The organism is Aeromicrobium sp. P2_G6, from assembly GCF_056403535.1.
This window is the reverse complement of the sequence record NZ_JBFUFH010000007.1, coordinates 114,136-228,393: the sequence shown is the minus strand read 5'-3', so window position 1 is coordinate 228,393 and position 114,258 is coordinate 114,136. Positions and strand designations below refer to the sequence as shown.

Below are 114,258 nucleotides of genomic sequence, written 5' to 3'. Positions count from 1 at the left end.
CCAAGGGCGGCGCGATCTCGACGATCGTCCCGATGGTGAGCCACGTCGACCACACCGAGCACGATGTGCACGTCGTGGTGACTGAGCATGGTCTCGCCGACCTGCGCGGCAAGTCGCCCCGGGAGCGTGCGAAGCACGTCATTGCCAATTGCGCACACCCGCTGTTCAGGGACGCCCTCTCGAGCTACACCGAACGGGCCTGGCAGGCGCACCCCACAGGACGCCACACTCCGCACCTGCTCGGCGAGGCGCTGAGCTGGCACGAGAGATATCTGGAGACCGGCCACATGTGACGCCCGAGCGCACAAGGATCCGGCGCCGACTCATGAGAGTCGGCGCCGGACTGGTGGCCACGGTGCGCGGGTTCAGCGGAGAGCGGCGTACTTGCGTACGATCGGCAGCTTCTCCCAGATGGCTCCGAGGCCGAATGTCCGACCCGCGCTCATGAGCGCCACGATGGCGAGCAGGAGAGCGTAGATCAGGTGGTCGTCGAGGAAGAGGTTGTTCTCCGGGGGAAGGACCGCCGTCCACATGAGGACGAGCAGCAGCCCACCGGCTGCGGCAGCGGCGCGAATCGCGACTCCGGCGATCAGGGCGACACCGATGCCGAGCAGGCCGAGCATGAACATCCAGTCGGCCCAGGCCTGTCCCGCCATCCCCTGGTAGAAGTCCGAGAACGGTCCCTTGGTGGCGTGCCCGAGGAATCCACTCGTCGGGCTGCCGCCGTTGATCCAGGCATCAGCCGACGCCGTCTCGTGCCCGAGTCCGAAGGTCTTGTCGAGGAACGGCCACAAGAAGGTCCATCCCATGGCCAGGCGGGTGACGCCGAGCACGTACGACAGCAGGCTGGTCCGTTCGGCCGAGACAGTTGCGGAAGCTGTGTTGCGGGCTCCCAGGATGGCGGTCATCGTGACTCCTTCAAGGTTGTTGTTCGTTGCCCTCAGCCTCGCCGTGGCGCCCGCCGCAGGTCAGAGCACTCGGTCCGGACTCGATGGGCCCTTGGTCCGTACGGTCCCCCGCTCGGGGACCAAGGTCCCGGTCGTCGATGCCCCCGGCCCGTGGCGCGTCAGCCGCGACCGCGGGAGACTCGGAGGACGAGACAAGGATGGGAAGTCCCATGACGACACCGGATGACCGCACGCAGGGTTCCATCGTCGAGCTGCCTGAGAAGGAGTGCCTCGCACTCCTGGAGACCACGACCGTGGGCCGCATCGCGTTCGTCGACAACGATGGCCAGCAGCTCGTCCCGGTCAACTTCGCGCTGATCGACGGGGCGATCTACTTCAGGACGCTGCCAGACGGGTTCTTGTCGAGCCTCGCGAGGGGCCACGATGACGTGGCGTTCGGCGTCGATCATCAGGACGTCTTCCGCGACGGCTGGAACGTCACGGTTCGTGGAGCCGCACGTGGAGTCGAGGATCGGGCCACCATCAACATGGTGCTGTCCCATCATCGGCTCAAGCCGTGGGCCGGCGGCGTACGCCCGCTGGTCATCAAGATCACTCCGAGCTCGATCGACGGGCGGCGCGTCTCCGGGAAGTGAGCTAGTACTGGACTCCCTCGAACGACTGCGAGACCTTGGTTCCCGCTCGTCCGGCCAGCATCAGGTCGATCTCCTCGAGCGACCCGATGACGGCCGTTCCCGAGGTCTCCTTGGCGAACTGCACAGCGGCCTGAACCTTCGGGCGCATCGATCCCGGAGGAAACCCGTCGGGATCCAGTGCATCGGGATGCGCTTGTACGATCTGCTGCTCGTCAGGTCCGCGCCAGTCGACGAACACGCCGTGGACGTCGGTCGCGATGATCAACAGGTCGGCGCTGAGATCGCGGGCCAGGACCGCACTGGCGAGATCCTTGTCGACGACAGCCTCGATCCCCGCCAGGACGTCGCCCGTGCCGTCCTCGCTGTCACGATCACGTCGCACCGTTGGTACACCGCCCCCGCCGGCGCAGATGACGACCGCGCCCTTCTCCAGCAGCCATTGAATGGGTCGCAGCTCGAGTATCTGGAGCGGCTGCGGCGACGCGACGACCCTGCGCATGCGCGTGCCGTCACGCTTCATGACCCAGCCGTGCTGCTCGGTGGCGATCGCCGCAGCCGACTCGGAATAGCCGGGCCCGACGAACTTCGTCGGATCCGCGAACGCCGGATCCGACGGGTCAACCTCAGTGCGCGTCACCAAGGTCGTGACGACCCGTGCGTTGGCCAGCCGGTTCCCCAGCTCTTGTTCGACGAGATAGCCGATCATTCCCTCGGTCGACGCCCCGAGGACGTCGAACGGATACTCGCTGACCTGGTCGTAGGCGGCGGCCTGCAGGGCCAGCAGGCCGATCTGAGGGCCGTTGCCGTGCGAGACCACGAGCTCGTGTTCTGCCGCGATGCGTGCGAGCGGTTCACATGCCGCGGCGATCGACGCTCGCTGGTTGTCGATGGTCATCTGCTGGTCGCGGCGCAAGATGGCGTTCCCGCCCAGTGCGACGACGACACGCATCAGCTTTCCGACGGCACGACGGAAAGCTGCTGGGCGATGTGGTGAGCCCAGTCGTCGACCTGGTCCCAGTCGCGGTGGTCGCCGGGGATGGCGTGGACGGCTTTGACAGCGGTGCGTTCCAGCCAGGAGAGCCGGGAGGTGTCGAGACGGCCTCCGAAGACCTTGTGCTCGATGGCTTGTCCAGTCGCGACCATCGCATCGGCCGAGATGACCTGTGCGTTCTCGCTCTCGACATCAGAGATGGGGCCGGTGCTGAACAGCCACAAGTCGAACAGTGGCGCGTCCTTGAGATAGGCCAGGGCGTGGGCCGCCGCGCGCATCCAGTGGCTGTAGTAGATCGCGCTGCCCAGGACGACGGCGTCGGCGCCGTCGAGCGCGCGCAGGTCGGAGAGGTCAGGACGGATGACCGTCCAGCCGAGCGGAAGGTCAGCTTGCAACGTCGTCGCGAGTCGGTCGGCGATCTCGCAGGTCCCACCGTGCCGGCTGGACGCAGCGACGACGAGCGTGCGCCCGGTGGCGACGGCGCTCATGTCAGACTCCCCGATATTCCGCTGGGACGACTGCCACCGGGCAGTGCGCGTACCTGACGACCTCGGCCGCCAGTGGTCGCGCCAGCGCGAAGGGCAAGCCGCGCCGGCGTGGGCGCCCGACCACGACAAGCTGCGAGCGTTCGGTCGCTCGGAGGCAGGCGTCGTCGGCCTCGTCGATCGGGAAGCTCAACAGCACGCGGACGTCGGGATATCGGTCCGACCAGCCCGCGAGCACCTCACCGATGTTCGCGCGAATCGCCTCGGAGTCCTGAACGGCCGTGCCAGGCGGGATGGCGTGCAACACGTGGAGCAGATCGCCCCGTGCGTCCGCCTGCTCGAACGCGAACTGAAGCGGTCCCCGCGCGGGCGTGTCGCCGTCGAGCGCAATCACCACGCCACCGTCCAGCGTCATGGGGTACGAGCGTTCCGGGACCACGACGACCGGGCACACCGCGTGAAGCGCGATGTGCGACGCAATGGCGCCGCCGAGGAGCCGGTCGGGCCACGAGATGTTGTCAGCGCCGATCACGACGACGCTCGCCGCCTGCGCCGCGCCCTCCAGCGCCCCGATCGGGGCATCGGACGTGAGGTCGTACGTCACCGGAACCGGTGTGACTTCCTGATCGATGAAGTGCCGCGCGTCGTCGAGCACCTTCTGCCCGGCATCCAGCAGTGCCGCGACGATCTCCGGGCCAGCCTGAGCGACAACGCTCTGGGCCGGGAGGCCGGCCGAGTGAACGACCCGCAGACCCGTGCCCTCCCGGTGTGCCTCGCGGAGGGCGAAACGGAGGGCGGTCGGTTGCTTGTCGCCGATGCCGACGACGACGGGCTGGCCGGTGAATTCCATGCTTCCTCCTGGACTGTTCTCTGCTTCCCAGCATTCGCCGCGGACGCTCGAGAGGACACGGGCTGCCGTCCTGATCCCGGGGGACCTAGGTCCTGCTGGGGCCGATCGGCACTCCCGGACCGCCCAGCGGCGTAGCCTGAGCCGGGACGACCATCCGAGGGAGCCGCACGACGATGGAAGAATCCGAATCTGCAGGACCCAAGCTCGAGTTCGAGTCCGCACTGACGCACTTCGTCGAGCGCGCGCAAGAGATGATGACGTCCCAGGCCCGGATGCGTGACCTGATTCGCATCAACAACGAGCTGACGAGCAATCTGGACCTCCCCAACGTGCTGCGTCGGATCGTCGAGATCGGCAAGGAGCTGCTCAACGCCCGATACGCGGCGATGGGGGTCATCGGTGACGAGCGCCGCCTCGAGCAGTTCATCCACGTCGGTATGGACCCGGAGGTGTACGAGCAGATCGACCACCTGCCAGAAGGCAAGGGACTGCTCGGGGCACTGATCGACGATCCTCGGCCCGTCCGTCTGGAGACCATCGCATCGGACGCCAGGTCAAGCGGTTTCCCCTCGAATCACCCGCCCATGCGGAGCTTCCTCGGCGTCCCCATCCGGGTCCGGGACGAGGTCTACGGCAATCTCTACCTGACCGACAGCCTCAACGGCGCATTCTCGCCCGATGACGAGGAGCTCGCGGAGGCACTCGCGGCGACTGCGGGCATCGCCATCGAGAACGCCCGACTCTTCGACGACTCGGCCTATCGTGCCCGCTGGTCCTCGGCCTTGGCGGAGACTGCTCGCCGACTCATGCAGGACGACGAGGACAACCAGCTCGGGAGCATCGTGAAGGAGGTGCATGACCTGGCGGGCGCCGACCTGGTCAGCATCGGGCTGATCTCCGACTCCGGCGATGAAATCGTCGTCGAGCGAGCATCGGGTCTGGGAGGGGAAGAGCTGACATCGCGCTCGTTCCCACTCGCCAACACCTTCGCCGGCAGGGTGATTGCCCAGGGCGACCCGGTTCTCGTCCACGAGCACGAGGGGCTCGAGCCGGACGGTCTCGGATACCCCGCCCTGCTCGGCCCGTCGATGGTGATCCCCTTCGGGCATGCCGACCGGCCGGCGGGTGTCCTGATCGTCAGCCGCACCAAGGAGCGGCTGCCCTTCAGCCAGAAAGACCTCGACCTGGGCGTTTCGTTCGCGAGCCACATCGGAGTCGCGGTCGACCGGGCGGAGTCGCAACGCGCGCGGCGACGGGTTGCCCTGCTCGAGGACCGCAGCCGAATCGCGCGAGACCTTCACGATCACGTGATCCAGCGGCTGTTCGCGACCGGTCTGAGCCTGCAAGGGACCGCGGCGGTGCTGGAAGGCGAGGCAGCCGAGCGGATCACCGCTCAGGTCCAGGAGATCGACGGCGCCATCGCGCAGATCAGGCAGAGCATCTTCGCGATGCGGCGAGATCCCGAGTCGACGACCGTGAGCGTACGTGCCCGCATCCTCGAGATCGTCGACCGGGTCAGCGACCAGATGGAGAGCAAGCCCCGCGTGGTGTTCTCCGGTCCGGTCGACCTGATGGCGTCAGGCAGCATGACGGACGACGTTGCCGCGGTGGTCACGGAGGCGCTCGCCAACGCCGTACGTCACGCTCACGCCACGAAGGTGGAGATCAGCGTGACCGCGGCATCGGGCGAGGTCAGCATCGAGGTCACGGACAACGGTGTGGGTCCTGGCGACTCCCCCAAGCTGAGCGGCCTCGACAATCTCCGCCACCGGGCGGAGTCGCAAGGCGGCACGTTCGCGATCCATCAGGCGCCGGGCGGCGGGACCCGCCTGGCTTGGTCGGTGCCGACCTGAGTCGGCACATGTTCAGTGGTCGAGCAGTCGGGTGGCGAACACGGCTGCCTGCGTCCGGCTCTCGAGGCCGAGCTTGGACAGCACGTTCGACATGTAGTTCTTGATGGTCTTCTCCGCGAGGAAGAGCCGCTCGCCGATCTGCCGGTTGGTCAGTCCCTCGGCCACGAGCTCGAGGATGCGTCGCTCCTGCGGGGTGAGGCTCTTGAGCTCGTCGGGCTCGTTCGGGGCACCCTCGCGCAACCGTTCCATGACCTTCGCGGTGACACTCGGGTCGAGCAGCGACCCTCCGCCGGCGACGTGTCGCACCGCGTTCACCAGGTCCTGCCCGTTGACCTGCTTGAGCACATAACCGGCCGCCCCCGCCATGATCGCGGAGAAGAGCGCTTCGTCGTCGTCGTACGACGTCAGGATGATGGCCTTCGTCTCCGGCCGGCTTGACCGCACCTGACGGCATACGTCGATCCCGCTGCCGTCCGGAAGTCGCGCGTCGAGCACCGCGACATCCGGCATCAGCGCGGGGATGCGGGAGATGGCCGCAGCCGCAGTGCCTGCCTCGCCCACGACCTCGATGTCGCCGCCGCTCTCGAGCAGGTGCTTGAGCCCCGCACGTACGACTTCGTGGTCGTCGAGCAGGAAGACGCGAATGGTCATGGAGCTCCTTCGGAGGATGGGCGCAGTGTCAGTATCAAGCGCGGCGCGAGAGGTGTCGAGGACCGAAGGTCCCGGGTCGTGCGGCAACTGGCGGGCCCAACGTCCCGCTGGCAAGGGAAGCTCGACCCTCGTCCGGCCGCGGCTCCAGACGGGACGCTGGAGGCTCAACGACGTACCCACCAGGAGAGAACCATGCTTGCATTGCCGATCGTTGTCGGGATCGACGGCGGACCCGCCTCCACGGCGGCGCTCCAGGTCGCCATGAGGGAAGCCGAGCTCCGCCAGACCGAGGTCCTCGCGATCATCTGTTGGCCTGCTGATGGGCGACGTGACGACTCCGGCCCGTTGCCGTGTGACAGCCATGAGCGCGCAACAGAGATCCTGGAGCACGTCGTCGCAGAAGCAACTCGCCGGGACCCGCACCATCCACCCATCGTTCGCGAGGTCAGCCAGAGCTTCGCCGGGCCCACGCTCGTCGCTGCCGCCCGGAACGCAGAGGTCCTGGTACTCGGATCGACCGATCGGGGCCCGGGCACGCGCCACAGCACGCATCACACGGTGGAACATTGCCTGCGCTATTCGGCTGCTCCGGTGCTGGTCGTGCCGTGGACGCTGGCGGCGCTTGACGAGCGCGACATCGAGATGGATCTGCGGCAGGCGTCGGCTGCCCGATGACCGTGGTGCACGACAGGAGGTCAGAACGCCAGGAAGCCCTCCTGACGAGGACGTGGCTGCTTGCCGGCGTGGCGTCGGTGCTCGCCCTGGTCGGCAACGTCATCGCCCTGGCCGACTGGCGCGCGATCTACGGAGACGAGACGACTGTGATGGTCGATTCCGCGCTCGCGCAGGATCTCGTGACAGCTGCCGTCGTCGTGCCATTCGTCGCGGGGACTGCGCTACTGGTGCTGCGGGGCAGCGTCCGCGCTCACCTCGTCGGTTTGGGTGCGCTGGCGTTCCTGGCCTACAACTACGCGATCTACTGCTTCTCGATCACCTTCGGACCGCTGTTCCTCGTGTGGACCACCGTGCTCGGCCTCAGCATCTACGCCTTGGTGACCGGTGTGCGGGCGGCGGGACACGTCGACCTCTCAGTGGTGCGGCCATCGAGACTGGCCGTGGTGGTGCTGGCCGGCGTGGCCGTGCTGTTTGCGCTCCTGTGGCTCAGTGAGATCATTCCTGACCTGATGAACGGCCGTGAATCCACGAGCGCCTCAGACTGGAACGTGCCGACCAACCCGGTCCACGTCCTCGACCTCGGTCTGTTCCTGCCCGCAGCCTTCATGGTCGGAGTCCGGCTGAGCAAGAACGCGCGCGATGCATTGATCCTCGCGCCCGGCATGTTGGTCTGGTTCGTGCTGACCGGCTTGCCGATCCTGCTCACCCCGGTTGTCGCGTCCGTACGGTTGACAGAGGCCGCGTGGGGCGCGGTGGGGCCGGTTGCCGGGATCAGCGTCGCCGCACTCGTGGCACTTCGTCATCTGATCACTCCCGACTCAGCGGCCTGAGCGCTCCCATCCGCGGCGCGTGGAGTGTGAGCCCAGCTCCTGGTCGTCCCTGCTGCGATAGACGATGTAGGGCCGGGTGAGGTAGCCCAGGGGTGCGCTGAACACGTGCACCAACCGGGTGAACGGCCACAGCGCGAACAGGGCCATGGCGATCAGGCCGTGCAGCTGGAAGCCCAACGGCGCCTCGCTCATCAGGTCGGGGTGCACCTGGAACCGGAAGATGCCGCGGAACCAGACCGAGACTCCTTCGCGGTAGTTGTAGTCGCCGGCGACGTTCATGACGGTGTTGAGCAGGCCGAGCACGATGACGCTGGCCAGGAAGACGTACATGACTTTGTCCATGCGGGTCGTGGCCGAGAACACCGGCCCTGTCGTGCGGCGACGGTAGATCAGGATCACCATGCCGATGACGGTGGCCGCTCCCGCGAGGGCGCCGACTGACAACGCCATGAAGTGGTACATCCCCTCGGAGATCCCGACGGCGTCCGTCCAGCTCTCCGGGATGCCCAGACCGATGACATGACCGAAGAAGACGCCGATGATCCCGAAGTGGAACAGCGGGCTGCCCAGGCGCAGAAGCCGGTTCTCGTAGAGCTGCGACGAGCGCGTGGTCCAACCGAACTTGTCGTAGCGATAACGCCAGGCGTGGCCGACGACGAAGATCGTCAGGCAGATGTAGGGAAAGATGACCCACAGGAATTGGTCCATCAGCGGGCTCCTGGGAATGTCGGCATGGGCAACAGCGTGCGGTCGGGTTCTGGCGCAGCGCCGGGGCTGAACTCCGGTGTGGCAAACGGGGCAAGCCCGACCTCTTCCTCGGGCGGACCTTCGGCGGCGAGGCGGCGAACAGCATCGCGTTCCTCACCGCGCAACGGCGGAAGGGTCGCACACACCGCATCGATGACCGCGAACCACGGCGATGCCATGTCGCGCAACGAAAGCCGCAGCAGCTCGAGCCCGGCGCGGTGGTCGAGCATGAGCCCCCGGCCCAGGAGCTGGTCGATCGTGGCGGCGTACTCCAGGACGACGCAGAGATGGTCCGGGAGCTCGGCGTCATCCAGGATGAACCCCGACGCCAGGTACGTCTGCTTGAAGCGCAGCAGCGCCATGCCGCGCTTGCGCGTGTCACCGTGCGCGAAGTAGGTCAGGAACAGGTTGCAGCGTCGCCGGGTGTCGAACGTCTCGACGTAGTCCTGCTGCAGCTGCGTCAGTGGCGTTCGCTCGAGCTCGGTGATCATCTTCCCGAGGGAGGCCGCAATGGCGGTGGGCAGCTCCTGCGCCGCTTCACGCAGCAACGGGATCCTGCCGAGCAAGGCCTCGTCGGGGTAGTCGAGCAGCAAGGCGGCCGACTGCCAGGTCAGGGTGAGCTCGCGTGACGAGAGGGTCGGCGCGGGATACGTGCGGCTCATGCGTCGGCCCCGCCTTCGGTGTCACGAGGCGGGAACAGCCCGCCGGGGTCGCCACGACCGTCCCAGTTGAGCAGGTTGACCCGGGACGACTTGCCTTCGGGCGAGGCAACACTGTCGGATGTCTGCCGGCTCTGCAGCATCTGGAAGTTCTCCACGGCGATCGGTGTCGGGGCGCCCGAGCCCTCGCCGAACGGACCCGAACCGCCCATTCCCGGTCCGCCGTCGTAGTCGAGCGAGCACTCGGTGGCGAGCTCCTCCAACGAGTGGGCCTGCTCGGCGTGTGCCGGCGGGATGACGTAGCGCTCGTCGTACTTGGCGATGGCGAGGAGCCGGTACATGTCGTACATCTCCTCCTCCGTCATCCCGACGGCGGCAGGAATCGACGGGTCGGGCTCGCGGCCCATGTTGATGTCCCGCATGTACGACCGCATCGCTGCGAGCTTCTTGAGCACGCCGTCGACCGGCACCGGGTCACCGGCGGTGAACATCTCGGCGAGGTACTCGATGGGGATGCGCAACGCATCGATCGCGGCGAACAGGTTGCCCTTGTCCTCGGCGTCCTCCCCCGTCTCCTTGACAACGTCGATGACCGGCGACAGCGGTGGGATGTACCAGACCATCGGCATCGTCCGGTATTCCGGATGCAGCGGCAACGCGACCTTGAACCGGCTGATCAGGGCCCAGATGGGTGACCGCTGTGCGGCGTCGACCCAGTCGTGGGGAATGCCGGCCTTCTCCGCCTCGCGGATCACCTCGGGGTCGAACGGGTCGAGGAAGACCGAGCGCTGCGCCTCATAGAGGTCCGCATCGTCCTCGACGGACGCGGCCTCGAGGACCTTGTCGGCGTCGTAGAGCACCAGTCCGATGTAACGCAGCCGGCCGACGCACGTCTCCGAGCACACCGTCGGCAGGCCGACCTCGATGCGCGGGAAGCAGAACGTGCACTTCTCGGCCTTGCCGGTCTTGTGGTTGAAGTAGATCTTCTTGTACGGGCAGCCGGACACGCACATCCGCCAGCCACGGCACTTGTCCTGGTCGACCAGGACGATCCCGTCCTCCTCGCGCTTGTAGATCGCACCGCTGGGGCAGGAGGCCGCACAGGAAGGGTTGAGGCAGTGCTCACAGATCCGCGGCAGGTAGAACATGAAGGTCTGCTCGAACTCGAACTTGACCTTGTCGCCGACCTTCTTCAGGATCGGGTCTTCATGCGCGGTGGCCGTGGAGCCGCCGAGATCGTCATCCCAGTTGGCCGACCACTCGATCTTCATGTCCTTGCCGGAGATCAGCGACTTGGGACGTGCGACAGGCGTGTGCTCCTGCGCAGGGGCATCGGTCAGCGTCGCGTAGTCGTATGTCCACGGCTCGTAGTACTCGTTGATCGAGGGCAGCTTCGGGTTGGAGAAGATGTTGAGCAGGCGCTTGAAGCGACTGCCGCTCTTGAGGGTCAGTCGGCCGCGCTTGTTGAGCTCCCAGCCGCCCTTCCACTTCTCCTGGTCCTCGTACGTTCGTGGGTAGCCGAGTCCCGGCTTGGTCTCGACGTTGTTGAACCAGATGTATTCGGTCCCCGAACGGTTGGTCCACGCCTGCTTGCACGTCACCGAGCAGGTGTGGCAGCCGATGCACTTGTCGAGGTTCATGACCATCGACATCTGCGCCATCACACGCATGTCAATGCCTTCCGGTTGTCGAGTGGCGCGAGCGACGAAGGAGCGAGCGTGTATCGAGACACATCAGTACGTCACGTCCTGGCTTCGTTTGCGGATCACGGTGACCTCGTCGCGTTGATTGCCCGTCGGGCCGAGGTAGTTGAAGGCGAAGGCGAGCTGCGCGTAGCCGCCGATCAGGTGGCTCGGCTTGACCAGGATGCGGGTCAACGAGTTGTGGATGCCGCCACGCTTGCCGGAGGTCTCGGCGATCGGCACGTCGATCAGCCGGTCCTGCGCGTGGTACATGTACACCGTCCCCTCCGGCATCCGGTGCGTCACGATGGCCCGGGCGACCACGACGCCGTTGCGGTTGACCGCCTCGATCCAGTCGTTGTCCTTGATCCCGACCTTGTCGGCGTCGAGGTTGCTCATCCAGATCGTCTGGCCTCCGCGCGACAGCGAGAGCATGAACAGGTTGTCCTGGTACTCCGAGTGGATCGACCACTTGTTGTGTGGCGTCAGGTAGCGGACCGTGAGACCTGCGACGGCACCGGAAGAGCCATCGGACAGGTCGCCCAGCTCAGGCTCGGCGAACAGCGACGCCATGTTGAGCGGTGGCCGATAGACCGGGAGCCCCTCGCCCAGCTCCGTCATCCAGTCGTGGTCGAGATAGAAGTGCATCCGGCCGGTCAGGGTGTGCCACGGCTTGAGTCGCTCGACGTTGATCGTGAACGGTGAGTAGCGGCGCCCGCCGGTCTCGGAGCCGGACCACTCCGGCGACGTGATGACCGGGACGGGTGGTCCCTGCGTGTCCGCAAAGGTGATCTGCTTGCCCTCGTGCTCCTCGGCCAGGTCCGACATGTGCGTACCTGTGCGCTTCTCGAGCGTCTTGAACCCCTGGACGGCGAGGTGGCCGTTGGTGGTCCCGGACATCGCCAGAATCGCCTCGCACATGTCGATGTCGCGCTTCAGCGACGGACGGCCGTCGGCTGGTCCGCCGCGTACCGCCCCGTTCTTGCGGCGCAGGTACTCGACCTGGGCGCCCAGCTCGAACGTCACGCCCTTCGTCGTGGCGCCGAGCGTGTCGACCAGCGGGCCCAGCGCGTTCATCCTCGCCGCCACTGCGCCGTAGTCGCGCTCGACCTCGACCAGCTTGGGCATCGTGACACCAGGGATCGGGTCGCACTCCCCCGCCTTCCAGTCACGGACAACTCCGTGCGGATTGGCCATGGCGTCGGGGGTGTCGTGCGTCAGGGGGACCGCCACGACGTCCTTGCGGACCCCGAGGTGCACGGCGGCCAGCTCGCTGAACTTCTCGGCGATCGTCTGCCAGGCCACCCAGTCGGTGCGGGTCTGCCACGGCGGCGCGATTGCGGGGTTGAACGAGTGCACGAACGGATGCATGTCCGTCGTGTTGAGGTCGTGCTTCTCGTACCAGGTGGCAGCCGGCAGCACGACGTCGGAGAACAGCGTCGTGCTGGTCTGCCGAAAGTCCAGGGTCAGCAGCAGGTCGAGCTTGCCCTCGGGCGCCTCTTCATGCCATTTCACGTCCTTGGGGCGGCTGCCCTCCGGCGCCTCGGTCGCCCGTAGAGACGAGTCGGCACCGAGCAGGTGCTTGAGGAAGTACTCGTTGCCTTTGCCGGATGACCCCAGCAGGTTCGCCCGCCAGATCGACAGGATGCGCGGGGAGTTCTCCGGGGCGTCGGGGTCAGCACCGGCGAAGTCGAGGTCGCCACTCTTCAGCTGCTCGACGATGTGTTCGGCCACCGGCTTGCCCTCTGCTGCGGCCTCGTCGCTGAGATCCAACGGATTGCGGTTGAACGTCGGGTAGGACGGCATCCAGCCCATCCGTGCGCTCTGCGCGATGACGTCCGCGGTGGACTTTCCAGCCAGCTGTCCCTTCCCGGTCTTGGCGGAGAGCGTGTCGGCACCGAAGTGGTCGTAACGGAACTGGTCGGTGTGGAGATACCAGTACGCGGTCTGGATCATGTTGCGCGGCGGGCGCACCCAGTCGAGCGCGTTCGCGACCTGCGTGTAGCCGGTGATCGGTCGGACCTTCTCCTGCCCGACGTAGTGCGCCCAGCCGCCGCCGTTGACGCCCTGGCATCCGGTCAGGTTCGTCAGAGTCAGGAAGGCGCGGTAGATCGTGTCGGAGTGGAACCAGTGGTTGGTCCCGGCGCCCATGACGATCATCGAGCGTCCCTTGGACTCCTCGGCGTTCTGGGCGAACTCCCGGCCGATCCTGGCCGCGGCAGATGCGGGTACGCCGGTGATCTTCTCCTGCCAAGCGGGCGTGTAGGGAGCGGTCTCGTCGTCGTACGAGCTTGGCCACTCCCCTGGCAGGCCGTCGCGCCCGACGCCGTACTGCGCCAGCAGGAGGTCGAACACCGTGGTCACGACCCGGTCGCCGACACGTCGTACGGGAACGCCTCGCGGCAACGAGTCGGCTGCTCCGTCCATTGTGTCGAACCGGGGCAGCTCGACGAGCGCAGTCTCGCCGCCGGCCTCCAGCAGCGACAACCGCGGATCGACGTCGTGCAGGTCGAGGTTCCAGTGGCCCACGCCGGCCTCGCCGTAGCGATGCCCGAGAGTCCCGTCGGGGATCACCGGCTCATCGGTCACGCTGTCGACCAGCACGGTCTTGAACTCGGCGTTCTCCTCCTCGGCGTGGTCCGCCAGGTCGGCCGCGGTCAGGAACTTGCCCGGCCGCAGCGCGCCGCCATCGCCCGGATCGTCGAGGGTCACGAGGTGCGGGAGGTCGGTGTACTTCTTGACGTACTCGGTGAAGTACGGCGTCTGCTTGTCGACGAAGAACTCCTTGAGCACGACGTGCCCCATCGACATCGCCAGGGCCCCGTCGGTCCCGGGGCGGGCGGCGAGCCACTCGTCGGCGAACTTCACGTTGTCGGCGTAGTCGGGCGCCACGCCGATGACCTTCTGCCCGCGATAGCGCGCCTCGGTCATCCAGTGGGCGTCGGGCGTACGCGTGACGGGGAGGTTGGAGCCCCACATGATGAGGTAGCCGGCATTCCACCAGTCACCCGACTCGGGGACGTCGGTCTGGTCGCCGAAAACCTGCGGCGAGGCAACGGGCAGATCGGCGTACCAGTCATAGAAGCTCAGCATCGAGCCGCCGATCAGGTTGACGAACCGCGCACCCGAGGCGTGGGAGACCATCGACATCGCCGGGATCGGCGAGAACCCGGCCACCCGGTCAGGACCCCACTTCTTGATCGTGTGGACGTGCGCAGCCGCGACCATCTCGGTGGCCTCGTCCCACGTCGCCCGCACGAGGCCGCCCTTGCCACGCGCCGACTTGTACGCCTTGGCGCGCTGCGGGTTGTCGACGATGTGTGCCCACGCTCGCACCGGATCGCCGTCGTGCTGCTTCTTGGCCTCGCGATACATCTGCAGCAGGACGCCACGGATGTACGGGTAGCGGATCCGGGTCGGCGAGTACGTGTACCAGGAGAACGCCGCACCGCGGGGACAGCCGCGGGGCTCGTACTCCGGGCTGTCTGGTCCCACCGACGGGTAGTCGGTCTGCTGGGTCTCCCACGTGATGATGCCGTCCTTGACGTACACCTTCCACGAGCACGATCCGGTGCAGTTGACGCCGTGCGTCGAACGTACGACCTTGTCGTGGCTCCACCGGTCGCGATAGAAGTCGTCCGACTCTCGACCGCCGGTGGCGTGAAGGCTGCGCAGGTCCTCCGAGACGGCAGCGCGAGTGAAGAACTTGCGAGTGCCGACGAGCGCCTCGCTCAGCGCTCCATCCAGTCCAGGGTGCTGCGGCTTGTCCGGCGTCGTCGTCACGCGGTCTCCCTCATGTGTGGTGTGGATTGAGCGGTGTCGAGGACCGAGCGGTCGACCTGACGATCGTCAGCGTCAGCACCAGCGCGCACGCGGCGGTGATCGACAGCAGGACAAGCCCGATGGCGTACGAATCGGTGCGACCGTAGATGTAGCCCATGATCAGCGGCGGCACGAAGCCACCGAGACCGCCGGCGGCACCGACAAGACCCGTGACCCCACCGACTCGGGAGGGATCGGTGACGCTCGCGACCAGCGCGAAGGTCGCGCCGCTGCCCGACCCGAGGGCGGCGGCCATGGCGAGGAACGCGACGGTGCCGACATGCTCGAGCAGTGGGGTCCCGGCTGCCACGGCCGCGCCGACGACCACGACTCCGTATCCGCTGGCCAGCACCGGGACAGCGCCGAAGCGGTCCGAGAGCCACCCGCCCACCGGTCGCATGATGACCGCGACCACGACGAACCCCGCCATCCGGTTGGCGGCGTCGCCAGCTTCGAGGTCGTACGCGGTCTTGAGGTAGGACGGCAGGTAGACGGAGAAGGCGACGTATCCGCCGAAGGCCACCGCGTACAGAGCGCAGGCCTGCCAGGCGATCGGCAGCCTGGCGTTGGCCACCAGCCGTCCGACGAACGATCCGCCGGCAGGTTGCCGCCCGGGTGCATCGCGCAGGAGCACCCACGCGACGACGGCATAGACCGCGAGCGCGACGGCCGTGATGGCGAACGGGGCGCGGTTGCCGACGTTGTTGAACAGCTTGACGGTGGTCAGTGCGCTGATCGCGGTTCCGCCCATGCCGGCTCCGAAGATGCCGATCGCCAGACCTCGACGTTCCGGCGGGAACCAGGCGTTCACGAACGGGACGCCCACGGCGAAGGTCGTACCGCCCAGGCCGAGGAAGAACCCGCCCACCAGCAGGGCCGCGTAGGAGTCCAGGGCGAAGAAGCCGATGAAGAGCACCGGGACGATCGTGGCCGCCGAGACCAGCGGGAACATGACCCGTCCGCCGAACCGATCCGTCAGGGCCCCGACCGGGATCCGGCCCAGCGATCCGACGATGACCGGCACCGCGACCAGCAGCGCGACGTCCGACTCGGAGATCGTGCCCAGAGTTCCGTTCGTGCGGAACAGCGGCCCCAACGGACTGAGCAGCGCCCAGGCCCAGAAGTTGACCGCGAACCCTGCGGTCGCGAGCGCGAGCATCAGGACCGGAGACGGTTGGCGCGCGCCTGCCACCGGCGGTGCTGCGTGTCGATCCGTCACGTCACCCGTGTCTGGTCGTGCGCGGATCCTGCTTCGACTCGAAGTCTTGGGCATCTACTCGTCACCTTCGCATGGTTGTGTGACTGCGGCTAGACGTCAGCGCGCACCCGTTGTCTGGTTGGTGGTGCTCCGCCTCAGAACTCGAAGACGAGGCGTGCGGCGATGCTGCCGGACAGGAGCTCGGCGATCGACTCGTTGACCTGCTCGAGCTTGCGCCCCTCGGCGATGACCCGCGTACGGCCCATGGCGTGGAGCTCGAAGACCTCGGCAAGGTCCTGCCGGGTGCCCACGATCGAGCCGATGATCTCGATGCCCTTCAACACGGTGTCGAAGATCGGGATGCTCATCGTGCCCTCGGCGGGCAGAGCCACGCATACGAGACGTCCTCCCCTGCTGAGGGAGGCGAAGGCCTGCTCGAACGCCTTGGGTGAGACGGCATACGCCAGCGCGACGTCCGCGCCGCCCAGAGCCTGGATGGCCGCAGCCGGGTCGACCGTCGACGCGTTGACCACGTGATCGGCGCCGAGCGACGTGGCCAGCTCGAGCTTCTCCTCGTCGATGTCGACGGCGATCACGGTCGCGCCGACGAGGCGGGCGTACTGGACGGCCAGGTGGCCCAGGCCGCCGATGCCGAAGACCGCGACGGTCTCACCGGGCTGCACGTTCGCGACCGTGACCGACTTGTACGACGTCAGACCGGCACAGCTCAACGGGGCCGCGTCGAACGGCTGAACACCGTCCGGCACTGCGACGGCGTAGCGGGCATCGACGACGGCGTACTCGGCGAAGGCGCCATCGATCGAGTAGCCACTGTTCTGCTGGCTCTCGCAGAGCGTCTCGCGACCGTCGACGCAGTACCGGCAATGCCCGCAGGCGTGTCCGAGCCACGGGATGGCTACCCGGTCGCCAACCTGGTGCGCGCTGACCCGCGTGCCGATCTTCTCGACGATGCCGACTCCTTCATGCCCAGGCACAAACGGCGGCATCGGCTTGACCGGCCAGTCGCCGTGCGCGGCGTGGATGTCCGTGTGGCACAGACCGGATGCCTCGAGACGCACCAGCACCTGGTCCACCGACGGTTCCGGAATGGGGAGCTCGTGGATCTCGAGCGGCTGACCGAACGTGGTGACAACAGCGGCTTTCATGACAACTCCTGTGTGGGCGACGGATGACTTCCACCGTGTCGCGTCCCATCACCGGAGGGCAGGGTCAATTCGCCCGGCGCGGCGGGACCAACGTCCCGCTATACGCGGGAGTGGGCCAGCGCGCCGGCATGCCTGGCCGCCATCGCCAGTCGCGCGGCCGCGTCGAGCTCGGTGCTGATCCGCAGTGCAACCTCACCGTGATCCGTGTGGCGTTCGATCCTGAACCCGGCGTCGGCGAACACCTCGAGCATCGGGTGGTTGATCGCCAGGACGTCGGCGACGAGCCAGGCGACCCCACAGTCCCGGGCGTCCTCGGCGGCCCGTTCGAGCAGGAGCGTCGCGATGCCGAGCCCGTGCGAGTCGTCCGCCACCAGGAAGGCAATCTCGCTGGTCGAGTCGTCGCAGGGCTCCACGTCGGCGATGCCGATCACGCGGCCGGCCCTGAGCACGATGTACGTCCGGGCGTCCGTCTCACTGTCGAAGATGTGATTCAGGTGGCGCACCACGGCGCCGTGCCCGGCCGTGAAGAACCGTGTGTAGAGGTTGCCATCACTGCAGGAGTCGAACAGTGCGGTCACTGCTGCTCGGTCAGCCGGCCGAAGGAGCCTGATCTCAGCCGTACTGCCGTCAGCGAGAATCACGCCGTCGGTTGGCCCCGCTGGTGGTGCGCTCATGCAGTCAGTCGACCATCAACGCCGCCGAGGCATCACCGCCCAAGGTCTGCGGCAACGGGGACCTTCGTCCACCCTCAGTCGAGCTTGAGCTCGCTGGCCAGCGCGTCATCCATCTGCTGGTCGGTGGAAGGTTCACTGTCGTGATGCGACGGCTTGTCGACGAGTACCGGGCACTTCGCGTGGCGTACGACTTGTTCACTGACGGATCCCAGGAGAAGCCCGACGAACCCGCCGTGGCCCCGGCTGCCGACGACGATCAGGTCGGCATGCGCTGACGCCTCGATGAGCTTCTCCGCCGGACTCCTATGGACGACGGCTGCTGCGATCGTCACGTCGGGGTGCTCGGCACGGATCGGCGCGAGGTCTGCCTCCAGCACCTCCAGCGTGGCGGCTTCGAAGTCCTCGAACGGTGGCATGTAGCCGGGCGCTGCACTACTGGGGGTCGAGGCGCGGTGCTGATGTTCCAGGCGCGCACCGCCGTCACGGAATGACCGAGCGCTCCGGCGTACCGCACTGCCGTTCGTGCGGCCGTCTCGGACTGGGACGACCCGTCATGCGCAACCAGGACCCCGCCGTCCACCTCGATCGATGCCGCCACGCTCATGTCATTGACGATAGGCCTCTCGGGGGGCGCCAGCAGGTGAACCAGTCAAGGGATCAGCTGACCCAGAAGCCTCGTCCGCCGCCGAACATGTCGCCGTACGTGCCTCCGAACCCTCCGCGCGGGTCACGTGAGCCGAGATAGGAGCCGACGACTGCAGCGCCGAGGTCATCCAGCTCCGGCGCCACGACCGTGCCGCCGGCCCGCTTCGCCATCGAGTCGATGAACCGGGCCAGCCCGGGATCCTCGCCGAGCCGGAAGAACGTCGTCTGCGCGCCGAGGCGCGCCGAGTTGTCGAGCTCCCGCACGGCGTACGCAACGGTCACCGGATGGGGCGGATAGCTGAAGAACACCTCGCCGCTGGACTCCAGGTGTGAGGTGGGCTCTCCGTCGGTCACGATGAGCAGCACCGGCTGGGCGTGGGGATGCTTGCGGAAGTGCCGGTTGGCGAGCAGCAGGGCGTGGTGCAGGTTGGTGCCCTTGTCGTACATCGCGTCGAGCCCGGTGAGCTGCTCGATGTCCATGACCTCGGCGTGCCGGCCGAACCCGATGAGCTGCAGGTCGTCGCCGCGGAACCGGCTCGTGATGAGGGTGTGCAGCGCGAGGGCCGTGCGCTTCATCGGCACCCAGCGACCGTCCATCGCCATCGAGAACGAGGTGTCGACGAGCAGCGCCACGCACGCCTGCGTACGCGCCTCGGTCTCCTGGACCTCGACGTCGCCGATCTCGATCTTCACGCGGCCCGTCGTCGAGCCGCCCTCCCCCGCGATGCGCGTGACGGCATTGGTGATCGTGCGGGTCACGTCCCACGGCTCGGTGTCCCCGAATGCCCACTCCCGCGTGGCGCCCGAGCGCTCGCCGGCCGCCCCGGCCTGCCGGATGTCGCGGTTGCCCTGCCGACCGGACATCGTGTTGGCGACATCACGCAGCAGCGCCTTGCCGAGCTGACGCATCGCCTTGGGGGTCAGCTTGAGCTGACCGTCAGACCCTCGTTTCATCGTGCCGGAGTCCCGCAGGGCCTGCTCGAGCCGCTGGAGCGTACGCGCGTCGACCGACGCCTCATCGCCGATATGACGGGCGAGCTTGTCGAGGTCGAGATCGTCCATGCGGGAGCCGTTGTACGACTGCGAGAGCTGTTCGGAGAGCTCGTCGAGGTCGGCGATGTCCTGGAAGACACCCGTGCCGTCACCGAGACCGAGTCCCTCCTCGCCGTCCATCGACTCCGAGCTGCCCCAGTCCTCGCCGGGACGCGCGGACTGCAGGTTGCCGTCCAGTCGGGCCAGGGACGACATCAGCTCCGGCGAGCCGAACGCCTGCTGCGCCAGGGCGTCGAGCTCGTCGCGCTGCTCCTGGGTCATCGAGTTGCGCAACCGCTGCGCGGCGGCGGCACGCTGGGCCAACGAGTCAAGCAGCTCGTCGATGTTGCGCGGGTTCTCCGGGAAGAATTCCCCGTGCTTGTCCATGAACTCGTCGAACTGTTCCTGACTGTCGTCGCCGCGATTGTGCGCCTCGAGCAGCTCGTTGAGATCGTCGAGCATCTCGTTGATCGCCGCCCGATCCTCGTCGGTGGCGTTCTCGAGCGCGTTCTTCATGCCGGCGAAGCGCTGGTCGAGCATCTCGCGACCCAAGAGGTCCTTGATCTTCTCGTAGTCCTCGCGGGCGGCGCTGCTCTGCCAGTCGTAGTCGCTCAGCTGGCTGACGGCGGCGGCCGGCGAAGGCGGCAGGTTGTCGAGCTGCATCTGGGCGAAGGCACGTTCACTGTCGTCCATCTCGACGTCGCGGGCCAGCTGCTTGCGCTCCTCGAGGACCGCGTGCTCGAGCAGCTCCTTGACCTCCTGGAGCGTTCCGTCGAGGTTGTGCCTCTGGGTCAGCTCGCGCCGGCGCTCGGCGACTCGCCGGGCCAGGTCGTCGAGACCGGCCTGGTCCTTGCCGCCTCGCCGCAGGAACTCCCGCATGGCTCGCTCCGGCGAATAGCCCGCCATCACGTCCTCACCGATCGCGTCGAGTGCCTCGGCCAGGTCAACTGGCGGCGCGAGCGGGTCGGGCCCGTCGACGTACTTGCCGTAGCGGGCAGCTCGGGTGAGCCTGCGGTTGGCTCTAGCCATAGATGATTTCGCCCCCACCGGTGTCCTTGCTGACCTTGCGCGCGAGGTAGAGACCCTCGAGCGCCAGCTCGATGGCTCCGGCGCGCTGGCCGTCGTTCGTCGCGCCCAGACGCTCGCAGACGTCGTCGTACAGCTCGGACTCGCCGAGCACCGGGAGACCGGTGAGGAAGTCGCGGGCGGTGACCTGCTCCCCCGTCGTGACGATCGTGCCGTTCTCGATCGCGTCGACCAGCACGGTGAAGTCGATGCCGCGGAAGTGGGCCCGTACGGTCTCGGCCGTTGCAGATCGCAGCAGATGGTCGAGGATCTCGTCCTCGCGACCTTCCTCGCCGGACTCGAACTCGATCTTGCCGCCAAGCACGTCAACAGCGGTCTCGAGGTCGACTGGACGCGCCACGGCCTCGTCCTCACCCTGACGGGTGGCGCGGTGGATCGCTGCGGCCGCGATCGTCTCGGCGCCCGCGATCGCAAAGCGGGCGCTGACGCCGCTGCGCTGATCCACGGCGCTCGACTCGCGCAGGCCGCGGGTGAAGCGGGCGAGGATCTCGACCAGGTAGTCCGGCACGTCGGCGACCAGCTCGGCCTCCTGGCGGATCACCGCGACCTCGTCGACCAGCTCGGTCGGGTAGTGCGTACGGATCTCGGCGCCGAACCGGTCCTTCAGCGGCGTGATGATCCGGCCACGGTTGGTGTAGTCCTCAGGGTTGGCGCTCGCCATGACGAGGACATCGAGCGGCAGCCGCAGGACATACCCGCGGATCTGGATGTCACGCTCCTCCATCACGTTGAGCATCGCGACCTGGATGCGCTCGGCGAGGTCCGGCAGCTCGTTGATCGCCACGATGCCGCGGTGACTGCGCGGGATGAGGCCGAAGTGGATCGTCTCGGGGTCGCCCAGGCTGCGCCCTTCGGCGACCTTCATCGGATCGACGTCGCCGATCAGGTCGGCGACGCTGGTGTCAGGCGTGGCGAGCTTCTCGGCGTACCTCTCGTCACGGTGGCGCCATGCGACCGGGAGATCGTCTCCGAGCTCCGCGGCACGGCGCAGGCTCGTCGCGGTGATGGGCTCGAACGGGTGCTCGCCGAGCTCTGCCCCATCGATGACGGGAGTCCACTCGTCGAGCAGGCCGGCCATCGTACGCAGCAGACGGGTCTTGCCCTGCCCGCGCTCGCCGAGCAGGACGACGTCGTGCCCGGCGATGAGGGCTCGCTCGAGCTGCGGGATCACGGTGGCCTCGAAACCGTGCAGGCCTGGCCAGGGGTCGCGGCCCTCGCGGAGGGCGGAGAGGAGGTTGTCGCGGATCTCGGCGCGCAGGGTCTTGTGCACGTGGCCAGAAGCCCGCAGTGCGCCGACCGTCGCGATGGTGGGAGGGGTCACATCAACAACGCTACTGCGGCGCGCAACGCTGGAGGGAACTCCAACGAGCCCCCGCCCAGACCGAAGCCTGCGCGGGGGCTCGCCGCGTGCTTGCAGCGTCAGCCGCGATAGCGCTTGTTCGCCGGAATGTCGCCGTATCCGCCGAGGCCGCCGTCACCGTAGCTGCGGTCGACTGCGGTCGTGCTCCCGTCGATCTTCAAGCGAACGGTCGGGGCCAGAGAACCGCCCCGCCGGGTCCCGATCGCGTCGATGAACGACTCGACCAGGCCGCCAGGCATCACGTAGTGCGAGTACGACTGATAGGCGTTGGGATTCTCGTCCGGCAGGATGTTCGACGGCGCCCCGAATGCCGTGTTGAGGTCGGTCGGGTTGCCCAGCGCCAGCCCGCTGCCCTTGTTGACCGGCTGGTAGTCGCTGCGCACGCCCTTGCCGACGAAGGCGTAGACGCCGTCAGGTCCGTCGATACCGGCCGCGTAGGTGCTGCGGTGGCTGATCGTGAACAGGTAGTACTTGCCGTCCTTGAGGTAGATCTGCGGCCGCTCGGTCTGATCGGTCACGCAGTTCGCCGACAGGATCGGATCCAGGAAGTGCCACTTCGTCAGGGACTTGTTGTCCGCGACTGCGAGCCCGACGTTGGCCTGTTGGTACGTCGCGCCGGAGTCGAGCACGTCGTCAACTGTCTCGGCGTTGGGATCACCGGGACGGTAGCCGAGATCGGCTTCGTTGCACGTACGCGCTCCGCGGGTCACCGCGGTGTTGCCCTCGAACACCATGAAGGTCTTGCCGGGATGAGCCGGATCAGTGAACGTGAACGGGTCGCGGAAGTTGTAGAACGGGTTCTGTTCGCCGTTCTGGTAGCGCACGCCGTCAGGCCGCAGCAGCTCGTGCTGCTTCGTGAAACCGGTGAACCAGACCCGATTCTTGTTGGCGTGGATGGTTCCCTCGCTCTGGGCGATTCGTGCGTCCGCGGGGCTGATGTCGTTGCCGTCACTGTCACGGTTGAACGCCAGGTCCGTGTAGAACGCACGCAGCTTGTTGCCCTTGAAGATTCGCGTCGATCCGGACCATTCCGCCTGGTGCGTGTAGGTCTGCCCCTTGAAGAGCGAGGCCGTGGCTCCGTCGGGGAACACATTGCCCCCGTAGATCCAGCCGCCGTTCTTGGGACGCTTGGACGCTGGGATGCCCGCCTTGCGATAGAAGTAGCCCTGTCGCGCATGGATGTGCCGGTCGTCGAACGTGTAGCCGGCGTGGCGGTCCGCGGTGAGCGCGAAGATGACTTCCCAGCCCTTGTAGCTGAACTGGTCGGCCTTGTCGTCGGTGAGCGTCCAGGTGTCCCAGACCCACACATCCGGATTCGTGTCCGGGAAGTCCCCGGGAATCTTCGGCATCGTCAAAGACTCCGGCAGTGAGTTCTCCCCGGGCGCGACGGTTGGATCCGACTGTGCCTTGATCTGGCGAGCGTCGGCTCGTGTCCATTTCGCCGTGAAGTCGGCGTACGGGCTGTAGGCACGCTGTGTGTGGATCGTGGGATCCGGGAAGCCTGGGCCGGCTTCCGCTGGTGAGGTGGCGACATAGCTGGCCCCGACCAGCACCGCGGCGAGGACGCCATTGACGGCTATTCGCCGCGTACGGCGGCTGCCTGGATTCGCGAAACTGCGCATGACAATTCTTCTCCCCCCGAACGTCCCGGGGCCGACCCCGATGGACAACCTCCCGAGATGCGTTCGTTCTTTCGCAGGGACGCTAGGCGGGCAATCAACACGTGTCAACAGTGGGCGCCCGAGTTGCACGACGACGAAAAACCGCTATGGATCGATTGGATCAACCACCCGTTTTCACCGCGAAATCCGCCTCGACTCATCAGCCGAGATCGAGACCTCCGGCACGCAAACAGTCCCGAACTACGCTGAGTCCCAACAGCGGAGGAGCCGGCGTCGAAGCCGACCGGCCGGGGTCTGTAGGGGGAAGGACTACCGACGTGGAACGACGAGCTTTTCTGTCGCTCGGTGCTGCGGCGCTACTGGCTGCCTGCACCTCAGAACAAGCCCAGGACACGCGGCCTCGGCCATTGCTACGTCGATCGTCCGACGCATTCCGCCCGCGCGTCCACTACTCCCCCGCACACGGCAATCTCGCGGATCCCAACGGACTGGTGTACGTGGACGGCGAGTACCACTTGTTCTACCAGCACGACGGCAGGTGGGCCCACGCCGTCAGCAAGGACCGACTGTTCTGGCGTGATCTCGGCATTGCCCTGGACCGAGAGGGCGAGGACCAGGCGCTCTCGGGCAGCGCGGTCGTCGACCGTCACAACACCAGCGGTCTGGTGCACGGCAGCAACGGCATCGTGGCGGTGTTCACCTGCACGTGTGCTGGTGAGGCACAGAGCATCGCTGCCAGCTCGGACCGGGGCCTCGAGTTCGTGCGCTATCGCGGCAATCCGGTGCTTCACAACGATGGTGCGGTGGACTTCAGAGATCCGAAGGTCTTCTGGCACTCGCAGTCCGAGTCCTGGGTGATGGTGGTCAGCAACGGAGACTACGTCTCCATCTTCGGATCGCCGGACCTGATCAGCTGGTCGCACCTGAGCGACTTCGGTCAGGACAACGGCCTGCACACCGCGGTCTGGGAGTGCCCAGATCTTTTCCCACTCCCCCTCGACGGACGTGAGGACGCCATCCTGTGGGTCCTTCACGTCAGTGTCGGCGACAGCGAAGCCACGGATGGATCGACATCGCAATACTTCGTCGGAACGTTCGACGGGACGACGTTCACCAACCAGAACGCGGCCGACGAGGTGATGGTGACCGACTTCGGCCAGGACTTCTACGCGGCCCAGACCTGGTCAGATGACCGCCAGGTCGACAAGGTCTGGATCGGGTGGATGGGCAATTGGCGCTACCCCTACGGCACGCCCACAGGTTCGTGGCACGGTGCCATGTCCCTGCCACGGACGTTGAGCCTGGAGACTCGCGGCGGGCGCCCGCGTGTCGTCCAACGTGTCATCGACACCGCGCCGTTGCGGCTCAAGTCGGTGTCTGTGGCCGATTTCGACGTCGAGGACATCCATGTCCTGCCGTTTCACCACAAGGCGTACGAGCTGGAGGCCAACGTCGAGTGGGAGCAGCTCGACGAGGTCGCCGTGCACGTCCGACGGGGTGAGCACGAGTTCGTCAGCGCGGGTTTCGACGCGCGCAACGGAAGCGTCTTTGTCGACAGGTCGTCATCGGGCTCAGAACCGGTCCTCGACCGGGATGGCAACCCAGTCCCGTTGGGTCGGCGCACGCAACCTGTCGACGACCCGAACATGACGAAGCTTCACGTGCACGCCGTCGTCGACACGGGTTCGGTCGAGGTCTTCTTCGACACCGGCAGATATGTCGCATCCGTCCTGGTGTTCACCGACGAGAGCAACGACGGCATCGCATGGCAGGCGACGGGCGGCACGGCGACCGTGCGCGACTGCCGGATCAGTGAGCTCGGGACCATCTGGAGCTGACCCGTCGAGGCAAAGAAAAACACCACCGCTCAGACCTGAGCGGTGGTGCCATTTCGTGTGTCCGAGGGGGGACTTGAACCCCCACGCCCCTTACAGGGCACTAGCACCTCAAGCTAGCGCGTCTACCATTCCGCCACCCGGACAAGCGCCTGTATGACGGGCGCGGTGCAGCACTGAACTTTAGCAAAGACCCGTCGGTGTTCCGAATCGGGTAGGCGCTTTGGTGGTGCCGTCGTGAGCGGCTCATTGGCACCGCACGGAAATAGTTGGCACAATTAGTCGAGGCCCCGGAAAGTATGAGTTTCCGGGGCCTCATTGTGATCGAGTGTGATGAGCTCTCTCATCCAGAATCCTTCGTCTTTCCCGCCTGTCACATCACTGACCGGCTGCCGTTGACTTGCGTCGCTGGCCATGGGATCGAATCTGGATTCTTTCCCGCTTTCCCGAAGGATTGCGTAGGTCATTTGTATGCCCCGGGCGACCAGGCGCGCAAGGGATTTTCTGAAGTTTCTGGGCTATTTCTCGAGAATGTGTCACTTACCCACAGAGTGACCTACGTCACCCACAAGCATCGCCCTGTTATGCACATGTTTTCCACATTCTGTGGCTAACGACGTCGACGAAAATCGTCAGAGGAGCGTCGAGACGGCATGGATCGCGATGCCGGCAAGGCCGCCGACGACGGTTCCGTTGATGCGAATGAACTGCAGGTCCCGACCGACGTGCAGCTCGATGCGCTCCGCGGTCTCCTTGCCGTCCCACCGGTTGACCGTCGCGGAGATGATGGTCGCCACCTCGCTGCCGTAGTGGTTGACGGCGTATGCGGCGACGTCCGAGATCGTCGCGTCGATACGGCGGTCGAGCTCGGGGTCGTCGATCAGCCGCTGGCCGAACGCCTCGATCTCCTCGAGCGCCCGGCGGCGGAGCAGACCGCTCTCGTCCGCGAGCGATCCGATCAGGGCACGACGGAGCGCGTCCCACAGACGTACCGACGTCGTGCCCACTCGCGGCTGCGACAGGACGCGCTCCTTGAGGTTCTCGAAGCGCGTACGTGTCTCGGCGTCGTGCTGGAGCCCGTCGGCGAGGTCGGTCAGCCACCGGTTGAGCGCGATGCGCGCGTTGTGGTCCGGGGTGCGGCCGATCTCGGCGACCCACTCCACGACCTGCTCGTGCACCCACCCGGCGACACGCTTGTCGAGCCACGACGGCGTCCACGAGGGTGCGCGGTTCTCGATCAACGCCGAGACCTCGTCCTCGTTGATCGAGAGCCAACGGCCCAGCTCGTCCAGTGCGAGGTCGACCAGGCCACGGTGAGCGTCGTCGCGCAGGATCTCCTCGAGCAGCTGTCCGACGACGAGGCTGAGCTCCTCCTCCTTGAGCCGCGGGATCAGCGCCTCCTGGATCACGGCAGCGACATCGCTCTCCTTCACGTGGCGGAGCGCGTCGGCGAGCACGCGCGAACCTTCCGCCACCAGGCGTTCGCTGTGACCGTCCGTGACGAGCCACTCCCCGACCCGGCGGCTGACTCCGGCGGACTGGATGCGCTCGCGTACGACGTCCTCACGCAGGAAGTTGTCGGTGACGAACTCCTGCAGGCTCGCCCCGAGGGACTCCTTGCGGTTCGGGATGATCGCGGTGTGCGGGATCGGCAGGCCGAGGGGATGCCGGAACAGCGCGGTGACGGCGAACCAGTCCGCGATCGCGCCGACCATGGCTGCCTCGGCGCCGGCGTTGACATAGCCCAGCCAACCATCGTCGTGATTGCGGGTGAGGACATAGATGACGGCAGCGAGGATCAGCAGGGACAACGCGAGCGCACGCATGCGCCGCAGGCCTCCGAGGCGTGCTGTGTCGCCGGCCGACAGGCCCTCCGGCATCTGGAAGCTCGCACTGGCATCTGTCGAGGTCACAGCACGACACTAACGGCGGGCGGTTCCCTCCGCTCTGCGTAGACTTCGGGCATGAGCGAGCGCCAGCGAGTGAATCATGAGGCAGCATCATGACGTCACCTCACTATCGTGGGCTTTTCTGTGAGGTGACGTCATGACCTTCAACGAGGGCGCCGATCTCGACACGAGCCAGGTGACCGGTGGCGGTGGCGGCGTCCGCGGTGGCGCGGTGATCGGCGGAGGCGCAGGAGGTCTCATCCTGCTGATCCTCGCCCTGATCTTCGGTGGCGACGTCACCGGCGGAGGCGCGGGCGCAAACCCCTTCGATCCCGGCCAGGTCCAGGCCGGCGGCGAGACCTCGACGACCGACTTCTCGCAGTGCAAGACCGGCGCGGACGCCAACCGGGACGCGACGTGCCGGATCATCGGCACGGTCAACAGCGTCCAGGACTACTGGACCGACGCGCTGCCGGCCGATGTGCAGCGTCAGTACCAGCAGGCCAAGACCGTGATCTACTCCGGCTCGACGCAGTCCGCGTGCGGTGTCGCGTCGAATGCGACCGGCCCGTTCTACTGCCCGTCGGACCAGCGTGTCTACATCGATGCGAGCTTCTTCGACGAGCTGACCAGCCGCTTCGGGGCCGACGACGGCGCACTGGCGCAGGAGTACGTCGTGGCGCACGAGTACGGCCACCACGTGGAGAACCTGCTCGGCTTCCTCGCCAAGGGCCAGGACGGCCAGACCGGCCCGCTCAGCAATGGCGTACGCATTGAGCTCATGGCCGACTGCATGGCCGGCGTCTGGGCCAATCACGCCTCCACCACCAAGGACGCTGACGGCAACACCCTCCTGAAGCCGCTGACCGACGACGACATCAAGTCGGCCCTCTCGGCGGCATCTGCCGTGGGCGACGACCGTATCCAAAAGGCGTCGACGGGCCGGGTCAACCAGGAGTCGTGGACCCACGGGTCGAGCGAGTCGCGTCAACGTTGGTTCCTTGCCGGCTACCACGGCGGCTCTGTCAACCAGTGCGACACGTTCAGCACTGACGACCTCTGACGGTGTCTGATCGTGCGGTAGCCGACCGTCGGCTGAAGACCGAGATCTGGATCGTCCTCGGGCTGTCGCTCGGTGCGTCAGCGGTCTACGCCGTGGTCAGCCTTGCCGCCAAGGTCACGCAGCCCGGCGGGCTCAGGAAGTCGACGGCGACGCTCAACGCGAACCAGAGTCCACGCGAGTGGCTCGACCTGACCTACCAGCTGTTGGGCATCGGCTTCGCGATCGTCCCGGTAGCCCTGGCGATCTACCTGATGACGCTCGACAAGGACCAGCCGCCGGTGCGTGAGCGGCTCGGCTTCGATCGCGGCGGCGCCTGGAGCAACATCGTGTGGGGTTCGCTCCTGGCCGCCGTGATCGGCTTGCCCGGCATCGGCCTCTACTTCGCCGGCCGGGCCATGGGCATTACTGCCGAGATCGTCACAAGCCCGCTCGACACCTACTGGTGGACCGTCCCGGTCCTGATCCTCGCGGCGGTCAAGAACGCGGTCATCGAGGAGTTCATCGTGGTCGGCTACCTGATGAACCGCCTGCGCCAGCTCAATTGGGGCGTGCCGCAGACAATCCTGGCGAGTGCCGTGTTGCGGGGCAGCTATCACCTCTATCAGGGAGTGGGCCAGGCGTTCGGCAACTTCGTGATGGGGCTGGTGTTCGGCTACTGGTTCACCCGTACGAAGCGGGTGTTGCCGCTCGTCGTCGCGCACACGATCCTCGACGTCATCTCGTTCGTGGGCTACGGATTCCTCAAAGACCACGTGAGCTGGCTGTGACCTCATGAAGATCGGGTACGACGAGGCACTGCCGATCACGGCGCGCCATGACGACATCGCGGCCGCGATTCGTGACCACCAGGTCGTCGTGGTGGCCGGCGAGACCGGGTCGGGCAAGACGACGCAGCTGCCGAAGATCGCGTACGAGCTGGGCCGCCGGAGCATCGCGCACACCCAGCCCAGACGCATCGCCGCCCGGTCGGTGGCCAAGCGAATCGCCGACGAGTGTGACGTCGAGCTCGGCGCTGAAGTCGGTTATGCCGTGCGGTTCGACGACCGTACGAGCGCCGACACCGCGATCCGGCTCGTCACCGACGGGTTGTTGCTGGCCGAGGTGCACGGCGATCGCCGACTCGAGCGATACGACACGATCATCATCGACGAGGCGCACGAGCGATCGCTGTCGATCGACTTCCTCCTGGGCTACCTCAAGCAGCTGCTCCCCCGCCGCCCTGACCTCAAGGTGATCATCACCTCGGCGACGATCGACGTGGAGCGGTTCGCGGAGATGTTCGACGCGCCGGTGATCGAGGTCAGCGGGCGTACGTATCCGGTCGAGGTCCGCTACCGCCCGCTGACGGAGTCCGACGCGGGCGACATGCTCGAGGGCATCGCCGACGCGATCTCGGAGCTGCCGCGGGACGGCGACATCCTGGTGTTCCTCTCCGGCGAGCGGGAGATCCGGGACGCCGCGGAGTTCCTCGCGGGCAAGAAGTACGCGCGCACCGAGATCCTGCCGCTGTACGGACGCCTGGCCGCCGGCGACCAGCAGAAGATCTTCAGCGACCACCCGGGTCGACGCATCGTGCTCGCCACGAACGTCGCCGAGACGTCGCTGACCGTGCCCGGCATCCGGTTCGTCATCGACCCGGGGTTCGCCCGCATCTCCCGGTTCAGTCAGCGGCTCAAGGTGCAGCGCCTCCCGATCGAGCCGATCTCGCAGGCGAGCGCCGCCCAGCGGGCCGGCCGCTGTGGCCGCGTCGCCGACGGCATCTGCATCCGCCTGTACGCCGAGGAGGACTTCGAGAGCCGCCCGGAGTTCACCGATCCCGAGATCCAGCGGACCAACCTGGCGTCGGTGCTGCTGCAGATGGCGTCACTCGACCTCGGCGCGATCAAGGACTTCCCGTTCCTCGACCCGCCCGACTCCCGAGCCGTCACCGACGGGCTCAACCTGTTGTACGAGCTGGGTGCGCTCGGAACGGACCAGTCCGGCAGCCAGCGACTGACCGCGATCGGCCGCTCGATGGCCACCCTGCCGACCGATCCGCGCCTCGGCCGGATGCTGTTGGCGGCTGACCGGCTCGGCTGCCTGGCCGACGTGCTCGTCATCGTCTCGGCGATGTCGATCCAGGACCCGCGCGAACGTCCACTGGACCACCAGCAAGCAGCGGACGAGAAGCACCGCCGGTTCGTCGAGCCCGACTCGGACTTCCTGTCGTGGCTGACGCTGTGGAAGTACATCCGCGAGCAGCGCGACACCCTCTCGAGCTCGGCCTTTCGACGGATGTGCCGCGATGAGTACCTGCACTACCTCCGCATCCGTGAGTGGCACGACGTGCACTCGCAGCTGCGCCGCACGGCCAAGGACCTCAAGCTCAAGCCCGGCAACCCCGGAGCGGATCCGGACCTGATCCACCAGGCGCTGCTGACCGGACTGTTGTCGCACGTGGGCCTGCGGGAGCTCGACGGCCGGGAGTTTCTCGGCGCCCGGCAGGCGAAGTTCATGATCTTCCCCGGCTCCGGCCTGGCCAAGAAACCGCCGCGGATGGTCATGGTGGGCGAGCTCGTCGAGACCAGCCGCTTGTGGGGGCGTACGGCTGCCAAGATCCATCCGGAGTGGGTCGAGGAGGCCGGCGAGCACCTGGTCAACCGGTCCTACAGCGAGCCGCACTGGTCGCGGAAGCGCGGCGCGGTGATGGCCCGCGAGAAGGTGCTCCTCTACGGGATCCCGATCATCGTCGACCGGTTGGTGCAGTACGGCCGCGTCGATCCCGTGGTGTCGCGGGAGCTGTTCATCCGGCACGCCCTCGTGCAGGGCGAGTGGCGTACGCACCACAAGTTCTATGCCAGGAACCAGGCCATGATCGAGCAGGTCGAGGAGCTGGAGGAACGCCTGCGCCGCCGCGACCTGCGAGTGGATGACGAGACGCTGTACGCGTTCTACGACGAGCGGGTCCCCGCTCACGTCGTGTCGACGCGCCATTTCGACTCGTGGTGGAAAAAGACGCGCATTGACCAGCCGGACCTGCTGACGTTCGACCCGGCGATGCTCGGCCGCGACGCGGAGGGAGCTGACGCGGAGTTTCCCCGCGAGTGGCACTCCGACGGCGAGGCATACCCGCTGACGTACGCCTTCGAGCCCGGCATGCAGGACGACGGTGTCACGGTCGACCTGCCGATCGAGAGGCTGCTGACCGTCGATGACCGGGCGTTCGACTGGCACGTGCCGGGGCATCGGGTCGAGCTCGTGACAGAGCTCATCCGGTCGCTGCCCAAGGCGCTGCGCCGGGAGTTCGTCCCGGCCGGCCAGTTTGCTCCTCGCCTGGTCGAGGCGATGGATCCGGATGCCGCGGACCTGAGCGAGGAGCTCGCCCGCCAGATGCGGCTCCTCAACGGCACGCTCGTCCGCCCGGAGGACTTCAACTTCAGTGCCCTACCCGGACACCTGAGGGTGACGTTCCGCGTCGTGGAGAACGGCGTCGAGCTGTCGCGGGGCAAGGACCTCGAGGCACTGCGCACCGAGCTGGCGAGCCATGTGCGCGCCGACCTGACCGAAGCGGCACGGCAGGAGGAACGATCAGGCCTGCTCGCGTGGACCGTCGGCGACATCGACCGGACGATCTCCGCCGGTCAGGTCACGGGATTCCCCGCGCTGGTCGACGAGGGCACATCGGTAGCGCTGCGCGTCCTGGACTCCGAGGCCGAGCAGACTGCCGCGATGCCGCGCGGACAGGCGCGACTGCTCTCCTTCTCGCTGGCAACACCCGTGCCCCAGCTCGGACGTTCACTCGACCTCCGCGCCAAGCTGCTGCTCTCGACCGGACCGCATGCCGATGCTGCTGCGGTGATCGAGGAGTGCTGGCTCGCGGCCCTCGAAGCGCTGCTCCTACGCCATGGCAGCCCGGTCTGGGACGAGGAGTCGTTCGACGCGCTGCGCGAGGCCGTGCGCGCCGAGGCGTACGACGAGACGGAGCGCGCGGTTCACGCCGTCATCGACGTGCTGCACGCGCTCGGCGAGGTCATCCCGACCCCGCCGACCGAGGCCGGCGAGGACGTACGCGTGCAGCTGTCGTGGTTGGTCTATCCGGGGTTCATCCGCGATGCCGGGGTGACCCAGCTGCGACGCATCCCGCTCTACCTCGAGGCCGCTCGGCGGCGGCTCTCCGCCCCGCTCACGGACGACCTGCTGGCCGCCCAGGAGCTCGAGGCGAGGTTCCACGAGCGTACGGCCGCGTTGTCGCCCTGGGCCCGCCTCTCCCCCGAGGTCCAGCACGTTCGCTGGGCGCTGGAGGAGCTGCGGCTGAGCCTGCTGGCCCAGAACCTCAGGACAGCGTTCCCCGTGTCGGTCAAGCGAGTGACCGCACTGGTGGATGCGCTGTAGGCGTCAGACGCCCAGCAGGTCGATCACGAAGACGAGGGTCTTGCCGGAGAGCCGGTGTCCGCCGCCGGCGGGCCCGTACGCGAGCTCCGGCGGGCACACCAGCTGGCGCCGGCCGCCGACCTTCATGCCCGGGATGCCCTGCTGCCATGCGGCGATGAGCTGCGGGAGCGGGAACTTCGCGGACTGTCCGCGGTCCCACGACGAGTCGAACTGCTCGCCGGTGTCGAACTCGACGCCGACGTAGTGAACGTCAACGAGTCCACCGGGCACCGCCTCGGGTCCGTCGCCGACGACGAGGTCCTTGATCTGGAGCTCGGTGGGCGGAGGGCCCTCGATGAAGTCAACTTCAGGCTTGTCAGTCATGCGGACGATCCTGTCACATGGACCCCGCTGCAAGAATGGCCACATGCGCGCCACGGTCCTTCACGCCCCTCACGACATCCGCCTCGACGACGTACCCGACCCGCAGCTGATCGAGGACACAGACGCCATCGTGCGTGTCGTGGCCTCGTGCGTGTGCGGATCCGACCTGTGGTCCTATCGCGGCATCAACGAGTTCACCGGACCCCGGCGCATCGGTCACGAGTTCGTGGGCGTCGTCGAACAGGTCGGTGCGGGCGTCTCGACCGTCAAGAGCGGCGACTTCGTCATCGCACCGTTCGCCTTCTCCGACAACACGTGTGCCCTGTGCCTCCGCGGCGTGCACACGTCCTGCGTCCAGGGCGGCTACTGGAGCGGTCAGGACCACCAGGGCCATGCCGTCGACGGCGGTCAGGGCGAGGTCGTACGCGCTCCGCTCGCCGACGGCACGCTCGTGGCGACCGCCGAGCAGCCGAGCCAGGAGATGGTGGCTCACCTGCTGACGTTGTCCGATGTCTTCCCCACGGGCCACCACGCCGCAGTCTCCGCTGGTGTCACAGCCGGAAGCACCGTGGCTGTCGTCGGCGACGGCGCCGTTGGCCTGAGCGCAGTGCTCGCCGCCAAGCGGCTGGGCGCGGGCCGCATCGTCGCGATGTCTCGCCACGCGGATCGTCAGCAGCTCGCCCGCGACTTCGGCGCCGATGAGATCGTCGAGCAACGCGGCAAGGACGGCGCGGCAGCCGTTCGCGAGATCTTCGACGGCATCGGGGCCGACTTCGTGCTGGAGTGCGTCGGTACGACCGAGAGCATGAAGCAGGCGATGCTGTCGACCCGTCCGGGCGGCCGCGTCGGCTATGTCGGCGTGCCGCACGATGTCGAGCTCAACGTCAAGGCGATGTTCGACCGCAACATCGGTATCGCCGGCGGCGTCGCTCCTGCTCGCAACTACATCGAGGAGCTGCTGCCCGACGTCCTGTCCGGCGCGGTCGAGCCCGGACGCGTTTTCGACCTCACGGTCCCGCTCGACAAGGTCGCGGACGGCTATCGCGCGATGGACGAACGTACGGCCATCAAGGCGATGCTCACGGTCTGAACGGCTCGGCCGAGACCACGGCGTCGATGTTGAGCGGTCCGTAGATGTGCGGGAACGGCAAGGGCTCCCCGTCCACGGGATCGAGCTGCCACGGCGACGTCAGCCGATCGGTGTCGATCGTGAGGAGGAGCAGCGTCTCGTCGACATCGCGATAGAAGCGCTCATGCACTCCCGCGACCTGCTCGGCCTGCGAGCAGTGGATGAAGCCGACCTCGGCGAGGTCCAGTCCGAGGGTCGACACGGTGTAGGTCCCGGCGGAGACGGCCGAGGTCCAGGCTTCTTCGGTGGCGAGGTGGAAGATCCTCACGGCATCTGTTCGGCGGCGTCGTTGAGACGCGCGAGGCTGCGCGCGAACGTGCTGATGTCGTCAGCGGTCCACTCCGACAGGATCGCCGACATTCTGGCGTGCGCGCGCTTGCGATAGGCGTCGACCTTGGCGCGCGCCTCGGGCTCTGCGACCAGGAGCTGAGCCCGGCCGTCGTCCGGGTCCGGGATGCGGTTGACGAGGCCCAGCTTCTCCAGGGAAGCGACGGCCCGGCTGGCCGTCGACTTGTGCACGCCGAGGCCTTCGGCGAGCTCTGACCCGCGGATGCCGTCAGGCGCGTCACAGATCGCGATGAGGAACAGGAACATCCCGTAGTCGAGCGACGGGTGGATCTCCGGCAGCTGGCGGAGCGAACGCGCACGCACCCGCCTGATGAACCGGGTCAGCTCATACTCGACGTCGAGATCGGCCGGGAGGTCACTGCTCATGCCGCCGCCTCCCAGAAGTAACCCACGATACGAAGGCGTCGGCATGATCGCTGGATGATTCGCTCGCTGCGCTCGCTCATGCCGTTGGCTCCATGGTTCAACCCTATAGAAGAACCCGGCGCCTCCGTGGTGGTCTGTGCAGGTCAGCGAGCCTCAGCGGCTCAGCGCAGCTCGGAGGAGGTGAGGTTGAGCAGACGCCGTGCCACGATGAGCTGCTGGATCTGCTGCGTGCCCTCGAAGATGTCGAGGATCTTGGAGTCCCTCGACCACTTCTCCACCAGCTCGGTCTCGCTGTAGCCCAGCGTGCCGGCGAGCTCGACGCACCGCAGCGTGATCTGGTTGCCCACGCGTCCGGCCTTGGCCTTGGCCATCGACGCCTCCATCGAGTTGGGCTTGCGGTTGTCCGCCAGCCACGCGGCCGCAAGGGTCAGCAGCTGCGCCGCCTCCCAGTCGGCCTCCATCGCGATGAAGGTCGCCGCTGCGTACGACTGCGACTGCACCGGTCGGTCGTAGTCGATGACGACCCCGGCCTCTTCCAGCAGGCGTCGGGTGTCCTCGAGGGCTGCTCGTGCGCAGCCCACCGCCATGCCGGCAACCAGTGGCCGGGTGTTGTCGAACGTCGCCATGGCGCCCGCGAAGCCCTGCTTGGTGTCGATCTCGGGGTTGCCGAGCAGGTTCTCCGCAGGCACCCGGCAGTTGTCGAGCACGATGACGGCGGTGTCGGACGACCGGATGCCGAGCTTGTGCTCGAGCCGCTCGACCCTGATGCCGGGCAGGCTCTTGGGCACGAGGAACGACTTGATCGCGGCCCGGCCGAGGCTCTTGTCGAGCGTCGCCCACACCACGACCGAGTCCGCCCGGTCCCCCGCTGTCACGAAGATCTTCTCGCCGTTGAGGATGTACGCGTCGCCGTCCTTGACGGCGGTGGTCGTGATCGCGGCCGAGTCGGAGCCGAAGCTCGGCTCGGTGATCGCCATGGCGGCCCAGGTGCCCTTGAACCGCTCTAGCTGCTCGTCGTCGGCCACCGAGGCGATCGCCGAGTTGCCGAGCCCCTGGCGGGGCATCGACAGCAGCAAGCCCACATCGGCCCAGCACATCTCGATGATCGAGAGCACGGACGACATGTTGGTGCCGTTCTTGACCTTGCTGCCTGTGTCTTCGTCGCCCTCGTCACGGCGTACGCCGGCCGCGCCGGCGCCCTGGCCCTGACCGGAGTCGCCCATGCCGTCGACCAGCGAGGCGAGGAGATCCAGCTCCTTGGGGTATGCGTGCTCGGCCAGGTCGTACTTGCGCGAGTTGGCGCGGAGGAACTCCTCAGCGACCTGGTGGGCCTGCTTGATGAACGGGCGGAACTTGCGGGGAGTCTCGAGATTGATCATGAGTGATTCCGTCCTCAGACGAGGACTGCTCCTTCCATCAGGCCGATGGCTCGCAGGTCGCGGTACCACCGTTCGACCGGGTGCTCCTTGACGAAGCCGTGGCCACCGAGCAGCTGGACGCCGTCGGTGCCGATCTTCATGCCGTACTCAGCCGTGAGCCGCCGGGCGAGCGCGGCCTCCCGGGCGTAGTCGGCGCCCTGCTCGGCGCGCGACGCGGCCCTCAGGGTCGTGAGGCGCATGCCCTCGAGCTCGATCGCGATGTCGGCGACCATGAACGCGACGGCCTGGCGGTGCGCGATCGGCTCGCCGAACGCCGTGCGGGTCTTGACGTAGTCCGAGACGTAGTCGAGCATCGCGCGGGCGGTGCCGAGGGCGAGGCCGGCCCAGGCGAGCCGCGACAGACGTACGCACTCTCGGTAGTCGTCAGCGGTGCCATCCCCCAGGATCGCGTCGGCGGGCACCTCGACGTCCGTCAGCACGAGCCGGCTCAGGCCGGCGGCGCGCAACCCCATGCTCGGATCTGCCTCGATCGTCACGCCGTCGGTGCTCGACTCGAGCAGCACCAGCGTGGCCCCCCGGTCCTCGACGTCGACCGCGACGACGAACAGCTCGGCCTCGCTGCCGCGCACGACGGCGGACTTGACGCCGTTGAGTCGGTAGCCGGTCTCGGTCTTGACCGCAGTCGTCTGCAGCTCGAACGGGTCGAACAGCGGCCGGGGCTCGGCAACGGCCAGCGCGGCGGTGGGGATGTCGTCACCGGCGAACGCCGGGAGGTAGGTCTGCTGCTGTGCGTCGGATCCCCAGAGGGAGATCGCGGTTGCGACCGCCGCCGGCGCCAGGCACGCAACGGCCTGCCCCATGTCGCCCTCGGCGAGCGCTTCGGCGACGAGCACTCCGGTGACGGCGGAGCGGTCCTCAGACAACCCGCCGAGGCTCTCGGGGATGTTGAGGAGCGTCAGGCCGAACTCGCTGGTCTGGGCGAGCACTTCCTTGGGCGTGTCGTTGGCCGACTCTGCAGCCTCGGCGCCCGGCCGCAGCACCTCGGCAGCGAACTCCTTGATGACGCCGACGATCATCTGCTGATCCTCGGTCGGCTCCAGGTCGAACACGCCACTGTCGGACGTACGCGCCAGGCGCTTGGGCTTGCCGGTGCTCTTGACCCGCTTGAACGTACGACCGGTCGCGCCGGCGACGCGGAAGCCGCTCTTGGCACCTTGGTAGACGGCCTTCTCGGTCGTCTTGCGCAGCTTGAGCTTGTCGATGGTCGGCGAGCTGGCGATGCGGTTGAGCACCGCCAGGCCGATGCCCATGGGATCTCGGCGACTGGCCACAGGAACTCCTCGAAGATTGGGTTGGACGACGTTGCCCACCACGTGCCGTCAACTGTAACTGCGAGTTGCAGTTTGACATACCAATGGTATCCGACCTCACATCGAAGGACCAGCGGTTGCCGCGTGTCGGCGGATCGGTAGCCTTGACCAGTCCTGAGCGAAGGAGCCCCAGAGCCCGTGCCTGCTTCACAGTCCCGACCGCTGCCCGATGGCGGCTCCGTGCGTCCCATCACCCGGTGGGGCACGCCCGTCATGCACCGAGAGCTCAAGGACGTCACGGTCTTCGACGACGAGCTCGAGACGCTCGTCAAGGACATGGTGGCGACGATGTACGCCGCCAAGGGCGTCGGCCTTGCCGCCAACCAGGTGGGCGTCGACCTCAAGGTGTTCGTGTTCGACTGCCCGGACGACGACAACGTCCAGATCACCGGCGTCGTGTGCAATCCCGTCCTGCACCTGCCCGAGGGCAAGGAGCGCAATCTCGAGGACGAGGACGAGGGCTGCCTGTCATTGCCCGGCGCCTTCACCTCCTGTGCCCGCCCGGATCGCGCGCACGTGACCGGCGTGGACCACAAGGGCGAGCCCGTGGAGTTCGTTGGTGATGGCCTGCTGGCGCGCTGTCTGCAGCACGAGACGGATCACCTGTTCGGCACGGTGTTCGGCGACCGCCTGCCAGAGCGTTCGCGCAAGAAGCTCTACAAGCAGCACCAGGAGCTCGCCGACAGCTATCCCGACGACTGGCCCGTCACGATCCTCGTCGATGATCCGGTGATCGAGCGCTGAAGCACCAAGGGAGAGTCATGACAGGCATGCCGCACACGACGGCGCCGTCATCGATCCCGCTCGCGCTCCGAACGATCCGGAGGGCATCAACACCAAGCCGGGTCACCGGGCTGCATCTCGAGGCCAACGGGCTCGCCAAGGGTGAAGGTCCCCACATGGTCGGACTGTTGCGGGCGATGGGATTCGTGGACGCTGCGGGCGTCCCCACCCCGCTGTGGCACGACTACCGCAAGACGGACGGTTCTGAACGGCTCCTCGCCGAAGCACTCCGGGTGGCGTATGCCCCGCTGTTCCAGCAGTTCGAGTCACCGGAGAAGGTACCGCCCCGGAAACTGGCGACGCTCGTGCGCGAGGTCACCGGCTACTCCCAGCACCACGTCGACAAGACCGTCGAGAGCTTCCTGATCCTGTGCTCACGCGCCGACTTCTCCCGCCGACGCGTCGCAGAACGCACACCAGTCTCTGGTCCGATCCGGTTCACCATCGGCACCCGGATGGCCGGGCTTGCCCGTTTGGAGGAAGGGTTGCAGGAAGCCCGAGCGTGCGTCGAGCACGGGCTCCACCGACCCGCCTACGTGGCAGCCTGGAACGGCTACGTCGCCCTGGCACTGACGTTCCTTGCCGCCGACGACTTCGCTGCCGTGCGAGCCGTCAGACCATCGTGGAAGCTGACGAGCGTCGAGGACCTCGCCATGAAGACGCCCGGTGCTGATCTGTTGAAGATGCTGTTCGAGCTGGGCCTGACCACCGGCGACATGGCTGATCTCCTCCCGCTCTACCTACAGGCCAGGAACGATTGCGCGCATCCCACCTCGTTCCGGCCGACGGCCACGGAGGCTGATGCCTACGTGCTTGACGTGCATCACGCAGCCCTCGAGCTGATCGAACAGGCGAGCAAGCTCTTTCCCAGCCAGGCACTAGCGCCCGCGTAGCTCCCAGCAGGCGACGGCGACCGACGAGGCGACGTTGAGGGAGTCGATGTCCGCGGCCATCGGGATCGTCACGCGATGATCCGCAGACTTCTCCCAGTGCGGGCTGAGGCCATGGCCCTCAGACCCCACGATCAGCGCGAGTCGCTCGACGTCGTGCGGGACCTCGTCGATCGGCACTGAATCGTCGGCCAGCGTCATGGCGTACGTCGTGAAGCCCGCCTCGCGGAGCAGCTCCGGCGCGCCGTACCAGTCGTCGACGCGGGCATACGGAAGCCAGAACACCGACCCCATCGAGACCTTGATCGCCCGACGATAGAGCGGATCGGCGCAGCGTGGCGAGAGCAGCACGGCGTCGAACCCCAACGCCGCCGCGGCCCGGAACGCTCCCCCGACGTTCGTGTGGTCGGCCAGATCCTCCATCACGATCACTCGATGCGCACGAGCCAACACGTCCCGGGGCGACTGCAACACGGGGCGTTCGAGCGCCGCCAAGGCCCCACGGTGCACGTGGAAGCCGGTGAGCTTCTCGATCGACTTGTCGTCCAGGACGAAGCACGGCACGTCGGTGGCATCGAGCAGGTCAGCGAGACCGTCAAGCCAACGCGGAGACATGAGGAACGAGCGCGGCTGGTGGCCTGACTCGATCGCCCGGCGGACGACCTTCTCCCCCTCCGCGAGGAACAGCCCGCGATCTGCCTCGAGCCGCAGTCTCAGCTGGACGTCACGGAGGTCGACGTAGTCGCGGAGTCGGGGATCCTCGAGGTCGTCCAGTCGTACGATCTCGGCCACCGGGCTAGCCTAACGAGCATGAGCATTGAGCGTCCTGTCACACCCGATCCCTATCCACTCCTGCCGGCCACAGCCTCGTTCTCCGTGACTAGCTCGGACGTGACTGATGGGCAGCCCCTGAAGGACGACCAGGTCAACGCGTTCGGTGACACGTCGCCGCAGCTGTCGTGGACCGGCGCGCCCGAGGGCACCAAGTCGTACGTCGTGACCTGCTTCGACCCGGACGCGCCGACCGTGTCCGGGTTCTGGCACTGGGTCGCCGTCGACATCCCGGCCGACGTCACCGAGCTGGCCGCAGGCGCCGGCGCGTCCGACGACTCGCTGCCGGACGGCGCCTTCCACGTACGCAACGACGGCGGCGGCCTGAACTTCATGGGCGCTGCGCCGCCCGAGGGCGACCAGGTGCACCGCTACTTCTTCGTGGTTCATGCCGTCGGCGAGGAGAGGCTGGGCGTTGACGGCTCCGTCTCCCCCGCCGTCGTCGGCTTCAACCTCGCGTTCAAGACGCTGGGCCGTGCGATCATCCACGGCACCTACCAGTACTGAGCCGCGTCTCGTTCCTTGAGCTTGTCGAAAGGACCTTTCGACAAGCTCAAGGAACGGCAACCTGCGTGTCAGGCCTTGGGCGGAGCCGGGGGTGGTTCAGCCGCGGGCGGTTCGGGCGTACCGGCCTCCGGCTGGGCCGGGGTCGGACCAGAGGTCGGAGTCACCGGAGTCACCGGAGTCACCGGAGTCTCAGCGGCCTTGGCGGCGTCGAGGGCCTCCTGAACGGCGTCCGCGGTGTCCTGCTCCTCCGGGGCGTCATCCTCGATCGGCGCATCGAAGTCGACACGGGTCTTGCTGCCACCACCGTCGACAGGGATCTTGCCGAGCGTGCCGCCGAGTGTGCCCAGCGCCCTGGTCAGCTCGGCCGGGATGATCCAGGTCGTGGCGTTGTCGCCCTCGGCGATCTTCGGAAGCATCTGGAGATACTGGTAGGACAGCAGCTTCTGGTCCGGGTTGCCGTCGTGGATGRCCTGGAACACCGTCTGGATCGCCTGGGCCTCACCCTGGGCGCGCAGGATCTGGGCCTGGCGGTCGGCCTGAGCCGTGAGGATCTGGGCCTGGCGCTCACCTTCGGCGGTCAGGATCGCGGACTGCTTCTGGCCCTCGGCCGTGAGGATCGCGGACTGCCGCTCGCCCTCCGCTGTCAGGATCGCCGCGCGCTTGTTGCGCTCGGCGCGCATCTGCTGCTCCATCGCGTCGATGATCGACGGCGGCGGGTCGATGCCCTTGAGCTCGACGCGGTTGACGCGGATGCCCCACTTGCCGGTCGCGCTGTCGAGCTCACCACGCAGTCCGGAGTTGATCTGGTCACGGCTGGTCAGGGCGTGCTCGAGGCTCATGCCACCGGTGATGTTGCGCAGCGTCGTCATGGTCAGCTGCTCGATGGCCTGGATGTAGTTGGCGATCTCGTACGTCGCAGCGACCGGGTCGGTGACCTGGAAGTAGATCACGGTGTCGATCGACACGACGAGGTTGTCCTCGGTGATGACGGGCTGCGGAGGGAACGACACGACCTGCTCGCGCAGGTCGATGACGTAGCGCACCTTGTCGATGAACGGCATCACGATGTTGAGGCCTGCTGAAAGGGTCGTGCGGTACTTGCCGAAGCGTTCGACGATCCCAGAGCGCGCCTGCGGGACGATCTTGACCGTCATCGAGATGACCACGATCGCCAGGACGGCGACGAGGATGAGCACGATCAGTGCTGGTTCCATTCAGGACTCCTTGATGGTGACGACAGCGGTGGCGCCGTCGATCCGGGTGACGAGGACTTCGGTGCCGGTGTCGAACACTCGCTGCTCGTCGGCGGCCCGCGCGGACCACATCTCACCGGCGAGCTGAATACGGCCGTCGCGCTTGTCGACCGGCTCGAGGACGACGGCAGAACGGCCGACGAGTGCCTCGTGTCCCGTGGTGAGGGTCGGGCCCGCGTGCAGGCGCTGGACGATCGGGGGGCGTACGAAGTAGAGCAACGCGACGGCCACGAGCACGAACAAGAGGATCGCGACCCAGAGTGGTGCGCCGAACCCTGCGGCGATCGACGCGCCCACGGCGCCGAGGGCGAACATGAGGAGGACCAGGTCGAGGCTCAACACCTCGACGGCCGCGAGGATGACGGCAAGGCCGAGCCACGTCGCCGCAGGATGGTCCTGTATCCAGTCGATCATGCTGTCTCCCCTGTTCCATCACTGCGATCGGCGCGATGTCCGTACGCCGCCCGGCGGGCGTTGTAGCGTCCACCTTCGTGCTGGAGCTGGATGCGTGACCCGAAGGTCGCACTGAGCGTCTCGCTGGTCAGCGTCGGCTCGATCGGCCCCTGCGCCACCACCTTCCCATCCCGAAGCATCAGCACGTGGGTGAATCCGACGGGAATCTCCTCGACGTGGTGCGACACCATGATGAGCACTGGCGCGTCGTCGGCATGCGACAGCACCTCGAGGCTGGCCATCAGGTCCTCGCGGGCACCGAGATCGAGGCCTGCTGCCGGCTCGTCGAGCAGGAGGAGCTCGGGGTCGGTCATCAGCGCACGGGCGATCAGCACGCGCTTGCGCTCGCCCTCGGAGAGCGTGCCGAACGTACGGTTGGCCAGCGCCGCGATGCCCATCTCGCCCATCATTTGCGTCGCGCGACGGTAGTCCTCCTCGTCGTACTCCTCCTGCCACCTCCCCAGCACGGCGTGAGCCGCCGACACGATCGTGTTGCCGACGGACTCGGACGGCGGGATGAGGTCGGCGACCGCGGTGCTGGTGTGCCCGATGCGGGTGCGCAGCTCGAACACGTCGACCTTGCCGAGCTTGCTGCCGAGGATCCGGACCTTGCCCTTGGTGGGATGCAACGCCGCACTGATGATCTGCAGCAGGGTTGTCTTGCCGGCACCGTTGGGGCCGAGCACGACCCACCGTTCGCCTTCTTCGGCGGTCCAGCTGACGTCCTCCAGCAAGACCTTCCCGGGCCGAACGACACTCACCTTCGAGAGCTCGAAAGCGGCAGGCATACACACTCCTGGTCGTGGTTGTTGGCGGTGGAGTCAACCTATCGCGGGCACGCTGGACGTCAGCGATAGCCTCGGGTGCGATGACTGATCCCGTGCCCACCTTGCACTTCAACGATCCGACCGTCCTGGTCACCCTCACGGGTCCCGACCAGAGCGGTGTGACGACGCGCCTGTTCGGAGAGCTCGAGCCGTTCGGCGTCGAGGTCATCGACGTCGAGCAGCTCGTCGTACGAGGCCGCCTGATCCTCAGCGCCCTGCTCACCGTCCCCGACGACCATCCACGGCTCGAGAGCACGGTGCACGACGTCGGCGCGGCGTTCGGGCTCGAGGTCACCGTGGAGTACGGCACGGGCGACAACCGGGCTCGTCGCGTGGGCCGCTCGCAGGTCGTGATCCTCGGCGCTCCCCTGCGACCCGCTGCGATGGCGGCGCTGGCCAAGCGGATCAAGGACGACGGCGGCAACATCGACCGCATCGTCCGCATGGCCCGCTATCCCGTGACCGCGATCCGCATGGAGGTCTCCGGCGCCGATCCGGACCAGCTGCAGGCCGACCTCGCCGCCGTCGCGTTCGAGCAGGGCGTCGACGTCGCGGTGCAGGAGAACGGCATCCTGCGCCACGCCCAGCGACTCGTCGTGATGGACGTCGACTCGACGCTGATCCAGGGCGAGGTCATCGAGATGATCGCCGCCCACGCCGGCTGCGAGGACGAGGTCGCCTCCGTCACCGAGGCGGCGATGCGTGGCGACCTGGACTTCACGGAGTCGCTGTATGCCCGGGTTGCGCTTCTCGAGGGGGTCGACGAGTCCGCCCTGGACGAGGTCTACGACTCGCTGACGTACGCCCCGGGCGCTCGCACGATGATTCGTACGCTCAAGCGGCTGGGCTACCGATTCGCGCTGGTCAGCGGCGGGTTCACCCGCATCATCGAGAAGATCGCCGCCGAGCTGGACATCGACTACTTCGCCGCCAACGAGCTCGAGGTCGTCGACGGGAAGCTCACCGGCAAGATCCTGGGCGACGTCGTCGACCGGGCCGGCAAGGCCGAAGCGCTCCGGCACTTCGCGGAGCAGGCCCGCATCTCGGTCAAGAACACCGTGGCGATCGGCGACGGCGCCAACGACCTCGACATGCTCGCCGCCGCGGGCCTCGGCATTGCGTTCAACGCCAAGCCCCTCGTACGCGACCAGGCGCGGACGTCCGTCAACGTGCCGTACCTCGACGCGATCGTCTACCTCCTCGGCATCACGCGTGAAGAGGTCGAGGCGGCCGACGCAGCGGACTAGCTGCGCAGCACCGAGTCGAGCAGGCCGGGGAATCTTGCGTCGAGCTCGTCCTTGCGCAGGCTCACGAGCCGGCCCCTGCCGTTGGGGACGTTGCGGACGATCCCAGCCTCTCGCAGGACCTTCATGAGGTGCGACTTGGTCGACTTGGGCAGGTCGGGGTTGGTCGCCCCACACGCCGCCATGTCCAAGGGCCCGTCGGCGACCTCGCGCACGATCTCGAGGCGAGCCGGGTCGCTGAGGGCGAACAGGACGTCGGTCAGAGTGATGTCCTCGATCGCGGGGTGTTCCAGCTCATACGTTGCCATGGTTCGATAATACTTGAACCATGGTGATCTCCGGCGTACCGTGAAGGTTCCAAACTTTTCGAACCCAATTGTCGAGGCTCACATGACCACCACGCTGGACGCTCCACAGACGCTCCCCCGCAGCCAGACCCCTGGATTTGCCCTCGGACTGGTCGCGTTCGTGGCGATGATGGCCGGCGCGAGCGCACCCTCGCCGTTCTATCCGGTGCTCCAGCAGGAGCTCGGGTTCTCCTCCGCCACGCTGACCGGCATCTTCGCGGTGTACGCCATCGCGCTGCTGGTCACCTTGCTGGTGACCGGCTCGCTGTCGGACCACATCGGCCGGCGTCCCATGCTGTCGGTGGGATTCGTCTTGCTCGCAGGCAGCATGGTGGTGTTCTGGCACGCCGATTCTGTCGGGACGCTGTTCGCGGCCCGCGTCGTGCAGGGTGCGGCCAGCGGCCTGCTGATGTCGTCCCTGAGCGCTGCCGTCGTCGACCTCGAACCCAAGACCCGGCCGGGCGCCGCGGCAACGTTCAACAGCGTGAGCCCGCTCGCGGGGCTCGCTCTGGGCGCGTTGGCCGCCGGCATCGTGCTGGACCAGGCATCGGCGCCGCTGGTCGTGGTGTTCGGCAGCCTGACGGCGGTCTACGCAGTGCTGGCCGTCGTCGTGTGGCTCCTGCCCGAGACCTCACCTCGCAACGAAGGGCTGCTGCGCTCACTTCGGCCGCGCGTGGGCATACCCCTCGCGGCTCGGCCGGCGTTCCTCCGGAGCACCCCCGCACTGATCGCCGGATGGGCCACTGGCGGGCTCTACCTGTCGCTCGGTGCCCCGATCGTCGCGACCCAGCTGGGCGGCTCCGACCACATCGAGCAAGGGCTGGTCGTCACAGTGCTGACGGGAGTCGGCGCGATCGCCTGCTACGTCGCTCGCCGGCAGTCGTCGCGACGCATCACGATCTTCGGGACGTTTGCTCTTGCGGTGGGCACTGCCCTGACCCTCGCGGCGCTGGCCGCGGGCTCCCTGTGGGCGTTCATCGCGGCAGCCGTCGTCGCCGGCGCCGGGTTCGGCACCGCGTTCCTCGGCATCATGCGCTCGATCACGCCGACTGTCGGACCGCACGAGCGCGGCGAGCTGTTTGCCGCCGTGTTCGTCGTGAGCTATCTCGCGTTCGGCATCCCGGCGGTCATCGCCGGCATCGCAGCGCCGCACGCCGGCCTGGCCACCACGACGTACGTGTATGGCGGCGTGGTCGTTGCTCTGTCAGCCCTCGCGGGCGCGCTGCGGGCGTTCGGGTCGACCGACTAGCGCCGGACTTACTCGTCGTCTTCGAGACGGAAGCCCAGCTTCATCGTGACCTGGTAGTGGGACACGGACGTGTCGGTGATCTGTCCGCGGATGTCGGTGACCTCGAACCAGTCGAGGTGGCGCAGGGTCTGTCCGGCCCGCTTGATGCCGTTGTCGACGGCTTCGGTGATGCCGTCGGGAGAGGTGCCGACGATCTCGGTGACGCGGTATGTGCGATCAGTCATGCCCTGAGCGTACGGCCCCCGCTGCTGGCACGCCGAGGGACCTCGGACTCGATCACGCAGGCACGCGTATGCGACGTAGAGTGGAGGTGTGCCCACAGAACCGCGGAAGCAGCAGGTCTTCTCGATCACGACTGCGGCCGAGTCCCAGAGCGCCGACCGAGGCCGACGCGAGCGGCGCTATGCGATCTCGATGGGAATCCGCACGATCTGCTTCGTCGGCGGGGTGATCATGCTGACGGCCGTTCCGTCGCCGTGGTCCCGCTTCGGCTGGGTCCTGTTCGTCGGTGCGGTGTTCCTCCCCTACACGTCGGTCGTGCTGGCCAACGCCGGCGTACGCAAGAAGGGCGCCGGGCCGTCGCCGTTCGGTGCTGAGGCCAAGGGCGAGCTCGAACCACCGACCGCACCCAAGCTCGACCGTGAGTGACGTCCTGACCTGCTCGGCCAAGGGCTGCACCGCCGAGGCAACGCATCAGCTGCTCTGGAACAACCCCAAGATCCACACGCCCGACCGGCGCAAGACCTGGCTCGCATGCGACGAGCACGAGGAGTCCCTGCGAGCATTCCTGTCGGCGCGTGGCTTCTGGAAAGAGACCGTCCCGGTCTAGCGAGAGGTCAGCCGCCGATGGAGGACATCGGGCGGGCAGACTGCAGGAAGCTCGGGTCGTTGATGCCGTGACCCGGCAGCTTGGTCATCATCGCGGAGACCCAGCGGCGCGCGATCTCGTCGTCCGAGGCGCCTGCACGCAGTGCGGTGCGCAGGTCTGACTCCTCGCGGGCGAACAGGCAGTTGAGGATCTGGCCGTCGGCCGTCAGGCGTACGCGGTTGCAGTCGCCGCAGAACGGGCGGGTCACCGAGCCGATGATGCCGACCGTGTGGGGCCCGTCGTCGACCAGGAACTTCTCCGCCGGCGCGGAGCCACGCCCGTCGAGGCCGGTGAGCCGGAAGTGCTCCCCGAGCAGCGTCAGCGTCTCGTCGGCCGTGACCATGGCCTCGCGGCTCCAGCCGTGCTGGGCGTCGAGCGGCATCTGCTCGATGAAGCGCAGCTCGTAGTCGTGCTTCATGCACCAGCGCAGGAGGTCGGGCGCCTCGGCGTCGTTGATGCCGCGCAGCAGCACGGCGTTGACCTTGACCGGCGCCAGACCGGCTTCGCGGGCAGCGGCGAGGCCGTCGATGACGTCGTGGAGCCGGTTGCGGCGGGTGATCGTCTCGAAGGTCACCGGGTCGGTGGTGTCGAGGCTGATGTTGACCCGGTCGAGTCCGGCCGCGGCCAGCGCCTCGGCGGTGTGCTTGAGGCCCAGACCGTTGGAGGTCATCGCCGTGCGGGGTCTGGACGGCAACGCCTTGGTGGCGGCGACGAGCTCCGGAAGGCTGCGGCGAAGCAGCGGCTCTCCCCCGGTGAACCGCACGTCGCGGATGCCCAGCATCTCGACGCCGATGCCGATCAGGCGCATCAGCTCGGCGTCGGTGAGCGTTTCCTCGGCCGGCATCCAGTCGAGGCCCTCAGCGGGCATGCAGTACTGACAGCGCAGGTTGCAGCGATCGGTCAGTGACACGCGCAGGTCGGTGGCGACCCGGCCGTGTGTGTCGATGAGCTGCATGGGTCCATCCTAGGTGCGGACCGGCAACCCGGCCGACCCGCAGTTGACCTGCACAACTACCGTCGTCGTGTGTACCGCTTCCTGCTGAGCGCGCGGTGGATCGGATTCGCGGTCTTCGTCATCGTGCTCGCCGCCGTTTGCACCCGTCTGGGGTTCTGGCAGATCCATCGGCTCGAACACCGGCTCGACCAGAACAAGATCATCACGGCGCACCTCAAGGCCGACCCCGTCGACCTCACACAGGCGCTCAAGCCCGGAGACGAGGTCGACGACAACAGCGAGTTCACCCGCGTGCGGGCCACTGGAACGTACGACGTCGAGCACCAGGTCACGGTCAAGTTCTCGACGCGTGACGGCGCCCCGGGTGTCGATGTCGTCACCCCGTTCGTGCTCTCATCGGGTCAGGCGGTGCTGGTGGACCGCGGCTGGCAGGAGTCGGAGAACACGGTGGCCCGCCCTGACGTACCTGCTCCCCCGTCGGGCCAGGTGACGATCACCGGCTGGCTGCGGCCGAACAACGGCGCCGGCAACGACGCGATTCGCCCCGTCGACGGCCAGATCCGGGCGATCTCGAGCGTCGGATTCGCGAAGTCCGTGCCGTACGACTTGCTGGGCGGCTACCTCAACCTGCGCTCGGAGGATCCGCCGCCGGCTGAGAAGCTCGCCGCCGAGCCTGAGCCCGAGCGCGGCCAGGGTCCGCACTTCTTCTACGCGTTGCAGTGGTGGTTCTTCGCGCTGCTCGCGGTTGTCGGCTACTTCTGGTTCGCCAGGTCCGAGGCCAAGGAGCGCCGCAACCCCACCCGCATCGACGGGTTCGCGAGGCCCGAGCGCGCTTAGCGCGCGACCGGTCGAGCGGGTTGAGGTGCGAGGGCGCTCAGCGCCCGAAGCCTCGAAACCTGGCGAGCGGCCGGCTTGAGCGGGCGATCAGGCCAGCGTGACGAGGTCGGCGTAGTCCTCGGACCAGTGGTCCTCGTCGCCGTCGGGCAACAGCAGCACGCGGTCGGGCTCGAGGGCCAGGACCGCTCCCTCGTCGTGCGAGACGAGCACGATCGCACCTTCATACGTACGAATGGCCCGCAGGACCTCTTCGCGCGACGCCGGGTCGAGGTTGTTGGTCGGCTCGTCGAGCAGCAGGACGTTCGCGCTGCTGACGATGAGGCTTGCCAGCGCCAGTCGAGTCTTCTCGCCGCCTGACAGCACACCGGCCGGCTTGGACGTGTCGTCGCCGCTGAACAGGAACGAGCCGAGCACGCTGCGCGCCTCGGTGTCGGTGAGCTGCGGGGCCTGGGCCTGCATGTTCTCCAGCACGGTGCGTGAGGTGTCGAGCGTCTCGTGCTCCTGCGCGAAGTAGCCGATCTTGAGGCCGTGGCCCGGCTGGATCTCGCCGGTGTCGGGCTCCAGCGTGCCGGCGAGCATGCGCAGCAGCGTGGTCTTGCCGGCGCCGTTGAGGCCCAGCACGACGACGCGGCTGCCCTTGTCGATCGCCAGGTCGACGTCGGTGAAGATCTCCAGCGAGCCGTACGACTTGGACAGTCCCTCGGCCATCAGCGGAGTCTTGCCGCAGGGCGCGGGCTTGGGGAACTTGATGTTCGCGACCTTGTCGACGACACGTTCACCGTCGAGGCCGGCGACGAGCTGCTCGGCGCGACGGAGCATCTGCTGTGCTGTCGCGGCCTTGGATGCCTTGGCGCGGAACTTGTTGGCCTGGCTGGTGAGCTGGTCGGCCTTCTTGACCGCGATCGCCCGCTCGCGCTTGCGGCGGTGCTCGTCGGCCTCGCGCTGCTTGACGTACGACTTCCAGCCCATGTTGTAGATGTCGATCGTGGCCCGGTTGGCGTCGAGGTAGAGGACCTTGTTGACGGTCTCCTCGATCAGCTCGACGTCGTGACTGATGATCACCAGACCGCCGCTGAAGCTCTTGAGGAACCCGCGCAGCCAGACGACCGAGTCGGCGTCGAGGTGGTTGGTCGGCTCGTCGAGCAGCAGCGTCTCGGCGTCGGAGAACAGGATGCGGGCGAGCTCGATGCGGCGGCGCTGACCACCCGACAGCGTCGACAGCGGCTGCTCGAGCACGCGGTCGGGCAGGCCCAGCGCATGGGCGATCGTCGCGGCCTCGGACTCCGCGGCATACCCGCCGCCAGCCCCGAAGACCGTGTCGGCGCGCGTGTAGGCCTTCATGGCCTTCTCGGCGATCGCGGGGTCGGGCGAGCCCATGTCGATCTCGGCCTTGCGCATCGCCGTCAGCGCCTCGTCGAGCCCGCGGGCGCCGAGAATGCGGTCGCGCGCGGTGGTCTCGAGGTCGCCGGACTTGGGGTCCTGCGGGAGGTAGCCGATCTTGCCGGTGGACGTGATCGACCCTTCGGCGGGCTGGCCGTCGCCGGAGAGCATGCGCGTCAGCGTGGTCTTGCCGGCGCCGTTGCGGCCGACGAGACCGATCTTGTCGCCCTTGTCGACGCGGAAGGAGACGTCGGACATCAGGACGCGCGCGCCGAAGCGCAGCTCCACATTGGAGATGGTGAGCATGGGGTGACTTTCAGATCAGGGTGTGCGAAAAGGCCGGCGAACGTACGCCGGTCTCATTCCCGCTGATGAAAGCTCACCGACCCAGTCTACGGGCTCGGTGAGGCTGCTCGAGACCGTATGCGTGTGCGTTGCGTCCCACCGCTGGGGAGTCAGCTCACGAGGTTTCTCCCCCTACTCGCAGAGCTCGTGGGGGGACCCCCACGCTGACGCCTTCGGCGTGCTTCGGCTCAACCTGGTCTCGGCGCGATTCGCCGGGGCGAATCGGCCTCAACCAATGTTGAAGCCGAGGGCACGGAGCATCTCGCGGCCGTCGTCGGTGATCTTGTCCGGGCCCCACGGCGGCATCCAGACCCATTCGATCCGGAAGTCGTTGACGATGCCGTCGAGGGCAGCGCGGGTCTGGTCCTCGATGACGTCGGTCAGCGGGCAGGCCGCCGAGGTCAGCGTCATCGAGAGCACCGTGTTGCTGTGCTCGTCGACATCGGCGCCGTAGACGAGGCCCAGGTCGACGACGTTGATGCCGAGCTCGGGGTCGACGACGTCCTTCATGGCCTCGAGGACGTCTTCCTTGGTCGTGCCGCCCTTGGGGGCCAGCTCGACGTCGGGCAGGTCGCTGTGGTCCGTGGTCATTTCGTGTCTCCCGTGCTTGAAGATGTGATGACGAGCGCCTGCGAGACGGCGTCCTTCCAGGCCATCCAGCCCAGCAGCGCGCACTTGATGCGGCCGGGGAACTGGGCGACGCCGGCGAACGCGATGCCGTCCTCGAGGATCTCCTCGTCGGGCTCGATCTTGCCCTTGCCGTGCATCAGGGTGTTGAACTCGTCGAGGATCGCCATGCCCTCCTCGACGTTCTTGCCGACGATCAGGTCGTTGAGCACCGACGTGGATGCCTGGCTGATCGAGCAGCCCTGTGCGGCATACGAGACGTCCGAGACGGTGTTGCCGTCGAGGTGCACCCGCAGGGTGATCTCGTCGCCACAGCTCGGGTTGACGTGGTGCACCTCGGCCTCGAACGGCTCGCGCAGTCCGGCGCCGTGGGGTCGCTTGTAGTGATCCAGGATGATCTCCTGGTAGAGCGCGTCCACGTTCATCGCGTCAGTCATGGCTCAGCCTCCGAAGTACTTCTTCGTATGGTGCAACGCCTCGACCAGGGCATCAATTTCCGCCGTCGTCGTGTAGAGGTAGAACGAGGCGCGCGTCGTGGACTGCACACCGAAGCGCTGGTGCGCCGGCTTCGCGCAGTGATGACCCGCGCGCACCGCGACACCGCGCGAGTCGAGCAGCTGCGACACGTCGTGCGGGTGGATGTCGCCGAGCGTGAAGCTGACGGCTCCCCCGCGGTCGACGGCTTCCTTTGGACCGACGATCGTGAGACCGTCGATCTCCTGCAACGCGCCCAGGGCGTACGCCGTGATGGCCTGCTCGTGCGCCGCGATGTTGTCCATGCCGATCGCCGAGAGGTAGTCGACCGCTGCGCCGAGTCCGACGGACTGGGCGATCGGAGGCGTGCCGGCCTCGAAGCGTGCCGGCGGTGGGGCGTACGTCGACGTCGCCATCGTGACGGTCTCGATCATCTCGCCGCCGCCGAGGAACGGGGGCAGCTCGGCGAGCAGGTCGTAGCGGCCCCAGAGCACGCCGATGCCGGTCGGGCCGACCATCTTGTGGCCCGTGAAGGCCACGAAGTCAGCACCCAGGGCAGCGACGTCGACCGGCAGCTGTGGGACGGCCTGCGACGCGTCCACGACGACCAGCGCGCCGACCGAGTGCGCCTTGGCGATGATCGGCTCGAGCGGGTTGATCGTGCCGAGCATGTTGGAGACCCACGTGACCGAGACGACCGCGGTGCGCTCGGTGATGAGGTGGTCGATGTCGTCGAGGTCGAGTCGGCCGTCGTCCGTGACGCCGAACCATCGCAGGTTGGCGCCCGTGCGCTGGCTCAGCTGCTGCCACGGCACGATGTTGGAGTGGTGCTCCATCTCGGTGATCACGATCTCGTGGTCCGGGCCGACGCGGCCTGAGTCGCCCAGCACGCGGGCCACGAGGTTGAGCGCCTCGGAGGCGTTCTTGGCGAACACGACCTCATCACGGCTCGGGGCGCCGATGAACGCGGCAACCTTGTCGCGGCCGAGCTCGAACGCCGCGCTGGCCTCCGCACCAAGCTGGTGCATCGCGCGGGCGACGTTGGCGTTGTGCTGCCGATAGTGGTCATCGATCGCGTCGATGACCTGCACCGGCTTCTGCGAGGTGTTGGCGCTGTCGAGGTAGACCAGCGGGAAGTCGCCGGCCAGGCGACGACCCAGGATCGGGAAGTCCTCCCTGATCCTGGCGACGTCGTACGTCTGGGTTCCCTCGACGACGGTCATGCCTGTGCCGCAGCCTTCACGTACTTGTCGTACCCCTCGGCCTCGAGTTGATCCGCGAGCTCGCGGCCGCCGCTCTCGGCAAGGCGCCCCGCGACGAACACGTGGACGTAGTCGGGCTTGATGTACTGCAGGATGCGCGTGTAGTGCGTGATCAGCAGGACACCGCGGTCACCCTGGGTGCTGTAGCGGTTGACGCCGTCCGAGACGACCCGCAACGCGTCGATGTCGAGACCGGAGTCGGTCTCGTCAAGCACCGCGAACTTGGGGTTGAGCAGCTCGAGCTGCGCGATCTCGTGGCGCTTCTTCTCGCCACCGGAGAATCCCTCGTTGACGCTGCGCTGCGCGAACTCCTTGTCGAGCGTGACCCGCTCGAGCGCCTCGTTGACGTCCTTGACCCAGGTGCGGAGCTTCGGCGCTTCGCCGTCGATCGCGGTCTTGGCCGTACGAAGGAAGTTGGCGACCGAGACACCGGGAACCTCGACGGGGTACTGCATCGCGAGGAACAGGCCGGCGCGGGCGCGCTGGTCGACCGTCATCGAGAGGATGTCGACGCCGTCAAGCGTCACCGAGCCGCTCGTGACGTTGTACTTGGGGTGGCCGGCGATCGAGTAGGCCAGCGTCGACTTGCCGGAGCCGTTGGGGCCCATGATGGCGTGGACCTCGCCGGAGTTGACCGTGAGGTCGACGCCTTTGAGGATCTCCTTGTCGCCTTCCTCGGTCTTGACCGAGACGTGAAGGTCCTTGATCTCAAGGGTGGACATGTGCTTCAGCTCCTGGGTGAGAGGTCGACCATGACGGTGTCTCCCTCGATCTGGGTGGGGTAGGTGGGTACGGGTTCGGTGGCGGGGAGGTTGACCGGCTTGCCGGTGCGGGCATCGAAGCGCGAGCCGTGCAGCCAGCACTCGATCTCGCAGCCTTCGACCTCACCCTCCGACAGCGGGATCGACGCGTGCGAGCACTCGTCGCGCAGCGCATAGACGTCATCGCCGTCGCGCAGCAACGCGATCTCCTGGCCCTCGATCTCAACGGCGAGGACTCCACCGTTGGGTACGTCTGCCAGTGCCGCCGCGGCGACAAAAGTCATGAGATGCGTCCTACGTGCTCGGCCAGCTCCTCCTCGATGGAGGCGACCAGGCGCTCCTGCAGGGACGGCACGCCGATGCGACGGATGATGTCGTTGAAGAAGCCATGCACGACGAGTCGGCGGGCTTCTTCCTCTTCGATGCCACGGCTCTGCAGGTAGAACAGGTGCTCGTCGTCGAAGCGGCCCGTCGTGGACGCGTGACCCGCGCCCTCGATGTCACCGGTCTCGATCTCGAGGTTGGGCACGGAGTCAGCCGTGGCGCCGTCGGTCAGCACGAGGTTGTCGTTGCTCTCGTACGTCAGGATGCCCTGGGCTTCCTTGCGGATCAGGACGTTGCCGATCCAGACCGTGTGGGCGTCCTTGCCCTGGAGCGCGCCCTTGTACTCGACGTTGCTCTTGGTGCGCGGTGCCGTGTGGTCGACGAACAGGCGGTGCTCGATGTGCTGGCCGGCGTCGGCGAAGTAGACGCCGAGCATCTCGACGCTGCCGCCGGTGCCGATGTAGTCCGCCGAGGTGCTGGCGCGTACGACGTCGCCGCCGAGCGAGACCGCGATGTGGCGGAGCTCGGCGTCGCGGCCGACCCGGGCGTGCTGGGTGACGACGTGGACGCTGTCGTCGTTCCAGTCCTGGATCGTCACGAACGTCAGCTGGGCGCCGTCCTCGAGGACGACCTCGATGTTCTCGGCCCAGGTCGCCGAGCCGTCATAGTCGACGACGACGACGGCCTTGGAGAACTGTCCGGCGCGAACGAGCAGGTGCCCGGCCGCAGCCTTGTCGAGGCTCTCGCCGTGCAGGCGGATCGTGGTGGGCTCGTCGACCACTGCGTTGGCCGGGATCGTCACCTCGAAGACCGACTGGGCGGCTTCCCAGGCGCGAGCCGACACGCGGTCGACGGGCACGTAGCCCGAGGCGCCGCGAGCGGAGTCACCGGCGGGCACGGAGACCGCGGTGACGCCCTCAGCGGCGTCGACCTCGACCTTGAAGTCGTCGCCGTCGAGCGGGGTGTCCTGGTGCAGGCCGCGGAGGCGCTTGAGCGGGGTGAATCGCCAGATCTCCTCGAACCCCGTCGGGACCGGGTGGTCCTCGACGTCGAACGACCCCTCAGGGTGCAGGTGCGATTCGACCGGAGCAAGCTCGAGTGCCTCGGCGACGGTTTGCGTGGCGGTCAACCGACAGCCCCTTCCATCTGGAGTTCGATCAGGCGGTTGAGCTCGAGGGCGTACTCCATCGGCAGCTCACGCGCGATGGGCTCGACGAAGCCGCGGACGATCATCGCCATGGCCTCGTCCTCCTCCATGCCGCGTGACATGAAGTAGAAGAGCTGGTCGTCGCTGAGCTTGGAGACGGTCGCCTCGTGGCCGAGCGTCACGTCGTCCTCGCGGACGTCGACGTACGGGTAGGTGTCCGAGCGGCTGATCTGGTCGACCAGCAGCGCGTCGCACTTGACCGTGCTGGCCGAGCCCTCGGCGCCCTCGAGCACCTGCAGGAGGCCACGGTAGGACGTACGTCCACCGCCACGGGCCACCGACTTGCTGAGGATCGAGCTCGACGTGTTGGGCGCGGCGTGGACCATCTTGGCGCCGGCGTCCTGGTGCTGGCCCTCGCCGGCGAACGCGATCGACAGCGTCTCGCCGCGCGCGTGCTCGCCCATGAGGTAGACCGCGGGGTACTTCATCGTCACCTTGGAGCCGATGTTGCCGTCGACCCACTCCATCGTGGCGCCCTCTTCGCAGACGGCGCGCTTGGTCACGAGGTTGTAGACGTTGTTGGACCAGTTCTGGATCGTCGTGTAGCGGACGCGGGCGCCCTTCTTGACGATGATCTCGACGACCGCAGAGTGCAGCGAGTCGCTGGAGTAGATCGGCGCGGTGCAGCCCTCGACGTAGTGAACGTAGGAGTCCTCGTCGGCGATGATCAGCGTGCGCTCGAACTGGCCCATGTTCTCGGTGTTGATGCGGAAGTAGGCCTGCAGCGGGATGTCGACGTGGACGCCCTTGGGCACGTAGATGAACGAGCCGCCGGACCACACCGCGGAGTTGAGCGCGGAGAACTTGTTGTCGCCGACCGGGATGATCGTCGCGAAGTACTCCTTGAACAGCTCGGGGTGCTCCTTGAGCGCCGTGTCGGTGTCGAGGAACAGGACGCCCTGGGCCTCGAGGTCCTCACGGATCGAGTGGTAGACGACCTCGGACTCGTACTGGGCGGCGACGCCGGAGACGAGGCGCTGCTTCTCGGCCTCGGGGATGCCCAGGCGGTCGTACGTGTTCTTGATGTCCTCGGGCAGGTCGTCCCACGTGGCGGCCTGCTTCTCGGTGGACCGCACGAAGTACTTGATGTTGTCGAAGTCGATGCCGCCGAGGTCCGCGCCCCAGGTCGGCATGGGCTTGCGGCCGAACAGCTTGAGGCCCTTGAGGCGCAGGTCGAGCATCCACTCCGGCTCGCTCTTGAGCGCCGAGATGTTGCGGACGACGTCCTCGCTCAGGCCGCGTTTCGACGTGGCACCGGCATCGTTCTTGTCGGACCAGCCGAACTCGTAGCGGCCGACGTCCTTGAGGCCCGGGTTTGCTTCCTCGACGGCATTGGGTGCGTTGGTCTCTGACGTTGTCGTCATGAGGGCAACCTCTCTGCTGGGGTGTTCTTTGGCAGGTGGGTCGTGCAGACACCGTCGCCATGGGCGATCGTGGCGAGCCGCTGCACGTGGGTGCCGAGGAGACGCGCGAACATCTCGGTCTCGGCCTCGCACATCTGGGGGAACTCCCCGGCCACGTGGGCGACCGGGCAGTGGTGCTGGCACATCTGGGTGCCTGCGGGGGTGGAGCCGACGGACGCGGCGTAGCCGTCCGCGCTGAGCGCGTCGGCGAGCACCTTGGGGCGCTGGTCGGGCTCGGCCATGGCCAAGAGGGGGCGGTAGCGCTCCTCGGTGTCGCTGAGCCGGTGGCGAGCGAACTCCATGACGGCCTCGTCTCCCCCGGTCTCGGCGAGGTAGCGCAGGGCGCCTGCGGCCAACACGTCGTACGCGTGCCCGAAGTGGTCGCGCCCGGCGTCGGTGATGACGAAGACCTTGGCCGGCCGGCCGCGTCCGCGGTGGCCGGTGATCCGCTGGTCGCGCGCCTCGAGCACGCCGTCGGCCAGGAGCTGGTCGAGGTGACGGCGTACGGCGGCCGGCGTCAGGTGCAGCTGGACCGCGAGGTCAGCAGCCGTCGACGGGCCGTTCTGGAGGATCGTGGTGGCGACGCGCTCCCGGGTCGGAGCGTCGTCTACCACCGACGCGTCGTCCGAACCGGTGTATTTCACAAGACAAGTGTGCCTTTATTCACCAAGCCGACACAACGAAGGTGAGCCTAACCCGCTGCGGCGTTCCGATACGTTGCGTGGCATGAGTGAGCATCTGTCGGTCTCCCGCTTCCGCGTCGAGCTCACGAGCCGCGGCGGAGCGGGTCGGATCGTCGTCCTTCCCGACTCCGTCCACACGGCCGCGCTGGCCGCCGAGGCGCTCGGCTGCGAGGTCGGCGCGATCGCCAACAGCCTGATCTTCGCCGCGACGAACCGTGCCGGCGAGACCGAGCCGGTCCTGGTCCTCACCTCCGGGGCGCATCGGGTCGACACCGACAAGGTCGCCGCCTCGATCGACGTGATCGCCCTCAAGCGCGCCAAGCCCGGGTTCGTACGCGAGCACACCGGGCAGGTCATCGGCGGCGTCTCACCGATCGCCCATCCCCGGCCGATCCGCACGTTCCTCGACCCTGCACTGCAGGCGTTCGACGAGATCTGGGCCGCGGCCGGCCATCCCGCTGCGGTGTTCTCGACGACGTACGACGAGCTCCGTTCGATGACCGGCGCGCAGGAGATCGCCGTCAACTGACAGCGCGCCGCCCTAGAGTGATCGCATGGCGAGCGATGCGGTCGAGATCGAGGCCGGCGGGCGCAGCGTCCGCGTCTCGAGTCCGACCCGGGTGATCTACGAGGCGACCGACTTCTCACCTGAGGTGACCAAGCTGATGGTCGCGGAGTACTACGTCGCCGTCGAGGACGGCCTCATGCGCGCTCTCCGCAACCGTCCCGTCGCGCTGGAGCGATGGCCCAAGGGCGTCCGTGAGGGCATGGTCATGTCGACGCGCGCCGACAGCCACGGCGATGCGTTCTATCAGAAGCGGATGATGCGCGGCGCTCCCCCGTACGTCGAGAGCACGCGCATCCTGTTCCCGTCCGGCCGCGTCGCCGACGAGATCTGCATGACCGAGATCGCCACCGCGGCATGGGCGGCTCACATGGGTGCCATCACGTTCCACCCGTGGCCGACGCGGCGCGACGACAACGACCGGCCCGACGAGCTGCGCATCGACCTCGACCCGTTCGGCTCCGCCACGTTCGCCGACGCCGTACGCATTGCGGGTGTCGCGCGTGAACTGTTCGAGGAGCTGGGCATCCGGGCATTCCCCAAGACCAGCGGCAAGCGTGGCATCCACGTCTACGTACGCATCGAGCCCCGCTGGACCTTCACCGACGTCCGCCACGGCGCGATCGCGATCGCCCGCGAGCTCGAGAAGCGTACGCACGGGGTTACGACCGCATGGTGGAAGGAGGAGCGCGAGAACAATGTGTTCGTCGACTTCAACCAGAACTGCCGCGACCGCACGATCGCCTCGGCCTACAGCCTGCGGCCCGCTCCCGGCGCGACCGTCTCGACACCGGTGACGTGGGACGAGCTGGCGACCCTCGAGGACCCGCGGGCGTTCACGCTGCACACGGTGCCTGATCGCCTCGCCGCCCAGGGCGACGCATGGGCCGAGATCGACGACGTGCAGCACTCGCTGAAGCCGCTGCTCGACCTTTGGGAGGCCAATCCCGTCGAGATGCCCTATCCGCCGGAGTATCCGAAGATGCCGGGCGAGCCCAAACGCGTACAGCCGAGCAAGGCCAAGAAGGTCGCCGAAGAAGCATGATGGAGGTAGCGCCTCGTGCGTAGGCGCTGAGGAGTCGAGGCCTCATGATCACCCAGCACGTCGTCTCGTTCGGCGACGAGGTCACGCTGACCCGGCTGCCTGCCGGCCGGGCCGAGGGGTACGTCTGGCTGTCGTTCGTGGCTGCCGGATCCGGCGAGACCAGGCCCGATGAGGGCTGGCGCATCCACGACCACGTCAAGCTCACCTGGCTCGACGGATCGGCTGCTGATGTCTCCTTCGAGGGGCGGGCCGGCGAAGAGCTGTTGCAGCTGTTCGACGTGACCATCCGCGATGCCGGCTACAACACCCTGACGATCAGATACATCGAAGACGGGCGGATCATCGGCCTGGAGAACGTCCCGCTGCCCGGCTCCTGACCGCGACATTCATGGGGCCTTCACAGGCAACTCGGGGAACGTCTGCCTACAGTGGGCAGGTGGACCCGACGCCGACCCGGATGGACCTCGGACGACTCATCGAGCGGGCCGACGGTGACTTCGCCTCCCAGGACGCGCAGCAGCTCCGTCAGGACTTCACCCGCTTCATGATGCGCTACAAGTTCGGCATGGAGGAGATCGTCACCAAGCTGACAATCCTCCGCGACGAGTTCGCCCACCTCCACGACACCAACCCCATCGAGCACGTGTCGTCCCGGCTCAAGAATCCCGAGTCGATCGTCGAGAAGATGGGCCGCAAGCAGTGCGAGCCGACGTTCGAGTCGATCGCCGAGCGGATCACCGACATCGCAGGCGTACGCGTGACGTGCAGCTTCGTGTCCGACGTCTACACGATCTTCGACCTGCTGACGGGGCAGTCGGACGTCCGTGTGGTCGAGGTGCGTGACTACATCAAGACCCCGAAGCCCAACGGCTATCGCAGTCTGCACGCGCTGGTCGAGGTGCCGGTCTTCCTCAGCGACGGCGAGATCCCGGTGCTCGTCGAGGTGCAGCTGCGGACGATCGCGATGGACTTCTGGGCAAGCCTCGAGCACAAGATCCACTACAAGTACCGCGAGGACGTGCCTCAGTCGCTCCTCGACGGCCTAAAGGAGGCGGCCGAGACCGCCGGTGAGCTCGACGCGACGATGGAGCGGCTGCACACCGAGGTCAAGACGTCCGGCGAACTGCCCGAGTCGCTCAAGGACGAGCTGAACAAGCAGACGTACGCCGTGCCGGACGAGCAGCTCATCGAGCGGCTACGCCGCCTCAGCAGCTGATTCGCCGGACTGGTTTCGAGGCTTCGGCCGCGGGCGGCCTCCGCACCTCAACCAGCGTGTCGCCGCCTCAGGTGAGGATCTGGCTGAGGTCGTACTTGGCGACCTCTTCGAGCTGTTCGTACGTGCAGGACTGGGGCTCGCGGTCTGGGCGCCAGCGCTTGAACTGCGCTGTGTGGCGGAACCGGGCACCGTCGCCGATGCCCTCCATGTGCTCATAGCCGACCTCCGCGACGCGGGTGGGCGCGAGGGTCACGAAGGAGAGGTCCTTGGTGCCTGACCAGCGACTCTGACCGCCGGGCAGCCGCGAACCGGCCTGCGCCTCGGCGTCCTGCCACTTGCCCCACGGGTGCTCCGACGTGTCGACGATGAGCGGCTCGAGCTCGGCGATCAGCTCCGCCCGGCGCGACTCGGTGAACGAGGCGGCGACGCCCACGTGCTGGAGCTGGCCGTCGTCTGCGTAGAGGCCGAGCAGCATCGACCCCAGCAACGGACGCTCCGGCGTCGACGTCTTGTGCAGGCGATAGCCGGCCACCACGACATCGGCGGTGCGCGCGTGCTTGACCTTGAGCATCGTGCGGCCGTTGGGCGCGTAGGGCTTGGCGAGCGCCTTGGCGACGACACCGTCGAGCCCGGCGCCCTCGAAGATGCCGAACCACTCCTGCGCCTCGGCCGCGTCCGTGGTCGTACGCGTGACATGGATCGGGTCGGCCGCCGAGGACAGCGCCTCCTCCAGACGCGCCCGGCGCACGGAGAACGGCTCGGCGAGGAACGACTCGCCGTCGAGCGCCAGCAGGTCGAACGCGACGAACGAGGCCGGCGTGCGGTCAGCCAATGTCGCGACGCGCGACGCCGCAGGGTGGATGCGCTGCGACAGCGCATCGAAGTCGAGGCGCCCGTCGATCGCGATGAAGATCTCGCCGTCGAGTACGCAGCGGTCGGGCGTCTCGGCCTTGATCGCCTCGACCACGTCAGGGAAGTAGCGCGTCAATGGCTTGGTCGAGCGGCTGGCGAGCTCGACCTCGTCACCGTCGCGGAACACGATGCACCGGAAGCCGTCCCACTTCGGCTCGTAGGACAGGCCGCCCTCGACCGAGTCCGCCGCCGGAACGCCTTTGACCGACTTGGCCAGCATGGGTTGGAGCGGGGGCATGACCGGGAGATCCATGACCGACAGCCTAGAGCGGGCGACCGACAGCCGACACCTACACTGATCAGGTGAATCAGCCCGCCGTCGAGGTCACCGATCTCGTCATGCGATATGGCTCGGTGACCGCGGTCGACGGGCTCAGCCTGACCGTCGAGGCGGGCACCGTGACGGCGATCCTGGGACCCAACGGCGCCGGCAAGACGACGACGATCGAGACGTGCGAGGGATTTCGTACGCCTCAGGGCGGCGCGGTTCGCGTGCTCGGCCTCGACCCCATCGCGGACGGGCGCAAGCTCAAGCCCCGCGTCGGCGTGATGCTCCAGTCCGGCGGCGCCTGGTCCGGCGCGCGGGCGTACGAGATGCTCCGCCACATCGCGTCGCTGCACGCGCATCCGCTCGACGTCGACGAGCTGACCGAACGGCTGGGGATGCAGGGCTACGGCTCGACTCCGTTCCGCAGGCTGTCGGGCGGCCAGCAGCAGCGACTCAGCCTCGCGATGGCGGTGGTCGGCCGGCCCGAGCTGCTGTTCCTCGACGAGCCGACGGCGGGACTCGACCCGCAGGCCCGCCACGCCACGTGGGACCTCGTCACCGAGCTGCGCGACAGCGGCGTCACGACGGTCCTGACGACGCACTTCATGGACGAGGCCGAGACGCTGTCCGACCAGGTGCACATCGTCGACGAGGGCCGCGTGATCGCCTCCGGCACGCCGCAGGCACTCGCCTCCTCGGGTGCCAAGAACACCGTACGATTCACCGCCCGCGCGGGGCTCGACGTCCAGAAGTTGATGCACGCGCTCCCCCACGACACCAAGGTCGACGAGGTGAGCCCGGGCGCGTACGTCATCGCCGGCGACATCGACCCGGCGCTGCTGGCGACCCTGTCGGCGTGGTGCGCCGGCGAGGGCGTGCTGACTGAGTCGATGCTCGTCGAGCGGCAGACCCTCGAGGACCGGTTCCTCGAGCTCACCGGCAAGGCCCTTCGATGACCCTGGACCTCTCCCCCAACCCAGGTGCGGCTGCCACGCCGGCGATGCTCCGCTCCCAGGTCGCCATGGAGCTGCGACTGCTGTCGCGCAACGGCGAGCAGCTGCTGCTGACGCTCGTCATCCCGCTGATGCTCCTCGTGCTGGGCACCCGGTCCAACGACGTCGTCGACCTCGGCGCCGGCCGGCCGATCGACATCATCACGCCCGGCATCCTGGCCCTTGCGGTGTTGTCGACGTCGTTCACGTCGCTGGCGATCGCGACCGGATTCGAACGACGCTACGGCGTCATCAAGCGGCTCGGCGCGTCGCCGCTCCCACGATGGGGCCTGATGCTCGGCAAGATCGGGGCGATCACGGTCGTCGAGATCGCCCAGCTCACGCTGCTGTCCGTCGTCGGGCTGCTGCTCGGCTGGGACCCGCACGGCGGCCTGACCGCGTTCGCCCAGATGGTGCTGCTCGCGGTGCTCGGCACGGCGGCCTTCGGCTCGCTCGGACTGCTGATCGCCGGCACGTTGCGCGCCGAGGCGACGCTCGCCGTCGCCAACCTCGTGTACGTCCTGCTGCTCGTCGGTGGCGGCCTCCTCGTGCCGCTGAGCCGCTACCCCGACGGGGCACATCACGCCCTCCAGCTGCTGCCGTCGGGTGCGCTGGGCCAGGGATTGCGTGACACGTTCGCCGGGCAGGGGCCCGACGCCTTCTCCATCGTGGTGCTGTTCGTGTGGGCCGGTTGCTGCGGCCTCGGAGTCTCAAGGACGTTCAAGTGGGAGTGACAGCAAGCCTGCGGGCACCGGAGCGAGCCGACGTCGAGCGGTGGGCCTGGGCGGCGGTCGTCGCCAACATCGTGATCGTGCTGACCGGCGGTCTCGTACGCCTCACCGGTTCGGGTCTGGGCTGTCCGACGTGGCCACAGTGCACCGACAGCTCGTTCGTGCCGCATCGCGCGCTCGGCGTGCACGGAGTGATCGAGTTCGGCAACCGCATGCTGACCTACGTGCTGATCGCGGTCGTCGTCGCGACGTTCGTCGCCGTGTGGCGCTGGGCCGGCACGACCCGCGAGCTGCGCCGCCTCGCAGCCCTCATCGCCCTCGGTGTCCCGTTCCAGGGCGTCATCGGCGGCATCACGGTGCTGACCGACCTCAACCCGTGGATCGTGTCGCTCCACATGATCCTGTCGATGCTGCTCGTGGCTGCGTCGATGCTGCTGGTCGTACGCCTGCGCGGCACCAACGACGTCACCCTGCCGGCGTACGCCAAGCAGGTCGTCCTCGCCACGTACGTCGTCCTGTGGGTCGCGGTCTACCTCGGCACGACAGTCACCGGTGCCGGTCCGCATGCCGGCGACGCGGACGCCCCGCGCAACGGCCTCGATCCCCACGTCATGAGCCATGTGCACGCGGCAAGCGTCTACCTTCTGGTGGCGCTCACGGTGGCCGCCTGCGTGTTGCTGAAGCGGACCCCGGCCGGGCGCATCGCGGTGATCCTGCTGCTCGTCGAGCTCGCTCAGGGGACGATCGGGTTCGTCCAGTACTTCACCGACCTGCCGATCGCCCTCGTGGCGACCCACCTCGTCGGCGCCGCAGCCCTGATCGCCGGCGGCACCAGGCTGCTGGTCACGGTCGTCTCGACAACGCAACCTGCGTCCGCACCGCTCGACCGCCGCCCGGCCTGACGATCAGTCCGCGACGTGCGCGGTCATCATGATCGACACGAGGACGTTCGGGATCTCCGGCCCGAACCGCGCAACCGCACGAGCCGGCGGCTCGGTCGCGAACACCTCGGCGTACGCCTCGTTCATCCCGTCGAAGTCGGCGGGATTCGCGATCAGGACGGTCACCTGCGCGACGTCGTCCAGCGCGCCTCCGCCCGCCTCGACGACAGCGGCGCAGTTGCGCAGCGCCTGTCGGGTCTGCTCCTGGATCGTGTCGCCGGCGAGCTGCTTGGTGGTCACGTCGATCCCGACCATGCCCGACACGTAGATGATGGAGCCGATTCGCACTCCCTAGCTGTAGAGCGCGACCCCGGGGCTTGATCGGTGCTGATGACCTGCCGCGTCATACGGGCACCTTCCCCGGGAACCGCGGCTTGCGCTCCACCGGCGCAATCACGCCGATCTCGCTGAGGTCGATCGCCTCGAGCTCGTAGCCGAACGTGTAGCGATCATTCGGATCCAGCTCGCGGATCAGGTCGACCAGCGCGCGTTGGATCTCGATGAGTCGGCGGTTGTCACCCTCGGACACCTTGCTCATGCCGGTGTTGACCGGCTGGAACCACGCACGGAACTCCTCATCGGTGCGGTAGCGCTTGACGAATGCGGCGTAGCCGTCGACGTGGGGCAACCGCGTCGTGGTGTCAGGGATGAACTCCCACGAGACCATGAGCTCGCCGATGGCCCGCTGCTCGGCGGCGAAGAACAGGAAGCCGTCACCGGACTCGCTGCGGCGCAGCGTGGCGGTCACGCCGTCGATCAACCGCTGCACGGACTCGTCGCGCCGGCCCTTGCCGCTCGAGGACAGGACGGCTTCGCGACGTGCCTCGATCCAGCCGAAGTAGTGCGCGAACAAGAACGCGGTGCTGGTGGAGGCGTAGTCGCCGTGGCTCTCGTACCGCTTGACCAGTGAGACCCAGCCAGTTTCCACGATGTTGTAGATCCGTGACTGCAGCTCGGCTGCGGCCTGGGCCAAGGGCTCGTAGACCTTCTCGGCCGCCTTGATCGCGGTCTCCTCCTCCTTGCGCCGCTCGGCCTCGATGCGCAGCTTGTGGCCCATCTTGGCCGTGCGCACCGAGAACCAGCCCGAGAGCACGACGCTCACGAGGCTGAACATGAGTCCGATGAGGGCAACCGCCTGCTGGCTCGTCATCACCGCATCCTAGGGCGGCAGGGCCGTCAGGACGGGGTTTTTCGGTCAGTCACCCACCGGTCGGCGTCGATCGCATAGACCCATCGGCGGCCCGGCCACTCGGTGAGCGACCAGAGCCAGCGGCGTTGAGGAAGGTAGGTGATGTCCTCGGGCCCGGTCGGCAGGACACCCTGGTGCCGGACGTAGTCCCCGGGCGTCCCCACCCACAGATCCCCGGGGTTGCCCTCGCCGTTGCTCGACGTGATGGCCCATGTGCCGTCGAAGACCACGGCGCCCTGCATCCGGGCGATCTGCCGGTCGTGCAGCTCGGTCGCCACTGCCCAGCCGCGGTCGTCGCTGCGCAGCAGCTGGGTGTCACGGTCGATCGCGTAGCGGATCAGGCGGTGGCTGCCGCCCTTGCGGCCGTACTCCCCCGCCACGAGGTGGTCCTCGGCACCGGCCCGGTCGAGCGACATGAACGAGTACGTCATGCGGTCGCCGTCGTCGTGCTCGGCAGCGTAGAACGAGTACTGCGGCAGTATGTAGCGGTAGCCCTTGGTGCGCAGCCGGTTGCGGACCCGCACGATGTCGTCGAGGCGGAAGACCCGGACGCCGGACGAGCTGCCGGCGACGAACAGGTGGTCGCCGTACCAGACGATCCCGCCGGCATGCACCCTCACGGGGCGCAGCCGGTGGAAGAAACCGAGCCGCTTGGGAGCCGTGAGCAGCACGTGCCGGTAGCGGGGTGGCTCCTCGTCGGTCCAGTCGATCACCGAGATCCGGGAGCCGAGCTGCAGCCAGCCGCGCCACCCGTGGGCGTACCAGCTGGTCATCACGACGTTGTGCCCCTCGAACATGCCGCCGCTGGGCTCGGCCCCGTAGGCGTCGGCCGACGTCGTGATGCCCTGCGGGAACCAGCGCTCGGTGTCGCGGTCGTCGTCCCGCCACGTCATACCGGCGATGGGTGCCTCACCCGGTACGTCGGCGTGTGCCCCGACACGGTTGAGGTCCGCGAGGACACCGCGCAGGCCGACTCGCTTGAACCGACGGAAGAACCGCTCCGAGAGGTTGCGGTCGCGCGCCGCCGCGACGAGACGGTACCCCGGAGAGCTCACGCCGCCAGCGTACGCAGTCAGGGCGTGTGCAGCATCCGGCGACAACCCTCAGCATCCGTGCCCTGCTGCAGCACGAAGCCCTGCCGCTCGTACGCCGTGACGGCCGCCTGGTTGCCGTCCATGACGCGCAGGCTCAGCGGCCGGCCGGCGGCCCACTTGACGACCCGCTCGATCAACGCGGTGCCGATGCCACGCCGGCGCGCCTCCGGAGCGACCCACATCGAGGTCAGCTGGGCTGCGTCGTCGACGACCGACCCGGCGACCATGCCGACCGGCCGGTCGTCGTCATAGGCGATGAAGCAAGGGCCGTCGGCGAGCCGTGCGCGCCACCGATCCTCGGTGTCGTTGTCGCCGGTCCACATCCTCGTCGACGACGAGAACGCATCAGGGTCCTCGGTCAGCGAGCGCTGTCGAAGCAGGCGCCAGTCGGCCCAGTCGTCAGGCTCCGCCAGGCGGATCGACAGGCCGCCGGTCACCGCAGGCTCCGCCTAGCGCAGGAAGGGGTCGACCGCGGCGGCCACGAACAGCAGCGCCAGGTAGGCGTTGGAGTAGTGGAACAGCCGCATGGGCTTGAGGATCGCGAGGTCCTCGGTGTCCATCGCACGCGACTTGAGGTCGTAGGCCTCGACGAGGAACACGATGCCGAGCGTGATGGCGACCGCCGGGTAGAACCAACCCGTCGGGGTGATCGGCCACAGCAGCAGTGACGTGCCGACCATGACCCACGAATAGGCGACGATCTGCTTCGCGACCTCGGCCGACGTCGTGACCGACGGGAGCATCGGGACGCTGGCCGCGGCGTAGTCCTCGCGGTAGCGCATCGCGAGCGACCAGAAGTGCGGCGGCGTCCAGAAGAACACGACCATGAACATCACGACCGGCGCCCACGCCAGCTCATTGGTGACCGCGGTCCAGCCGATCAGCGCCGGGAAGCAGCCAGCGGCGCCGCCCCAGACGATGTTCTGGGTCGTGCGGCGCTTGAGGATCATGGTGTAGCCGACGACGTAGAAGACGTTGGCGGCCAGGGCCAGCATCGACGACAGTGGATTGACCAGCGTCCACAGCCAGATCGTCGAGACGACGCCGAGGGCGAGACCGAAGTAGAGCGCCCCGCGCGTGCCGACCTGGTGGCGCGGCAGCGGCCGACGGGACGTGCGGCGCATGAGCTGGTCTATGTCGGCGTCGACGACGCAGTTGAGCGCGTTGGCGCTGCCGGCCGAGAGCGTCCCGCCGACCACCGTGGCGACGACAAGCCATGCCGACGGCACGCCCTGCTCGGCCAGGAACATGATCGGAACGGTCGTGAGCAGCAGCAGCTCGATGATGCGCGGCTTGGTCAGCGCGACGTAGGACTTGACGACATCGATGAAACGCGGCGAAGAGGGTACGTCGGCGCCGACGACTGATCTCACGCCCACGGTGCTCACGTTCAGAGTCTAAAGGACGCGAGTAGGCTCGTCTTGACGGCCCATGAAGCCGATCAAACCAGACCCTCGTTCGAACAACAGGAGCCAGAGCTGTGACGTCCGGAACCCCCTCACTGGAGTGGACAGACCTCGACAAGAAGGCCGTGGACACCGTCCGTCTCCTGGCCGCCGACGCAGTGCAGAAGGTCGGCAACGGCCACCCCGGCACCGCGATGAGTCTGGCCCCCGTGGCCTACCTGCACTACCAGCGTCTGTTGCGTCATGACCCGACCGATCCGCACTGGGCGGGCCGCGATCGCTTCATCCTGTCGTGTGGCCACTCGAGCCTCACGCAGTACATCCAGCTCTTCCTCGCCGGCTACCCGATGACGCTCGACGACCTCAAGAGCCTGCGCACGTGGGGAAGCCAGACCCCGGGCCACCCCGAGTACAACCACACCCCCGGCGTCGAGGTCACGACCGGCCCCCTCGGCCAGGGCGTCGCCAACGCCGTCGGCATGGCGATGGCCGCCCGCCGTGAGCGCGGACTGCTCGACCCCAGCACCGGCGCCGGTGAGAGCCCCTTCGACCACCGCATCTACGCCATCGCGTCCGACGGCGACCTGCAGGAGGGCGTCTCGGGTGAGGCGTCGTCGCTCGCGGGCCACCAGAAGCTCGGCAACCTGACGCTGCTGTGGGACGACAACAAGATCTCGATCGAGGACGACACCGACGTGGCGTTCACCGAGGACGTCGCGGCACGCTACGAGGCGTACGGCTGGCACGTGCAGACCGTCGACTGGACCATCGGCGGCACGGGCTATGTCGAGGACGTCCAGGCCCTCTGGGACGCCTACCAGGCCGCTGAGGCCGTCACCGACAAGCCCAGCTTCATCAAGCTCCGCACGATCATCGCGTGGCCCGCACCGACCGCGCAGGGCACTGGCGGCTCGCACGGCTCGGCCCTCGGCGACGACGAGATCCGCGCAACCAAGGAGCTCCTCGGCTTCGATCCCGACAAGACGTTCATCGTCGACGACGACGTCATCGAGCACACCCGCAAGGCGCGCGACCGTGGCGTCGCTGAGCACGAGGCCTGGCAGAAGACGTTCGACGCCTGGGCGACCGCCTCGCCCGACGGCGCCGCGCTGCTCGAGCGACTGTCCAAGCGCCAGCTGCCCGACGGCTGGGACGCCGACCTTCCGACGTACGAGGCCGATCCCAAGGGCGTCGCGACCCGCGTCGCCTCCGGTGAGTTCCTGTCCGCCGCGGCTCCCCAGCTCCCTGAGCTGTGGGGCGGGTCGGCCGACCTGGCCGGCTCCAACAACACGACACCCAAGGGTGAGCCGTCGTTCCTGCCGCCTGAGCACTCCACCGCCAAGTTCCAGGGCGGTTGGTACGGCCGGGTGCTCCACTTCGGCATCCGCGAGCACGCCATGGGCGCGCTCATGAACGGCATGGTCCAGCACGGGCTGACCCGGCCATACGGTGGCACGTTCCTCGTGTTCAGCGACTACATGCGCCCCGCCGTACGCCTCGCAGCGCTGCAGGAGCTGCCGGTCACGTACGTCTGGACGCACGACTCGATCGGCCTCGGCGAGGACGGACCGACCCACCAGCCGGTCGAGCACCTCGCCGCGCTGCGCGCGATCCCGGGCCTCGACGTCATCCGGCCTGCCGACGCCAACGAGACGATCGCCGTGTGGCGCACGCTACTGGGCATCACGGACCGCCCGGCGGCACTGGCGCTGAGCCGGCAGAACCTGCCGACGTTCCCCCGCGGCACCGACGGCTGGGCTTCGGCGTCCGAGGTTGCCCGTGGCGCCTACACGCTGATCGACGCCGAGGGCGAGCCCGACGTGATCCTGGTGTCGACCGGTTCCGAGGTGCAGCTCGCCGTCAAGGCACGCGAGCTCCTCGCCGCCGACGGCATCTCGGCGCGCGTCGTCTCGATGCCGTGCCGTGAGTGGTTCGAGCAGCAGGACAGTTCCTACCGTGACAGCGTCATCCCGCCGAAGCTCCGCGCACGCGTGTCGGTCGAGGCGGGTGTCGCGCTCGGTTGGCGCGACGTCGTCGGCGACGCCGGCCGCATCGTGAGCCTCGAGCATTACGGCGCCTCGGCCGACTACGCGACGCTCTACGACAAGTTCGGCATCACCGCCGAAGCCGTCGTGGCCGCTGCCAAGGACTCGATCGCAGCCGCCGCGGGCGAGCCATCGGCTCCGTTCCACGCCCGGCCCGCCGGAGCTGTCGGCCCCGCCGACAATGCCGACGCCCAAGCCCACTGACCCGTACAACTGAATTCCAAGGAGACATCATGAACGACCGTCTGCAGGCCCTCTCCGACGCAGGAGTATCGATCTGGCTCGACGACCTCTCGCGAGAGCGCATCGAGACCGGCAACCTCGCCTCGTTGGTGGCCGACTCCGGCGTCGTCGGCGTGACGACGAACCCCACGATCTTCGCGGCTGCGATCTCCAAGGGTGAGCGCTACGCCGAGCAGGTCAAGACGCTCAAGGCGTCCGGCGCCGACGTCAAGACCACGGTCTTCGAGCTCACGACGACCGACGTCCAGAACGGCTGCGACATCATGCGGCCGGTGTTCGACGCCACGGGCGGCGTCGACGGCCGGGTCTCGATCGAGGTCGATCCTGACCTCGCCAAGGACACCGACGGCACGGTGGCACTCGCCAAGCGCCTCTGGGAGCGCGTCGACCGCCCCAACACCCTGATCAAGATCCCTGCGACCGTCGAGGGTCTGCCCGCGATCGCCGCGACGATCTCCGAGGGCATCAGCGTCAACGTGACCCTGATCTTCTCGCTCGAGCGCTACCGCGGCGTCATGGACGCCTACCTCTACGGCCTCGAGCAGGCTGCAGCCAACGGCAAGGACCTCTCGACGATCGAGTCGGTCGCGTCGTTCTTCGTCAGCCGCGTCGACTCCGAGATCGACAAGCGCCTGCCCGAGGACAGCCCCCTGCGCGGCAAGGCGGCCATCGCCAACGCGCGACTGGCCTACGAGGCGTACGAAGAGGTGTTCGGATCGGACCGCTTCAAGGCCCTCGCGGCCCAGGGCGCCAACACGCAGCGTCCGCTGTGGGCATCGACCGGCGTCAAGGACCCGGCCTACCCCGACACGATGTACGTCAGCGAGCTCGTCGTCTCCGACACCGTCAACACGATGCCGGAGAAGACCCTCGAGGCGTTCGCCGACCACGGTGAGGTCACCGGCGACACGGTGCACGGCACCTACGACGACGCGCGTCAGGTCATCGCCGACCTCGAGGCCCAGGGCATCAAGTACGACGAGGTCGTCGAGCTGCTCGAGGTCGAGGGTGTCGACAAGTTCGAGAAGTCATGGAATGAGTTGCTGGAGACCGTCCAGACCGAGCTCGACAAGGCCTGAGCCGTGGTGCAGATCGCGCTCACGATCCCTGCCCAGCACGAGTACGACACGGCGCTCCGCGATGCCATCGAGCAGCGCGTCGCTTCACGTGTCGCGGGTCAGGACGCCACGCTGTGGGGCCCTGACGCCGAGTCCGAGGCCAGCATCCGGCTGAGCTGGACGCGGCTGCCTCAGGCCTCGCGGCCCCTGGTCGCCGAGATCACCGAGCTGCGCGAGCAGCTCCGTGCCAAGGGGCTCGACCGGGTCGTGCTCTGCGGCATGGGCGGCTCGTCGCTCGCCCCGGAGGTCATCTGCGACCAGGCCGGCGTCCCACTGACGGTGCTCGACTCGTCGCAGCCCGACATGGTGCGGTCAGCACTGTCTGAAGGCCTCGATCGCACGATCGTGGTGGTGTCGAGCAAGTCCGGCGGGACCGTCGAGACCGACAGCCAGCGTCGGGCGTACGAGCAGGCGTTCACCGACGCCGGTCTCAACCCCGCCGACCACATCGTCGTGGTCACCGATCCCGGCTCGCCGCTCGATGGCGAGGCCACCGCGGCGGGCTATCGCGTGTTCCACGCCGACCCTCATGTCGGCGGGCGCTACTCGGCGCTCACGGCGTTCGGCCTCGTCCCGAGCGGGCTGGCCGGAGCCGACATCGGCGCGCTGCTCGACGAGGCGGCTGCTGCCGAGGCTGCGCTCTACGCGGACGACGCCGACAACCCGGCGCTGCGGCTCGGCGTCCTGATGGGCGTCGCCAACCGGCACCGCGTCGACAAGCTCGTGATCGCCGACCAGACCCGGCACGGCGTCGGCGACTGGATCGAGCAGCTCGTCGCCGAGTCGACGGGCAAGCTCGGCAAGGGCATCCTCCCGGTCGTCGTCCCCTACGAGAACGCCGTCAACTTCAACCCCAGCACCGCCGACTCGATCCTGGTGTCGATCGGCAGCACGTACACCCCGGAGGCGCAGTCCGGCTATGCCGCGGCGATCGACGCCGACCTCGGTGCGCAGATGCTGCTGTGGGAGGTCGCCGTCGTGATCGCGGGCCGGCTCATCGGGATCAACCCGTTCGACCAGCCCGACGTCGAGAGTGCCAAGCAGGCCGCCCGCGAGCTCCTCTCTGGCAGCGGCGAGGTGCCGACCCCCGATGCGACTGACGAGGGCATCGACATCTACGGCGAGGGCTCCACCGTCCCGGAGGCCGTCAGCGCCCTGCTCGGCAAGCTCGACCTGCAACACGGCTACCTCGCCGTGCAGGTCTACCTCGACCGCATCGCCTACGCCGACTTCGCCGGTGTGCGCGAGGTGCTGGCACAGCGGCTCGGCCGGCCCGTCACCTTCGGCTGGGGTCCGCGCTTCCTGCACTCGACTGGCCAGTATCACAAGGGCGGCACGCCCAACGGCGTGTTCCTGCAGGTCACCGGCACGCCGTCGGAGGACCTCGCGGTTCCGGGCCGGGACTTCTCGTTCGGCTCGTTCATCGACTCTCAGGCTGCCGGCGACGCTGCCGTGCTGCGCGACCACGGTCGGCCCGTGCTGCGGCTGCACCTCAATGACGTCGAGGCGGGCCTCAAGCGCCTGCGTGAGGTGCTCGGTCAGTGAGTCTGATTGACAACCCGCTGAGAGATCCCAAGGATCGCCGGCTCCCCCGCATCGCCGGGCCCTGCAGCCTCATCCTGTTCGGCGTGACGGGCGATCTGGCCAAGAAGAAGCTCGTCCCGGCGATCTACGACCTCGCCAACCGGGGCCTCCTGCCACCGGGGTTCGCGCTTGTCGGCTTCGCGCGCCACGACTTCGGCACCTCGAAGTTCGCCAACATGATCAAGCAGGCAGCCAAGGACGGTGCGCGTACGCCGTGGAGCGAGACGGTCTGGAACCAGCTCGCTGCCGGCATCCGGTTCGTCCCGGGTGAGTTCGACGACGACGACGCCTGGGAACGGCTCGGCAAGACCATGGCCGAGCTCGACGAGCAGCAGGGCACCGGTGGCAACCATGCGTTCTACCTGTCGATCCCGCCAGGGCTGTTCCCCGTCGTGGTCTCGCAGATCAAGAAACACGGCCTCGCCGAGTCGTCCGAGGGCTGGCGACGCGTCGTCATCGAGAAGCCGTTCGGCCACGACCTCAAGTCGGCCGAGGAGCTCAACCGCATCGTCGGCGAGGTGTTCCCCCGTCGCTCGGTGTTCCGCATCGACCACTACCTCGGCAAGGAGACGGTCCAGAACATCCTGGCGTTCCGCTTCGCCAACGGCATGTTCGAGCCGATCTGGAACAACCACTACGTCGACCACGTGCAGATCACGATGGCCGAGGACATCGGCATCGGCTCGCGCGCCGGTTACTACGACGGCATCGGTGCCGCCCGCGACGTGATCCAGAACCACCTGCTGCAGCTCATGGCGCTCATCGCGATGGAGGAGCCGGTCTCGTTCAACGCCTCGTCGTTGCGCATCGAGAAGCAGAAGATCCTCGCCAACGCACGTCCCCCGGCTCGGATGGACCTGCACACGGCCCGCGCCCAGTACGTCGGCGGCTGGGCCGGCGGCGAGCAGGTGCTGGGCTACAAGGAGGAAGACGGCATTCCTCAGTCGTCGATGACCGAGACCTACGCAGCGATGCGCATCGACGTCCTCACCCGGCGCTGGGCCGGCACCCCGTTCTACCTGCGCGCCGGCAAGCGCCTCGGGCGACGCGTCACCGAGGTCGCCGTGGTGTTCAAGCGGGCTCCGCACCAGCCTTTCAACAAGAACGACGTCGAGGAGCTCGGCCAGAACGCGCTCGTCATGCGCATCCAGCCCGATGAGGGCGTGACGCTGCGGTTCGGCGCCAAGGTGCCCGGCACAACGATGGAGATCCGCGACGTCAACATGGACTTCGCCTACGGCGGCGCGTTCGTCGAGAGCAGCCCAGAGGCGTACGAACGACTGATCCTCGACGTCCTGCTGGGCGACCCGCCGCTGTTCCCGCAGCACGAGGAGGTCGAGCTGTCGTGGAAGATCCTCGACCCCGTCATCGAGCACTGGGACCGGCAGAAGACCATCGACACCTACCCGTCCGGCACCTGGGGCCCTGAGTCGGCCGACAAGATGCTCGCACGTGACGGCCGCACCTGGAGGCGTCCTTAGTGGAAATCGCACTTGAGAAGACCAACTCGTCGCGCATCGCCCGCGCGATGGTCAAGGCGCGCGTCGCCGCCGGCAGCCCCGCGATGGACATGGTGCTCACCCTGCTCGTCGTCACGGACGACGAGAACGTCAGCGAGGCGCTCAAGACCGCGACCACGCTGTCCCGCGAGCACCCCTCGCGCGTGATCGGCGTGATCCTCGGTGATGGCCGTGGCGCCGCCGAGCTCAACGCCAAGGTGCGGGTGGGTGAGAACTCGTCCGGCGAGTCGATCCTGCTGCGCATCTCCGGCGAGCTCACCAAGCACGCAGAGTCGGTCGTGCTGCCGCTGCTGCTGCCCGACTCCCCCGTCGTCGTGTGGTGGCCCGGCAGGCCGCCGGCGGACCCGTCGCAGGACGCGATCGGCCGGCTGGCTCGTCGCCGTCTGACCGATGCCGAGGCGACCGACTCGCCGATCAGGTCGCTCAAGAACGTGGCACGTCACTACGTGCCCGGCGACACGGACCTGTCGTGGACCCGGCTGACGCCGTGGCGTGCACTGCTGGCCGCGGCGTTGGACCAGTCCGACGGCAAGGTGACCGGAGGAACGGTCATCGCCGGCAGCGGCAACCCCGCGGCTACCCTGCTGGTCGCGTGGCTCGAGAGCCGACTCAAGGTCGACATCAAGACACGCAAGAGCGACACCGGGGCGCAGATCATGTCGGTCGTCCTCCACACGCCGGACGGCGACGTCCTGATCGAGCGGATCACCGATCACTCGTGCCACTTCAGCGTGCCCGGTTCGTCCCCGCGCGAGGTGCCGCTCGGCCCCCGCTCGCTCGCCGAGCTGCTGGCCGAGGACCTGCGCCGCCTCGACGCCGACGACGTCTACGAGGCGACGATCAAGCACATGCTGGCGTCGGCATGACGCTCAGCGAAGAGGTCTACCCGGACGCTCCGGCGCTCGCTGCTGCGATCGCCGACCGGCTCACCGGTCGCATCGCGCTGATCCAGGCCGAGGGTCGCCGACCCAGCGTCGTCCTGACCGGCGGCACGATCGCGATCGACGCCTACAAGCTGATCGAGAGCGAGCTCGTCGACTGGACGCAGGTCGACTTCTACTGGGGTGACGAGCGCTTCGTCCCCGAGGGTCACGCCGACCGCAACGACCAGCAGGCGCGAGACGCGTTCCTCGACCGTCTGGGCGTGCCCGCGTCGAGCATCCACTCGATGCCGGCCCACGGGTGCGACCTCAGCACCGCGGAGGCGGCTGATCAGTACGCTGCTGCGCTGCCCTCCGAGCCGTTCGACGTCACCCTCCTGGGCGTCGGCCCCGACGGGCACGTCGCCTCGCTGTTCCCAGGCTTCGACCAGGTTCACGAGTCGGAGCGGCGAGCGGTCGAGGTGTTCGACTCCCCCAAGCCGCCGCCCGTACGCATCTCGCTGACGTTTCCCGCGCTCAACAACTCCGACGCGGTGTGGTTCATCGTCGCCGGCGAGGGCAAGGCCGACGCTGTCGCCCGCGCCCTGGGCGATGGCACGCTCGACGACACCCCGGCTCGTGGAGCCCAGGGGCGTACCGAGACTGCGTGGCTCCTCGACGAAGCCGCCGCCTCCAAGCTCTGACCCGGGTGGTTGAGGTGCGGAGCTACGGCCGCTGGCGGCCTTCGCACCTCAACCAGCAACAAGGCTCAGAAGATGACTTCGCCGGTCTTGCGCTTGGTGCGCAGGAGGTCGATGGCTTCCTTGAGGATCTCGTCGGCCTCGGTCTCGGAGCGACGCTCCTTCACGTAGGCGAGGTGCGTCTTGTAGGGCTCGATCTTCTTGGCGGTCGGCCGGTTCTCGGCGTCGACGCTCGACGGCATTCCGCAGCGCGGGCAGTCCCAGGACTCCGGGACCTCGGCCTCGATCGCGAACTGCAGCTCCGTCGTGTGGTTGTTGATGCAGAAGAACGTCACGAACTGCCGCGGTGCGGCCTCGCCACGCTCTGCCTCGCCCATGGGGCCTGAGCCGATACGGCTGCCCCGGATAGCACCTGCTGCCACTAGTTGCTCACCTTCAGTAGCAGGCCGAGTGCGAAGATGCACACGACCCAGACGACTGCGATACCGACCGTGATGCGGTCGAGGTTGCGTTCGGCGACCGAGGAGCCGCCGAGCGAGCTGGAGACGCCGCCACCGAACATGTCGGAGAGGCCGCCCCCGCGTCCCTTGTGCATGAGAACCAGGACGATCATCAGCACACTGCTGATCGCCAGGATTACGGAGAACGTCAGAATCACGAGTTTGGGGCCTTCGTTGTCAGGCGCCGGACAGGTCCGGCATGGCGTAGAACCGAGCGATTCCGGCGAACTCCTCCGCTTGGAGGCTTGCTCCGCCAACGAGGGCTCCGTCGACATCCGACTTCGCCATGATGGCGGCGATGTTCGCCGCTTTCACTGATCCGCCGTAAAGGATACGCAATGCCGCCGCGACTTCCGGCGACCAGGTCTCCTCGACACGCGAACGGATCGCTGCGCAGACCTCCTGCGCGTCCTCAGGAGTCGCCACCTCGCCCGTGCCGATGGCCCAGACGGGCTCATAGGCGATGACGACGGAGGCCATCTGCTCGGCGGTGAAACCGGCGAGCGAGCCGTCGACCTGCGCCAGCGTGTAGGCCACGTGGTCGCCGGCCTGGCGGATCTCGAGGCCTTCGCCGACGCACACGATCGGGCTCATGCCCGCTGCGAGCGTCTTGGCTGCCTTGATGTTGACGAGCTGGTCGCTCTCGGCGTGGTACTCACGTCGCTCCGAGTGGCCGACGACGACGTAGGAGCAGCCGAGCTTGGCCAGCATCGACGCGGCGATCTCGCCGGTGTAGGCGCCACCGTCGTGCTCGGAGACGTCCTGCGCGCCGTAGCCGATCGCCAGGTGGTCACCGTCGACGAGCGTCTGCACGCTGCGGATGTCGGTGAACGGCGGGACCACGACGACCTCGGACTTGTCGAAGTCGTGCTTCTTGTCCTGCAGCGTCCAGGCGAGCTTCTGGACCAGCACCACGGCTTCCTGGTGGTTGAGGTTGGACTTCCAGTTGCCGGCCATCAGTGGCTTGCGGTCGGTCATGCATCGTCCCCTTCGAGGATGGCGAGTCCGGGCAGCGTTTTGCCCTCGAGGTATTCGAGGCTCGCGCCTCCCCCGGTGGAGATGTGTCCGAAGTCGCTGTCAGCGAAGCCGAGCTGGCGTACGGCCGCGGCCGAGTCACCACCACCGACGACGGACAAGCCGTCGATCTCGGTGAGCGCCTGCGCGACCGCCTTGGTGCCGGCAGCGAATGCCGCCATCTCGAACACGCCCATGGGGCCGTTCCAGAACACCGTCTTGGAGCCGCGGATGATCTCGGCGAACGCCGCCGAGGAGTCCGGACCGATGTCGAGCCCGAGCTGGTCGTCCGGGATCGCGTCGGCAGCGACGATCGTGGCGGGCGCGTCAGCGGCGAACTCCGGTGCCACGACGATGTCCGTCGGGAGCACCAGGCGTACGCCCTGCTTGGCGGCCTGCTCGATATAGCCACGCGCGATGTCGAGCTGGTCCTCCTCGAGGAGCGACTTGCCGACCTCGTGGCCCTGCGCCTTGAGGAACGTGAAGACCATCCCGCCGCCGATCAGCAGGTTGTCGGCCTTGTCGAGCAGGTTGTCGATGACGCCCAGCTTGTCCGAGACCTTCGACCCGCCGAGCACGACCGTGTAGGGACGCTCGGGGCTCTCGGTCAGGCGCTTGAGCACGTCGACCTCGGCCTCGACCAGCTCACCAACGGCGGACGGCAGCTCACGGGCGATGTCGTAGACGCTCGCCTGCTTGCGGTGCACGACTCCGAAGCCGTCGGAGACGAAGACGTCAGCGAGGTCGGCGAGCTTGCCGGCGAACTCCCGGCGCTCGTCCTTGTCCTTGCTGGTCTCCTCGTCGTTGAACCGCACGTTCTGCAGCACCGCGACCTGGCCGTCCTGGAGCGCCGAGGCGATGCGGTGGGCCTCGGGGCCGACCGTGTCGTTGGCGAACAGGACCGGGGCGCCGAGCAGCTCTGCGAGCCGCTCGGCGACCGGCGCCAAGGAGTACTTCGGGTTGGCGACACCGTCGGGGCGACCCAGGTGGGCCGTCACGAGGACGCGGGCACCTGCGTCGGCAAGACGCTTGATCGTCGGCACGCTCGCGCGTACGCGACCGTCGTCGGTGATCGTCGTGCCATCGAGAGGCACGTTGAGGTCACTGCGGACGAGAACGCGCTTGCCGCGCAGGTCTCCCAGGTCCGAAACCGTCTTCACAGCTTAGAGCGACGATCCGACGTGCACGACGAGGTCGGCGAGGCGGTTGGAGTAGCCCCACTCGTTGTCGTACCAGCCGACGACCTTGACCTGGTCACCGATGACCTTGGTGAGGCCCGAGTCGAAGATGCACGACGACGGGTCCGTGACGATGTCCGCCGAGACGATCTCGTCCTCGGTGTACGTCAGGTAGCCCTTGAGCGAGCTCTCCGCTGCATCCTTGATGATCTGGTTGACCTCTTCGACCGTGGTCTCGCGCGAAGCGGTGAACGTCAGGTCGGTCGCCGAGCCGGTCGGGACGGGCACGCGGAGCGCGTAGCCGTCGAGCTTGCCCTTGAGCTCCGGCAGCACGAGGCTGACGGCCTTGGCGGCGCCGGTCGACGTCGGGATGATGCTCAGGTTGGCGGCGCGGGCGCGACGCAGATCCGAGTGCGGCGCGTCCTGCAGGTTCTGGTCCTGCGTGTACGCGTGGATCGTCGTCATCAGGCCGCGCTCGATGCCGAGGGCGTCGTTGAGGGCCTTGGCCATCGGCGCGAGGCAGTTGGTCGTGCACGACGCGTTGGAGATGATCGTGTGCGCGGCCGGGTCGTAGCTGTCGTGGTTGACACCCATGACGACGGTGACGTCCTCGTTCTTCGCCGGAGCGGAGATGATGACCTTCTTGGCGCCGCCGTCGATGTGGGCCTTGGCCTTGGTCGCGTCGGTGAAGAAGCCGGTCGACTCGATGACGATGTCGGCGCCGACAGCGGCCCAGTCGAGCTTGGCCGGGTCGCGCTCGGCGAACGCGGCGAACGTGTGGTCGCCAACGGTGAGGGACGTGTCGTCGTAGCTGACGTCAGCGTCGAGACGGCCGAGGATCGAGTCGTACTTGAGGAGGTGGGCGAGCGTCTTGTTGTCCGTCAGGTCGTTGACGGCGACGATCTCGATGTCTGCGCCGGCGGCACGAGCCGCGCGGAAGAAGTTACGGCCGATACGGCCAAATCCATTGATGCCTACGCGTACGGTCACGGGGAACGTGTCTCCTGCGGGTCGATGTGGGTGACACCCCTAACCCTACCGAGTTGCCTTCACTACCGGCGAGTCACCTCAGCCCGGTGAGATGGTTCAGCCCTCGGCGAGTCGCTCGTCGCCCAGGGTGGACTCGGTGTCTGGAACGCCGAGCTCCTCGGCCCGCTTGTCGGCCATCGCGAGCAACCGGCGGATGCGTCCGGCGATCGCGTCCTTCGTGAGCGCCGGCTCGTGCAGCTGCCCGAGCTCCTCGAGGCTGGCCTGGCGGTGCTCCACGCGGAGCGTGCCGGCCATCTTGAGGTGATCGGGGACCTCTTCGCCGAGGATCTCCAGGGCTCGCTGCGCGCGCGCACCGGCGGCAACCGCGGCCCGTGCCGAGCGCCGCAGGTTGGCGTCGTCGAAGTTGGCCAGCCGGTTGGCGGTCGCCCGCACCTCGCGGCGCATGCGGCGCTCCTCCCAGGCCAGCAGGGACTCGTGAGCACCGAGACGCGTCAGCAGCGCACCGATCGCCTCGCCGTCACGGATGACGACGCGGTCGACACCACGGACCTCGCGGGCCTTGGCGCTGATGCCGAGGCGGCGAGCGGCGCCGACCAGAGCGAGCGCGGCTTCGGGACCGGGGCAGCTGACCTCGAGGGCTGAGGAGCGCCCAGGCTCGGTCAGCGAGCCGTGCGCGAGGAAGGATCCGCGCCACGCGGCGACGGCGTCACACGACGAGCCGGAGACGACCTGCGGAGGCAGCCCACGAATCGGGCGGCCACTGCCGTCGATGAGCCCAGTCTGCCGAGCGAGGGCCTCGCCGTCCTTGGAGACGCGGACGACGTAGTGGGTGTCCTTGCGGATGCCGGCGTTCTGCATCACGAGGATCTCGCTGTCGTGCCCGTAGATCTCGGCGATGTCCTTGCGGAGGCGGCGAGCCGCTGCTCCGGTGTCGAGCTCGGCCTCGACGACGATGCGCCCGGAGACGATGTGCAAGCCGCCGGCGAAGCGCAGGATCGACGACACCTCGGCCTTGCGGCAGCACGACTTCGTGATCGTGGTGTTGGCAAGCTCTGCCTTCACCTGAGCCGTCATTGCCATGCGGCCGAACCCCTGTCTGTCAATGTTCTGGTCTTTGAGAAGAGTGTCACTCTATGCCGTCCTCATGACCCGTCCGAACGCGGCTGCGAGCCGTCCTGGGTCGTGCTGATCCGATCCCGGGCTGGCTGCCACGTCCGCGACGTACAACCGCGCACCGAGCGCCCGTGCCGTCGACTCCAGCGTGCCACGCGTGTCAACGAGGCTGGTGTCGGCGATGACAGCATCCAACCCGAGTTCGGGCGCGTGTGCTGCCAAAACCTCAAGATGGTCTGTCGGCGTGAGTCCTTCGGTCTCGCCCTCCTGCTCATGCAGGTTGAGCACCAGGATGCGCTTGGCCTTGGTCTGGGTGAGGGCGTCGCGCAGGCCCGGAACGAGCAACGTCGGCATGACGCTGGTGAACCACGAGCCCGGTCCGACCACGACCCAGTCCGCCGCGTCGACCGCCGCCACGGCTTCAGGGCAGGCGGGCGGGTCGCTCGGGTCGAGCCGGACGCTGACGACCTGCCCGTCAGTCGACGACACCTCGACCTGACCGCGTACGAGGGTCAGCCGGTCGGGGGCCGAGCGCAGGTGCACGTCCGCCTCGATGTCGAGCGGCACCGCAGCCATCGGCAGGACGCGGCCCTGGGCGCCGAGCAGCTCGCCGACCAGGTCGAGTCCGACCACGTGGTCGCCGACCTGGTCCCAGATCGCGGCGATCAGGAGGTTGCCAACCGCGTGGTCCTTGAGCTCTCCCGTGCCTGAGAACCGGTGCTGCAGCACCGCGGCCCACGTGCGGCCCCAGTCGTCGTCGCCGCACAGCGCGGCCAAGGCCATCCGCAGGTCACCTGGCGGCAGTCCGCCCAGCTCGGCGCGGATGCGGCCCGAGGAGCCACCGTTGTCCGCGACCGTCACGACGCCCGTCAGATCGGTCGTCAGCCGTCGCAGCGCCGACAGGCTGGCGGCCAGGCCGTGCCCTCCCCCGAGCGACACGACCTTGAGGTCGCCATCCACGCGTCCGGCCAGATGCGCGGGGCGCGTCGCGGTCACTCGCGCCCCAGGTCGCGGTGCACGACGAGCGTACGGACGCCGTGGGCGCGCAGCCGCTCGGCGAACGCCTCGGACATCGCCACACTGCGGTGGCGGCCGCCGGTGCAGCCGATCGCGATCGTCAGGAAGTGCTTGTCCTCGCGCAGGTAGCCATCGGTCAGCAGGGCGACAAGCCCTTCGTACTGCTCGAGGAACTCCGCGGACCGGGGCTGCCGCAGCACGTAGTCGCGCACGGGATCGTCGAGCCCGCTCAACGGGCGCAGCTCGTCGACCCAGAACGGGTTGGGCAGGAAGCGCAGGTCGGCCACCATGTCGGCGTCGATCGGCAGGCCGTACTTGAAGCCGAACGACATGACCGAGGCGCGGAGCCCGCCGGAGTCGGGGTCCTCGAACGCCGCGCGGATGCGCTGGCCGAGCTGGTGCACGTTGAGGTTGGACGTGTCGACGACGATGTCGGCCCGACCACGGACCCGCCTCAGGAGCTCGCGCTCGCGCTCCAGGCCGTCCATCAGCCGGCCCTCGAGGCTCAGGGGGTGCGGGCGACGCGCAGCCTCCTGACGGCGTACGAGGACCTCGTCGGCGGCCTCGAGGTAGAGGATCTTGGTGTGGATGCCGTCGTCGCGCAGCTCCTCGAGCGCCTCGACCAGGCCACCGAAGAACTGGCGTGAGCGGGCGTCGACGACCACGGCGAGGCGGTCGATGTCCTTCGACTCCTGGATCGTCGCCACGGCCTGGGACAGCAGATCGGGCGGCAGGTTGTCGATGACGTAGTAGCCGAGCTTCTCGAGCACCTTGGCGGCCGAGCCTCGCCCTGCTCCGGTCATGCCGGTGACGAGCACGAACTGCGTCAAGGTCGTCAACTGTCCTCCAGGATCTCGCCGGTCGCGGTGTTGATGGCGGGCGACTGCTCGCCGATCGCAAGTGCCTCCACGATGGATTGTGCCGTAGCCGCGCCGATGCCGGGCACGGTTGCGATCTCTTCTGCTGTCGCGGCCCGCAGCTTCTTGACCGATCCGAACGTCTTGAGCAGCGCTTTGCGCCTCGCCGGCCCGAGACCCGCCACGGGATCGAGCACGCTCTCGATCATCGACTTGCTGCGCCGGCCGCGGTGGTGCGTGATCGCGAAGCGGTGCGCCTCGTCGCGCAGGCGCTGCAGCAGATAGAGGCCTTCACTCGTACGCGGGAGGATCACCGGGTCCTCATCGTCGGGCAGCCACACCTCTTCGAGACGCTTGGCGAGGCCCACGAGCGCGACATCCTTGATGCCGAGCTCCTGCATCGCCGCGTGGGCGGCAGCGACCTGCGGCGGACCACCGTCGACGACGACCAGCGCGGGTGTGTAGGCGAACTTGCGGGGCTTGCCGGTCTCGGGATCGATGCCCGGACCCTCTTCATCGTTGCCCTCGCGTGCTCGCAGCAGCTGACTGAACCGCCGGGTGATGACCTCGTGCATCGCCGCGACGTCACTCTGGCCTTCGTTGCGGATCGTGAACCGGCGATATTCGGACTTGCGGGGCAGACCGTCCTCGAACACGACCATCGAGGCCACGGTCTCGGTCGCGCCGAGGTTGGAGATGTCGTAGCACTCGATGCGGAGCGGGGCGGTCTCCAGATCCAGCGCCTCCTGGAGCTCCTCGAGAGCCTTGCTGCGGGCCGTCAGGTCGCCGGAGCGCTTGAGCTTGTGGCGCACCAGGGACTGTTTGGCGTTCTGCTCGACGGTCTCCATCAGGGCACGTTTGTCCCCTCGCTTGGGCACCCGGATGCGTACGGGACCCTCACGACGCTCGCTGAGCAGCTCCGCGACGGCGTCGACGTCGGCCGGGAGGGTCGGCACCAGCACCTCGCGCGGGATAGCCGACGGTGCGGCGTCCTCGTAGAGCGTCATGAGGGCGGCCTGCACGAGCTCGGGGAACGGCGCCTCGTCGGCCTTGTCGGCGACCCAGCCGCGCTGACCGCGGATGCGGCCGCCGCGGACGGAGAAGATCTGCACCGCGACCTCGAGCGGGTCATCGACGAATCCAAGCACGTCGGCGTCAGTGCCGTCGCCGAACACCACGGTCTGCTTCTCCAGCACCCGGTGAAGCGCGCCGAGGTCATCCCGCAGCTTGGCGGCGAGCTCGTACTCCTCGTTGTCCGAGGCCTCGCGCATCCTTTGCTCGATGCGTTTGGTGAACCCGGCCGTCTGCCCGCCCATGAACGCCAGGAAGTCGTTGACGATCTCGCGGTGCTCGTCGGCGCTGACCCGGCCGACACATGGCGCAGCACACTTGCCGATGTCGCCGAGCAGGCACGGCCGGCCGATGGCCTTGGACCGTCGGAACACGCCGGCAGAGCACGAACGCATCGGGAACACCCGCAGCAGCGTGTCGACGGTGTCGCGGATCGCCCACGCGTGGCCGTAGGGACCGAAGTAGCGGACCCCCTTGCGCTGTGCGCCGCGCATGACGGTGACGCGCGGGAACTCCTCGCTGACCGTGACGGCGAGCCACGGATAGGACTTGTCGTCGCGGTACTTGACGTTGAAGCGCGGGTCGAACTCCTTGATCCAGGAGTACTCCAGGGCCAGGGCCTCGACCTCGGTACTGAYGACAGTCCACTCGACCGAGCTCGCGGTCAGCACCATCTGCTGCGTGCGCTGGTGCAGGCCCGAGATGTCCTGGAAGTAGGAGCTCAGGCGTGGCCGGAGTGACTTGGCCTTGCCGACGTAGATGACCCTGCGCTCGGCGTCACGGAACCGGTAGACGCCCGGCTCGACCGGGATCTCGCCGGGTGCCGGTCGATAGCTTGCGGGATCTGCCACCAACCCAGCCTACGAGGTGACGAGCAGCGGCTTGAGGAACGTGCCCGTGTGGCTGTCGGGGCTGTTGGCGATGTCCTCGGGCGTGCCCTCGGCGATCAACAGTCCGCCACCGCTGCCACCCTCGGGTCCCATGTCGATGACCCAGTCGGCGGTCTTGATGACGTCGAGGTTGTGCTCGATGACGATGACCGAGTTGCCGGTGTCGACGATGCGCTGCAGGACGCCGAGCAGCTTGCGGATGTCTTCGAAGTGCAGGCCGGTCGTCGGCTCGTCGAGGACATAGACCGTGCGCCCCGTTGACCGCTTCTGGAGCTCGGCCGAGAGCTTGACGCGCTGGGCCTCGCCGCCGGACAGGGTCGGCGCGGACTGCCCGAGGCGTACGTAGCCCAGGCCGACGTCGACGAGCGTGCGCAGGTGGCGGGCGATCGCTGGGATGGCCTCGAAGAACTCGACGGCCTCCTCGATCGGCATCTCCAGCACTTCGGCGATCGTCTTGCCCTTGTAGTGGACCTCGAGGGTCTCGCGGTTGTAGCGCGCGCCATGGCAGACCTCGCACGCGACATAGACGTCGGGCAGGAAGTTCATCTCGATCTTGATCGTGCCGTCGCCGGAGCACGCCTCGCAGCGGCCGCCCTTGACGTTGAACGAGAACCGGCCCTGCTGGTAGCCGCGCATCTTGGCCTCGGGGGTCTGCGCGAACAGCTTGCGCACGTGGTCGAACACGCCGGTGTAGGTCGCCGGGTTGGAGCGGGGGGTGCGGCCGATCGGCGACTGGTCGACGTGGATGACCTTGTCGACCTCTTCGAGGCCGGTGATCGTGCGGTGCCGGCCGGGGATCGCCCGGGCGCCGTAGACCGTGCGGGCCAGCTGCGTGTAGAGGATGTCGTTGACGAGGGTCGACTTGCCCGAGCCGGACACTCCGGTGACCGCGACGAACATGCCGAGCGGGAACGACACGTCGATGTCGCGGAGGTTGTGCTCCTTGGCACCGTGCACCGTCAGCTCGCGCCCGGGGACTCGCTCGCGGCGGGACTCCGGCAGCGGGATCGACTTGCGGCCCGACAGGTATTGGCCGGTCAGCGAGTCCTTGCTGGCGAACAGCTCCTCGACCGGACCGGAGACGATGACCTGTCCCCCGTGCTCGCCGGCGCCCGGGCCGATGTCGACGGCCCAGTCGGCGGCGCGGATGGTGTCTTCGTCGTGCTCGACGACGATCAGCGTGTTGCCGAGGTCGCGCAGGCGCAGCAGGGTCTCGATCAGGCGGTGATTGTCGCGCTGGTGCAGGCCGATCGACGGCTCGTCGAGGACGTAGAGCACGCCCACCAGGCCGGCACCGATCTGCGTCGCCAGCCGGATGCGCTGGGCCTCGCCGCCGGACAACGAGCCGGCGGCCCGGTCGAGGGCGAGGTAGTCGAGCCCGACATCGAGCAGGAATCGCAGCCGCTCGTTGATCTCCTTGAGCACGCGCTCGCCGATCTGGCGTTCACGGTCACTCATCTCGAGCGTCTGGAGATATTCGGAGGCCTCGCTGATCGACAGCGCGCAGACCTCGGCGATGTTCTTGGGACCGAACTTCTCGGACTCGAGCGTCACGGCCAGGATCACCGGCTTGAGCCGGGTGCCGTTGCAGACCCGGCAGGGGACCTCGCGCATGAAGCCCTCGAGGCGCTCACGGTTGGTCTCGGAGTCGGTCTCCTCGTGGCGTCGCTCGAGGTAGGTGATCGCGCCCTCGAACTCGGTGTAGTAGGACCGCTCGCGGCCATATCGGTTCTTGTAGCGCACGTGAACCTTGGTGGGGTGCCCGCGCAGGATCGCCTCGCGTACGTCTTCGGGGAGGTCGCCCCACGGGGTGTCAGCACTGAAGCCCAGCTCGTCGGCGAGCGCGCCGATCAACCTCGAGAAGTAGTCGGCAACATGTGCCGACGACCACGGTGCGACGGCGCCTTCGTTGAGCGACTTGGCGTCGTCGGGGACGACCAGCTCGGGATCGACCTCCATGCGGGTGCCGAGGCCGTGGCACTCGGGGCAGGCGCCGAACGGGGCGTTGAACGAGAACGACCGTGGCTCGAGCTCGTCGACCTCGAGCGGGTGGTCGTTGGGGCACGCGAGCTTCTCGGAGAACCGGCGGGTGCGGTGCTCGTCGTCCTCGGGCAGGTCGACGTAGTCGATGATGACGAGACCGTCGGCGAGCCCCAGCGCGGTCTCGACCGACTCGGTCAGGCGCTGTTTCTGGCTGCCCTTGACCTGCAGGCGATCGACGACGACGTCGATCGTGTGCTTCTTCTGCTTCTCGAGCTTGGGCGGCTCGTCGGCGAGCATGTGCGTCTCGCCGTCGACGATCGTGCGGCTGAATCCCTGGGACTGCAGCTGGCGGAACAGCTCGCCGTACTCACCCTTGCGGCCGCGGATGATCGGCGCGAGCACCTGGAACCGGGTGCCCTCCTCGCCGGCCATGATGCGGTCGACGATCTGCTGCGGTGTCTGGCGGGCGATCGCCTCGCCGCACACCGGGCAGTGCGGTCGGCCGGCGCGGGCGTAGAGCAGGCGGAGGTAGTCGTAGACCTCGGTGATCGTGCCGACCGTCGACCGCGGGTTGCGGGAGGTCGACTTCTGGTCGATCGAGACGGCCGGCGACAGGCCTTCGATGAAGTCGACGTCGGGCTTGTCCATCTGGCCGAGGAACTGCCGGGCGTACGCCGACAGCGACTCGACGTAACGCCGCTGGCCCTCGGCGAAGATCGTGTCGAACGCCAACGACGACTTGCCGGATCCGGAGAGCCCGGTGAACACGATCAGGGAGTCTCGTGGAAGGTCGAGCGAGACGTCCTTGAGATTGTGCTCGCGTGCGCCGCGGATGACGAGGCGGTCGGTCACTGGCTCCCCTGAAATGATTGGTGGTTGCGGGCAGAATCCTGGCCCACACCATTGTATGGAGCGGGTCCGACAGAAACCCGCCGAGCGCCCGTACGCTCCCTCACACCGATCCCACCCGGAGCGGTGACTTGGTCGCCCTTCCCCTCCTAGGGCGGTGGCTGGGTCGCCCAACGAGAGGGCTGAAGGGCGACCAGCTCACCGCTCTGGCACGCCGATTCGGGTCAGGAGGGAATTCATCCCACACCATGGCATGGAACAGACCGGTCTGTGAGGGTCTGGCAGGCTGAGCCCATGACGTACACAGGAGAGGTCGAGGTCGGCGGACCGGCCGACGTGCAGGTGGCCGGCGACCTCATGATCACCAAGGTCGCCGTCGGCGAGATGAACAACAACGCGTACCTGCTGCGCTGCGTCCTCACTGGCGAACAAGCCCTCATCGATGCGGCCAACGAGTACGACACGCTGCTCGGCCTGGTCGGCAGCGACGGCCTGGCCCGGGTCATCACGACCCACCGGCACGGCGACCACTGGCAAGCCCTCGCCACGATCGTCGAGCGCACCGGCGCAGAGACCGTCGCCGGCGAGGACGACGCCGACGAGCTGCCTGTGCCCGTCACGACCCGCGTACGTACGGGAGCACGCGTGCGCGTCGGCTCCTGCGAGCTCGAGGTCATCGAGGTCGTCGGCCACACGCCGGGCTCGATCGTGCTGGCGTACGACGATCCCGACGGCGTCGTGCACCTGTTCACCGGCGACTCGCTCTTCCCCGGCGGCGTCGGCAAGACCTGGTCGCCCGAGGACTTCTCAACGCTGATCGACGAGGTCGAGACCAAGATCTTCAACCGCTTCGCCGACGACACCTGGGTCTACCCTGGGCACGGCCACGACACGACCCTCGGCGCCGAGCGGCCCCACCTGCAGGAGTGGCGCGAGCGCGGCTGGTAGTCCCGCGGGCCTGCCGTCAGCGTTAGAGTCCGCGCATGACTGACGACCGCATCGAACCACCCGGCACCGGCGACGAGCGGACGATCCTCACGACGATGCTGGACTGGCATCGGGCGACGATCTATCGCAAGAGTGCGGGACTCACCGACGAGCAGCTGCGCCATCACGCCGTTCCGTCTTCGGACGTGACGCTGCTCGGGCTTCTGCGCCACCTCGCGGGGGTCGAGCGGTGGTGGTTCCAGGTGGTCATCGCCGGCGAGGACGCCCCAGCGCCGTACGACACCGATGGCTTCACCAAGCTGGACGAGTCGACCGGCGAACAAGCCCGCGCCGTCCTCGACGACCACATCGGACGCTCACGGGACATCGCAGCAGCGCGGTCACTCGACGACGTGGGCAAGCATCCGCGGAGCGGCGAGCAGTTCACGTTGCGATGGGTCCTCGTCCACATGATCGAGGAGTACTCCCGTCACAACGGTCACGCTGATCTGATCCGCGAGGCGATCGACGGCGAGACCGGAGAATGACCGGCGCTCGTTCAACGGACGACGAACGCTCCGGTCTCGACGTCGACGCCCAGCGCGAAGAGCAGGTCAGCGAAGAAGCCGTGTGAGATCTGCGGCGCCGTACGAACGGGTGCGACCACGGGAGGGCGCGGGTCGGCCCACGGCCCGTTCGGGATGATGATGCGCGGCACGGGCAGCGGCTGGAGCCGGGCCACCGCGGGCGGGTGCCGCACGCCCGTACGTTGATCAGTGCCGCTCACGAACCAGCCCACGCCGAACGAGACCGCGACCAGCGCGACGACCGTCACGATGGCGAGGAGCACGCGGCGCATGCCCCGGATCATAGTCCGGTCAGTTGTGGTGGCCCTGGCTCTCGAACGCCGCCTGGGCGAACGCGAGCAGCAGGCCAGTCACGGCAGACAGGATCGCGACGGCTACGGCGACGTAGCCCCACGGCTCGCGGTCGATCTCACCATCGCGTGCGATGCCGATGACGATCGCCGCGCCCGCCGCGATGAACACGACGAGTGCGGTGTACATGCCCCACCGCCGGTGATGCTCGTGGAGCGTGATGTTCCTCCGCGCCATACCTTCATCGTGCGCTCGGACCGGCGCAGACGCAACAGTGAAATGGCTAATCGTCTCGGGGCAACGACACATACACGGCGTTGACCGCGACGGCCTGCTCGAGCTCGGTCGAGAGACCCGCGAAGAACTGCGACCGGTAGGTCTCGTCGGTGACCGCGTAAACGGTGAAGTAGAGCCCCGCGAACGAGGCCAGGAACACCGCGACCTGGAACAGCTCGTTGGTCAACGGGAGGCTCTTGCCGAGCGACGGCAGGTCGTGGACGCTCGCCTGCTGGGTCCAGGCCACGATGGTGGAGTCAGGGATCGTCAGCTCGCCGAAGACCACGAAGAACGCGAACAGGCCGAGGCTCAGCAGCAACACCTGGATCGCCTGGCTGAACAGCAGGACGAGGACCAGGTTGGCCCGGGCGAACCGCCGCAGGTCGGCCGGTGCAGCCGTGATCTGCCGCGCCGCCTCGGCCGCAGGAGTCCCGATGCAGCAGTCGGCCAGCCTCTCGCCGGCGACCTCACGCTCGACCCTGCGCACCTCTTCGGGCAGGCGTACGAGCAGGAACACCGTCGCGATCGCGGCGAAGAACGCCACGGCCGACCACAACACGTTGCGCGACATCAATGCGGCGACCTGCCACACCTCGGCGTTGATGAACAGGAACGTCACCGCGAGCAGGAGCAGCGGCAAGGCGCGCGTCAGCAAGGGAAACATCAGGCCGAGCGAACCGAACGTACGCCGAGCGGCCCACCGCAGCATCGTGCCCATGCGCAGGAGGCGCCCGGCGAACAGGCCCAGCAGCGCCAGGAACAACACGACGCCGGTGAAGATCCCCCAGGCGCGACCGTCGTCGACGAAGATCCCCACGCAGACACCCGCTGCGATCGCGGTTGCGGCGATCAGGACGATGACGGCGGTGATGCGCTTCCTCGACAGCCACCGCTCGATCCGATCGGCGTGATCGCCTGAGAAGTACGGGAGCCCGTGGTCGTCGAACCAGTCCTCGATCTCCGCGGCGGTACGCGCGTGGGAGGTGACCACGTCAGAAGGTGACGGGCAGCTCGTCGACGCCGTACACGAAGGACAGCTGCCGGAAGCTCAGCTCCTCCTGCGGCTTCGCGAGTGCGAGGTCGGGGAACCGCTGGAACAGCCTCGGCAGGGCGATGCGCAGCTCCATGCGGGCCAGCTCGGCTCCGATGCAGCGGTGAATCCCGTGGCCGAAGGCCAGGTGGCCGCTGGCCGGGATGCGATGGGGGTCGAACTCGTCGGGCCGCTCCCCCGCGGAGCTCGGATCGCGGTTGGCGCCGCTCAGCGAGGCCAGCACGACGTCGCCGGCCCTGAGCTGCTTGCCGAACAGCATCATGTCCTGCTTGGCGAACCGCGGGAACGCGACCTGCACGACCGACAGATAGCGCAGGAGCTCCTCGACGATGCGGTCGACGTCCTCGGGATCACCCTTGCGGATCAGGGCGGCGTACTCCGGGTCGCGCAGCAGCACGATCGTGCCCAGCGCGATCATGCCGGCGGTGGTCTCGAACCCGCCCGTGAACACGCCATCGGCGAGTCCAGCCAGATCGATGTCGGAGATCAGGTCGCCCTCGTCGCGCAGGATCTGCCCGATGAGCCCGGGACCTGGCTCCTTGCGCTGCTTCGCGACGGCCTCGAACAGGAACTCACGCTGCTCGGACACCGCCCCGAAGGCCGCCGCCCCGCCGTTCGTCGCGTCGAAACGTGCGCTGCCGAGCTTCTCGAACGCGTCGCGGTCGTCGTAGTCGAGACCCAGCAGTGCGCAGATGGTCTGGAACGGCACCGGGAACGCCACGTGTTTCGCCATGTCGGCACCGGAGCCCTCAGCGGCCAGATTGTCGAGCTGACGGTCGACGATCTCGCTGATCATCGGCTCCAACCGGGCCAGCCGACGCATCGTGAACTCGGGCGTGACGATCTTGCGCAGACGCGTGTGGAGCGGAGGATCCGTGAACCCCAGTCCTCCGATGTCGTCGGAGGTGGCCGGTCCGTCGCCGTGGAACATGTGCCGGATGTCGTTGGAGTACGAGTCGCGGTCGGTCAGGATGCGCCGCGACTCCTCGTAGCCCGTCACGAGGAAGGCCCGGAAGTTGAACGGCAGATCGAGCTTGTGCATCGGCTCGGTCGCGCGAATCTCGGCGATCCGGGGTACGGGGTCCATGACGTTGCGCTGCAACGGGACCTTGGTCGGCTCGGGGATGAACGAGATTCGTGAGAGGTCGATGCCCTTCTTCTGGATGCGTCGCACCACCAGCTTGCCGACCCAGCCGGAGACCATTGCCCTCACATCAACCACGGATTGAAACTACACTGCCCGGTTGCTTCTTCGAGCCACTCGGTGGAGGGTGAGACCCTGACGACGCCTGTCGGGGGCGCACGAGCGAGGGGACTCCATGAGTACAAACACGACCGATCCCGGGCAAGAAACCGAGCTGCGAAGGGTCATGGGGCCCAAGCTGCTCCTGCTCTTCATTGTCGGCGACATCCTCGGCACGGGCGTCTACGCGCTGACCGGCCAGGTCGCTGCTGAGGTTGGCGGCGCAGCGTGGCTGCCGTTCCTCGTGGCGTTCATCGTCGCGACCATGACAGCGTTCTCCTATCTCGAGCTCGTGACGAAGTATCCCCAGGCCGCAGGCGCCGCCCTGTATGTCCACAAGGCCTTCGGCGTCCACTTCTTCACCTTCATCGTCGCGTTCGCGGTCATGTGCTCCGGCATCACCTCCGCGTCGACCGCCTCACGCGCCTTCGCCTCGAACCTGGCGATCGGCGTCGAGTGGGAGGCCAGCAACACCGAGATCATGCTGATCGCCCTCGCGTTCATGGCCCTCGTCATGGCAGTCAACCTTCGGGGCGTCAGCGAGAGCGTCAAGGCCAACGTGGTCCTGACGCTTGTCGAGCTCTCCGGTCTGGTCATCGTGATCATCATCGGCTTCTACGCGATCGCCGGCGGCGATGCCGACTTCGGTCGCGTCGTGGCGTTCGACACCCCGGACGACAAGAACGTCTTCCTGGCTGTCACAACGGCGACATCGTTGGCGTTCTTCGCCATGGTCGGCTTCGAGGACTCGGTCAACATGGCCGAGGAGTGCCACGAGCCGCACAAGATCTTCCCGCGGATGATGCTCACCGGACTGGGCATCACCGGCACGATCTACATCCTGATCTCGATCTGCGCCGTCGCACTCGTTCCGGTGGGCACGCTCGCGGGCAGCGACACGCCGCTCATCGAGGTCGTCAAGGCCGGCGCGCCCGACTTCCCGATGGACAAGATCCTGCCGTTCATCTCCATGTTCGCGGTCGCCAACTCCGCACTGATCAACATGATGATGGCCAGCCGCCTGCTCTACGGCATGTCCAAGCAAGGCGTGATCCCGAAGTCGTTGTCCAAGGTCCACGCCAAGAACCGAACCCCGTGGGCCTCGATCCTGTTCACGACCGCGCTGTCGTTCGGGCTCATCGCGTACGTCTCGAACGCCAGCGACGACGCGATCGCCGTGCTCGGCGGTACCACGGCCCTGCTGTTGCTCGGGGTGTTCGCCGTCGTCAACGTCGCGGTGCTCGTGCTGCGGCATGACCGGGTCGACCGTCCCCACTTCCGCACCCACACCGCGATCGCCGTCGCCGGAGCGTTGTCCTGCCTCTACCTCGTCACGCCGCTGTCGGGCCGAGACGGTGAGCAGTACGAGGTTGCCGGCATCCTCCTGGCCATCGGTCTGGTGCTGTCGGTGCCGATCTACCTGTTCCGACGCGCACAGGGCGAGGACCTCGAGATCACGGATCCCGACGACATACCCCCGCACGACCTGCCGTGACATGGCTCCGGCCGGCTCCAGGTGGAGCCGGCCGGATGCACGTCATGCTGCTGGGTTCTAGCCCAGCTCGCGGGCTGCCTTCTCCCGCCGCGACGAGACCGTGAGGCTGACCACCGCGGTGACCGACAGGATCAGCACGATCACGCCGAGGCTCAGCAGGGTCGGGATCTCGGGTACGTCGAAGTTCTCGCCGCCGTTGATGAACGGCAGCTCATTGGTGTGCAGCGCGTGCAGCACGAGCTTGACGCCGATGAACGCCAGCAGGATCGCGAGACCCTGCGACAGGTAGATCAGGCGCTTGAGCAGGTCGCCGAGCAGGAAGTAGAGCTGGCGCAGACCCATCAGCGCGAACACGTTGGCCGTGAACACGAGGTACGGCTCCTTGGTGAGGCCGTAGATCGCCGGGATCGAGTCCAGGGCGAACAGCAGGTCGGTCGTGCCGAGCGACAGGATCACCAGGAACATCGGCGTGATGAAGGTCTTGCCGTTCTCCTTGATGAACAGCTTGAGCCCGTACCACTCCGTCTTGGTGTTGAAGAAGCGCTCCGCGAACCTGACGACACCGTTGCGGCCGTCGTCGTCGTGCTCGGTGTCCTTCATCAGCGTGTACGCGGTCCAGAGCAGGAACGCGCCGAAGAGGTAGAAGATCCACGAGAAGTTCTCGATCGCGACCGCGCCGAGCGCGATGAAGATGCCGCGGAACACCAGCGCGATGATGATGCCGACGAGCAGCGCCTCCTGCTGCAGCTTCCTGGGCACCTTGAAGCTCGCCATGATGATCAGGAAGATGAACAAGTTGTCGATCGACAGGCTGTACTCCGTCAGCCAGCCCGCGAAGAACTGCAGACCGAAGTCGCCGCCCTTCTCGGGCACGTCGTGGTGGATCGCCACCCAGATGCCGAAGGCGACCGCCAGGCCGATGTAGCCGGCGAGGTAGATCGCGCATTCCTTCATCGTGGGCTCGTGCGGCTTGCGTGCCACGACGATGACGTCGAAGAGCAGGACCGCGATCGTGACGGAGATCGTCACGATCCACTCGGTCTGCGAGACGGACATGCTGACGGTGTCAGCGGTGCTCTCGGCAAAGGGCAGGATCACGGGTACCTCCGGTCGTCGGGACGCCGGAGGTCTCTTCCGCCGCGTGATGCGGCCCGCAACACCGGGCGACTGCTGGGAGCCTCCGTGATGACGACGTTGCGATCGGGGAATACTCCCCTCCACGTCTCATTCTTGCAGACCGCGGCGGCGCCTCCCGCCACGTGTCACGGCTGCGGCAGCGTACGAACCGTGATCTCGAGCCATACGCCGTGGGGCCACGGCCCGGCCGGCTGCAGGGTCGGGTGGTCGAAAGCGTCCGGAGGCGCGGTCTGCGGCTCGACACACAACGTGTCGTCAGGCTCGTCGTAGATGATCCACCAGTCGGCTGACGAGGTGAGGGTGAGCTCGAGCGCGCCGGGCCAGGTCAGCACCGGCGCCGAGGCCAGGCGGAAGCAGTCGTCCCACGGTCCGGCACTCGGGTCGACGAGCGTGCCGGTGGGCAGGTCGTCGGGGCCGCGCTCGACCATGACCTCGGGTCGCAGCGAGGCGACCAGCTCCTCACCGCTGTCGAGGCGGCGCCTGAACCACGGGTGCAGGCCGATCGAGCAGGGCGCCTCGGTGTCGTCATCCCACGACAGCTCGATTCTCAAGCCGTCGTCGAGGAGCTCGTACGTCTGGGTCGCGACACCCGGAGCCGGCCACGGCGCACCGATCGCGAGCTCGTAAGCGCCCTCGGCCACGCGGTCCCACGGCGAGATGTGCCCGAGACCGTGCAAGGCGTGATCGCCGTCGGTCTGCGGCAGCTGGTGGACCTCGCCACCCAGAGCCAACCTGCCGTCGCGGATCCGGCCGGCCCACGGCACCATCGGGAAGCAGCCGTCCGCGATGGCGGGATCGATGTCCGGAGCGCTCGCGCGGGCCAGGACCTCGTGGCCGTCGATGACCAGGCTGATGAGCCGGGCGCCGCGGGTGGGGTCGATGACCACACGGATGCGGTCGTTCTCGAGGACGTCAGTCACGTGGACATTGTGTGGCCTCGATACGGGGCCTCGTTCCTCGGCCCCACTCGACCACCGAGTGCTCACGTGAGTATCCGCCGGTCGAGTAGCCGACCGAGCTCTGCGGGGGAGGCGTATCGAGACCTCAGACGCCGGCTTGGAGCATGCTGCGCAGCTCCTTCTTGAGGTCGCCGATCTCGTCGCGCAGACGCGCGGCAACCTCGAACTGCAGCTCGGCCGCGGCGGCTCGCATCTGCTCGCTGAGCTGCTCGATCAGGTCGGCGAGCTCACCCGACGGCAGGTTGGCGAGGTCGGCGGTGTGCCCCAGGGGCACCGGAGCACCCTTGCGGCGCTTGTCACCGGTCGCCGCCAGCAGCGTCGCGGTGTCGGCGTCCTCGCGGGCGAGCATGTCGGTGATGTCGCCGATCTTCTTGCGCAGCGGCGTCGGGTCGATGCCGTTGGCGACGTTGTAGGCGACCTGCTTCTCGCGGCGCCGGTTGGTCTCCTCGATCGCCCAGCCCATCGAGTCGGTGATCGTGTCGGCATACATGATGACCTGGCCCGACACGTTGCGCGCCGCACGGCCGATCGTCTGAATCAGCGACCGGCCCGAGCGCAGGAAGCCTTCCTTGTCGGCGTCGAGGATCGCGACGAGGCTCACCTCGGGCAGGTCGAGACCCTCGCGGAGCAGGTTGATGCCGACCAGGACGTCGTACTCCCCCATGCGCAGCTCGCGCAGCAGCTCGACACGCCGAAGCGTGTCGACCTCGCTGTGGAGGTAGCGGGTGCGGATGCCGGCCTCGAGGAGGTAGTCGGTCAGGTCCTCGGACATCTTCTTGGTCAGCGTCGTGACCAAGACACGTTCCTCGCGCTCGGTGCGGGTGCGGATCTGGGTGATCAGGTCATCGATCTGACCCTTGGTCGGCTTGACGATGACCTCGGGGTCGACCAACCCGGTCGGGCGGATGATCTGCTCGACGACGTCGCCCTGGACCTTCTCCATCTCGTAGTTGCCCGGGGTCGCCGAGAGGTAGACCGTCTGGCCGATGCGCTCGAGGAACTCGGCCCACTTGAGCGGCCGGTTGTCCATAGCGCTCGGGAGGCGGAAGCCGTGCTCGACGAGTGAGCGCTTGCGCGACATGTCGCCTTCGTACATCGCGCCGATCTGCGGGATCGTCACGTGCGACTCGTCGACCACGAGGACGAAGTCGTCGGGGAAGTAGTCGAGCAGGCAGTGACCCGGCGTGCCGGGACCGCGGCCGTCCATGTGCCGCGAGTAGTTCTCGATGCCGGCGCACGTGCCGACCTGCTGCATCATCTCGAGGTCGTAGGTCGTGCGCATGCGCAGCCGTTGCGCCTCGAGCAGCTTGCCCTCGCCCTCGAGCTCGGCGAGCCGCTCCTCGAGCTCGATCTCGATCGTGCGCATCGCGCGGTTCATGGTCTCCTGGCCGGCGGCGTAGTGCGTCGCCGCGCCGACATAGAGCTCCTGGTCGTCGCTCAGCACCTCGCCGGTCAACGGGTGCAGCGTCATGAGCCGCTCGATCTCGTCGCCGAAGAACTCCACCCGCACGGCGTGCTCCTGGTAGACCGGGAAGATCTCGACGGTGTCGCCCTTGACCCGGAACGTGCCACGGGTCGACGAGACGTCGTTGCGGACATACTGCGCCTGGACCAGTGTGCGGAGCAGCTTGTCGCGGGGCAGCTCCTCGCCGACCTTGAAGCCGATCATGCGCTCGAGGTATTCCTGCGCCGAGCCGAGGCCGTAGATGCACGAGACGGTGGCGACCACGATGACGTCGCGGCGGGTCAGCAGCGACCAGGTCGCCGAGTGACGCAGCCGCTCGACCTCTTCGTTGATCGACGAGTCCTTCTCGATGTAGGTGTCGCTCTGCGCGATGTAGGCCTCGGGYTGGTAGTAGTCGTAGTAGGAGACGAAGTAYTCGACCGCGTTGTTGGGCAGCAGCTCGCGCAGCTCGTTGGCGAACTGGGCCGCGAGCAGCTTGTTGGGCATCATGACCAGCATCGGGCGCTGCAGCCGCTCGGCCAGCCACGCCGTCGTCGCGGTCTTGCCGGTGCCGGTCGCACCCAGCAGGACGTTGTCCTTGTTGCCGGCGTTGATCCTGCGTTCGAGCTCGGCGATGGCCGCCGGCTGGTCACCGGCGGGCTGGTAGTCGGAGACGACCTCGAACGGCGCGACTTGGCGCTGGAGCTCGGACACAGAACGCATACCTTGAGCCTACGTCGCACCACCGACAATCGGCCTTAGAGTTGATTCATGCCCGTCTCGGAACGCCGCGCAGAGCGGAAGAGGGAGATTCTCGACGCCACACGCACTCTCTTCGACGAGCGCGGGGTGCGAGATGCGCAGATCGAGGACATCGCGAGAGCCGTCGGGATCAATCGCGCGATCATCTACCGGCACTTCTCCGGCAAGGAGGAGCTGTTCGCCGAGACGCTCGTGGGCTATCTCGAAGAGCTCGACAAGACGTTGGCCTCCTCCGACGACGACACGCAGGAGCCGGTCACGCGCCTCGAGGACATGATCGTGGTGTTCCTCGACTTCGGCTCGGCGTTCCCGGCCTTCGTCGACTGCGCACAGACCTTGCTGCGGCGCCGCGGCGAGGAGCTCATGGAAGAGGTCAGTGAGCGGGTCATGTTCGACCTCGGCCGCGCCATGGCCTCCTGCCTCAACCACGTCGTCGACGTGCTCGAGGCCGGCATCAAGACCGGCGAGTTCCACGTACGCGACACCTATCTGCTGGCCAACGTCTTCTACACGCAGGCGCTCGGCGTCATGAACCTCGCGACGCTGCAGCTGTCGGTCCGCGAGCAGAACCCGGGCCTGCCGGCCGTCGACGCCGTGCCGTTCGACGAGGTCAAGGCCTATCTGCAGCACGCGGCGGTGGCCATGGCGCGCGCCGAGATCAGCTGACGCTCACACCGCAGCGGCGGCCCGCACGGCATCGACCGACAGGCGTACGTCCCGCGCGTCGGTCGACCAGTTGCTGACCGAGATGCGCAGCACGTCGCGGCCCCGCCAGCGTGAGCCCGACATCCAGGTCGTCCCATCGGCGATCAGCCGCGCGGTCACCTCTCGCGTACGCTCGTCGCTGCCGAAGGAGACGCACACCTGCGTGTAGACCACGTCGTTGAGCACCTCGACCCCGTCGATCGCCTGGAGGCGGTTCGCGATCTCTCGCGCATTCGCCACCAGGCCGTCGACGAGGCCGACCACCCCCTCCCGCCCGAGAGATCGCAACACCGCCCAGACCGGCACGCCTCGCGCCCGGCGTGACAGCTCAGGAGCCTTCTCGAACGGGTCACCTGGTCCGGACTCGTCGGGCATGAGATAGCTGGCATGTACCCCCATCGCGCCGCGCATTGCACCCGAATCCGCGACGATCGCGAGACCGCAGTCGTACGGCACGTTGAGCGTCTTGTGCGCGTCCGTCGTCCAGGAGTCCGCGCCGGCAAGTCCCTCGACGAGGTGGCTCAGTGCGGGCGACGCTGCTGCCCAGAGGCCGAACGCACCGTCCACATGGACCCACGCTCCACGCTCGTGGGCCAGGTCGATCGCGTCGGCGAACGGGTCGAACGCGCCGGAATGGACGTTGCCGGCCTGGAGGCACAGCACGATCGGTTCGCCTTGGGGCACCGCGCTCAACGCCTCGGCGAGCGCGTCGACCTCGATGCGACCCTCGGCGTCAGCAGCGACGGCGGTCGGTTGCCCGAGCCCCAGGTAACGCAGCGCCAGGTCGACCGTGTCGTGCCGCTCCGCCCCGACCAGCACGTGGACCTGCGGCGCTCCCGTCAGCCCGTCGCGCTCGACGTCCCATCCGGCCTTCGCCAGCACGGCATGGCGAGCCGCCGCGAGGCACGTGAAGTTGGACATCGTGGCGCCGGTGACGAAGCCGACGTCGGCGTCCGACGGCAGCCGCAACAGCTCCAGCAGCCAGCGCCCGGCTGACTCCTCCAGCGCGGCGGTGGCCGGTGTCGAGTAGCGCATGCCGGCGTTCTGGTCCCAGCCGCTGACCAGCCAGTCCGCGGCGAGCCCCGCAGGCAGCGTCCCACCCATGACCCAGCCGAAGAACCGGCCTGACCCGATCGCCATGAGGCCGGGGTCCGCCTTCGCCGCGAGCTCGTCGACCACGTCAGCGGGATCCGTGCCCTGCTCCGGCAGCGGCCCCCCGACGTCGTCAAGGAGCTCCGAGGCCGTGACCCGCGGCCCGACCGGCCGCTCATCGATCGACGACAACCACCGGCGTACGTGCTCGTGCGCCTTGGCGAGCGACTCGTCGTATGCCTCACTGCGTGCCGTCATGCTGGGCCGGCTTTCTCGTGTTGGCCCCATCGTGCCCCGAAATGTGAAGAAGTGCACCGTTGGCGGTCGCCAGACCGGTGCACTTCGTCACGAATCGCGGCGGGTGCCGCGGAGGGCCGAGCCTCAGGCCTCGAGGATCGCCACAACTCCCTGGCCGCCGGCGGCACAGATCGAGATCAGGCCACGACCCGAGCCCTTCTCGTGCAGCAGCTTGGCGAGGTTGGCGACGATGCGGCCACCTGTCGCGGCGAACGGGTGCGCCGTTGCGAGCGACGAGCCCTTGACGTTGAGCTTGCTGCGGTCGATCGAGCCGAGCGGCTCGTCGAGGCCCAGGCGCTCCTTGCAGAACGCCGGGTCCTCCCAGGCAGCGAGCGTCGTGAGCACCTGGCCGGCGAACGCCTCGTGGATCTCGTAGAAGTCGAAGTCCTGCAGGGTGAGGCCCTGACGGGCAAGCATGCGCGGCACGGCGTACGCCGGAGCCATCAGCAGGCCCTCGGCGCCGGACACGTAGTCGACCGCCGCGGTCTCGTAGTCGACGAAGTACGCCAGCGGCGTCCAGCCGTGCTTCTCGGCCTCGTCCTCCGACGCCAGCAGCACCGTCGATGCGCCGTCGGACAGCGGCGTGGAGTTGGCCGCCGTCATCGTGGCGCCCTCGCCCTTGCCGAAGACCGGCTTGAGCTGGGCGAGCTTGTCCAACGACGAGTCGGGACGCAGGTTGTTGTCCTTGGTGACGCCGAGGAACGGCGTGATCAGGTCATCCTGCCAGCCCTCGTCGTACGCCTTGGCGAGGTTCTGGTGCGAAGCGACGGCGAGCTCGTCCTGGGCCTCGCGGGTGATGCCCCACTCCTTGGTCGTGATGGCCTGGCTGTCACCCATCGACAGCCCGGTGCGCGGCTCGGAGTTGCGCGGCTGGTCCGGCGCGAGGTAGGCCGGACGGATCTTGGCGAGCGCAGCGAGGCGTCCCTTGTTGTCCTTGGCGCGATTGGCCTCGAGCAGGATCTTGCGGAGCTTCTCGCCGACAGCAAGGGGTGCGTCCGACGTGGTGTCGGCGCCGCCGGCGATGCCGGACTCGATCTTGCCCAGTGCGATCTTGTTGGCGACCAGCACGGCGGCCTGGATGCCGGTGTCGCATGCCTGCTGCACGTCGTACGCCGGAGTGTCGGGCGAGAGCTTGGAGCCGAGGACCGTCTCGCGGGCGAGGTTGAAGTCGCGGCTGTGCTTGAGGACGGCGCCGGCGGCGAACTCTCCGACCCGCTCACCCTCGAGGCCGAAGCGGTCGACGAGGCCGTCGAGCGCTGCGGTCAGCATGTCCTGGTTGGAGGCGTTGGTGTAGACGGTGTTGGAGCGCGCGAATGGGATGCGGTTGCCGCCGATGACCGCGACGCGGCGAACTGTCTGGGCTCCGGCAGCCGCGGAGGCCACGCTCGACACGGTCTCGGCAGCCTTGGTGGCCGCGGACTTCTGGGCGGGGGCCTTCTTGGCCGGCGCCTTCGCGGACGCCTTCTTCGCGGGGGCCTTCTTGGCTGGTGTCGTGTCCGCCATGGCGGTCTCCTCGATCTTCGTGAACGATGTCGTGAACGTGATGAGCGCCGCATCCACCGCGGTGGACTGGCACTGTTTCATGAGGTTACAGTTTCAGGAGCATTCCAGATACCAATGGTATCCGAGAGATAGGACACACCCAAGTCATGGCAGACCGCTATCAGTCCCTCGCTCACAACCCCATCGGCAAGTTCATCGTCAAGAACCTGGGTCTGCCCAATCCCCCGGTCCTGGAGCGCTGGTCCGAAGGCGATCCGCTCGTCAAGGGCACCGTCCTGATCGGCGCCGCACCGGGCAGCACTCTCGGCAAGAAGCTCGCCGCGACCCTCAAGTCGAGCGGCATCAGCTCGGTCGGCGTACGTGCCGACAGCAAGACGTACAAGGGCCTGGTGTTCGACGCGACCGGCATCAGCGACACGGCCGCGCTCGCCGACATGCAGCAGTTCTTCACGCCCGCCCTGCGCAGCCTCGCCCGCTCGGGCCGGCTCGTCGTGATCGGCACCCTTCCGGAGCAGGCCGAGTCCGAGACCGCCGCCATCGCGCAGCGCGCCCTCGAGGGATTCGTACGCTCTGCCGGCAAGGAGGTCGGCGGCAACGGCAGCACGGCCAACCTCGTCTACGTCGGAGCGGGCGCAGAGGATGCGCTCGGCTCGACGCTGGAGTTCCTCCTCTCCCCCAAGTCGGCGTTCGTCGACGGCCAGGTCATCCGACTCGGGCTCACCGAGCTCGTCGATGCAGATCCGGTCGCCGACCCGGCCAAGCCGCTGGCCGGCAAGGTCGCGCTGATCACCGGCGCCTCCCGCGGGCTGGGCGAGGCGATGGCCCGTACGCTCCACCGCGACGGCGCCGAGATCGTCGGGCTCGACGTGCCGCAGCTGTCAGGTGAGCTGGAGGCCGTGATGGCCGAGCTCGGCGGCACCGCGATCGCCGAGGACATCACCTCACCTGAGGCGCCCAAGGTCATCGCTGCCGCCCTCAAGAAGGCACACGGCGGCGTCGACATCGTCGTGCACAACGCCGGCATCACCCGCGACAAGCGGCTCAAGAACATGAAGACCGAGAACTGGAACCTGGTGATCGACATCAGCGTCGGCGCCCCGCAGCGCATCACCGCGGAGCTGCTGAAGCAGAAGCTCCTCCGCCCCGGCGGCCGCGTCATCGGCATCTCGTCGATCGCGGGCATCGCGGGCAACAACGGCCAGACGAGCTACGGCACCGCCAAGGCCGGCGTCATCGGCTTCGTCAACGACCTCTCCAAGCGGGTCGCCAAGGACGGCATCACGGTCAACGCGATCGCCCCGGGATTCATCGAGACCGACATGGTCAAGACCATGCCGCTCGGCATCCGCGAGGCCGGCCGCCGGCTCAGCTCGCTGTCGCAGGGCGGGCAGCCGATCGACGTCGCCGAGGCAATCGCCTGGTATGCCCACCCGGGATCGTCGGCGATCTCCGGCAACGTCGTACGCGTGTGCGGCCAGGCCCTGATCGGAGCCTGACGTGGCCACTCGTACGTTCGACAAGGCGCCGTCCACCGCGCCGCTGATGCTCAAGGCGGTCCTGCCGGCGCTCCCCGTGATCGGCGGGCTCCCGGGCGTCAAGCACGCCAAGGGATCGGTGCCCGACATCGTGCTCGAGCGCAAGGGTGTCGTGACCGACCTCAAGCACCTCGAGGCGTACAACGAGGTCTGCGGATTCCCCCGCGGCGACCACCTCCCGGCGACCTATCCACACATGGCAGCGTTCGCGCTGCACATGGCGCTGATGACCGACACCGCGTTCCCGTTCGCCCCGATGGGTCTGGTGCACCTGCGCAACACGATCCGCCAGCACCGTCCGCTGGGCGTCGCCGAGACGTACGACGTCTCCGTACGCGCTGCGGACCTGCGCCCGCACCCCAAGGGATCCCTGATCGACCTCCTCACCGAGGTCTCGGTTGACGGCGACCTCGTCTGGGACGAGGTCACGACCTTGTTCTCCCGCCACAATCCCCCGCGCGCTGAGCGCACGGGAGGTGCCCCCAGCGGGTCAGCCGAGACGTCTCCGGCTCCGCTGACCGGCGTCGAGGCACCCAACGGCGTCGTGCACTGGAAGCTCGCCGGCGACCTGGGCCGGCGCTATGGCTCGGTGTCGGGTGACCGCAACCCGATCCACCTCTACCCGCTGACCGCCAAGGCGTTCGGCTTCCCGACCAACATCGCGCACGGCATGTGGACCTTGGCGCGCAGCCTCTCCGCGGTGCAGAACAAGCTGCCGGCGGCGTTCACGGTCGACGTCGAGTTCCGCAAGCCGATCCTGCTGCCGGGCACCGTCGTCTTCGGGTCACAGGCCGAGGGCGAGGACCTGCTGTTCGGCGTCAAGGGTTCCAAGAAGCCGGTGACGCACCTCGTCGGAAGGGTCACGACAAAAGCGTAACTCTGAGTTACGCTGTCGAGCACTTCCACGACACAGGGGGCACTCGTGCTTGCTCGTTCGGTCCTGATCCGCCTGCTCACCGTCCTCGGGCTCACGATGGGACTGATCGGCGCGCCCCTCTCGTTCGACGCCGCCTCGGCGGCGCCGACGTGGACGCCCCGCGGCGAGCAGTACGCCAACACCGTGACGGAGCGGGACGTCGCGATCCCGATGTCCGACGGCATGATCCTGCGCGGCGACGTCATGCGCCCCGCCGACGCCGACGGCAAGGCCATCGACCAGCGGTTCCCGGTGATCGTGACCATCACGGCGTACAACAAGACCGTCCTCATGTCAGCGGGTGGCCTCGGCGGGACCGACCCGGCCTACCTGGTCAAGCGTGGCTACGTGCAGCTCACGGTCGACGCGCGTGGAACCGGCAGCTCCGAAGGCGTCTGGCGGGCCTTCGACGCCCGCGAGAACCAGGACGGCGGCGAGATCATGACCTGGGCGCACTCGTCGGCGCGCCCCTGGAGCAACGGCATCACCGGCATGAGTGGGCCGTCGTACATGGGCATCAGCCAGCTCTGGGCGGCCGCTGCCCAGCCGCCCGGGCTCAAGGCGATCTTCCCGCAGGTGCCCGGCGCCGATGTCTACCGTGACGTCGTGGCCTCGGGCGGGCAGCTCGACGTCGGCTTCATCCCCCTGTGGCTGGGACTCGTGACGTCCACGGGGTTGATCCCGCCGGCGGTCCTGGCCAGCAGCCCGGAGTCGGCGATCAAGGAGCTGCTCGACCACCTGACCGGCGCCGGGACGTTCACCGTCCCGCTGCTGCTCAGCGCCTTCCTCGGCGGCGATCCCGCATACGACGGCGCGTTCTACAAGGAGCGCTCCGTCATCAACGTGATCGACAAGGTCAGGGTGCCCGCCTTCTTCGTCTCCGGTGAGTACGACCTGTTCCAGCGCGGCACTCCCCTGCTGTTCGAGAACCTCAACAAGCGCGGGATCCCGACCAAGATGATCGTCGGTCCGTGGGACCACCTGCAGGCCTCGAGCGGCGCGGAGGTCGGCAACGCGGGCTACGGCTCGCTGGCCGAGCTGCAGCTCCGGTGGTTCGACCACTACCTCAAGGGCCAGAGCGATCCGACCCTCGACACCGACATCGCCAACCTGACCTACTACGAGCAGGGCACAGGGGCATGGCAGAAGACCTCGAAGTGGATCGACTCGTCCTTGACCGGCGCCAAGCTCAAGCTCTCCGGCACGTCGGCGCCCCTCGGCACACCCGGCGGGCTCACGTCCGGCACCCGCACCGACGGCACCTCGAGCCTGTACCCGGTGCCGGTGGCCGGCCTCTGCACGCGTTCCGCCAACCAGTGGACCGCCGGGCTGCCCAACATGGTGCTCGCAGACCTGCCGTGCTTCTCCGACAACACGCTCAACGACAAGGCCGGCGCGGTGTTCAGCACCAAGCCGCTGACCAGCGCCGTCACGATCCAGGGACCCATCAATGCCCACCTCTATGCCTCGAGCGTCGGCGGCGACGGGATGCTGTCGGTCGCGCTGGAGGACGAGGCGCCCGACGGCACGGTCAAGCGCCTGACCGGCGGCTGGCAGGTCATCTCACACCGCGCCCTCGACACCGCCAAGTCGCGCTATCTCGACGGAGTGCTGATCCAGCCGTTCCACCCGTTCACCCAGGCGGCGCAGAAGCCCCTGGCGCCCGGCGAGGTCGCGCCGGTCGACGTCGAGATCTTCCCGACGAGGGCCAAGATCCTGCCGGGTCACAAGCTCCGCATCGCGGTGCAGACATTCGACGTCCCGCACCTGTTGCCGACGTTGTTCGACTTGCTGGGCACCCTGACAGTCGTCAAGATCCACAACTCGGCGACATACCCGTCGACGATCAACTTCCCCAGCGTCGGCGCTCTGCCTGCCGTCGACTAGCTGCGCGGCGTGATGCGGCGGATCAGGCCCTCCTGGGCGACCGTCGCGACGAGCGTGCCGTCCTCGGTGAACACCCGAGCCGTGCTCAGTCCGCGTGCGCCAGAGGCTGACGGTGACGTCTGGTCGTACAACAGCCACTGGTCGGCCGCGATCGGCCGGTGGAACCAGATCACGTGATCGAGTGATGCCGCCTGTACGTCCGGCGCACCGATGAACGTGCTGTGCGGCACCAGGCTCGCGCCGAGCAGGCTCAGGTCGCTGATGTAGGTGAAGGCCGCGTTGTGGACGATCTGCGAGTCCGGCAGCTTGCCGTCCGCGCGGAACCACAGGCGCTGCACGACCGGGACGAGCGTGCGCTGGGGGTCGTCCTCGGCCCGGTTGTCGCCGATGTAGCGCATGTCGAACGACGACCACTCGCGGTCCCAGAAGTCGGCGGCCTCGGAGCCGCGTCCGCCGATGACGTCGGTCAGGGGCATGGACTCGTCCGGTGAGGGGACGTCGGGCATCGCGTCCTGGTGGTCCCAGCCGTCCTCGACGATCTGGAACGACGCGGTCATGTAGAAGATGATCTCGCCGTGCTGGCGCGCGGCCACGCGACGAGTCGTGAAGGATCCGCCGTCGCGGACGTTCTCGACGTCGTAGACGATCGGGATGCTCGGATCGCCCCCGAGGATGAAGTAGAGGTGCAGCGAGTGCACGTGGCGCTCGTCGGGGACGGTCAGCTGGGCAGCCATCAGGGCCTGCGCCGCGACCTGCCCGCCGAACACCCGCGGGAGCTCCGATTCCTTTGGCTGGGACCCCCGGTAGAGCCCGACCTCGAGCTGCTCGAGGTTGAGGAGGCCAACGACGTCGTCAAGGGAGGAAGGCACCCGATCACCCTATCGGTGGACGAGGTGAGCTTCAGCCTTGGTCGTTCTTCCTCTGGCGCGCCAGGAACTGCTCGAACTGGTCGGCCAGCTCGTCGCCGCTGGGGAGGTCCTCGTCGCTGGCCAGCAGTGACTGCGCAGCGCCGCGGGTGAACGCGTCGTACTGCTCCTCGAGGCCACCGAGGAGGCTCTGGCCGCCCTGCTCCTCGATCTGCTGCTCGATCTCCGCGAGGGCCGCCTCCTGGCGGGCCTTGAGGGACTCGACGTCGATGCTGAGGCCCGTGCGGTCGACGAGCGCGTCGATCAGCGCGAGCGAAGCCGTCGGGTAGTCGATCTGCGCGAGGTAGTGCGGCACGTGCACGACGTAGCCGGCAGCGTCATGGCCCCACTGCCCGAGGCGGTACTCCAGCAGCGACTGCGCCGACGAGGGCACCATGACCTGAGCCGACCAGAGGTTCTGCCGGTCGACGAGGTCCGGGCGGGTGCCGTGCGCCGTGATCATGGTCGGGCGCGTGTGCGGTACGCCCATCGGCACGGCGCCGAGGCCCAGCGTCAAGGGCACGTCGTGCTCCTCGATGACGTCGTGGACCTCGGAGATGAACTGCTCCCAGTGGAAGTCCGGCTCGGGGCCGGCCATCAGGAAGTAGGGCATGCCGTTGTCGTCGTGCTCGAGGATGACCTGCAGCGTCGGGTCGTCGTACTCCGCGTAGTGGTCCTCGCGGAACGCGATCATGGGCCGGCGGGCGCGGTAGTCGAACATCGAGTCGAGGTCGAACTCGTGGACGAGCTCGCCGTGGCCGGATCGCAACTGGTCAGCCGCGAGTCGGGCGGCCGACCCGGCGCCGAGGAACCCGTCCAGGGCATGGATCAGGATCGGACCTGTGCCCTCTCGGGGGGTCTCGTCACGGTCGCGTCGCGGTAGCCATTTCATCGCCATGGTCAACCACTCATCCGTCTGCGCTATTCCTCGACAGCGCGGCCAGGGTGTCGTCGGCGACTGCCTGCGGGGTGAGGCCGAGCCGCTCGAGGATGACGTCACGCTTGGCGTGATCGAGGAACTCCTGCTCGACGCCGTGCACGCGGATCGGCACGTCGGAGCCGGCGTCGCGTACGGCCTGGGTGAACGCCGCTCCGATTCCGCCGTGGCGACCGTTGTCCTCGACGGTCACCACCAGGCCGTAGCCGGAGGCAAGCTCGACCAGAGCAGGGTCGATCGGCTTGACCCAGCGGGGATCAACGACAGTCACACCGTGGCCAGCAGCACGTACGATCTCGGCCGCATCGGCGCCGAGGTGACCGAACGCGCCGATCGCGACGATCAGGACGTCCTTGGCATCGTCGCGCGAGAGGACGTCGGTCGTGCCGATCCGCTCGATCGCCGGAAGGTCGGCGCAGACCCCGCCCTTGGCGAAGCGGATGACAGTCGGTGCGTCGTCGACCTGGACCGCCTCGCGCAGCAGCTCCCGCAGCTGGGCGCCGTCACGCGGGGCGGCGAGTCGCAGGCCCGGGACGATCTGCAGCAGCGACATGTCCCACATGCCGTTGTGGCTGGCACCGTCCTCGCCCGTGACGCCGGCCCGGTCGAGGACGAACGTCACGCCGCACTTGTGCAGCGCCACGTCGAGCAGCACCTGGTCGAACGCCCGGTTGATGAACGTGGCATAGACCGCGACGACGGGGTGCAGGCCGCCCATCGCGAGGCCCGCGGCACTCGTGACGGCGTGCTGCTCGGCGATGCCGACGTCGAACACCCGGTCGGGGAACTTGTCGGCGAACGCGTCGAGCCCCACGGGATAGAGCATCGCGGCGGTGATGGCGACGACGTCGGGCCGCTCGTCGGCGATGCGGACGATCTCGTCGCGGAAGACCGAGGTCCAGCCGGCCGGTGCGACGTTGACCGCCTCGCCGGTCGCCCGGTGGAACGGGTTGGCCTGGTGCATCTGGTCGTTCTCGTTGGCGACCGCGATGTCATACCCCTGGCCCTTGGTCGTCAGCACGTGGACCAGGACGGGCCCGCCGAACTTCTTGGCCTGCGTGAGGGCACGCTCGACGGCGGGACGGTCGTGGCCGTCGACGGGGCCGATGTACTTGAGCCCGAGGTCCTCGAACATGCCCTGCGGTGCGAGTGCGTCCTTGACGCCCTTCTTGATCGCGTGCAGGGCTTCGTATGCCGCGGGGCCGACGATTCGGGAGCGGTTGAGCCGCTCCTTGATCGCGCCGAGCGCGGGCTCGTACCTGGGGTTGGTGCGAATCTCGGTCAATCTGTTGGCAAGCCCGCCGACGGTCGGGGTGTATGAGCGGCCGTTGTCGTTGACGACCACGACGAGGCGGCGGTCCTTGTCGGCGGCGATGTTGTTGAGCGCCTCCCAGGCCATGCCGCCGGTCAGCGCCCCGTCGCCGATGACCGCGACGACGTGGTCGTCCTTGCCGAGCAGCAGGTTGGCCTTGGCCATGCCGTCGGCGTACGACAGGCTCGTCGACGCGTGCGAGTTCTCGACCCAGTCGTGCTCGGACTCGGCGCGGCTCGGGTAGCCGGAGAGCCCGCCCTCCTTGCGCAACGTCCCGAACTGGCCGGCGCGACCGGTCAGCATCTTGTGCACGTACGCCTGGTGGCCCGTGTCCCAGACGACCCGGTCGCGCGGTGAGTCGAACACCCGGTGGATCGCCATGCCGAGCTCGACGACGCCGAGATTTGGCCCGAGGTGTCCGCCGTTGGACGCGACCGACGTGATCAGGAGCTCGCGGATCTCGGCGGCGAGACGCGCCAGCTGGTCGTCGTCGAGGGCCTTGAGGTCGGCAGGCCCGGTCAGGTTCGCAAGAACGCTCATCGGTGCCTCCTTCCCCTCGTGGACATGCTGATCAGTCTATCGACGTCATCCGCGTCTGCTGGGTCGGGCAGCGTCCGCCGTACGTCCGATGGCCTACCTCAGACGCGCGGCAACGGATCGGATGCCCCGGCCGAGGAAGGTGTTCCTCATCTTCCGCCACACGCGGGAGCGAGCCAGTGCCTTCGCCGTGGGCCGGACGAGGCCGCTTCGCTCTGGCTTGGGTGCCGTGATGGGAGCCGCGACCGGCTCGGGCGGATGGGGCACGGTCGCCTGGGGACGCTCACGAGGACCCAGACCCGCCAGACCCCGCAGGTGGTCCGTGAAGCTCGCCCGCCACACCGCGGCGCGCAGCACGCGCTCCTGGTAGGCATTGGTCTCCCCGCGCACCGAGAGGTGCCAGATGCGATGGGCCTGGTCGATGTCGAAGGCAGCACCCCAGTCGTCGGTGTCCGCGAGCAGGCTCTCAACCTCGGGGCGATCCTCGGAGTCGGCGATCCGGATGACGCGCGCGATCCGCGACTTCCGCATGCTTTCAGCGGCTTCGGCCTTCATCTCGATCGGGAAGTACGGCACGTCGGCCCATGAGGGAACCAGTCGCCGGGTCAGCTCGCGATGGAAGCTGTTCGCCCTGCGAGCCTCGGGAGAAAGGGAGAGCGCGGTGCTGACGAAGCTCGAGGCGAGCAGCGGCGAGACAACGCCCAGACGCTCGCCGGTCGTGCCCCAGCGGCGCATCCGCTGCAGCACGTAGTACTGGCCAAGGATGAGCTCGCCACGGACGCCCCAGGACGCGATGCGCCTCAGCTCCGACAGCACCTGGTGGGTGACGTGGGCGCGCGCCTCCTTGCTCTCGCCCGGCGTGTTGGCCCGGTGCGCCAGGATCCGCTGGGTGTAGGCATCGAGGGTGTCCTCGAGTGGCAGCTTGTCCAGCCCGGCAAGCTGGCCGCGGATGTAGAGCCCGTGGGCGGCCTCTCCACCCACCCCGCTCACGACGAGCTGGGTCTCGGCGTCGAGATGCGAGGGCACGTCGTAGGTCAGGTACGTGCACGGCCGCAGGGCCTCGCAGTAGTCGTGCCATTGGCGCGCCCGCTCGATCACCCTGATCTTGGGTGGCTCGATCTCGCCTCCAGTGGCCTTGTGCTCGATCTGGTGCTGGAGGGGGCCAGGCGCAAGATCTACGAGCTGCCGGGCGACATCGAGATCTCCCGGAAAGGCGTCGTGCGAGTGGAGGACCATGTCGCTGCCGCTTGCCTGGAAGGCAGCGGCCACCAGGCGAGAGTCGCGACCACCGGAGAGATGGACGACCGGCGTCCCCTTGTAGAGGCGGCTGATCGAGGTGGCGATGCCCATCAGCTGGGCGACCGTCTCGTCGAGCTGGTCGTCCGTCGGGTCGCCGGAGGACTGCTGTGCCGGGACCCAGACGGCCGAGGTCTCCAGCATGGACACCCGGCGCCGGCCGGAGCGACCGTCCCAGTGCACGTGCGTGCCGGCGTCCAGGGCCCGGACGCCGCGATAAGGGGTCGTGTTGCCGAACATCTCGTCGGTGTAGCCCATCTGCAGCCACCCTGAGGCGTCCGGCTCGGCCGGCATGCCGGCGAACAGGAGGGCGGCGACCGGCCGGTTGCTGTAGACCCATCCCGTCGGGGTGCGCAGCTCGAACAGGCGCCCCACCCCGATGACGTCGACGAACACGTCGACCGTGTCACTGGCCTCGACGAAGCTCGCACCGACGAAGGGGYCGGTCACCTCAAGCACTCGGGACGGCCGTTGCCGCAGCTCGCGGGCGAGGTCGAAAGGCGCCTGGTCCAGCGGGACGGTCCCGATCATGCGCTCCACGCCCAGAGGGGCGTAAAGGGACGCGAAGACCTCGTCAGGGTTCTCGGCCCACGCTGGCCAGAGAGAGGGACTGTCCTCGGTCTCCCACATGACCATGCCCACTGTCGGAGAGACATGGGTGGCGCGCGTCGGGCCGTGCTTCCACAGGCGTGCGTAGTGCGCCTCCACACGCCGGATGCCGTCGTCCACGGCTTGCCTGGTCGCCTCCGGACTGGTGGCAGTCACGCTGAGGACAAAGGTCTGCACGAGTTCCTCCCCTGGAATTCAGCAACGCGAGGTCTGTCACCCTCGCGCGGCCCACGATAGCGGTGGCTAGGCGCCGGAGGTGTTGTAGCGGCCCCGCAGATGGATCAACGCATCGGCGGCCCCGACTGTCACGGCCTCGACGATGCCTTCGACGAGCAGCCCCCAGCCGACGTGCCGCGGCTCGGCCTCGTCCCGGCGTACGCCGATCCAGCCTGCTGTGCCGGCCAGCACAGGACCCCACTCGCTGTCGCTCCACTCACCCAGCGTGAACGGGCCGCCCGGCGCCGGGGCGACCCCGGCGAACGCGTCGGCCAGGAACCGGTGCTCGTCGCCGAGGACATTGACCGTCCACCTCGATGGGGACGCCTCCCAGAAGTCGGAGTCGGGGTCGATCAGGCCCAGCACCCGGTCCGGCTCGCCGGCGGCCAGGAGCATCGACGACACCGTCAGCCCTCGACGCTGGGAACCCTCGCCGGTCGCCCACACCGTCACGGGTGCCGGCATCCGTCCACGTATGCGTCGCAGTGGGTCGCGATCGCCCTCGGGAGGGACGAACGGATGGTCCGAGTGGATCGTCACGCCTTCATTGTGCGCCACTGGGCAGACGGTCAGTCCGCGAGCGCAGCCAGCAGCCGCTCGCCGGCTGCGGCAACCCTGACCACTTCCTCCTCGGGCAATCCGAGCAGACGCAAGCAGGCCGTCGCGATCGCCGGCGCGGTCGAGGCATCCGGCTCACCATCGCGGCGCAGTGTGATCACCATCTCGACAAGCTGCATGCAGCACGCCCCGATGAAGGCAGGGTCTTCGACCAGGCCGTCGACGAGCTGCTTGTAGGCCGACGCCAGCTCGTTCCGATGGGCCCGGAAGGTGTCGAAACGTGGCTGCTGCACCTCGTGCGAGAGATAGAGCACGCCGACGTTGTGCGGCGTGGCGAGCAGCGTCTCGACATCGATCAACGCCAGCGCATACAGAGCCGCCGGTCGATCGGGCTCGGCCAACAGGGGCGTGACGAACGCGAGGCTGGGCCGCACCGAGATCTCCAGCAGCTCCAGCAGGATCTCGTCCTTGCCGGCGAAGTAGTAGTAGAGCGAGGCTTGACGGATGCCGACGCGCTCGGCGATCGCCCTCGTGGTCGTCCCCGCATAGCCGTGCTCAGCGAACAGTGCGGCCGCAGCTCCCAGGATCTGGTCTCGCGGGGCAAGATCCGAGCTCCCTTGCGGAGCGGCCCGTGGTCGGCCGACCTTCTGCGTGCCGGAGTCGGTGCTCATGCACGCGATCCTGTCACGCTCGACACGTACGCGCGCCAACCGCCGAAGTCGCTGATGTCCAGTGCACCCTCGAGCGCGTACGGCTCGCAGAGGAACCCAGTGACCGACGACCCGTCGTCCAGCTCCACCGTCCCGATCGTCATGGGCGCGGGCAACGCGTTGACGAATCTGCCCAGGCCCGCGGCCGGGAGACGCCAGACCTCGCCCGGCACGCTCACCCCGCCCTCGACGACCCGGACGAGGCCGGGCTTGGGCGGCTGGGTCTGGAGCGCGTGCAGTCGGTAAGTCGGAGCGGTGCGTACGTCTGCCACCAGGCTTCCCCCGGCCGACACGAGCTGATGGTTGAGGGGCTGATCGCTGAGGTGCGCCCCCACGACAAGGAGTTCTGCCGTCGGCCCGCCCACGAGGGCAGCCACGTCGGCCAGCAGTCGGTCGTCGAAGGCCCTGCCGGTCAGCATCACGCCGAACGGCAGTCCCTCGACGGTGCCTGCCGGCACCGCGAGTGACGACATGTCGAGCAGGTTGGCGAAGTTGGTGAATCGACCCATCCGGGCGTTCGCGCCAACCGGATCGGCCGCCACCTCGGCAAGCGTGGGATGCCAGGTGGTGGTCGGTGTCAGCAGGGCCGCGAAGCCGTCGAGCAGCACTCTGCCCTCCGCGCCGAGGCGTTCGAGCTGCTCGAGGTCGCGGAAGTATTCGACGGCAGTGGCGTCGGCTCCCGCCTGGACGATTGCTGCGACCGTCGGGTCCAGATCACTGCCGATCAGGTCAGCGTGCTTGGTGATGTGGTCGCCGACCGCCGCCGTACGTTCGGCGACGAACGCTCCGCCATAGAGCAGGTCAGCCGCTCGCAGCAAGGGCGTGATGTCCACCGCGACCACCTCCACGCCATGACCGGTCAACTCGTCGACGACCGCGCTGAAGGCGTCACCCCATCCGTCAGCGAGCCCCTCAAGGTTGTGGGACGCCGGCACAGCCACACGCAGCGGCGTCGCGGGGAGAGCCGTCGCCCGGTCATTCCTCGCACCGGTGTCGATGCCGTCAGCACCGCTGAGCAGCTCGACCGTCGTCCGGGCGAGCCCCAGCTCCCGGGCGAAGACCGTCACGCAGTCCAGGCTCCGGCACGCCGGCACGACGCCCGTCGTGGGGATGAGCCCCTTGGTCGGCTTGACGCCGACGATGCCGTTGAGTGCCGCAGGCACCCGTCCTGATCCTGCCGTGTCCGTCCCGAGCGAGATGTCGACGACACCGAGCGCCACCATGACGGCGGAGCCCGAGCTCGATCCGCCTGAGATTCGGGTCGGGTCCCAGGCGTTGCGGACCGCGCCGTACGGGCTGCGGGTGCCGACAAGGCCGGTCGCGAACTGGTCGAGGTTCGTCTTGCCCAGCACGACGGCACCCGCGGCACGCAGTCGGGCGACCGCCGTCGCGTCGGCTGCCGGCAGGTAGCTGTACGACGCCGCGCCCGCCGTCGTCGGCATCCCGGCGACATCGATGTTGTCCTTGACCGCAGCGGCGAGCCCGGCCAGCGGCAGCGACTCCCCAGCGACGACCCGCGCATCGACGGCTGCCGCGTCCGCAAGCGCGTCCTCCAGCGGTCTCAGGTGGATCCAGGCCTCGGGCCGGTCCACCGCCGCGATCCGCTCGTATGCCGCGCTGATCCGCTCAGTTGATGTCATGCCTGCTCCCGGATCGCCATGAGGACCTGTCCCGGCACGACCTGCTCGCCCGGCTCGACGTAGATCTCGACGACTTCGCCATCGATCGGAGAGGTCATCGATGTCTCCATCTTCATGGCTTCCAGCGCCAGGACCCGTTCACCGGACCGTACCTGTGCTCCCTTCGTGACCGAGACCTGCCAGACGCTCGACACGAAGGGAGCCGAGACGGGGATGCTGCCTGGTGGGATGTCGACCGGCGCACCCGCCGTCACGACGGGCGGTTCGGGTCTGACGTCGAACTCCCCCGACGCTCGCCAGCGGCCCTTCTCTGCCTCGAACGCAGCGGCTTGCTGAGCACGGAAC

Annotated in this window: 108 protein-coding genes, 1 tRNA gene and 2 pseudogenes (2 of these 111 cut by a window edge); 38 read left to right on the top strand and 73 right to left on the bottom strand. The window is 67.8% G+C overall.

Features of this window, described 5'->3' with window-relative positions; translation table 11 throughout:
- A protein-coding gene (locus tag AC1DVU_RS20430; RefSeq protein ID WP_476924287.1) for an acetyl-CoA hydrolase/transferase family protein crosses the window boundary here: on the top strand, positions 1-293 show its end. 1,213 nt of this gene lie to the left of the window's left edge; only the last 293 of its 1,506 coding nucleotides appear in the window; the start codon falls outside the window, past its left edge; the stop codon is at positions 291-293.
- Between the two features lie 72 nt (positions 294-365).
- On the opposite strand, the gene AC1DVU_RS20425 is transcribed toward AC1DVU_RS20430, so the two are convergent.
- Positions 366-908, bottom strand: a complete 543-nt coding sequence (locus AC1DVU_RS20425) for a hypothetical protein (protein WP_476924286.1) — start codon at positions 906-908, stop codon at positions 366-368.
- A 209-nt stretch (positions 909-1,117) separates the two neighbouring features.
- Between AC1DVU_RS20425 and AC1DVU_RS20420 the strand changes: the two genes are divergently transcribed.
- Positions 1,118-1,543: a pyridoxamine 5'-phosphate oxidase family protein gene (locus AC1DVU_RS20420; protein ID WP_476924285.1), complete on the top strand. Its 426-nt coding sequence runs from the start codon at positions 1,118-1,120 to the stop codon at positions 1,541-1,543.
- 1 nt (position 1,544) lies between these two features.
- On the opposite strand, the gene AC1DVU_RS20415 is transcribed toward AC1DVU_RS20420, so the two are convergent.
- From AC1DVU_RS20415 to AC1DVU_RS20405, 3 genes are read right to left on the bottom strand one after another with little or no spacing between them, the layout of a single operon-like run.
- A complete protein-coding gene (locus AC1DVU_RS20415) occupies positions 1,545-2,492 on the bottom strand; it encodes a carbamate kinase (protein ID WP_476924284.1) in 948 nt (315 codons plus the stop codon).
- Complete coding sequence (locus AC1DVU_RS20410) at positions 2,492-3,022, bottom strand: flavodoxin domain-containing protein (protein ID WP_476924283.1); 531 nt, start codon at positions 3,020-3,022, stop codon at positions 2,492-2,494. Before AC1DVU_RS20410 ends, AC1DVU_RS20415 begins: the two co-directional genes overlap by 1 nt.
- 1 nt (position 3,023) lies before the next feature.
- Positions 3,024-3,869, bottom strand: coding sequence for a universal stress protein (locus tag AC1DVU_RS20405; protein ID WP_476924282.1), 846 nt, complete (start codon positions 3,867-3,869; stop codon positions 3,024-3,026).
- Positions 3,870-4,042: 173 nt separating this feature from the next.
- Between AC1DVU_RS20405 and AC1DVU_RS20400 the strand changes: the two genes are divergently transcribed.
- Positions 4,043-5,722: a GAF domain-containing sensor histidine kinase gene (locus AC1DVU_RS20400; protein ID WP_476924281.1), complete on the top strand. Its 1,680-nt coding sequence runs from the start codon at positions 4,043-4,045 to the stop codon at positions 5,720-5,722.
- A gap of 12 nt (positions 5,723-5,734) precedes the next feature.
- On the opposite strand, the gene AC1DVU_RS20395 is transcribed toward AC1DVU_RS20400, so the two are convergent.
- Positions 5,735-6,373 (bottom strand): response regulator, encoded by a 639-nt coding sequence (locus tag AC1DVU_RS20395; protein ID WP_476924280.1) that lies wholly within the window; start codon positions 6,371-6,373, stop codon positions 5,735-5,737.
- A 192-nt stretch (positions 6,374-6,565) separates the two neighbouring features.
- On the opposite strand from AC1DVU_RS20395, the gene AC1DVU_RS20390 reads away from it, so the two are divergent.
- The gene (locus AC1DVU_RS20390; RefSeq protein WP_476924279.1) at positions 6,566-7,048 is read left to right on the top strand and encodes a universal stress protein; all 483 of its coding nucleotides are present in this window, start codon (positions 6,566-6,568) and stop codon (positions 7,046-7,048) included.
- Positions 7,045-7,878: a hypothetical protein gene (locus AC1DVU_RS20385; protein ID WP_476924278.1), complete on the top strand. Its 834-nt coding sequence runs from the start codon at positions 7,045-7,047 to the stop codon at positions 7,876-7,878. Before AC1DVU_RS20390 ends, AC1DVU_RS20385 begins: the two co-directional genes overlap by 4 nt.
- Here the strand turns inward: AC1DVU_RS20385 and narI are convergent.
- The 12 genes and pseudogenes from narI to AC1DVU_RS20325 all read right to left on the bottom strand — a co-directional run bounded on the left by narI (position 7,867) and on the right by AC1DVU_RS20325 (position 23,571).
- Positions 7,867-8,586, bottom strand: coding sequence for a respiratory nitrate reductase subunit gamma (gene narI, locus AC1DVU_RS20380; protein ID WP_476924277.1), 720 nt, complete (start codon positions 8,584-8,586; stop codon positions 7,867-7,869). The two genes, AC1DVU_RS20385 and narI, sit on opposite strands and share 12 nt — an antisense overlap.
- The gene (gene narJ / locus AC1DVU_RS20375; protein WP_476924276.1) at positions 8,586-9,287 is read right to left on the bottom strand and encodes a nitrate reductase molybdenum cofactor assembly chaperone; all 702 of its coding nucleotides are present in this window, start codon (positions 9,285-9,287) and stop codon (positions 8,586-8,588) included. The genes narI and narJ overlap by 1 nt, the downstream gene beginning before the upstream one ends.
- Positions 9,284-10,954, bottom strand: a complete 1,671-nt coding sequence (narH, locus tag AC1DVU_RS20370) for a nitrate reductase subunit beta (protein WP_476924275.1) — start codon at positions 10,952-10,954, stop codon at positions 9,284-9,286. The genes narJ and narH overlap by 4 nt, the downstream gene beginning before the upstream one ends.
- Positions 10,955-11,017: 63 nt before the next feature.
- Entirely contained in the window at positions 11,018-14,749 is a 3,732-nt protein-coding gene (locus AC1DVU_RS20365; protein WP_476924274.1) for a nitrate reductase subunit alpha, read from the bottom strand.
- A gap of 10 nt (positions 14,750-14,759) precedes the next feature.
- Entirely contained in the window at positions 14,760-16,007 is a 1,248-nt protein-coding gene (locus AC1DVU_RS20360; RefSeq protein WP_476924273.1) for an MFS transporter, read from the bottom strand.
- A gap of 134 nt (positions 16,008-16,141) precedes the next feature.
- Positions 16,142-17,152, bottom strand: coding sequence for an alcohol dehydrogenase AdhP (adhP, locus tag AC1DVU_RS20355; RefSeq protein WP_476924272.1), 1,011 nt, complete (start codon positions 17,150-17,152; stop codon positions 16,142-16,144).
- A gap of 98 nt (positions 17,153-17,250) precedes the next feature.
- Positions 17,251-17,826, bottom strand: coding sequence for an N-acetyltransferase family protein (locus AC1DVU_RS20350; protein WP_476924271.1), 576 nt, complete (start codon positions 17,824-17,826; stop codon positions 17,251-17,253).
- Between the two features lie 74 nt (positions 17,827-17,900).
- Positions 17,901-18,314 (bottom strand): annotated as a pseudogene (locus AC1DVU_RS20345) (universal stress protein); the annotation flags it as partial.
- An 8-nt stretch (positions 18,315-18,322) separates the two neighbouring features.
- Positions 18,323-18,430, bottom strand: a pseudogene (locus AC1DVU_RS20340) (hypothetical protein); the annotation flags it as partial.
- A gap of 53 nt (positions 18,431-18,483) precedes the next feature.
- The gene (locus tag AC1DVU_RS20335) at positions 18,484-20,532 is read right to left on the bottom strand and encodes a vWA domain-containing protein (RefSeq protein WP_476924270.1); all 2,049 of its coding nucleotides are present in this window, start codon (positions 20,530-20,532) and stop codon (positions 18,484-18,486) included.
- On the bottom strand, positions 20,525-21,910 hold the full coding sequence (locus AC1DVU_RS20330) for a MoxR family ATPase (protein WP_476924269.1): 1,386 nt from the start codon (positions 21,908-21,910) through the stop codon (positions 20,525-20,527). The genes AC1DVU_RS20335 and AC1DVU_RS20330 overlap by 8 nt, the downstream gene beginning before the upstream one ends.
- A 98-nt stretch (positions 21,911-22,008) precedes the next feature.
- A complete protein-coding gene (locus AC1DVU_RS20325; protein WP_476924268.1) occupies positions 22,009-23,571 on the bottom strand; it encodes a glycoside hydrolase family 68 protein in 1,563 nt (520 codons plus the stop codon).
- A gap of 317 nt (positions 23,572-23,888) precedes the next feature.
- Between AC1DVU_RS20325 and AC1DVU_RS20320 the strand changes: the two genes are divergently transcribed.
- Positions 23,889-25,409 (top strand): glycoside hydrolase family 32 protein, encoded by a 1,521-nt coding sequence (locus AC1DVU_RS20320; RefSeq protein WP_476924267.1) that lies wholly within the window; start codon positions 23,889-23,891, stop codon positions 25,407-25,409.
- A gap of 58 nt (positions 25,410-25,467) precedes the next feature.
- On the opposite strand, the gene AC1DVU_RS20315 is transcribed toward AC1DVU_RS20320, so the two are convergent.
- Together AC1DVU_RS20315 and AC1DVU_RS20310 are read right to left on the bottom strand one after the other, a co-directional pair.
- A tRNA-Leu gene (locus AC1DVU_RS20315) sits at positions 25,468-25,552 on the bottom strand.
- A gap of 486 nt (positions 25,553-26,038) precedes the next feature.
- A complete protein-coding gene (locus AC1DVU_RS20310; protein ID WP_476924266.1) occupies positions 26,039-27,319 on the bottom strand; it encodes a DUF445 domain-containing protein in 1,281 nt (426 codons plus the stop codon).
- Between the two features lie 133 nt (positions 27,320-27,452).
- Here AC1DVU_RS20310 and ypfJ point away from each other — a divergent pair, with 133 nt between their 5' ends.
- The 3 genes from ypfJ to hrpA are packed head-to-tail and all read left to right on the top strand — an operon-like array spanning position 27,453 to position 32,729.
- Positions 27,453-28,358, top strand: coding sequence for a KPN_02809 family neutral zinc metallopeptidase (ypfJ, locus tag AC1DVU_RS20305; RefSeq protein ID WP_476924265.1), 906 nt, complete (start codon positions 27,453-27,455; stop codon positions 28,356-28,358).
- Positions 28,359-28,360: 2 nt separating this feature from the next.
- Entirely contained in the window at positions 28,361-29,125 is a 765-nt protein-coding gene (locus tag AC1DVU_RS20300) for a CPBP family intramembrane glutamic endopeptidase (protein ID WP_476924264.1), read from the top strand.
- 4 nt (positions 29,126-29,129) lie between these two features.
- A complete protein-coding gene (gene hrpA, locus AC1DVU_RS20295; RefSeq protein ID WP_476924263.1) occupies positions 29,130-32,729 on the top strand; it encodes an ATP-dependent RNA helicase HrpA in 3,600 nt (1,199 codons plus the stop codon).
- Between the two features lie 3 nt (positions 32,730-32,732).
- On the opposite strand, the gene AC1DVU_RS20290 is transcribed toward hrpA, so the two are convergent.
- A complete protein-coding gene (locus AC1DVU_RS20290) occupies positions 32,733-33,092 on the bottom strand; it encodes an FKBP-type peptidyl-prolyl cis-trans isomerase (protein WP_476924262.1) in 360 nt (119 codons plus the stop codon).
- 43 nt (positions 33,093-33,135) lie between these two features.
- Between AC1DVU_RS20290 and AC1DVU_RS20285 the strand changes: the two genes are divergently transcribed.
- Positions 33,136-34,182 carry a zinc-dependent alcohol dehydrogenase family protein gene (locus tag AC1DVU_RS20285; RefSeq protein WP_476924261.1) on the top strand — a complete coding sequence of 349 codons (1,047 nt, stop codon included), beginning with the start codon at positions 33,136-33,138 and terminating at the stop codon, positions 34,180-34,182.
- Here the strand turns inward: AC1DVU_RS20285 and AC1DVU_RS20280 are convergent.
- The 4 genes from AC1DVU_RS20280 to AC1DVU_RS20265 form a co-directional block, all read right to left on the bottom strand.
- Complete coding sequence (locus AC1DVU_RS20280) at positions 34,172-34,489, bottom strand: DUF952 domain-containing protein (protein WP_476924260.1); 318 nt, start codon at positions 34,487-34,489, stop codon at positions 34,172-34,174. The genes AC1DVU_RS20285 and AC1DVU_RS20280 overlap by 11 nt on opposite strands.
- Positions 34,486-34,935, bottom strand: a complete 450-nt coding sequence (locus tag AC1DVU_RS20275) for a MarR family winged helix-turn-helix transcriptional regulator (RefSeq protein WP_476924259.1) — start codon at positions 34,933-34,935, stop codon at positions 34,486-34,488. Before AC1DVU_RS20275 ends, AC1DVU_RS20280 begins: the two co-directional genes overlap by 4 nt.
- Positions 34,936-35,096: 161 nt before the next feature.
- A complete protein-coding gene (locus tag AC1DVU_RS20270) occupies positions 35,097-36,314 on the bottom strand; it encodes an acyl-CoA dehydrogenase family protein (protein ID WP_476924258.1) in 1,218 nt (405 codons plus the stop codon).
- Positions 36,315-36,328: 14 nt separating this feature from the next.
- Complete coding sequence (locus AC1DVU_RS20265) at positions 36,329-37,645, bottom strand: acyl-CoA dehydrogenase family protein (RefSeq protein ID WP_476924257.1); 1,317 nt, start codon at positions 37,643-37,645, stop codon at positions 36,329-36,331.
- A gap of 177 nt (positions 37,646-37,822) precedes the next feature.
- Between AC1DVU_RS20265 and def the strand changes: the two genes are divergently transcribed.
- Both def and AC1DVU_RS20255 read left to right on the top strand, forming a co-directional pair.
- A complete protein-coding gene (gene def, locus AC1DVU_RS20260) occupies positions 37,823-38,428 on the top strand; it encodes a peptide deformylase (RefSeq protein WP_476924256.1) in 606 nt (201 codons plus the stop codon).
- Between the two features lie 17 nt (positions 38,429-38,445).
- Positions 38,446-39,360: a DUF5343 domain-containing protein gene (locus AC1DVU_RS20255; RefSeq protein WP_476924255.1), complete on the top strand. Its 915-nt coding sequence runs from the start codon at positions 38,446-38,448 to the stop codon at positions 39,358-39,360.
- On the opposite strand, the gene AC1DVU_RS20250 is transcribed toward AC1DVU_RS20255, so the two are convergent.
- Entirely contained in the window at positions 39,346-40,149 is an 804-nt protein-coding gene (locus AC1DVU_RS20250) for a TrmH family RNA methyltransferase (protein WP_476924254.1), read from the bottom strand. The two genes, AC1DVU_RS20255 and AC1DVU_RS20250, sit on opposite strands and share 15 nt — an antisense overlap.
- An 18-nt stretch (positions 40,150-40,167) precedes the next feature.
- Between AC1DVU_RS20250 and AC1DVU_RS20245 the strand changes: the two genes are divergently transcribed.
- Entirely contained in the window at positions 40,168-40,695 is a 528-nt protein-coding gene (locus tag AC1DVU_RS20245; protein ID WP_476924253.1) for a YbhB/YbcL family Raf kinase inhibitor-like protein, read from the top strand.
- Positions 40,696-40,763: 68 nt separating this feature from the next.
- On the opposite strand, the gene AC1DVU_RS20240 is transcribed toward AC1DVU_RS20245, so the two are convergent.
- Genes AC1DVU_RS20240 through AC1DVU_RS20230 form a run of 3 tightly spaced genes read right to left on the bottom strand, consistent with a single transcriptional unit; the run spans position 40,764 to position 43,189 of the window.
- Entirely contained in the window at positions 40,764-41,909 is a 1,146-nt protein-coding gene (locus AC1DVU_RS20240) for an SPFH domain-containing protein (protein WP_476924252.1), read from the bottom strand.
- Positions 41,910-42,362 carry an NfeD family protein gene (locus AC1DVU_RS20235; protein WP_476924251.1) on the bottom strand — a complete coding sequence of 151 codons (453 nt, stop codon included), beginning with the start codon at positions 42,360-42,362 and terminating at the stop codon, positions 41,910-41,912.
- Complete coding sequence (locus AC1DVU_RS20230; protein WP_476924250.1) at positions 42,359-43,189, bottom strand: ABC transporter ATP-binding protein; 831 nt, start codon at positions 43,187-43,189, stop codon at positions 42,359-42,361. The genes AC1DVU_RS20235 and AC1DVU_RS20230 overlap by 4 nt, the downstream gene beginning before the upstream one ends.
- 80 nt (positions 43,190-43,269) lie before the next feature.
- Between AC1DVU_RS20230 and serB the strand changes: the two genes are divergently transcribed.
- Positions 43,270-44,475, top strand: a complete 1,206-nt coding sequence (gene serB / locus AC1DVU_RS20225) for a phosphoserine phosphatase SerB (RefSeq protein WP_476924249.1) — start codon at positions 43,270-43,272, stop codon at positions 44,473-44,475.
- Here serB and AC1DVU_RS20220 read toward each other — a convergent pair.
- Positions 44,472-44,780, bottom strand: a complete 309-nt coding sequence (locus AC1DVU_RS20220) for an ArsR/SmtB family transcription factor (RefSeq protein ID WP_476924248.1) — start codon at positions 44,778-44,780, stop codon at positions 44,472-44,474. The two genes, serB and AC1DVU_RS20220, sit on opposite strands and share 4 nt — an antisense overlap.
- 82 nt (positions 44,781-44,862) lie before the next feature.
- Between AC1DVU_RS20220 and AC1DVU_RS20215 the strand changes: the two genes are divergently transcribed.
- On the top strand, positions 44,863-46,068 hold the full coding sequence (locus AC1DVU_RS20215; RefSeq protein WP_476924247.1) for an MFS transporter: 1,206 nt from the start codon (positions 44,863-44,865) through the stop codon (positions 46,066-46,068).
- Between the two features lie 8 nt (positions 46,069-46,076).
- Here AC1DVU_RS20215 and AC1DVU_RS20210 read toward each other — a convergent pair whose 3' ends face one another.
- Positions 46,077-46,292, bottom strand: coding sequence for a dodecin (locus AC1DVU_RS20210; RefSeq protein ID WP_476924246.1), 216 nt, complete (start codon positions 46,290-46,292; stop codon positions 46,077-46,079).
- 88 nt (positions 46,293-46,380) lie between these two features.
- Between AC1DVU_RS20210 and AC1DVU_RS20205 the strand changes: the two genes are divergently transcribed.
- Both AC1DVU_RS20205 and AC1DVU_RS20200 read left to right on the top strand, forming a co-directional pair.
- Positions 46,381-46,716: a DUF3099 domain-containing protein gene (locus AC1DVU_RS20205; RefSeq protein ID WP_476924245.1), complete on the top strand. Its 336-nt coding sequence runs from the start codon at positions 46,381-46,383 to the stop codon at positions 46,714-46,716.
- The gene (locus tag AC1DVU_RS20200) at positions 46,709-46,897 is read left to right on the top strand and encodes an acetone carboxylase (RefSeq protein ID WP_476924244.1); all 189 of its coding nucleotides are present in this window, start codon (positions 46,709-46,711) and stop codon (positions 46,895-46,897) included. Before AC1DVU_RS20205 ends, AC1DVU_RS20200 begins: the two co-directional genes overlap by 8 nt.
- A 7-nt stretch (positions 46,898-46,904) precedes the next feature.
- On the opposite strand, the gene moaA is transcribed toward AC1DVU_RS20200, so the two are convergent.
- Positions 46,905-47,891: a GTP 3',8-cyclase MoaA gene (gene moaA / locus AC1DVU_RS20195; protein ID WP_476924243.1), complete on the bottom strand. Its 987-nt coding sequence runs from the start codon at positions 47,889-47,891 to the stop codon at positions 46,905-46,907.
- A gap of 69 nt (positions 47,892-47,960) precedes the next feature.
- Here moaA and AC1DVU_RS20190 point away from each other — a divergent pair, with 69 nt between their 5' ends.
- Positions 47,961-48,728 (top strand): SURF1 family cytochrome oxidase biogenesis protein, encoded by a 768-nt coding sequence (locus AC1DVU_RS20190; RefSeq protein ID WP_476924242.1) that lies wholly within the window; start codon positions 47,961-47,963, stop codon positions 48,726-48,728.
- A gap of 87 nt (positions 48,729-48,815) precedes the next feature.
- On the opposite strand, the gene AC1DVU_RS20185 is transcribed toward AC1DVU_RS20190, so the two are convergent.
- The 9 genes from AC1DVU_RS20185 to AC1DVU_RS20145 all read right to left on the bottom strand — a co-directional run bounded on the left by AC1DVU_RS20185 (position 48,816) and on the right by AC1DVU_RS20145 (position 57,155).
- Positions 48,816-50,414: an ABC-F family ATP-binding cassette domain-containing protein gene (locus AC1DVU_RS20185; protein WP_476924241.1), complete on the bottom strand. Its 1,599-nt coding sequence runs from the start codon at positions 50,412-50,414 to the stop codon at positions 48,816-48,818.
- A gap of 267 nt (positions 50,415-50,681) precedes the next feature.
- Positions 50,682-51,044 (bottom strand): metal-sulfur cluster assembly factor, encoded by a 363-nt coding sequence (locus AC1DVU_RS20180; protein WP_476924240.1) that lies wholly within the window; start codon positions 51,042-51,044, stop codon positions 50,682-50,684.
- Positions 51,041-51,505, bottom strand: a complete 465-nt coding sequence (gene sufU / locus AC1DVU_RS20175; RefSeq protein ID WP_476924321.1) for a Fe-S cluster assembly sulfur transfer protein SufU — start codon at positions 51,503-51,505, stop codon at positions 51,041-51,043. Before sufU ends, AC1DVU_RS20180 begins: the two co-directional genes overlap by 4 nt.
- 15 nt (positions 51,506-51,520) lie before the next feature.
- On the bottom strand, positions 51,521-52,777 hold the full coding sequence (locus tag AC1DVU_RS20170; RefSeq protein WP_476924239.1) for a cysteine desulfurase: 1,257 nt from the start codon (positions 52,775-52,777) through the stop codon (positions 51,521-51,523).
- Complete coding sequence (sufC, locus tag AC1DVU_RS20165) at positions 52,774-53,538, bottom strand: Fe-S cluster assembly ATPase SufC (RefSeq protein WP_476924238.1); 765 nt, start codon at positions 53,536-53,538, stop codon at positions 52,774-52,776. The genes AC1DVU_RS20170 and sufC overlap by 4 nt, the downstream gene beginning before the upstream one ends.
- 5 nt (positions 53,539-53,543) lie before the next feature.
- Entirely contained in the window at positions 53,544-53,861 is a 318-nt protein-coding gene (locus AC1DVU_RS20160; protein WP_476924237.1) for a non-heme iron oxygenase ferredoxin subunit, read from the bottom strand.
- A complete protein-coding gene (gene sufD, locus AC1DVU_RS20155) occupies positions 53,858-55,030 on the bottom strand; it encodes a Fe-S cluster assembly protein SufD (RefSeq protein ID WP_476924236.1) in 1,173 nt (390 codons plus the stop codon). The genes AC1DVU_RS20160 and sufD overlap by 4 nt, the downstream gene beginning before the upstream one ends.
- Positions 55,027-56,472, bottom strand: coding sequence for a Fe-S cluster assembly protein SufB (gene sufB / locus AC1DVU_RS20150; RefSeq protein WP_476924235.1), 1,446 nt, complete (start codon positions 56,470-56,472; stop codon positions 55,027-55,029). Before sufB ends, sufD begins: the two co-directional genes overlap by 4 nt.
- Positions 56,469-57,155 (bottom strand): helix-turn-helix transcriptional regulator, encoded by a 687-nt coding sequence (locus AC1DVU_RS20145; protein ID WP_476924234.1) that lies wholly within the window; start codon positions 57,153-57,155, stop codon positions 56,469-56,471. Before AC1DVU_RS20145 ends, sufB begins: the two co-directional genes overlap by 4 nt.
- A gap of 82 nt (positions 57,156-57,237) precedes the next feature.
- Here AC1DVU_RS20145 and AC1DVU_RS20140 point away from each other — a divergent pair, with 82 nt between their 5' ends.
- From AC1DVU_RS20140 to AC1DVU_RS20125, 4 genes are read left to right on the top strand one after another with little or no spacing between them, the layout of a single operon-like run.
- Positions 57,238-57,723: a YbaK/EbsC family protein gene (locus AC1DVU_RS20140; RefSeq protein WP_476924233.1), complete on the top strand. Its 486-nt coding sequence runs from the start codon at positions 57,238-57,240 to the stop codon at positions 57,721-57,723.
- A gap of 25 nt (positions 57,724-57,748) precedes the next feature.
- The gene (locus AC1DVU_RS20135; protein ID WP_476924232.1) at positions 57,749-58,804 is read left to right on the top strand and encodes a DNA polymerase domain-containing protein; all 1,056 of its coding nucleotides are present in this window, start codon (positions 57,749-57,751) and stop codon (positions 58,802-58,804) included.
- Positions 58,805-58,848: 44 nt separating this feature from the next.
- Positions 58,849-59,181: a hypothetical protein gene (locus AC1DVU_RS20130; protein WP_476924231.1), complete on the top strand. Its 333-nt coding sequence runs from the start codon at positions 58,849-58,851 to the stop codon at positions 59,179-59,181.
- A 59-nt stretch (positions 59,182-59,240) separates the two neighbouring features.
- Positions 59,241-60,020, top strand: a complete 780-nt coding sequence (locus AC1DVU_RS20125; protein ID WP_476924230.1) for a GTP pyrophosphokinase — start codon at positions 59,241-59,243, stop codon at positions 60,018-60,020.
- Between the two features lie 67 nt (positions 60,021-60,087).
- On the opposite strand, the gene AC1DVU_RS20120 is transcribed toward AC1DVU_RS20125, so the two are convergent.
- A complete protein-coding gene (locus tag AC1DVU_RS20120; RefSeq protein ID WP_476924229.1) occupies positions 60,088-61,185 on the bottom strand; it encodes an ATP-dependent DNA ligase in 1,098 nt (365 codons plus the stop codon).
- A 50-nt stretch (positions 61,186-61,235) separates the two neighbouring features.
- On the opposite strand from AC1DVU_RS20120, the gene AC1DVU_RS20115 reads away from it, so the two are divergent.
- Genes AC1DVU_RS20115 through AC1DVU_RS20105 form a run of 3 tightly spaced genes read left to right on the top strand, consistent with a single transcriptional unit; the run spans position 61,236 to position 63,825 of the window.
- Positions 61,236-62,156 carry an ABC transporter ATP-binding protein gene (locus tag AC1DVU_RS20115; protein ID WP_476924228.1) on the top strand — a complete coding sequence of 307 codons (921 nt, stop codon included), beginning with the start codon at positions 61,236-61,238 and terminating at the stop codon, positions 62,154-62,156.
- The gene (locus AC1DVU_RS20110) at positions 62,153-62,926 is read left to right on the top strand and encodes an ABC transporter permease (RefSeq protein ID WP_476924227.1); all 774 of its coding nucleotides are present in this window, start codon (positions 62,153-62,155) and stop codon (positions 62,924-62,926) included. Before AC1DVU_RS20115 ends, AC1DVU_RS20110 begins: the two co-directional genes overlap by 4 nt.
- Positions 62,917-63,825 carry a COX15/CtaA family protein gene (locus tag AC1DVU_RS20105; protein ID WP_476924226.1) on the top strand — a complete coding sequence of 303 codons (909 nt, stop codon included), beginning with the start codon at positions 62,917-62,919 and terminating at the stop codon, positions 63,823-63,825. The genes AC1DVU_RS20110 and AC1DVU_RS20105 overlap by 10 nt, the downstream gene beginning before the upstream one ends.
- Positions 63,826-63,828: 3 nt before the next feature.
- On the opposite strand, the gene AC1DVU_RS20100 is transcribed toward AC1DVU_RS20105, so the two are convergent.
- Genes AC1DVU_RS20100 through AC1DVU_RS20080 form a run of 5 tightly spaced genes read right to left on the bottom strand, consistent with a single transcriptional unit; the run spans position 63,829 to position 67,526 of the window.
- A complete protein-coding gene (locus AC1DVU_RS20100; RefSeq protein WP_476924225.1) occupies positions 63,829-64,152 on the bottom strand; it encodes a RidA family protein in 324 nt (107 codons plus the stop codon).
- A gap of 55 nt (positions 64,153-64,207) precedes the next feature.
- Positions 64,208-65,014, bottom strand: a complete 807-nt coding sequence (locus tag AC1DVU_RS20095; RefSeq protein ID WP_476924224.1) for a hypothetical protein — start codon at positions 65,012-65,014, stop codon at positions 64,208-64,210.
- 26 nt (positions 65,015-65,040) lie between these two features.
- A complete protein-coding gene (locus AC1DVU_RS20090; protein ID WP_476924223.1) occupies positions 65,041-66,108 on the bottom strand; it encodes a hypothetical protein in 1,068 nt (355 codons plus the stop codon).
- Positions 66,109-66,125: 17 nt separating this feature from the next.
- Positions 66,126-66,584, bottom strand: a complete 459-nt coding sequence (locus tag AC1DVU_RS20085; RefSeq protein WP_476924222.1) for a GNAT family N-acetyltransferase — start codon at positions 66,582-66,584, stop codon at positions 66,126-66,128.
- Between the two features lie 12 nt (positions 66,585-66,596).
- Positions 66,597-67,526, bottom strand: a complete 930-nt coding sequence (locus AC1DVU_RS20080) for a heme o synthase (RefSeq protein ID WP_476924320.1) — start codon at positions 67,524-67,526, stop codon at positions 66,597-66,599.
- Between the two features lie 101 nt (positions 67,527-67,627).
- Here AC1DVU_RS20080 and tkt point away from each other — a divergent pair, with 101 nt between their 5' ends.
- From tkt to pgl, 6 genes are read left to right on the top strand one after another with little or no spacing between them, the layout of a single operon-like run.
- A complete protein-coding gene (gene tkt / locus AC1DVU_RS20075) occupies positions 67,628-69,802 on the top strand; it encodes a transketolase (protein WP_476924221.1) in 2,175 nt (724 codons plus the stop codon).
- Positions 69,803-69,831: 29 nt separating this feature from the next.
- Positions 69,832-70,920 (top strand): transaldolase, encoded by a 1,089-nt coding sequence (gene tal, locus AC1DVU_RS20070; RefSeq protein ID WP_476924220.1) that lies wholly within the window; start codon positions 69,832-69,834, stop codon positions 70,918-70,920.
- 3 nt (positions 70,921-70,923) lie between these two features.
- Positions 70,924-72,504, top strand: coding sequence for a glucose-6-phosphate isomerase (locus tag AC1DVU_RS20065; protein ID WP_476924219.1), 1,581 nt, complete (start codon positions 70,924-70,926; stop codon positions 72,502-72,504).
- 2 nt (positions 72,505-72,506) lie between these two features.
- The gene (zwf, locus tag AC1DVU_RS20060) at positions 72,507-74,024 is read left to right on the top strand and encodes a glucose-6-phosphate dehydrogenase (protein ID WP_476924319.1); all 1,518 of its coding nucleotides are present in this window, start codon (positions 72,507-72,509) and stop codon (positions 74,022-74,024) included.
- Positions 74,024-74,929 carry a glucose-6-phosphate dehydrogenase assembly protein OpcA gene (locus tag AC1DVU_RS20055; RefSeq protein WP_476924218.1) on the top strand — a complete coding sequence of 302 codons (906 nt, stop codon included), beginning with the start codon at positions 74,024-74,026 and terminating at the stop codon, positions 74,927-74,929. The genes zwf and AC1DVU_RS20055 overlap by 1 nt, the downstream gene beginning before the upstream one ends.
- Positions 74,926-75,627, top strand: coding sequence for a 6-phosphogluconolactonase (gene pgl / locus AC1DVU_RS20050; protein ID WP_476924217.1), 702 nt, complete (start codon positions 74,926-74,928; stop codon positions 75,625-75,627). The genes AC1DVU_RS20055 and pgl overlap by 4 nt, the downstream gene beginning before the upstream one ends.
- Positions 75,628-75,692: 65 nt before the next feature.
- Here pgl and AC1DVU_RS20045 read toward each other — a convergent pair whose 3' ends face one another.
- From AC1DVU_RS20045 to uvrA, 10 genes are all read right to left on the bottom strand, one after another.
- Positions 75,693-76,046 (bottom strand): RNA polymerase-binding protein RbpA, encoded by a 354-nt coding sequence (locus AC1DVU_RS20045; protein ID WP_159540539.1) that lies wholly within the window; start codon positions 76,044-76,046, stop codon positions 75,693-75,695.
- Positions 76,046-76,282 (bottom strand): preprotein translocase subunit SecG, encoded by a 237-nt coding sequence (gene secG / locus AC1DVU_RS20040; protein ID WP_082582024.1) that lies wholly within the window; start codon positions 76,280-76,282, stop codon positions 76,046-76,048. The genes AC1DVU_RS20045 and secG overlap by 1 nt, the downstream gene beginning before the upstream one ends.
- Positions 76,283-76,301: 19 nt before the next feature.
- Positions 76,302-77,102 (bottom strand): triose-phosphate isomerase, encoded by an 801-nt coding sequence (tpiA, locus tag AC1DVU_RS20035; protein WP_476924216.1) that lies wholly within the window; start codon positions 77,100-77,102, stop codon positions 76,302-76,304.
- On the bottom strand, positions 77,099-78,298 hold the full coding sequence (locus tag AC1DVU_RS20030; protein ID WP_476924215.1) for a phosphoglycerate kinase: 1,200 nt from the start codon (positions 78,296-78,298) through the stop codon (positions 77,099-77,101). Before AC1DVU_RS20030 ends, tpiA begins: the two co-directional genes overlap by 4 nt.
- Before the next feature lie 3 nt (positions 78,299-78,301).
- The gene (gap, locus tag AC1DVU_RS20025) at positions 78,302-79,306 is read right to left on the bottom strand and encodes a type I glyceraldehyde-3-phosphate dehydrogenase (protein ID WP_476924214.1); all 1,005 of its coding nucleotides are present in this window, start codon (positions 79,304-79,306) and stop codon (positions 78,302-78,304) included.
- Positions 79,307-79,402: 96 nt separating this feature from the next.
- Positions 79,403-80,386 carry a DNA-binding protein WhiA gene (gene whiA, locus AC1DVU_RS20020; protein WP_476924213.1) on the bottom strand — a complete coding sequence of 328 codons (984 nt, stop codon included), beginning with the start codon at positions 80,384-80,386 and terminating at the stop codon, positions 79,403-79,405.
- 51 nt (positions 80,387-80,437) lie between these two features.
- Complete coding sequence (locus tag AC1DVU_RS20015; RefSeq protein ID WP_476924212.1) at positions 80,438-81,415, bottom strand: gluconeogenesis factor YvcK family protein; 978 nt, start codon at positions 81,413-81,415, stop codon at positions 80,438-80,440.
- Positions 81,412-82,275 (bottom strand): RNase adapter RapZ, encoded by an 864-nt coding sequence (gene rapZ, locus AC1DVU_RS20010; protein WP_476924211.1) that lies wholly within the window; start codon positions 82,273-82,275, stop codon positions 81,412-81,414. Before rapZ ends, AC1DVU_RS20015 begins: the two co-directional genes overlap by 4 nt.
- Entirely contained in the window at positions 82,272-84,215 is a 1,944-nt protein-coding gene (gene uvrC / locus AC1DVU_RS20005) for an excinuclease ABC subunit UvrC (protein WP_476924210.1), read from the bottom strand. Before uvrC ends, rapZ begins: the two co-directional genes overlap by 4 nt.
- A 9-nt stretch (positions 84,216-84,224) precedes the next feature.
- Positions 84,225-87,089 (bottom strand): excinuclease ABC subunit UvrA, encoded by a 2,865-nt coding sequence (gene uvrA / locus AC1DVU_RS20000; RefSeq protein ID WP_476924209.1) that lies wholly within the window; start codon positions 87,087-87,089, stop codon positions 84,225-84,227.
- 291 nt (positions 87,090-87,380) lie between these two features.
- On the opposite strand from uvrA, the gene AC1DVU_RS19995 reads away from it, so the two are divergent.
- Entirely contained in the window at positions 87,381-88,034 is a 654-nt protein-coding gene (locus AC1DVU_RS19995; RefSeq protein WP_476924208.1) for an MBL fold metallo-hydrolase, read from the top strand.
- Between the two features lie 35 nt (positions 88,035-88,069).
- Positions 88,070-88,561: a DinB family protein gene (locus AC1DVU_RS19990; RefSeq protein ID WP_476924207.1), complete on the top strand. Its 492-nt coding sequence runs from the start codon at positions 88,070-88,072 to the stop codon at positions 88,559-88,561.
- A gap of 11 nt (positions 88,562-88,572) precedes the next feature.
- Here the strand turns inward: AC1DVU_RS19990 and AC1DVU_RS19985 are convergent, their stop codons facing one another.
- The 4 genes from AC1DVU_RS19985 to AC1DVU_RS19970 are packed head-to-tail and all read right to left on the bottom strand — an operon-like array spanning position 88,573 to position 91,440.
- Positions 88,573-88,872, bottom strand: coding sequence for a hypothetical protein (locus AC1DVU_RS19985; RefSeq protein ID WP_476924206.1), 300 nt, complete (start codon positions 88,870-88,872; stop codon positions 88,573-88,575).
- A 19-nt stretch (positions 88,873-88,891) separates the two neighbouring features.
- Positions 88,892-89,128, bottom strand: coding sequence for a hypothetical protein (locus AC1DVU_RS19980; RefSeq protein ID WP_476924205.1), 237 nt, complete (start codon positions 89,126-89,128; stop codon positions 88,892-88,894).
- A gap of 46 nt (positions 89,129-89,174) precedes the next feature.
- Positions 89,175-90,158, bottom strand: a complete 984-nt coding sequence (locus AC1DVU_RS19975; protein WP_476924204.1) for a hypothetical protein — start codon at positions 90,156-90,158, stop codon at positions 89,175-89,177.
- Between the two features lies 1 nt (position 90,159).
- Positions 90,160-91,440, bottom strand: a complete 1,281-nt coding sequence (locus AC1DVU_RS19970) for a cytochrome P450 (RefSeq protein WP_476924203.1) — start codon at positions 91,438-91,440, stop codon at positions 90,160-90,162.
- A gap of 97 nt (positions 91,441-91,537) precedes the next feature.
- On the opposite strand from AC1DVU_RS19970, the gene AC1DVU_RS19965 reads away from it, so the two are divergent.
- A complete protein-coding gene (locus tag AC1DVU_RS19965) occupies positions 91,538-92,956 on the top strand; it encodes an APC family permease (protein WP_476924202.1) in 1,419 nt (472 codons plus the stop codon).
- 57 nt (positions 92,957-93,013) lie between these two features.
- Here the strand turns inward: AC1DVU_RS19965 and AC1DVU_RS19960 are convergent, their stop codons facing one another.
- From AC1DVU_RS19960 to uvrB, 3 genes are all read right to left on the bottom strand, one after another.
- Positions 93,014-94,012, bottom strand: a complete 999-nt coding sequence (locus tag AC1DVU_RS19960) for a TerC family protein (RefSeq protein WP_476924318.1) — start codon at positions 94,010-94,012, stop codon at positions 93,014-93,016.
- A gap of 206 nt (positions 94,013-94,218) precedes the next feature.
- A complete protein-coding gene (locus AC1DVU_RS19955) occupies positions 94,219-95,013 on the bottom strand; it encodes an aldose epimerase family protein (protein ID WP_476924201.1) in 795 nt (264 codons plus the stop codon).
- 124 nt (positions 95,014-95,137) lie between these two features.
- Positions 95,138-97,219 carry an excinuclease ABC subunit UvrB gene (uvrB, locus tag AC1DVU_RS19950; RefSeq protein WP_476924200.1) on the bottom strand — a complete coding sequence of 694 codons (2,082 nt, stop codon included), beginning with the start codon at positions 97,217-97,219 and terminating at the stop codon, positions 95,138-95,140.
- Positions 97,220-97,267: 48 nt separating this feature from the next.
- On the opposite strand from uvrB, the gene AC1DVU_RS19945 reads away from it, so the two are divergent.
- Positions 97,268-97,924 (top strand): TetR/AcrR family transcriptional regulator, encoded by a 657-nt coding sequence (locus tag AC1DVU_RS19945; RefSeq protein WP_476924199.1) that lies wholly within the window; start codon positions 97,268-97,270, stop codon positions 97,922-97,924.
- A 3-nt stretch (positions 97,925-97,927) separates the two neighbouring features.
- Here AC1DVU_RS19945 and AC1DVU_RS19940 read toward each other — a convergent pair whose 3' ends face one another.
- The gene (locus tag AC1DVU_RS19940) at positions 97,928-99,313 is read right to left on the bottom strand and encodes a pyridoxal phosphate-dependent decarboxylase family protein (RefSeq protein ID WP_476924198.1); all 1,386 of its coding nucleotides are present in this window, start codon (positions 99,311-99,313) and stop codon (positions 97,928-97,930) included.
- 123 nt (positions 99,314-99,436) lie between these two features.
- Positions 99,437-100,936, bottom strand: coding sequence for an acetyl-CoA C-acetyltransferase (locus AC1DVU_RS19935; RefSeq protein WP_476924197.1), 1,500 nt, complete (start codon positions 100,934-100,936; stop codon positions 99,437-99,439).
- Positions 100,937-101,001: 65 nt separating this feature from the next.
- On the opposite strand from AC1DVU_RS19935, the gene AC1DVU_RS19930 reads away from it, so the two are divergent.
- From AC1DVU_RS19930 to AC1DVU_RS19920, 3 genes are read left to right on the top strand one after another with little or no spacing between them, the layout of a single operon-like run.
- On the top strand, positions 101,002-102,351 hold the full coding sequence (locus AC1DVU_RS19930) for a 3-oxoacyl-ACP reductase (protein WP_476924196.1): 1,350 nt from the start codon (positions 101,002-101,004) through the stop codon (positions 102,349-102,351).
- 1 nt (position 102,352) lies between these two features.
- The gene (locus tag AC1DVU_RS19925; protein ID WP_476924195.1) at positions 102,353-103,267 is read left to right on the top strand and encodes a MaoC/PaaZ C-terminal domain-containing protein; all 915 of its coding nucleotides are present in this window, start codon (positions 102,353-102,355) and stop codon (positions 103,265-103,267) included.
- Positions 103,268-103,312: 45 nt separating this feature from the next.
- Positions 103,313-105,193 (top strand): CocE/NonD family hydrolase, encoded by a 1,881-nt coding sequence (locus tag AC1DVU_RS19920; RefSeq protein ID WP_476924194.1) that lies wholly within the window; start codon positions 103,313-103,315, stop codon positions 105,191-105,193.
- On the opposite strand, the gene AC1DVU_RS19915 is transcribed toward AC1DVU_RS19920, so the two are convergent.
- From AC1DVU_RS19915 to uca, 8 genes are all read right to left on the bottom strand, one after another.
- Positions 105,190-106,062, bottom strand: a complete 873-nt coding sequence (locus tag AC1DVU_RS19915; protein ID WP_476924193.1) for an acyl-CoA thioesterase — start codon at positions 106,060-106,062, stop codon at positions 105,190-105,192. The genes AC1DVU_RS19920 and AC1DVU_RS19915 overlap by 4 nt on opposite strands.
- 31 nt (positions 106,063-106,093) lie before the next feature.
- On the bottom strand, positions 106,094-106,996 hold the full coding sequence (locus tag AC1DVU_RS19910; protein ID WP_476924192.1) for a PAC2 family protein: 903 nt from the start codon (positions 106,994-106,996) through the stop codon (positions 106,094-106,096).
- A 10-nt stretch (positions 106,997-107,006) separates the two neighbouring features.
- Positions 107,007-108,887, bottom strand: coding sequence for a 1-deoxy-D-xylulose-5-phosphate synthase (gene dxs / locus AC1DVU_RS19905; RefSeq protein WP_476924191.1), 1,881 nt, complete (start codon positions 108,885-108,887; stop codon positions 107,007-107,009).
- Positions 108,888-108,980: 93 nt separating this feature from the next.
- The gene (locus AC1DVU_RS19900) at positions 108,981-110,966 is read right to left on the bottom strand and encodes a hypothetical protein (protein ID WP_476924190.1); all 1,986 of its coding nucleotides are present in this window, start codon (positions 110,964-110,966) and stop codon (positions 108,981-108,983) included.
- 66 nt (positions 110,967-111,032) lie between these two features.
- Positions 111,033-111,545 carry a flavin reductase family protein gene (locus AC1DVU_RS19895; RefSeq protein ID WP_476924189.1) on the bottom strand — a complete coding sequence of 171 codons (513 nt, stop codon included), beginning with the start codon at positions 111,543-111,545 and terminating at the stop codon, positions 111,033-111,035.
- Positions 111,546-111,574: 29 nt separating this feature from the next.
- The gene (locus AC1DVU_RS19890; protein ID WP_476924188.1) at positions 111,575-112,234 is read right to left on the bottom strand and encodes a TetR/AcrR family transcriptional regulator; all 660 of its coding nucleotides are present in this window, start codon (positions 112,232-112,234) and stop codon (positions 111,575-111,577) included.
- On the bottom strand, positions 112,231-113,913 hold the full coding sequence (locus AC1DVU_RS19885) for an allophanate hydrolase (RefSeq protein WP_476924187.1): 1,683 nt from the start codon (positions 113,911-113,913) through the stop codon (positions 112,231-112,233). The genes AC1DVU_RS19890 and AC1DVU_RS19885 overlap by 4 nt, the downstream gene beginning before the upstream one ends.
- On the bottom strand, positions 113,910-114,258 hold the 3' end of the coding sequence (gene uca, locus AC1DVU_RS19880) for an urea carboxylase (RefSeq protein WP_476924186.1). Its footprint extends 3,305 nt past the window's final position; only the last 349 of its 3,654 coding nucleotides appear in the window; its start codon lies beyond the right edge, outside the window; the stop codon is at positions 113,910-113,912. The genes AC1DVU_RS19885 and uca overlap by 4 nt, the downstream gene beginning before the upstream one ends.

Coding starts and splice junctions, on each gene's coding strand:
- dxs (WP_476924191.1), bottom strand. CDS start 108,887: ATGAGCGTTCTTGCGAACCTGACCGGGCCTGCCGACCTCAAGGCCCTC.
- AC1DVU_RS19930 (WP_476924196.1), top strand. CDS start 101,002: ATGGCAGACCGCTATCAGTCCCTCGCTCACAACCCCATCGGCAAGTTC.
- AC1DVU_RS20275 (WP_476924259.1), bottom strand. CDS start 34,935: ATGAGCAGTGACCTCCCGGCCGATCTCGACGTCGAGTATGAGCTGACC.
- AC1DVU_RS20395 (WP_476924280.1), bottom strand. CDS start 6,373: ATGACCATTCGCGTCTTCCTGCTCGACGACCACGAAGTCGTACGTGCG.
- sufU (WP_476924321.1), bottom strand. CDS start 51,505: ATGAACGTGGACGCGCTCTACCAGGAGATCATCCTGGATCACTACAAG.
- tal (WP_476924220.1), top strand. CDS start 69,832: ATGAACGACCGTCTGCAGGCCCTCTCCGACGCAGGAGTATCGATCTGG.
- pgl (WP_476924217.1), top strand. CDS start 74,926: ATGACGCTCAGCGAAGAGGTCTACCCGGACGCTCCGGCGCTCGCTGCT.
- AC1DVU_RS20325 (WP_476924268.1), bottom strand. CDS start 23,571: ATGCGCAGTTTCGCGAATCCAGGCAGCCGCCGTACGCGGCGAATAGCC.
- whiA (WP_476924213.1), bottom strand. CDS start 80,386: ATGGCAATGACGGCTCAGGTGAAGGCAGAGCTTGCCAACACCACGATC.
- AC1DVU_RS20385 (WP_476924278.1), top strand. CDS start 7,045: ATGACCGTGGTGCACGACAGGAGGTCAGAACGCCAGGAAGCCCTCCTG.
- AC1DVU_RS20140 (WP_476924233.1), top strand. CDS start 57,238: ATGAGTGAGCATCTGTCGGTCTCCCGCTTCCGCGTCGAGCTCACGAGC.
- AC1DVU_RS20130 (WP_476924231.1), top strand. CDS start 58,849: ATGATCACCCAGCACGTCGTCTCGTTCGGCGACGAGGTCACGCTGACC.
- AC1DVU_RS19995 (WP_476924208.1), top strand. CDS start 87,381: ATGACGTACACAGGAGAGGTCGAGGTCGGCGGACCGGCCGACGTGCAG.
- AC1DVU_RS20350 (WP_476924271.1), bottom strand. CDS start 17,826: ATGAGCGCACCACCAGCGGGGCCAACCGACGGCGTGATTCTCGCTGAC.
- AC1DVU_RS19990 (WP_476924207.1), top strand. CDS start 88,070: ATGACTGACGACCGCATCGAACCACCCGGCACCGGCGACGAGCGGACG.
- adhP (WP_476924272.1), bottom strand. CDS start 17,152: ATGAAAGCCGCTGTTGTCACCACGTTCGGTCAGCCGCTCGAGATCCAC.
- ypfJ (WP_476924265.1), top strand. CDS start 27,453: ATGACCTTCAACGAGGGCGCCGATCTCGACACGAGCCAGGTGACCGGT.
- AC1DVU_RS20255 (WP_476924255.1), top strand. CDS start 38,446: ATGACAGGCATGCCGCACACGACGGCGCCGTCATCGATCCCGCTCGCG.
- AC1DVU_RS20110 (WP_476924227.1), top strand. CDS start 62,153: ATGACCCTGGACCTCTCCCCCAACCCAGGTGCGGCTGCCACGCCGGCG.
- AC1DVU_RS20420 (WP_476924285.1), top strand. CDS start 1,118: ATGACGACACCGGATGACCGCACGCAGGGTTCCATCGTCGAGCTGCCT.
- AC1DVU_RS20170 (WP_476924239.1), bottom strand. CDS start 52,777: ATGACCGTCGTCGAGGGAACCCAGACGTACGACGTCGCCAGGATCAGG.
- AC1DVU_RS20285 (WP_476924261.1), top strand. CDS start 33,136: ATGCGCGCCACGGTCCTTCACGCCCCTCACGACATCCGCCTCGACGAC.
- moaA (WP_476924243.1), bottom strand. CDS start 47,891: ATGCAGCTCATCGACACACACGGCCGGGTCGCCACCGACCTGCGCGTG.
- sufB (WP_476924235.1), bottom strand. CDS start 56,472: ATGACGACAACGTCAGAGACCAACGCACCCAATGCCGTCGAGGAAGCA.
- AC1DVU_RS20425 (WP_476924286.1), bottom strand. CDS start 908: ATGACCGCCATCCTGGGAGCCCGCAACACAGCTTCCGCAACTGTCTCG.
- tpiA (WP_476924216.1), bottom strand. CDS start 77,102: ATGACCGACCGCAAGCCACTGATGGCCGGCAACTGGAAGTCCAACCTC.
- hrpA (WP_476924263.1), top strand. CDS start 29,130: ATGAAGATCGGGTACGACGAGGCACTGCCGATCACGGCGCGCCATGAC.
- AC1DVU_RS20335 (WP_476924270.1), bottom strand. CDS start 20,532: ATGGCTAGAGCCAACCGCAGGCTCACCCGAGCTGCCCGCTACGGCAAG.
- AC1DVU_RS20095 (WP_476924224.1), bottom strand. CDS start 65,014: ATGACGAGCCAGCAGGCGGTTGCCCTCATCGGACTCATGTTCAGCCTC.
- AC1DVU_RS19945 (WP_476924199.1), top strand. CDS start 97,268: ATGCCCGTCTCGGAACGCCGCGCAGAGCGGAAGAGGGAGATTCTCGAC.
- AC1DVU_RS19965 (WP_476924202.1), top strand. CDS start 91,538: ATGAGTACAAACACGACCGATCCCGGGCAAGAAACCGAGCTGCGAAGG.
- AC1DVU_RS20415 (WP_476924284.1), bottom strand. CDS start 2,492: ATGCGTGTCGTCGTCGCACTGGGCGGGAACGCCATCTTGCGCCGCGAC.
- AC1DVU_RS19910 (WP_476924192.1), bottom strand. CDS start 106,996: ATGGCGATGAAATGGCTACCGCGACGCGACCGTGACGAGACCCCCCGA.
- AC1DVU_RS20270 (WP_476924258.1), bottom strand. CDS start 36,314: ATGATCAATCTCGAGACTCCCCGCAAGTTCCGCCCGTTCATCAAGCAG.
- AC1DVU_RS19985 (WP_476924206.1), bottom strand. CDS start 88,872: ATGCGCCGCGTGCTCCTCGCCATCGTGACGGTCGTCGCGCTGGTCGCG.
- AC1DVU_RS20390 (WP_476924279.1), top strand. CDS start 6,566: ATGCTTGCATTGCCGATCGTTGTCGGGATCGACGGCGGACCCGCCTCC.
- AC1DVU_RS20185 (WP_476924241.1), bottom strand. CDS start 50,414: ATGCTCACCATCTCCAATGTGGAGCTGCGCTTCGGCGCGCGCGTCCTG.
- sufC (WP_476924238.1), bottom strand. CDS start 53,538: ATGTCCACCCTTGAGATCAAGGACCTTCACGTCTCGGTCAAGACCGAG.
- AC1DVU_RS20290 (WP_476924262.1), bottom strand. CDS start 33,092: ATGACTGACAAGCCTGAAGTTGACTTCATCGAGGGCCCTCCGCCCACC.
- AC1DVU_RS20215 (WP_476924247.1), top strand. CDS start 44,863: ATGACCACCACGCTGGACGCTCCACAGACGCTCCCCCGCAGCCAGACC.
- AC1DVU_RS20135 (WP_476924232.1), top strand. CDS start 57,749: ATGGCGAGCGATGCGGTCGAGATCGAGGCCGGCGGGCGCAGCGTCCGC.
- AC1DVU_RS20160 (WP_476924237.1), bottom strand. CDS start 53,861: ATGACTTTTGTCGCCGCGGCGGCACTGGCAGACGTACCCAACGGTGGA.
- AC1DVU_RS19885 (WP_476924187.1), bottom strand. CDS start 113,913: ATGACATCAACTGAGCGGATCAGCGCGGCATACGAGCGGATCGCGGCG.
- AC1DVU_RS20210 (WP_476924246.1), bottom strand. CDS start 46,292: ATGACTGATCGCACATACCGCGTCACCGAGATCGTCGGCACCTCTCCC.
- AC1DVU_RS20245 (WP_476924253.1), top strand. CDS start 40,168: ATGAGCATTGAGCGTCCTGTCACACCCGATCCCTATCCACTCCTGCCG.
- narJ (WP_476924276.1), bottom strand. CDS start 9,287: ATGAGCCGCACGTATCCCGCGCCGACCCTCTCGTCACGCGAGCTCACC.
- AC1DVU_RS19940 (WP_476924198.1), bottom strand. CDS start 99,313: ATGACGGCACGCAGTGAGGCATACGACGAGTCGCTCGCCAAGGCGCAC.
- AC1DVU_RS20220 (WP_476924248.1), bottom strand. CDS start 44,780: ATGGCAACGTATGAGCTGGAACACCCCGCGATCGAGGACATCACTCTG.
- AC1DVU_RS20410 (WP_476924283.1), bottom strand. CDS start 3,022: ATGAGCGCCGTCGCCACCGGGCGCACGCTCGTCGTCGCTGCGTCCAGC.
- AC1DVU_RS20120 (WP_476924229.1), bottom strand. CDS start 61,185: ATGGATCTCCCGGTCATGCCCCCGCTCCAACCCATGCTGGCCAAGTCG.
- AC1DVU_RS19935 (WP_476924197.1), bottom strand. CDS start 100,936: ATGAAACAGTGCCAGTCCACCGCGGTGGATGCGGCGCTCATCACGTTC.
- AC1DVU_RS20405 (WP_476924282.1), bottom strand. CDS start 3,869: ATGGAATTCACCGGCCAGCCCGTCGTCGTCGGCATCGGCGACAAGCAA.
- AC1DVU_RS20235 (WP_476924251.1), bottom strand. CDS start 42,362: ATGATCGACTGGATACAGGACCATCCTGCGGCGACGTGGCTCGGCCTT.
- AC1DVU_RS20180 (WP_476924240.1), bottom strand. CDS start 51,044: ATGACCACGGACCACAGCGACCTGCCCGACGTCGAGCTGGCCCCCAAG.
- AC1DVU_RS20230 (WP_476924250.1), bottom strand. CDS start 43,189: ATGCCTGCCGCTTTCGAGCTCTCGAAGGTGAGTGTCGTTCGGCCCGGG.
- serB (WP_476924249.1), top strand. CDS start 43,270: ATGACTGATCCCGTGCCCACCTTGCACTTCAACGATCCGACCGTCCTG.
- AC1DVU_RS19960 (WP_476924318.1), bottom strand. CDS start 94,012: ATGTCCGTCTCGCAGACCGAGTGGATCGTGACGATCTCCGTCACGATC.
- narH (WP_476924275.1), bottom strand. CDS start 10,954: ATGCGTGTGATGGCGCAGATGTCGATGGTCATGAACCTCGACAAGTGC.
- AC1DVU_RS19980 (WP_476924205.1), bottom strand. CDS start 89,128: ATGGCGCGGAGGAACATCACGCTCCACGAGCATCACCGGCGGTGGGGC.
- AC1DVU_RS20400 (WP_476924281.1), top strand. CDS start 4,043: ATGGAAGAATCCGAATCTGCAGGACCCAAGCTCGAGTTCGAGTCCGCA.
- narI (WP_476924277.1), bottom strand. CDS start 8,586: ATGGACCAATTCCTGTGGGTCATCTTTCCCTACATCTGCCTGACGATC.
- AC1DVU_RS19890 (WP_476924188.1), bottom strand. CDS start 112,234: ATGAGCACCGACTCCGGCACGCAGAAGGTCGGCCGACCACGGGCCGCT.